General features: G+C 36.7%; 90 protein-coding genes, 2 pseudogenes, 5 riboswitches and 2 other annotated features (2 of these 99 only partly in view). Of the genes and pseudogenes, 51 read left to right on the top strand and 41 right to left on the bottom strand.

The genetic code is table 11. The annotated features are described in order from the left end of the window. The 8 genes from ilvD to leuD all read left to right on the top strand — a co-directional run. Nucleotides 1-974, top strand: the 3' portion of a protein-coding gene (gene ilvD, locus MHB51_RS03115; RefSeq protein WP_066163223.1) for a dihydroxy-acid dehydratase. The gene continues 697 nt to the left of window position 1, outside the view; only the last 974 of its 1,671 coding nucleotides appear in the window; its start codon lies beyond the left edge, outside the window; it ends in the stop codon at nt 972-974. A 369-nt stretch (nt 975-1,343) separates the two neighbouring features. Further along, nucleotides 1,344-3,098 (top strand): biosynthetic-type acetolactate synthase large subunit, encoded by a 1,755-nt coding sequence (gene ilvB, locus MHB51_RS03110; protein ID WP_066163220.1) that lies wholly within the window; start codon nt 1,344-1,346, stop codon nt 3,096-3,098. After that, complete coding sequence (ilvN, locus tag MHB51_RS03105) at nt 3,095-3,610, top strand: acetolactate synthase small subunit (protein ID WP_066163218.1); 516 nt, start codon at nt 3,095-3,097, stop codon at nt 3,608-3,610. The genes ilvB and ilvN overlap by 4 nt, the downstream gene beginning before the upstream one ends. 50 nt (nt 3,611-3,660) lie before the next feature. Then, a complete protein-coding gene (gene ilvC, locus MHB51_RS03100; protein WP_066163214.1) occupies nt 3,661-4,674 on the top strand; it encodes a ketol-acid reductoisomerase in 1,014 nt (337 codons plus the stop codon). Further along, nucleotides 4,674-6,215 (top strand): 2-isopropylmalate synthase, encoded by a 1,542-nt coding sequence (locus tag MHB51_RS03095; protein WP_342558958.1) that lies wholly within the window; start codon nt 4,674-4,676, stop codon nt 6,213-6,215. The genes ilvC and MHB51_RS03095 overlap by 1 nt, the downstream gene beginning before the upstream one ends. 106 nt (nt 6,216-6,321) lie before the next feature. After that, nucleotides 6,322-7,422 (top strand): 3-isopropylmalate dehydrogenase, encoded by a 1,101-nt coding sequence (leuB, locus tag MHB51_RS03090; RefSeq protein WP_066163211.1) that lies wholly within the window; start codon nt 6,322-6,324, stop codon nt 7,420-7,422. A 15-nt stretch (nt 7,423-7,437) separates the two neighbouring features. After that, on the top strand, nt 7,438-8,844 hold the full coding sequence (leuC, locus tag MHB51_RS03085) for a 3-isopropylmalate dehydratase large subunit (RefSeq protein ID WP_066163207.1): 1,407 nt from the start codon (nt 7,438-7,440) through the stop codon (nt 8,842-8,844). Nucleotides 8,845-8,857: 13 nt separating this feature from the next. Then, nucleotides 8,858-9,448 carry a 3-isopropylmalate dehydratase small subunit gene (gene leuD, locus MHB51_RS03080; protein ID WP_342558957.1) on the top strand — a complete coding sequence of 197 codons (591 nt, stop codon included), beginning with the start codon at nt 8,858-8,860 and terminating at the stop codon, nt 9,446-9,448. A 615-nt stretch (nt 9,449-10,063) separates the two neighbouring features. Here leuD and MHB51_RS03075 read toward each other — a convergent pair. From MHB51_RS03075 to asnB, 6 genes and pseudogenes are all read right to left on the bottom strand, one after another. Continuing rightward, on the bottom strand, nt 10,064-10,240 hold the full coding sequence (locus MHB51_RS03075) for a hypothetical protein (RefSeq protein WP_342558956.1): 177 nt from the start codon (nt 10,238-10,240) through the stop codon (nt 10,064-10,066). A 206-nt stretch (nt 10,241-10,446) separates the two neighbouring features. After that, entirely contained in the window at nt 10,447-10,671 is a 225-nt protein-coding gene (locus MHB51_RS03070) for a hypothetical protein (protein WP_042473072.1), read from the bottom strand. A 26-nt stretch (nt 10,672-10,697) separates the two neighbouring features. Beyond that, on the bottom strand, nt 10,698-11,462 hold the full coding sequence (locus tag MHB51_RS03065) for a hypothetical protein (protein WP_342558955.1): 765 nt from the start codon (nt 11,460-11,462) through the stop codon (nt 10,698-10,700). A 443-nt stretch (nt 11,463-11,905) separates the two neighbouring features. Beyond that, nucleotides 11,906-12,088 (bottom strand): annotated as a pseudogene (locus tag MHB51_RS03060) (HTH domain-containing protein); the annotation flags it as partial. Nucleotides 12,089-12,205: 117 nt separating this feature from the next. Then, a complete protein-coding gene (locus MHB51_RS03055; RefSeq protein ID WP_342558954.1) occupies nt 12,206-13,186 on the bottom strand; it encodes a C39 family peptidase in 981 nt (326 codons plus the stop codon). A gap of 23 nt (nt 13,187-13,209) precedes the next feature. After that, nucleotides 13,210-15,036, bottom strand: a complete 1,827-nt coding sequence (asnB, locus tag MHB51_RS03050) for an asparagine synthase (glutamine-hydrolyzing) (protein ID WP_342558953.1) — start codon at nt 15,034-15,036, stop codon at nt 13,210-13,212. A gap of 1,323 nt (nt 15,037-16,359) precedes the next feature. Here asnB and MHB51_RS03045 point away from each other — a divergent pair. Both MHB51_RS03045 and MHB51_RS03040 read left to right on the top strand, forming a co-directional pair. Further along, nucleotides 16,360-17,118: a methyltransferase domain-containing protein gene (locus tag MHB51_RS03045; RefSeq protein WP_342558952.1), complete on the top strand. Its 759-nt coding sequence runs from the start codon at nt 16,360-16,362 to the stop codon at nt 17,116-17,118. 142 nt (nt 17,119-17,260) lie between these two features. Then, nucleotides 17,261-18,301, top strand: a complete 1,041-nt coding sequence (locus tag MHB51_RS03040; protein WP_342558951.1) for a serine hydrolase domain-containing protein — start codon at nt 17,261-17,263, stop codon at nt 18,299-18,301. A gap of 262 nt (nt 18,302-18,563) precedes the next feature. Here the strand turns inward: MHB51_RS03040 and MHB51_RS03035 are convergent, their stop codons facing one another. Next, complete coding sequence (locus tag MHB51_RS03035; protein WP_107942709.1) at nt 18,564-19,949, bottom strand: PLP-dependent aminotransferase family protein; 1,386 nt, start codon at nt 19,947-19,949, stop codon at nt 18,564-18,566. A 117-nt stretch (nt 19,950-20,066) separates the two neighbouring features. Here MHB51_RS03035 and MHB51_RS03030 point away from each other — a divergent pair, with 117 nt between their 5' ends. The 6 genes from MHB51_RS03030 (at nt 20,067) to ribE (MHB51_RS03005) (ending at nt 25,903) form a co-directional block, all read left to right on the top strand. Then, complete coding sequence (locus tag MHB51_RS03030; RefSeq protein WP_342558950.1) at nt 20,067-20,717, top strand: FMN-binding negative transcriptional regulator; 651 nt, start codon at nt 20,067-20,069, stop codon at nt 20,715-20,717. Between the two features lie 272 nt (nt 20,718-20,989). After that, nucleotides 20,990-21,532 (top strand): NADPH-dependent FMN reductase, encoded by a 543-nt coding sequence (locus MHB51_RS03025; RefSeq protein ID WP_235616022.1) that lies wholly within the window; start codon nt 20,990-20,992, stop codon nt 21,530-21,532. Between the two features lie 195 nt (nt 21,533-21,727). Beyond that, nucleotides 21,728-21,845: riboswitch (FMN riboswitch) on the top strand. An 82-nt stretch (nt 21,846-21,927) separates the two neighbouring features. Further along, a riboswitch (FMN riboswitch) is annotated at nt 21,928-22,046 on the top strand. 82 nt (nt 22,047-22,128) lie between these two features. Further along, nucleotides 22,129-22,247: riboswitch (FMN riboswitch) on the top strand. A gap of 82 nt (nt 22,248-22,329) precedes the next feature. Beyond that, nucleotides 22,330-22,447: riboswitch (FMN riboswitch) on the top strand. A gap of 99 nt (nt 22,448-22,546) precedes the next feature. Beyond that, nucleotides 22,547-23,578 (top strand): bifunctional diaminohydroxyphosphoribosylaminopyrimidine deaminase/5-amino-6-(5-phosphoribosylamino)uracil reductase RibD, encoded by a 1,032-nt coding sequence (gene ribD / locus MHB51_RS03020; protein WP_342472487.1) that lies wholly within the window; start codon nt 22,547-22,549, stop codon nt 23,576-23,578. A 9-nt stretch (nt 23,579-23,587) separates the two neighbouring features. Next, nucleotides 23,588-24,220, top strand: a complete 633-nt coding sequence (ribE, locus tag MHB51_RS03015; protein ID WP_066163186.1) for a riboflavin synthase — start codon at nt 23,588-23,590, stop codon at nt 24,218-24,220. Between the two features lie 15 nt (nt 24,221-24,235). Further along, nucleotides 24,236-25,423 carry a bifunctional 3,4-dihydroxy-2-butanone-4-phosphate synthase/GTP cyclohydrolase II gene (locus MHB51_RS03010; RefSeq protein WP_066163185.1) on the top strand — a complete coding sequence of 396 codons (1,188 nt, stop codon included), beginning with the start codon at nt 24,236-24,238 and terminating at the stop codon, nt 25,421-25,423. A 15-nt stretch (nt 25,424-25,438) separates the two neighbouring features. Then, nucleotides 25,439-25,903, top strand: coding sequence for a 6,7-dimethyl-8-ribityllumazine synthase (gene ribE / locus MHB51_RS03005; RefSeq protein ID WP_342558949.1), 465 nt, complete (start codon nt 25,439-25,441; stop codon nt 25,901-25,903). Between the two features lie 118 nt (nt 25,904-26,021). On the opposite strand, the gene MHB51_RS03000 is transcribed toward ribE (MHB51_RS03005), so the two are convergent. Then, nucleotides 26,022-26,552 carry a GNAT family protein gene (locus MHB51_RS03000; protein WP_107942715.1) on the bottom strand — a complete coding sequence of 177 codons (531 nt, stop codon included), beginning with the start codon at nt 26,550-26,552 and terminating at the stop codon, nt 26,022-26,024. A gap of 353 nt (nt 26,553-26,905) precedes the next feature. On the opposite strand from MHB51_RS03000, the gene MHB51_RS02995 reads away from it, so the two are divergent. The 4 genes from MHB51_RS02995 to MHB51_RS02980 all read left to right on the top strand — a co-directional run bounded on the left by MHB51_RS02995 (nt 26,906) and on the right by MHB51_RS02980 (nt 32,281). Beyond that, on the top strand, nt 26,906-28,714 hold the full coding sequence (locus tag MHB51_RS02995; protein WP_342558948.1) for a dynamin family protein: 1,809 nt from the start codon (nt 26,906-26,908) through the stop codon (nt 28,712-28,714). 61 nt (nt 28,715-28,775) lie between these two features. After that, a complete protein-coding gene (gene yfkAB, locus MHB51_RS02990; protein WP_342558947.1) occupies nt 28,776-29,897 on the top strand; it encodes a radical SAM/CxCxxxxC motif protein YfkAB in 1,122 nt (373 codons plus the stop codon). 33 nt (nt 29,898-29,930) lie between these two features. Then, nucleotides 29,931-30,323, top strand: coding sequence for a nucleoside deaminase (locus MHB51_RS02985; RefSeq protein WP_342558946.1), 393 nt, complete (start codon nt 29,931-29,933; stop codon nt 30,321-30,323). 515 nt (nt 30,324-30,838) lie between these two features. After that, a complete protein-coding gene (locus MHB51_RS02980) occupies nt 30,839-32,281 on the top strand; it encodes an MDR family MFS transporter (RefSeq protein WP_342558945.1) in 1,443 nt (480 codons plus the stop codon). A 292-nt stretch (nt 32,282-32,573) separates the two neighbouring features. Here MHB51_RS02980 and MHB51_RS02975 read toward each other — a convergent pair whose 3' ends face one another. Next, entirely contained in the window at nt 32,574-34,469 is a 1,896-nt protein-coding gene (locus MHB51_RS02975; RefSeq protein WP_342558944.1) for a right-handed parallel beta-helix repeat-containing protein, read from the bottom strand. 210 nt (nt 34,470-34,679) lie between these two features. Between MHB51_RS02975 and MHB51_RS02970 the strand changes: the two genes are divergently transcribed. The 7 genes from MHB51_RS02970 to MHB51_RS02940 all read left to right on the top strand — a co-directional run bounded on the left by MHB51_RS02970 (nt 34,680) and on the right by MHB51_RS02940 (nt 46,736). Beyond that, the gene (locus tag MHB51_RS02970) at nt 34,680-35,510 is read left to right on the top strand and encodes a DUF2785 domain-containing protein (RefSeq protein ID WP_107942719.1); all 831 of its coding nucleotides are present in this window, start codon (nt 34,680-34,682) and stop codon (nt 35,508-35,510) included. Between the two features lie 42 nt (nt 35,511-35,552). After that, nucleotides 35,553-36,182: a hypothetical protein gene (locus tag MHB51_RS02965; RefSeq protein ID WP_342558943.1), complete on the top strand. Its 630-nt coding sequence runs from the start codon at nt 35,553-35,555 to the stop codon at nt 36,180-36,182. 515 nt (nt 36,183-36,697) lie between these two features. After that, nucleotides 36,698-39,403: an aconitate hydratase AcnA gene (acnA, locus tag MHB51_RS02960; protein ID WP_066163168.1), complete on the top strand. Its 2,706-nt coding sequence runs from the start codon at nt 36,698-36,700 to the stop codon at nt 39,401-39,403. A 724-nt stretch (nt 39,404-40,127) separates the two neighbouring features. Then, the gene (locus MHB51_RS02955) at nt 40,128-41,486 is read left to right on the top strand and encodes an S-layer homology domain-containing protein (RefSeq protein WP_107942722.1); all 1,359 of its coding nucleotides are present in this window, start codon (nt 40,128-40,130) and stop codon (nt 41,484-41,486) included. A 136-nt stretch (nt 41,487-41,622) separates the two neighbouring features. Beyond that, nucleotides 41,623-42,267 carry an S-layer homology domain-containing protein gene (locus MHB51_RS02950; protein WP_342558942.1) on the top strand — a complete coding sequence of 215 codons (645 nt, stop codon included), beginning with the start codon at nt 41,623-41,625 and terminating at the stop codon, nt 42,265-42,267. A 203-nt stretch (nt 42,268-42,470) separates the two neighbouring features. Then, nucleotides 42,471-44,672 (top strand): 5'-nucleotidase C-terminal domain-containing protein, encoded by a 2,202-nt coding sequence (locus MHB51_RS02945; RefSeq protein ID WP_066163161.1) that lies wholly within the window; start codon nt 42,471-42,473, stop codon nt 44,670-44,672. A 378-nt stretch (nt 44,673-45,050) separates the two neighbouring features. Then, the gene (locus MHB51_RS02940; RefSeq protein ID WP_161956394.1) at nt 45,051-46,736 is read left to right on the top strand and encodes a methyl-accepting chemotaxis protein; all 1,686 of its coding nucleotides are present in this window, start codon (nt 45,051-45,053) and stop codon (nt 46,734-46,736) included. 208 nt (nt 46,737-46,944) lie between these two features. Here MHB51_RS02940 and MHB51_RS02935 read toward each other — a convergent pair whose 3' ends face one another. Beyond that, nucleotides 46,945-47,238, bottom strand: a complete 294-nt coding sequence (locus tag MHB51_RS02935; protein WP_066163154.1) for a YxcD family protein — start codon at nt 47,236-47,238, stop codon at nt 46,945-46,947. Beyond that, a complete protein-coding gene (locus MHB51_RS02930; protein WP_066163151.1) occupies nt 47,226-47,690 on the bottom strand; it encodes a hypothetical protein in 465 nt (154 codons plus the stop codon). Before MHB51_RS02930 ends, MHB51_RS02935 begins: the two co-directional genes overlap by 13 nt. 167 nt (nt 47,691-47,857) lie before the next feature. On the opposite strand from MHB51_RS02930, the gene MHB51_RS02925 reads away from it, so the two are divergent. The 3 genes from MHB51_RS02925 to MHB51_RS02915 all read left to right on the top strand — a co-directional run bounded on the left by MHB51_RS02925 (nt 47,858) and on the right by MHB51_RS02915 (nt 51,146). After that, nucleotides 47,858-48,427, top strand: a complete 570-nt coding sequence (locus MHB51_RS02925) for a hypothetical protein (RefSeq protein ID WP_342558941.1) — start codon at nt 47,858-47,860, stop codon at nt 48,425-48,427. 43 nt (nt 48,428-48,470) lie between these two features. Then, nucleotides 48,471-48,688, top strand: a binding site (T-box leader). Between the two features lie 44 nt (nt 48,689-48,732). Then, nucleotides 48,733-50,406 (top strand): arginine--tRNA ligase, encoded by a 1,674-nt coding sequence (argS, locus tag MHB51_RS02920; RefSeq protein WP_107942727.1) that lies wholly within the window; start codon nt 48,733-48,735, stop codon nt 50,404-50,406. A 14-nt stretch (nt 50,407-50,420) separates the two neighbouring features. Next, nucleotides 50,421-51,146 (top strand): metallophosphoesterase family protein, encoded by a 726-nt coding sequence (locus MHB51_RS02915; protein WP_342558940.1) that lies wholly within the window; start codon nt 50,421-50,423, stop codon nt 51,144-51,146. Between the two features lie 4 nt (nt 51,147-51,150). Here MHB51_RS02915 and MHB51_RS02910 read toward each other — a convergent pair whose 3' ends face one another. Together MHB51_RS02910 and MHB51_RS02905 are read right to left on the bottom strand one after the other, a co-directional pair. Further along, on the bottom strand, nt 51,151-51,393 hold the full coding sequence (locus tag MHB51_RS02910; protein WP_066164422.1) for a DUF2619 domain-containing protein: 243 nt from the start codon (nt 51,391-51,393) through the stop codon (nt 51,151-51,153). A gap of 144 nt (nt 51,394-51,537) precedes the next feature. Then, nucleotides 51,538-51,909 (bottom strand): nucleotide excision repair endonuclease, encoded by a 372-nt coding sequence (locus tag MHB51_RS02905; protein ID WP_066163144.1) that lies wholly within the window; start codon nt 51,907-51,909, stop codon nt 51,538-51,540. Between the two features lie 302 nt (nt 51,910-52,211). Here MHB51_RS02905 and MHB51_RS02900 point away from each other — a divergent pair, with 302 nt between their 5' ends. From MHB51_RS02900 to MHB51_RS02880, 5 genes are all read left to right on the top strand, one after another. Beyond that, nucleotides 52,212-52,598, top strand: a complete 387-nt coding sequence (locus MHB51_RS02900) for a MerR family transcriptional regulator (RefSeq protein ID WP_066163142.1) — start codon at nt 52,212-52,214, stop codon at nt 52,596-52,598. A gap of 38 nt (nt 52,599-52,636) precedes the next feature. Further along, complete coding sequence (locus MHB51_RS02895; protein WP_066163140.1) at nt 52,637-53,968, top strand: hemolysin family protein; 1,332 nt, start codon at nt 52,637-52,639, stop codon at nt 53,966-53,968. A gap of 203 nt (nt 53,969-54,171) precedes the next feature. Then, the gene (locus tag MHB51_RS02890) at nt 54,172-54,585 is read left to right on the top strand and encodes a YugN family protein (protein WP_066163139.1); all 414 of its coding nucleotides are present in this window, start codon (nt 54,172-54,174) and stop codon (nt 54,583-54,585) included. Between the two features lie 512 nt (nt 54,586-55,097). Then, on the top strand, nt 55,098-55,766 hold the full coding sequence (locus MHB51_RS02885; protein WP_342558939.1) for a M15 family metallopeptidase: 669 nt from the start codon (nt 55,098-55,100) through the stop codon (nt 55,764-55,766). A 235-nt stretch (nt 55,767-56,001) separates the two neighbouring features. Next, a complete protein-coding gene (locus MHB51_RS02880) occupies nt 56,002-56,520 on the top strand; it encodes a hypothetical protein (RefSeq protein WP_066163135.1) in 519 nt (172 codons plus the stop codon). A 338-nt stretch (nt 56,521-56,858) separates the two neighbouring features. Here the strand turns inward: MHB51_RS02880 and MHB51_RS02875 are convergent, their stop codons facing one another. Next, nucleotides 56,859-57,956, bottom strand: a complete 1,098-nt coding sequence (locus MHB51_RS02875) for a type I restriction endonuclease (RefSeq protein WP_154098150.1) — start codon at nt 57,954-57,956, stop codon at nt 56,859-56,861. A 137-nt stretch (nt 57,957-58,093) separates the two neighbouring features. Further along, nucleotides 58,094-58,339 (bottom strand): hypothetical protein, encoded by a 246-nt coding sequence (locus tag MHB51_RS02870; RefSeq protein ID WP_066163131.1) that lies wholly within the window; start codon nt 58,337-58,339, stop codon nt 58,094-58,096. A 287-nt stretch (nt 58,340-58,626) separates the two neighbouring features. On the opposite strand from MHB51_RS02870, the gene MHB51_RS02865 reads away from it, so the two are divergent. The 5 genes from MHB51_RS02865 (at nt 58,627) to metA (ending at nt 66,129) form a co-directional block, all read left to right on the top strand. Then, complete coding sequence (locus MHB51_RS02865; RefSeq protein WP_107942734.1) at nt 58,627-59,052, top strand: thioesterase family protein; 426 nt, start codon at nt 58,627-58,629, stop codon at nt 59,050-59,052. A gap of 169 nt (nt 59,053-59,221) precedes the next feature. Further along, the gene (locus MHB51_RS02860) at nt 59,222-62,956 is read left to right on the top strand and encodes an AAA domain-containing protein (protein ID WP_342558938.1); all 3,735 of its coding nucleotides are present in this window, start codon (nt 59,222-59,224) and stop codon (nt 62,954-62,956) included. Between the two features lie 9 nt (nt 62,957-62,965). Continuing rightward, entirely contained in the window at nt 62,966-63,679 is a 714-nt protein-coding gene (locus tag MHB51_RS02855; protein ID WP_342558937.1) for a nucleoside-diphosphate sugar epimerase, read from the top strand. A gap of 236 nt (nt 63,680-63,915) precedes the next feature. After that, on the top strand, nt 63,916-64,896 hold the full coding sequence (locus MHB51_RS02850; RefSeq protein ID WP_107942737.1) for an LLM class flavin-dependent oxidoreductase: 981 nt from the start codon (nt 63,916-63,918) through the stop codon (nt 64,894-64,896). 51 nt (nt 64,897-64,947) lie between these two features. Then, nucleotides 64,948-65,055: riboswitch (SAM riboswitch) on the top strand. Between the two features lie 135 nt (nt 65,056-65,190). Then, nucleotides 65,191-66,129, top strand: coding sequence for a homoserine O-succinyltransferase (metA, locus tag MHB51_RS02845; protein ID WP_066163119.1), 939 nt, complete (start codon nt 65,191-65,193; stop codon nt 66,127-66,129). Nucleotides 66,130-66,259: 130 nt separating this feature from the next. Here the strand turns inward: metA and MHB51_RS02840 are convergent, their stop codons facing one another. Together MHB51_RS02840 and plsY are read right to left on the bottom strand one after the other, a co-directional pair. Further along, nucleotides 66,260-66,553 (bottom strand): hypothetical protein, encoded by a 294-nt coding sequence (locus MHB51_RS02840; protein ID WP_066163118.1) that lies wholly within the window; start codon nt 66,551-66,553, stop codon nt 66,260-66,262. Nucleotides 66,554-66,770: 217 nt separating this feature from the next. Then, the gene (gene plsY / locus MHB51_RS02835) at nt 66,771-67,373 is read right to left on the bottom strand and encodes a glycerol-3-phosphate 1-O-acyltransferase PlsY (RefSeq protein WP_107942739.1); all 603 of its coding nucleotides are present in this window, start codon (nt 67,371-67,373) and stop codon (nt 66,771-66,773) included. Between the two features lie 551 nt (nt 67,374-67,924). Here plsY and parE point away from each other — a divergent pair. From parE to MHB51_RS02815, 4 genes are all read left to right on the top strand, one after another. Further along, nucleotides 67,925-69,916 carry a DNA topoisomerase IV subunit B gene (gene parE / locus MHB51_RS02830; protein WP_066163114.1) on the top strand — a complete coding sequence of 664 codons (1,992 nt, stop codon included), beginning with the start codon at nt 67,925-67,927 and terminating at the stop codon, nt 69,914-69,916. Nucleotides 69,917-69,919: 3 nt separating this feature from the next. After that, nucleotides 69,920-72,340: a DNA topoisomerase IV subunit A gene (parC, locus tag MHB51_RS02825; RefSeq protein WP_342558936.1), complete on the top strand. Its 2,421-nt coding sequence runs from the start codon at nt 69,920-69,922 to the stop codon at nt 72,338-72,340. 416 nt (nt 72,341-72,756) lie between these two features. Then, nucleotides 72,757-73,944, top strand: coding sequence for an MFS transporter (locus MHB51_RS02820; RefSeq protein WP_066163110.1), 1,188 nt, complete (start codon nt 72,757-72,759; stop codon nt 73,942-73,944). A gap of 60 nt (nt 73,945-74,004) precedes the next feature. Beyond that, nucleotides 74,005-74,910 carry an EamA family transporter gene (locus tag MHB51_RS02815; RefSeq protein ID WP_342558935.1) on the top strand — a complete coding sequence of 302 codons (906 nt, stop codon included), beginning with the start codon at nt 74,005-74,007 and terminating at the stop codon, nt 74,908-74,910. A 3-nt stretch (nt 74,911-74,913) separates the two neighbouring features. Here the strand turns inward: MHB51_RS02815 and MHB51_RS02810 are convergent, their stop codons facing one another. The 5 genes from MHB51_RS02810 to MHB51_RS02790 form a co-directional block, all read right to left on the bottom strand. Next, nucleotides 74,914-75,087, bottom strand: coding sequence for a hypothetical protein (locus MHB51_RS02810; protein ID WP_342558934.1), 174 nt, complete (start codon nt 75,085-75,087; stop codon nt 74,914-74,916). A 291-nt stretch (nt 75,088-75,378) separates the two neighbouring features. Next, on the bottom strand, nt 75,379-76,923 hold the full coding sequence (locus tag MHB51_RS02805; protein ID WP_066164416.1) for a cation acetate symporter: 1,545 nt from the start codon (nt 76,921-76,923) through the stop codon (nt 75,379-75,381). A gap of 8 nt (nt 76,924-76,931) precedes the next feature. Continuing rightward, nucleotides 76,932-77,252 (bottom strand): DUF485 domain-containing protein, encoded by a 321-nt coding sequence (locus tag MHB51_RS02800; protein ID WP_066163107.1) that lies wholly within the window; start codon nt 77,250-77,252, stop codon nt 76,932-76,934. A gap of 435 nt (nt 77,253-77,687) precedes the next feature. Further along, a complete protein-coding gene (locus MHB51_RS02795) occupies nt 77,688-79,238 on the bottom strand; it encodes a cation acetate symporter (protein ID WP_066163105.1) in 1,551 nt (516 codons plus the stop codon). 2 nt (nt 79,239-79,240) lie between these two features. Beyond that, nucleotides 79,241-79,576 (bottom strand): DUF485 domain-containing protein, encoded by a 336-nt coding sequence (locus MHB51_RS02790; protein ID WP_066163103.1) that lies wholly within the window; start codon nt 79,574-79,576, stop codon nt 79,241-79,243. Nucleotides 79,577-80,041: 465 nt separating this feature from the next. Between MHB51_RS02790 and MHB51_RS02785 the strand changes: the two genes are divergently transcribed. Beyond that, entirely contained in the window at nt 80,042-80,206 is a 165-nt protein-coding gene (locus MHB51_RS02785) for a DUF2197 domain-containing protein (RefSeq protein WP_082798923.1), read from the top strand. Between the two features lie 501 nt (nt 80,207-80,707). On the opposite strand, the gene MHB51_RS02780 is transcribed toward MHB51_RS02785, so the two are convergent. The 5 genes from MHB51_RS02780 to MHB51_RS02760 all read right to left on the bottom strand — a co-directional run bounded on the left by MHB51_RS02780 (nt 80,708) and on the right by MHB51_RS02760 (nt 91,275). Beyond that, nucleotides 80,708-82,144 (bottom strand): hypothetical protein, encoded by a 1,437-nt coding sequence (locus MHB51_RS02780; protein ID WP_342558933.1) that lies wholly within the window; start codon nt 82,142-82,144, stop codon nt 80,708-80,710. A gap of 331 nt (nt 82,145-82,475) precedes the next feature. Further along, on the bottom strand, nt 82,476-83,633 hold the full coding sequence (locus MHB51_RS02775) for a helix-hairpin-helix domain-containing protein (protein ID WP_342558932.1): 1,158 nt from the start codon (nt 83,631-83,633) through the stop codon (nt 82,476-82,478). A gap of 17 nt (nt 83,634-83,650) precedes the next feature. Continuing rightward, complete coding sequence (locus MHB51_RS02770; RefSeq protein WP_342558931.1) at nt 83,651-88,177, bottom strand: hypothetical protein; 4,527 nt, start codon at nt 88,175-88,177, stop codon at nt 83,651-83,653. Between the two features lie 627 nt (nt 88,178-88,804). Then, complete coding sequence (locus tag MHB51_RS02765) at nt 88,805-89,086, bottom strand: transposase (protein ID WP_342558930.1); 282 nt, start codon at nt 89,084-89,086, stop codon at nt 88,805-88,807. Nucleotides 89,087-90,078: 992 nt separating this feature from the next. Continuing rightward, nucleotides 90,079-91,275 carry an IS256 family transposase gene (locus tag MHB51_RS02760; RefSeq protein ID WP_342558243.1) on the bottom strand — a complete coding sequence of 399 codons (1,197 nt, stop codon included), beginning with the start codon at nt 91,273-91,275 and terminating at the stop codon, nt 90,079-90,081. 187 nt (nt 91,276-91,462) lie between these two features. Between MHB51_RS02760 and MHB51_RS02755 the strand changes: the two genes are divergently transcribed. Both MHB51_RS02755 and MHB51_RS02750 read left to right on the top strand, forming a co-directional pair. Then, a complete protein-coding gene (locus MHB51_RS02755) occupies nt 91,463-94,159 on the top strand; it encodes a PD-(D/E)XK nuclease family protein (protein ID WP_342558929.1) in 2,697 nt (898 codons plus the stop codon). After that, nucleotides 94,156-97,380, top strand: coding sequence for a UvrD-helicase domain-containing protein (locus MHB51_RS02750; protein WP_342558928.1), 3,225 nt, complete (start codon nt 94,156-94,158; stop codon nt 97,378-97,380). Before MHB51_RS02755 ends, MHB51_RS02750 begins: the two co-directional genes overlap by 4 nt. Nucleotides 97,381-97,534: 154 nt before the next feature. Here MHB51_RS02750 and MHB51_RS02745 read toward each other — a convergent pair whose 3' ends face one another. Beyond that, the gene (locus MHB51_RS02745; protein ID WP_342558927.1) at nt 97,535-99,766 is read right to left on the bottom strand and encodes a Piwi domain-containing protein; all 2,232 of its coding nucleotides are present in this window, start codon (nt 99,764-99,766) and stop codon (nt 97,535-97,537) included. A 140-nt stretch (nt 99,767-99,906) separates the two neighbouring features. On the opposite strand from MHB51_RS02745, the gene MHB51_RS02740 reads away from it, so the two are divergent. Further along, the gene (locus MHB51_RS02740) at nt 99,907-100,347 is read left to right on the top strand and encodes an Abi family protein (protein WP_342558926.1); all 441 of its coding nucleotides are present in this window, start codon (nt 99,907-99,909) and stop codon (nt 100,345-100,347) included. Next, nucleotides 100,340-100,684 carry an Abi family protein gene (locus tag MHB51_RS02735; RefSeq protein WP_342558925.1) on the top strand — a complete coding sequence of 115 codons (345 nt, stop codon included), beginning with the start codon at nt 100,340-100,342 and terminating at the stop codon, nt 100,682-100,684. The genes MHB51_RS02740 and MHB51_RS02735 overlap by 8 nt, the downstream gene beginning before the upstream one ends. Nucleotides 100,685-100,859: 175 nt before the next feature. On the opposite strand, the pseudogene MHB51_RS02730 reads toward MHB51_RS02735, so the two are convergent. From MHB51_RS02730 to MHB51_RS02705, 6 genes and pseudogenes are all read right to left on the bottom strand, one after another. After that, nucleotides 100,860-101,099, bottom strand: a pseudogene (locus MHB51_RS02730) (arsenate reductase); the annotation flags it as partial. A 15-nt stretch (nt 101,100-101,114) separates the two neighbouring features. After that, nucleotides 101,115-102,170, bottom strand: coding sequence for an ACR3 family arsenite efflux transporter (gene arsB / locus MHB51_RS02725; RefSeq protein WP_066163099.1), 1,056 nt, complete (start codon nt 102,168-102,170; stop codon nt 101,115-101,117). Continuing rightward, on the bottom strand, nt 102,163-102,489 hold the full coding sequence (locus MHB51_RS02720; RefSeq protein ID WP_066163097.1) for a metalloregulator ArsR/SmtB family transcription factor: 327 nt from the start codon (nt 102,487-102,489) through the stop codon (nt 102,163-102,165). The genes arsB and MHB51_RS02720 overlap by 8 nt, the downstream gene beginning before the upstream one ends. A gap of 463 nt (nt 102,490-102,952) precedes the next feature. Next, nucleotides 102,953-103,363, bottom strand: a complete 411-nt coding sequence (locus MHB51_RS02715) for a peptide ABC transporter substrate-binding protein (protein WP_342558924.1) — start codon at nt 103,361-103,363, stop codon at nt 102,953-102,955. A gap of 108 nt (nt 103,364-103,471) precedes the next feature. Next, complete coding sequence (locus MHB51_RS02710; protein ID WP_066163091.1) at nt 103,472-103,942, bottom strand: GNAT family protein; 471 nt, start codon at nt 103,940-103,942, stop codon at nt 103,472-103,474. A gap of 83 nt (nt 103,943-104,025) precedes the next feature. After that, nucleotides 104,026-105,012, bottom strand: a complete 987-nt coding sequence (locus MHB51_RS02705) for a zinc-dependent alcohol dehydrogenase family protein (RefSeq protein WP_066163087.1) — start codon at nt 105,010-105,012, stop codon at nt 104,026-104,028. A gap of 421 nt (nt 105,013-105,433) precedes the next feature. Here MHB51_RS02705 and MHB51_RS02700 point away from each other — a divergent pair, with 421 nt between their 5' ends. Next, on the top strand, nt 105,434-106,804 hold the full coding sequence (locus MHB51_RS02700; RefSeq protein ID WP_342558923.1) for a nucleoside-diphosphate sugar epimerase: 1,371 nt from the start codon (nt 105,434-105,436) through the stop codon (nt 106,802-106,804). 101 nt (nt 106,805-106,905) lie between these two features. Here MHB51_RS02700 and MHB51_RS02695 read toward each other — a convergent pair whose 3' ends face one another. After that, entirely contained in the window at nt 106,906-108,612 is a 1,707-nt protein-coding gene (locus tag MHB51_RS02695; protein WP_342558922.1) for an EAL domain-containing protein, read from the bottom strand. A gap of 433 nt (nt 108,613-109,045) precedes the next feature. Here MHB51_RS02695 and MHB51_RS02690 point away from each other — a divergent pair, with 433 nt between their 5' ends. Further along, on the top strand, nt 109,046-109,201 hold the full coding sequence (locus MHB51_RS02690; protein ID WP_066163079.1) for a transcriptional regulator: 156 nt from the start codon (nt 109,046-109,048) through the stop codon (nt 109,199-109,201). Between the two features lie 81 nt (nt 109,202-109,282). Here MHB51_RS02690 and MHB51_RS02685 read toward each other — a convergent pair whose 3' ends face one another. The 6 genes from MHB51_RS02685 to MHB51_RS02660 form a co-directional block, all read right to left on the bottom strand. Further along, a complete protein-coding gene (locus tag MHB51_RS02685; protein ID WP_342559460.1) occupies nt 109,283-110,251 on the bottom strand; it encodes a tyrosine recombinase XerC in 969 nt (322 codons plus the stop codon). Then, nucleotides 110,232-111,425 carry an MFS transporter gene (locus MHB51_RS02680; protein WP_342558921.1) on the bottom strand — a complete coding sequence of 398 codons (1,194 nt, stop codon included), beginning with the start codon at nt 111,423-111,425 and terminating at the stop codon, nt 110,232-110,234. Before MHB51_RS02680 ends, MHB51_RS02685 begins: the two co-directional genes overlap by 20 nt. 53 nt (nt 111,426-111,478) lie before the next feature. Beyond that, nucleotides 111,479-111,725: a binding site (T-box leader), on the bottom strand. Between the two features lie 93 nt (nt 111,726-111,818). After that, complete coding sequence (locus MHB51_RS02675) at nt 111,819-112,277, bottom strand: DinB family protein (protein ID WP_342558920.1); 459 nt, start codon at nt 112,275-112,277, stop codon at nt 111,819-111,821. A gap of 387 nt (nt 112,278-112,664) precedes the next feature. After that, nucleotides 112,665-114,386, bottom strand: a complete 1,722-nt coding sequence (sulP, locus tag MHB51_RS02670) for a sulfate permease (protein ID WP_066163064.1) — start codon at nt 114,384-114,386, stop codon at nt 112,665-112,667. Nucleotides 114,387-114,415: 29 nt separating this feature from the next. Further along, nucleotides 114,416-114,754, bottom strand: a complete 339-nt coding sequence (locus tag MHB51_RS02665) for a metalloregulator ArsR/SmtB family transcription factor (RefSeq protein ID WP_342559459.1) — start codon at nt 114,752-114,754, stop codon at nt 114,416-114,418. Nucleotides 114,755-114,888: 134 nt separating this feature from the next. Next, on the bottom strand, nt 114,889-115,343 hold the end of the coding sequence (locus MHB51_RS02660) for a 3-phenylpropionate MFS transporter (protein WP_107942755.1). 688 nt of this gene lie beyond the right edge of the window; 455 of the gene's 1,143 nt are visible here — the last part of the coding sequence; its start codon lies off the right edge, out of view — the gene reads right to left on this strand; it ends in the stop codon at nt 114,889-114,891.

Here is a 115,343-nt window from a genome sequence, read left to right as displayed (position 1 = left end):
CAGCGCACCATTTAGTGCGAATGATAAAAGAGGATATAAAGCCACGCGATATTATTACGAAGGAAGCGATTGATGATGCATTTGCATTAGATATGGCAATGGGTGGTTCAACAAATACAGTTTTACACACATTGGCAATTGCAAATGAAGCGGAAATTGACTATAACATCGAGGATATTAACAAAGTGGCAGAGCGTGTACCTTACCTAGCAAAAATTATGCCTGCGAGCGATATTTCGATGGATGATATTAATAAAGCGGGTGGCGTACAAGCGATTATTAATGAGCTAACAAAAATCCCAGGTGCCATTCATCCAAATCGTTTAACAATTACTGGTTTAACGATGGGTGAGCTCGTTAAAAACGACCATATTACGGATGAGCAAGTCATTCGTACAAAGGATAATCCATATTCGCCTGTTGGCGGGTTATCTGTCTTATTCGGCAATATTGCACCAGAGGGCTCCGTCATTAAAGTCGGCGCTGTAGACCCTTCCATTAAAGAATTTACTGGTGAAGCAATCGTCTTTGATTCTCAGGAAGAGGCACAAGCTGCTATTGATAGTGGAACAGTGAAGGAAGGGCATGTTGTAGTAATTCGCTATGAAGGGCCGAAGGGTGGTCCGGGTATGCCAGAAATGTTAGCACCGACTTCTGCAATTCAAGGCAGAGGCTTAGGAACAAAAGTGGCACTTATTACAGATGGACGTTTTTCAGGTGCATCACGCGGCATTTCAATCGGTCACATTTCACCAGAAGCTGCTGAAGGCGGGCCAATTGCTTTAGTAGAAAATGGCGATATAATCGTCATTGATTTACCAAACAGAACAATTAATTTACAAGTGTCGGACGAAGTGTTAGCGGAGCGCCGACAAAAATTACAACCATTTGAACCAAAAATTAAGCGCGGCTGGTTAGCACGTTACTCAGCATTAGTAACAAATGCTTCACAGGGCGGCGTCATGAAAATATGATAAATCGTTGATGAGGTTAAAGGGATTAGAGACTTGTATCTACCAGAGAGTCGGTGCTGCTGGAAGCCGGCGATACAACTAATTCCGACATCCCCTCGGAGTGAGCTATTAAACGCATTTGCCATTAGATAGCTCCGGGCATAATCAAAGTGCTCGTTATGAATGAATAGTGTCCCTGCATTTAGTTGCACACAATTTTGTGGAATGAAGGGAGCTCACACTATTCTTGAGGTAGCATGAGTTTGTCATGCTATAAATAAGGGTGGTACCATGGAAAGTCTTTTTCATCCCTACGTAAAGAGTAATTCTTTTGCGTGTGGAGAAAGAAGGCTTTTTTATTTATTTAAAAATCATTAGGAGGCGTTTATTATGACGGCAAATGTTTCGCTAAGCGATACGGGGCATGAGGAAACACAAGTTGAAGAAATAAAAAAACCAAAAGATGGTGCAGATATTTTAATTCAAGCATTACATGACCAAGGTGTTGAAATTGTATTTGGCTATCCAGGTGGTGCGGTATTACAAATTTATGATGCGATGTACCGCAATCCTATTCGTCACATTTTAACACGTCATGAGCAAGGGGCTATTCATGCAGCAGAGGGGTATGCGCGTGTAACGAATAAAGCAGGTGTTGTTATTGCAACAAGTGGACCGGGTGCAACAAACCTCGTAACGGGTATTGCAGATGCAATGATTGATTCTTTACCACTCGTTATTTTTACAGGGCAGGTGGCGACATCTGTCATTGGCACTGATGCCTTCCAAGAAGCAGATATTATGGGCATTACGACACCGATTACGAAGCATAACTATCAGGTGCAGGATATTCGTGATATACCACGCATTGTTAAAGAGGCGTTTCATATTGCTAATACAGGGCGCAAAGGACCAGTTGTTATCGATTTCCCAAAAAATGTGTCACAAGCGATTTTCACAGAAGGTGATATGCCAAAGGCTCCTGAAGAAATTTATTTGCCAGGCTACCAGCCAACATATAAGCCGAATTATTTACAAATTCAAAAGGCAATTCAAGCTATTTCCAATGCTAAAAAGCCACTTGTGTTAGCAGGGGCTGGCGTACTTTTTGCAGATGCACGCGAAGAATTAACAGAATTCATTGAAAAGTACCAATTGCCAATCGTTAACACATTGCTAGGCTTAGGCGGCATTCATGGTCAGCATGAACTGTTTTACGGTATGGCAGGTATGCATGGGACATTTACAGCGAACGATGCGATTACAAATTGCGACTTACTCATTAATATTGGCGCTCGCTTTGATGATCGTCTAACAGGAAATTTAGCAACATTCGCACCGAATGCGACGGTTGTTCATATCGATATTGATCCTGCTGAAATCGGTAAAAATGTGCCGACAGATATTCCGATTGTGGCGGATGCAAAAGAGGCGCTAAACGCGCTACTGAAAAAAGACTTTGATGCACCGAATACGACAGAATGGATTGCTTATTTAGAAAGCAATAAACAAGCATATCCATTATGGTATGAGGAAGCTGGTGAGGAGGTATTGCCACAGCAAGCAATTGAAATGATTCATCGTATTACGGAGGGCGATGCCATTGTTACGACGGATGTTGGGCAGCATCAAATGTGGGCGGCGCAGTACTATGCTTTAAACAATGGGCATAGCTGGATTACATCGGGGGGGCTTGGGACGATGGGCTTCGGCTTCCCGGCAGCAATTGGTGCACAGTTTGCAGAGCCTGATAAAAAGGTTATTGCCATTTGCGGCGATGCAGGCTTCCAAATGACAGCACAGGAGCTTTCTTTATTAAAGGAATTTGAATTACCTGTGAAAATCGTCATTTTAAATAATAGCTGCTTAGGGATGGTGCGACAATGGCAGCAAACATTTTATGAGGAGCGTTATTCCTCATCATTAATGCCTGTTCAGCCAGATTTCGTGAAGTTGGCGGATGCATACGGCATTAAAGGATATCGCATCGACACATTAGAAGAGGCGGAGCGCATTTTTGCAGAAGCAATCAACTCAGACGAACCAGCATTGATTGATTGCCGAGTAAAGCAAATTGAAAATGTGTATCCGATGGTAGCACCGGGCAAAGGGCTGCATGAAATGATTGGAGTGAAAAAAGGATGAGACGTGTTATTACTGTAACCGTAATTAATCAAAGTGGTGTGTTAAACCGCATCACCGGACTTTTAATGAAGCGTCAATTTAATATTGAGTCCATTACAGTTGGCCACACTGAGCAGCCAAATTTTTCAAAAATGACATTTGTCGTACATGTGGAGGATGAAAGTAAAATCGAGCAACTGATTAAGCAAGTATCAAAGCAAATCGATGTGCTAAAGGTTAATGATATTACAGATAAAGCGATTATCGTACGCGAGCTGGCTTTAGTAAAAGTCATCTCACCAGCAAACTTGCGAGCAGAGATGAATGCGATTGTTGAACCATTCCGACCACAAGTAGTGGATACGGCGAAAAATGTGGTAACCTACCAAGTGATTGGTGACCCAGAAAAGATTGATGCCTTTATTGAATTAATTCGACCATATGGCATTAAAGAATTAACGCGTACTGGCGCAACAGCCGCTGTACGTGAAATTCAAAAAACAGATATACCGCAGCTCTCTATTTTGAAATAACAAAATAGTTTAGCATATAAAAAACAATTAAATTTCAGGAGGAATTTCCCATGTCAAAAATGTACTATGAACAAAATATCAATGATGCAGTATTAAAAGGTAAAAAAATCGCGATTATCGGCTATGGTTCACAAGGTCATGCGCACGCGTTAAACTTGAAAGAATCGGGCTTTGATGTAGTTGTAGGAGTTCGCCCAGGTAAGTCATTTGACCAAGCAAAAGAGGATGGTGTAGCTGTAACATCTGTTGCAGAAGCAGCGAAGGCGGCAGATATTATCCAAATTCTATTACCAGACGAGCGTCAAAAGGCTGTTTATGAAGCAGAAATCGCACCACACTTAGCAGCTGGTAAAGCATTAATGTTTGCACATGGCTTTAACATTCACTTTGAGCAAATTACACCGCCAGCGGATGTCGACGTATTTTTAGTAGCTCCAAAGGGCCCAGGTCATTTAGTGCGCCGTCAATATACAGAAGGAGCAGGCGTACCCGGCTTATTTGCAATCCATCAAGATGCGACAGGTCAAGCGAAGGATTTAGCACTTGCCTATGGTAAAGGAATCGGCTCTGCACGTGGTGGTTTACTAGAAACAACATTTGCTGAAGAAACAGTTACTGATTTATTCGGTGAGCAAGCAGTACTTTGTGGTGGGGCAACAGCATTAGTCCAAGCAGGCTTTGAAACATTAGTTGAAGCAGGTTACCAACCAGAATTAGCTTATTTCGAAACATTGCATGAGCTAAAGCTAATTGTTGACTTAATGTTTGAAGGCGGAATGGAAACAATGCGCTACTCTGTTTCAGATACTGCGGAATGGGGCGATTATGTGAGTGGCCCACGCATTATTACGGATGAAGTAAAAGCAAGCATGAAAGATGTATTAAAAGATATTCAAGACGGTACATTCGCAAAAGATTGGATTAAAGAAAATGAAACAGGTCGTCCACGCTATACAAAATATAAGGAAGCAGGCGCGAATCATCAAATCGAAGAAGTGGGGCGTAAGCTGCGTGCAATGATGCCATTCATTCAAGCAGGTAAAGAGAAGGTAGTGGTGAAATAGTGCGAAAGATTGATATTTTTGATACAACGCTGCGAGACGGAGAGCAGTCAGCGGGTATTAATTTAAACACAGCAGAAAAAATTGAAATCGCGAAGCAACTAGAGCGGTTAGGTGTCACAATTATTGAAGCAGGGTTTCCTGCTTCTTCACCCGGCGATTTTGATGCGGTGCATCGCATTGCTAGCACGGTAAAAAATTCAATTGTAACAGGTTTAGCGCGCTGCGTTCAAAAGGATATTGACGCTACTTGGGAAGCGATTAAAGTAGCTGAACAACCACATATTCATGTCTTTTTAGCAACATCGCCGATTCATATGGAATACAAGCTGAAAAAATCGCCTGAGCAAGTTGTGGAACAGGCAGTAGAAGCGGTGAAATATGCGAAGAAGTTTTTCCCGCTCGTGCAATGGTCAGCAGAGGATGGCTTCCGTTCAGAGCGCGACTTCCTTGTGAAAATTATTAACGAGGTTGTTGCAGCAGGAGCAACGACAATTAATGTACCAGATACTGTTGGCTATGCATCGCCACAGGAATATGGTGAATTATTTAAGTTTTTACGTGAAAACGTGCGGGGGGCGGACAATGTAAAGTTTTCTGCACATTGTCATGATGATTTAGGCATGGCAACCGCAAACTCGATTGCAGCAATTCAAAACGGTGCAGACCAAGTGGAGTGTACAATAAACGGTATCGGAGAACGAGCTGGTAACGCATCGCTTGAGGAAATAGGCGTAGCGTTACATATTCGCAAAGATATTTATCCATTTGAAACAGGCTTAAACTTAAAGGAAATTAAACGAACATCACAAATGGTGAGCCGTTTAACAGGTGTCGTTATCCAGCCAAATAAAGCGGTAGTTGGACGCAATGCTTTTGCGCATGAATCAGGCATTCACCAAGATGGCGTGCTGAAAAACCCTGAAACCTATGAAATCATTTCACCTGCATTAATTGGTGAGGATGAAGTGCCATTAGTATTAGGGAAGCATTCGGGACGTGCAGCCTTCCGCGACCGTGCAGTGAAAATGGGCTATGAGCTATCGGACGAAAAGCTAAACAAAGCATTTGCAGAGTTCAAAAAATTAGCGGACCGTAAAAAAGAGGTTACAGAAGAGGATTTAGTTACTTTATTAACAGAGCAGCAAGTTTTAGTGGAGGATGTTCCGTTATATGTGTTGAGAAGTGTACAAGTGCAATACGGAACAGAAAATATTCCAACTGCAACTGTTGCTGTTGCTACACCAAATGGTGACCTTGCAACAGCCGCTTCAACTGGCTCCGGCTCAGTCGAAGCAATTTTCAACACATTAGAGCAATTAGTAGGTGGCACAGTCAATATTTTAGATTATCGTGTTACATCTGTTGGCAAAGGGCGCGATGCTCTAGGGGAGGCAGTCATTAATTTACGCTATCACGGCTATACAACAACTGGGCGCGATGCAGCTCAGGATGTTTTAGAAGCATCTGCAAAGGCCTACTTAAATGCAATTAATCGACAATTAATTCAGCAAAGTATTCGCGCACACCAACCGACCGTGTAACAAATGCCATGGGGATGCATTTGTAGGAACACGGGTTTGACAAACCATCCCCATGTAACTTCAAAGAATAACGCGACGATATACGCGAGAAGGATAGGTGTTTTTTATGGAAAAGAAAATTACGGTATTACCTGGAGACGGCATTGGACCTGAAGTAATTGCTTCAGCAGTTCGAGTATTACAAGTGATTGGCAAGCGTTTCAATCATACATTTCATTTAGGATACGGCGCAATTGGTGGTGCAGCAATTGATCAGTTTAATAATCCACTGCCAAATGAAACAATTTTAATGTGCGAACAAAGCGACGCAATTTTACTAGGTGCAGTCGGTGGACCAAAATGGGATAATAATCCACCACATTTACGACCAGAAAAAGGCCTGCTACAAATTCGTAAGCATTTCGACTTATTCGCTAACCTCCGTCCAGTGAAGGCGTTCCCTAGTTTACTAGCTTCTTCTCCATTAAAGCGTGAGGTTGCGGAAAATGTTGATTTAATGATTGTACGGGAGCTAACTGGCGGCATTTATTTCGGTGAACCACGTAAAAAAACAGAGCTAGCTGCTGTTGATACATGCGTGTATTCACGCGGGGAAATTGAACGTATTGTAGAGAATGCGTTTGAGCTAGCGAGATTGCGTCGAGGCAAGCTTTGCTCTGTAGATAAAGCGAATGTATTAGATACTTCACGTTTATGGCGTGAAATTGTAGAAGAAAAGAAGAAAAATTACCCTGATGTGCAAGTGGAGCACAATTTAGTCGACTCCGTAGCGATGAAGCTTATTACAAATCCAAGTCAATATGATGTTGTTGTAACAGAAAATATGTTTGGTGACATTTTAAGCGATGAAGCGTCTGTTATTACAGGTTCTTTAGGTGTATTACCATCCGCTTCAATTCGCGGTGATAATTTTGGTTTATATGAGCCTGTACACGGCTCTGCACCAGAAATTGCAGGGCAAGGAATTGCAAATCCAGCGGCAACTATTTTATCTGTTGCGATGATGCTGCAATATTCTTTCGGCTTAAAAGAAGAGGCTGCAGAAATTGAACGTGCGGTAAGTGCAGTATTTGATGACGGTTATTTCACAGCTGATTTAGCACAGGATGGTACACGCGTTTTATCTACAGATGAATGGACAGATAAAGTGATTAATGAAATTGATACGAGCTTCGTGTCAGAAAGCATTATGATTTCGTATATTTAAGGATTGGTGACTACAATGGCAAAAAATATTATTGAAAAAATTTGGGAATCACATATCGTACATCGTGAAGAAGGCAAGCCTGATTTACTTTATATTGATTTACATTTAATTCATGAAGTAACAAGCCCGCAGGCATTTGAAGGGCTACGTTTAAATAATCGTCAAGTGCGTCGTACAGATCTATGTTTCGCAACGATGGATCATAATGTACCAACGAAAAATTTGCCGACGATTAACGACCCTATTGCAAAAAAGCAGATTACCACACTAGCGGATAATGCGAAGGAATTTGGTGTACAGCTTGCAGATATGGGGCATCCAGATCAAGGAATTGTCCATGTAATTGGGCCTGAGCTAGGCTTAACACAGCCAGGCAAAACAATTGTTTGTGGAGACTCGCATACATCTACCCATGGAGCATTTGGTGCAATCGCCTTTGGTATAGGGACATCGGAGGTAGAGCATGTCTTGTCGACGCAAACACTGTGGCAGACGAAGCCACCAACAATGGAAATTCGCGTGACAGGTGAGCTTGGTGCTGGTGTAACCGCAAAGGACATTATTTTAGCGATTATTGCGAAATGGGGAATTGGTGTAGGAACAGGGCATATTGTGGAATACACTGGTGAGGCAATTCGCGCATTATCAATGGAAGAGCGCATGACGATTTGTAATATGTCGATTGAAGCCGGTGCAAAAGCTGGCTTAATTTCACCCGATGAAAAGACAGTTGAGTTTTTACGCGGACGTCGCTTTGCACCACAGAAGCAATTTGAGGAGGCAGCAGCCTATTGGCTAAGCCTCGCATCAGATGCGAATTGTAGCTATGATGTTGTATTGGAAATTGATGCGAATGAAATTGAGCCTGTTGTCACTTGGGGAACGAATCCAGCAATGGGAACAGGGGTATCAAAAACTGTACCAACAACTGCTGACTACGCGAGCGAATCCGATAAACAGGCGCTTAAAAAAGCGCTTGCTTATATGGGCTTAGAGGAAGGTCAGCCAATTACATCTATTGCCATCCAGCATGTCTTTATCGGCTCTTGTACGAACTCCCGTCTATCGGACTTACGTGCAGCAGCAAGTATTGTCCAAGGCAATAAGCTTCATCCGAATGTAAAGGGTATTGTCGTTCCAGGCTCCCATTCAACGAAAAAGGCAGCAGAAGCAGAGGGACTGGATAAAATATTTATAGCGGCTGGCTTTGAATGGCGTGAATCAGGTTGCTCCGCATGCTTGGGCATGAATGAAGATATTATTCCGTTTGGCGAGCGCTGTGCTTCTACCTCAAACCGTAACTTTGAAGGGCGTCAAGGCACCGGGGCGCGCACCCATTTAGTAAGCCCTGCAATGGCAGCGGCAGCAGGCATTTATGGACATTTCGTAGATGTGCGACAACTAGAGAAGCAAGAAGCGTAGGGGAGAGAAGACGATGGAACCAATTAATATTGTGAAAAGCGTATATGCACCGCTTGATCGAAAAAATGTAGATACAGACCAAATTATTTCAAAGGAATTTTTAAAGCGCATCGAGCGCACAGGCTTTGGCCAATTTTTGTTTTACCATTGGCGCTTTGACAATGAGGGCAATGAAATAGCCGATTTTGTGTTAAATAAAGCACAATACAAGGATGCAGAAATTTTAGTTGCGCAGGACAACTTCGGCTGTGGTTCCTCACGTGAGCACGCACCTTGGGCAATTTTAGATTATGGTTTCCGTGTTGTCATAGCACCAAGTTTTGCAGATATTTTCCATAATAACTGCTTTAAAAACGGCATTTTACCAATTAAATTAACGGAAGCAGAATGCGATGAGCTACTAGCGCAAGGCTTGCAAGAGGCACAGTCAATCGAAGTGAATTTAGAGGCACAAACTGTCACAACACCTTCAAAAGTATATCACTTCAATATTGACCCTTACTACAAAGAAATGCTATTGAATGGCTGGGATGAAATTGCTTTAACATTTAAGTATGAAGATGCAATTGCAGCCTATGAAGCGAAGCGTGTTGTGTTTGAATAAAAGAAAACCTGAAATGATATGAGCTTGATGGTAACGTCAAGCTCATTTTTTTGTGGATAAAAGAGGAGAGCAAAAATATAATAGCATCAAGAATATTGAATTGATATAATTTAGCGAAAGATAGTTGGAGGTAGTGTCAATATTTTTATATCAATGAATTTATATAGCATCTTTATTGGAATACATATTCATATGAACAGAACAATGATACCTCTTTTGAAGGATAGGTCGTATCTGGCGTTTTATATGCGTTGTTTGATTACAAATTCACATAAAAAATCCTTTATATTGGTTTGTGATAGAAAATTATCCCAATCCATTATAAAGGACAAATCGTATGGATAAATGTAGATGGAAACCAAAAAACATTTATTTACGAAAAATATTAATAATTAAAATTATCAAACCTGCTATACCAACGAGTACTGCCATAAAACTATAATCTATAGACATGAGTGAGATATAGAACAGCCCAATTATACCTAGTAAAACTGGATTTTTTAAGACCTTTTGCTCTTTATTCCTTTCACGATATGCATATATAAATAGTAATAAAGAAGAGAGCAACAAGGGTAGGTATTTTAAATCCAAGAACTTCACCCCACTTTTTATAAATTAGTATGGTTTACTACTAAACCACCAATTACCGATTTGTGCACTTTGGTATGACCATTGGGGTGAAGTATAATTACCAACACGGAAGCGTGCTGTCATTTTGGCATCTTGATAATGAAAAGCAATTTGATTGGAACCATATCCAGTTGGAATAGGATATATATCGAGTAAGACCATACGACATCGGCTAAATCACCAATTAAAGTTGTAGTGAGAGATAGCCCATAACTTGTAGCCGCAGTTTTCGCAGTTGTTAAAATTGCTGGAGCAGTTATACCCAGTTGCGATAAAATTGCTATTCATACAATTATTATAGCAGTAAGATAGACGGCAGCTTTGGCTGTATCACCAGCTATATATTACAAGCGTAACAAGCATCTACATCATTTGCGGGAAAACACATGAATAAATAAAATTATTACACCTACTACACCAACGAGTAATGCCATAAAACTGTAATCTAAATACTTGAATAAGATATAAAGCAATCCAGCTATACCTAATAAAATTGCGGTTTTTAATTCCTTTGGTTCTTTATTTCCGTTGCGATATGCAATTACAAATAGTGTTAAAGAAGCGAGCAACAACCCTAGGTTATTTATTTCCAAGAAGTTCACCTCACTTTTTTAATAAATTAGTACGGTTTATCACTAAACCACCAATTACCAATTTTTGTACTCTTGTATGACCATTGTGGTGTAGTAAGATTACCAACTTTAAATCTCGCTGTTAAAGTAGCATCTTGATAACGAAAAGCAATTTGATTGGAACCATATCCAGTTGGAACAGGACTAGTAGTTCTATATATCGAGTAAGTCCATACGGCATCAAGTATATCACCTATTATTTGTGCAGTGGCGGATAGTCCAAAACCTGTTAGAAAACTTTTGGCACTTGTTAAAATTGCTGGAACAGCTACACCCATTTGCCCTAAAATTGCTACTCCTACTATTACCATAATACCAAGATAGACTGCAGCACTTGTTATATCACCAGCTAGGTCTTTTGCAGTTGTTGTAATTGTTGCATATTTTACTGGAGTATACGCAGAAAAGGGAGTTATAGTAGGTATATCGTCGTAATATTCAATTTCAGTTTCAGCTACAACACCTAGATTTTCCCCATTTAGTGTCAACTCATAAGTATCCGTATTAATTAAGTATGTTAAACCTTCTGAAATTATTTCAATTTCATTATCAGATAGAACATTAAAATCAATTACTTCGCCAGTTTCATTAAAAATCGCTTCTTTTTGGCTGTTTAGTATTGCTTCGAGATCAGGTTCGCTATAAGCTGCTTGCATCGTACTAGCGGAAATATTTTTTGCAAATGGCAAAGAAGCAAATACTAAAATAAAAGAAGTGAATACAAATAAAAATTTCAACATTTTCTTTTTCAAAAAAATCACTCCCTAATTTTACTTTTTTTTACTTGTGTTACACATATAAGAATATATTACTTTAATCTAAATGTAAATAAATTTTTCATTTTTTACACTTTTTGGTATAATATTATTATAATTGAATATTGTACCATATTCATTTCGAGAGTTATTAGAGGTGTTTTTGTAAGTAAATAGTGAGAGACAATAATCGAAATAAAGATTTTGAGTGTTTGTATTTTGTATATGCAAATGGAGTTCCTTCACAATTGATTATGTAAATCATCTGGGTGGACATGCGAAATGTAGTAGTATGATTTTTGGTAGGCTTTACTTGGAGTCTCTACAGGCATAATTCGCACACAAAAGGCATTATATCAGCCGTCACTTAGGTGTTCTTCTTGAAGAGAGATAGTGCCAGGTGGTTCGTTGGCTCAGTTAACAATTGTCTTAGAATTGGTTAGTTCTACATTTAGACCCGCCTCTTGGAAAATTTCTCTTGGTAATTTTCCTTTGTCATTTTCAGCGATGAAATGATGTTTGAATTCATCTGTATACGTAATCGTTTTCTCGCTAACTGCATGTACATTTGGATTATGTTTTAGCTGTTTCTGTTCTTCTTTAGTAAATAATTTTTTTGTCATCTCTCATCCGCTCCAACATCTTTTTTTCATTATAAAGAAAAATACCCTATACGATAGTCTTTTTTCAAAGTGTCTATCGTATAGGGTACATTTTAGAAAAGAAGTGGCTTCTTTTTATTATTGAATCACAACCGCATGCGCCCCAAGTGCCTCATAGCTTGAAAAGAAGACATTTATATCAATCGTTTCATAGCCGTAGAGCGGATTCATAATTGTCACGCTATTATGGTCATAGCCTGTTAAAACGACAGCGTGTAAATTGCTGTAAATAGGGTGCTTTTCACCTGTTTCTTCAACAATCCAAAAGCGATTTGTTCGCGGTGGTTGCCAATCAATTGTAACCCATGTTAAAACAGGGTAGCCTTGATCTATAAGCGCTAAAATTTCCTTTTTCGTGGCATTAGTAATATTCGCCGCACGTAAATTGGAGGATTGCTCAGCTAATACAATATTAGCTGCTTCTGCAATAGGATTTGCAAAGACATAAAAGCCATCTGTTGCACTAGCTGGGTTACCAGCATATGCAAGCTCTGGGTCGGGTCCGTATCTTATACCATCGCGAATTTCTGTAATTTCTCTTGGCAAGTATTCACGCTTCATCGTCATTTTATCTTTTTCGACACCGAAATAATTGAGCATAGCCGTTAAAGAGGTGATTTCACAGCCATTTGGCAGCTCTGGATTTTGGAACACGGTTGGAACTGCTAAGCCTACCTCAGAATGCGGATAAAATGTTTCGATAATAAGATTAGGTTTACTTTTATCAAAAGTAAAAGCTCGACGTGACTGTTCGCGCCCATTGGGATGATAAACGACAGCCTCAAAGCGTTCATGCTCCTGTAGCTGCTCAAAAGCAGCAACTCCATCTGTAGATGCTACAGTACGCGCAATTTCTTCACCAGTTGACTCACTTTCTATCGCAACTATCACTTCAGGAACAGCTACACGACTATAAAATTCTACCGTATAAACAACTAACTCATCAGAAAAATTTGCTGCCTCATGATTTTTTACAGCTCTAAATAGAGGTTCGGCATTTTGGCAGCTAGCAAGGATGACTAGAGCGAAAAGTAACATCACTAATAATAATTGTTTCAATTCGTAGTCATCCTTTCAAAAGATTATTGCTTTACAAAATATTCGTTATACCAAACAAGGAACATATAAATCGACCAAATTTTACGCTGGCTATTCGTTGTACCTGTTACATGGGAGTCAAGTAGCGCTAAAATTTTATCACGGTTGAAAAATTGTGCTGCTTCTTCACTGCTAAATAGCGCTCGCACTTGTGCTACATATTTTTCGTCGCGCAGCCAATGGCGAATTGGCACAGGGAAACCGATTTTTTTACGGTTCGCCCATTCTTCAGGTAGCGCCTCACGTGCCGCTTGACGGAATGCATATTTTGTATTTTCTTCATTCACGCGGTAGCGTGTTGGTACAGATGCCGCAACATCCATCATTTCACGGTCAAGAAGCGGTACACGCAGTTCAATTGAATGAGCCATTGCCATTTTATCTGCTTTTAATAAAATATCATCTACTAACCATAAATTTAAGTCTAAAAGCTGCTTTTTCGTTACATCATCATGACCTTGGAACTTTTTGTAGTAAGGACCTACGATATCTGCCACAGAAGGAGCCTTATTAAAGTCAGATGTTAAAATCGCTGTAGATTCGTACTCTTCAAAAATACGAGCTTGACCGATAAATGTTTGCTCAACTGGAAGCTTAGCACGTCTTGCCAAACCACCAATTTTGCTATTTGGCATAATCGTTCCCGCAATATTGGCTAAAGCGCGGATTGGGGAAGGCAGGCTTTTAAACTTCTTCATATTCGGTGTGTCCATATATTCATCATAGCCACCGAATAATTCATCAGCGCCTTCACCAGAAAGAACGACTGTTACATGCTTGCTCGCGAGACGTGCTAAATAGTAAAGAGGAACAATCGATGGATTTGAATGCGGCTCATCCATCATATATTGAATTTTTCCTAAATCTGCAAAGCATTCATCTGAGTTTAAAATTTCATTAACATTTTCAATGCCGAGCTCCTTTGAAAGCTGCACGGCATTGTCAATTTCAGAGAAATTTTCAGCGCTAAAGCCTACCGTAAATGTTTTATCTGGACGAAGGACACTTGCTACGTAGCTAGAGTCAACACCACTTGATAAAAATGAGCCTACTTTTACATCGGCAATCGTATGTGCCGCCACAGATTCACGGACAGCATCATCAATATCCTCAATAATTTTTTCGAGCGGACGCTCTTCGGGAGCATATGTTGGCTCCCAGTAACGCTCAATTGTTAAATGACCATTTTCATACGTCATATGATGAGCTGCAGGTAATTTAAAAATGCCTTTAAAAAATGTTTCATTTAATACAGGGTATTGAAATGTTAAATAAGGCTTTAATGCTTCCTTATTTAGCTCTTTCACAAAATGCGGATGCGGTAAAAAGCTTTTAATTTCCGACCCGAAAAATAGCGTACCATTCATTTGTCCGTAATAGAATGGCTTAATGCCAAAATGGTCGCGTGCCGCAAATAATTTTTGGTTTTCACGATCCCAAATGATGAAGGCAAACATCCCACGTAGCTTTTGCACAAGCTTTGAACCATATTCCTCATAGCCATGGAGTAAAATTTCGCTATCCGTTTGGGTTTTAAACACATGTCCCTTAGCAATTAAATCTTCACGAATCATTTGGTAATTATAAATTTCCCCATTAAAAATTAAAACGAGTGACTCGTCCTCATTAAATAAAGGCTGTGAGCCATGCTCTAAATCGATAATGCTTAGACGGCGAAAGCCAAGGTGAGCTATGCCTTCATTAAATTGACCACCGCTATCAGGACCGCGATGGATAATTTGATTCATCATATTTTCTAAAACGGCTGAGGCTCCTTCAACCTCACCGATAAATCCAGTAAATCCACACATAAATACTAATTCTCCCTTAATGTTTATTGTTGTCAGTCATCGTATATTGCAAGCCGTATCGTTTCAAACAAATTTTCGCCAATCTATAAAAATAATCGTTCCAAGTTAATTTTGAAATTTTATAGTTTAATCAATTTTTTATTTTTAAAAGCTTACTTTAAGTATTATGCCTAAAAACTATGCTATTGGTCAACTGCTTGATATGTAAGGGTTTTATTATGCATTAGTCCCACTTTCCATTTAGAACAAGTGTGAAAGCATTTACAATGGCATCTTTAGTTTTTTAGTACCGTGTGAATCATTTCAGATGTATTACCTAATCGCTCTGCAGTAGCTTTCTCTGGAAAGCTATTATTCATTAGTATTGTTGCGTGAGTATTTCTTAACTAATGAATTATACAGTAAAGTATTGGCTCTCCGGAAAATAGAGAGGAGTTGTCCGAAAAGTCCATTTTGTTTTGACACCGTATTGAAATCAATGTTTTCATCGCTTCCCTTTTACTGAAGGATAACACTGCTAAAGCCAATGTTCATCCCATTTTTAAAAGAGGCGTTCTCTGCTTATATGAATCAACATTTTACGAAACATCATCGCTACTGTCCAAAATGCCGGCTATGCACTGCTTTTTGGACAGCCCTATGCTTTTTATTTTTTTGTGAAATAACAATATACTTTTGGATTCTTATTTGATTTAAAAATCTTCATTTGCCCATTTTTTCTTTCAAGCTTGGTGCTATGTAATAGGAAAAAAATAGTTTTATGAAGTTTGGCAACAACCATTTTAGATATGTTGTTACTTAGTATTATAGATAAAAGAGTGCGTATAAGAAATGGTTTTCTTATAACAAGTAGGAATTAAAAGATTTAATGACAATGTTAAATCGTTGAGATAAAGCTAAAAAGTTTTTATCAGAAAAATTACTTAGAAAATATATCTAGATATGCTAAAGCTCATCTTGTTGTTGATGCCAACTTTGTAGTCTGCAGTATCCTCGAAACACTGCCATGGCTAAGAAATCAACTTGCGCTAGTGTTCCATATACCTTTTCAAACCAAATTCACGGAAATAAAGTTATTTAATTTTAAATGCTCCCTTTTAAATGAACGAGGCAGGTTAATTCAATAAGATATTTATGGACTCAATACACATTGAAATATTTGGATGAATCCTAAAAAAGTGTATAATATAATAATAATCTATAGAAAGTGAGTGATTTAATATGATAGTCAGCTCTTTACCTACATCAAAAAACAAACTTGAGGTGCGGAAGCTTTAATAATCTCAACAAAATTCTTCCGCATATACTATTGGAGGAAATGAAATGTTTAGTTATTATGGTGCATTAAGTACGGAAGTATATGATTTTACCAAACCTGTGGGGTATTCAATTGGCGGTGACATTGAATATTATCTTGAAAGATTAAAAGGAACGAAAGGGAAAATACTTGAAGCTGCTGTCGGTTCAGGCCGATTCTTAATTCCCCTACTTGAAAATGGATTTATTGTTGATGGTATTGATTATTCAACTGAAATGTTAGATTCTTGTCGAAAACGATGCAAAGAAAGAGGCTTAAATCCGAAGCTATATGAAGGGAACTTACGTAGTTTTTCTTTGGAATCAAAATATGAGGCGATTGTTATACCTACTGGCTCCTTTTGTTTAATCGACAATTTTACGGATGCTAAAGACGCTCTGAAATGCTTTTATAATCATCTAATGCCCGAAGGACGTCTAATAGTTGATTTGCTATTACCAAGTAATTGGCGTACAGAAGAAATTACTACTGCAACCTTTCCTCTTTCTAATGAAGAAGGCATTACATTAGAAAGCAAATCAATTGAAATCAACTGGATTGACCAATATACCTTATCTTATTTAAAATACGAGAAATGGAAAGAAGGTAAGCTCGTAGACACAGAATTACAGAAGTTTGCAATGAGATGGTATGGAATGGAAGAATTCAAACTGATTTTAGAAAGCGTTGGTTTTTCTGATATTACTTGTTCTGCCGATTATTCTTTCAAAAGGCAACCATCAAAAGATTGCCAACTCATTACATTTGAGGCTGTACGAAAATAATCTAATCGTACATTTCTGAAATGGGATGTTTGCAAAAGAACTGAGCGTTATTTTTTCGCTCTGTGAACTAGATGAGAATAATAAAATGAGGGACTCACCAAAGATGATGAGTCCCTTTTAATATTCTAAGGAGAGTGAAAAATTGATTTTAAAGAACGTGAATGATTACACAAACTTATTTGAAGATGTACGTACTCATGTGATGGAAAGTGCTGAAAAGTTGGGTGCTAGCGGTGGTGCTCTATTTATTATTCAGAACGATAAAATCGCAAAAGAATCTTATTTTGGTAAGCAGTCTAATGCAAAACTTGCTCGAGATGTTCAAGTAGACACTCAATTCCATATTGCATCTGTAAGAAAAGCTTATATTGGTTTTGCTGCAGCTTATGCTATATACAATGGTTACTTTTCCATGGATGATACAGTTCAGCAGTTTGTTGAAGATTCGAATTTAGTTGCATATGAGGGGGTAACTATTCGTCACTTATTAACCCATACACATGGATTAAAAATTGTTGACGGCAATAAACTAGTAAGTGAATATAAACCTGGTGAATCATGGGCATATAGAGGTCCAAGCATTGATTTATTGACAATGATTATCCGAAAAACAACGGGACAGTCTGTTGCTGAAATTATTAAATCACAGGTTATTGAACCACTAGGCTTTCAATCAACAGAATGGATTAAGATGAGTAAGCCTCATTCAAAAATTGCAAACGCTATTCGAGATGCAGATAACCCATTTTGGACGAAGACGGATGTAGTAGATGGTTCTGGAATGAATATGTATGTGTCTGCACAGGAGCTTGCTTTATGGGGTTACATTCATTTAACAGAAGGGAAATGGGGAGGAAAACAGATTATTCCTAGAGAAATCATTCAAATGGCTACATCCATTCAAACTCCCAACCCAACACTTCCTATTCAGAAGAATGGATTTTTATGGTTTGTAAAAAACACAAACCTTAATTTTAACCAAATAGGCGATACAGTTCCACAAGGTTCCTATCAATTACTTGGCTACACCAATGTAGCTTTGCTCGTCATTCCAGAGGAAAACGTAGTAGCAGTAAGAATGCTCAACCGTTACGGCTCACCTAAAGGATACGATTATTTAAGCGACATTCGGTCTTTTGGAGATACTGTTTATAAATGTTCTATAAAATTAACAATGCAATAGCATTATAATTAAAAGGTGTTGCAGGGATACTCAAATGCATATGAAATTCCACAAAGAGGCACGATTGCTAAGCAACACCATTACGAAATAATTCAACTTTTTTTGTAAAAACAAAACTAAGATTTGCTGAGAAAGAATCCATTTTGATTAATCTTTTTTTCAAGCTGGATTCTTTCTGTTTATTGTTAAATACTAGATTGTAGGATTTTTTTAATCAAACTTTAGCATAAATAATTATCGAAATATTCGGATTTCATAATGGTTAAGTCCAAGCTTCTTTTAAAAGCCGAATACCTAACTGAATTTCTTCACACGAGAGATTGCTAAATCCAAGCTTTATAGCTGGTTCAACTATATGATTTTGTACTGAATAAATGGAAGTAGGATACACTTTCACTCCTAGTAAAGATGCGCGGTTAATTAAACATTCTTCAGTAAGGTTTAAGTGTATTTTCACTAATACAAACAAACCAGATTGCTCTCCTATAATTGAAATCGTATCTTTGAAATGTTTTCTTAATTCCGTAGTAATGCATTGCATTTTTCGCTTATAAACGAGGCGCATTCGCTTAATATGTCGATTCCATTCACCTTCCTGCATAAAATTAGCCATCGCAAGTTGGTGTAGAAGGGAGGCAGTGCATTCGAAAGCTGACCACTGTTTTTTATAGTTCGATAGCAGCATTTCTGGAAGTACCATATAACTAATACGTATTCCAGGAAGAAATGATTTAGAAAAATTACCTAAATAAATAACTCTTGTTGAATCAATAGAGGCAAGAGCCGGAAATGGTTGCTGCGTATAGCGAAATTCACTATCATAATCATCCTCTATTACATAACCTTCTTTACTATTAGCCCACTGGATGAGCTCTAACCTTTCCTTTATCGACATACTAACACCAAGAGGGCTTTGATGGGAGGGAGTAACATAAATGAGGCGAGACAACAGTTCATTTAATTTTGAGAAATCGACACCTGATTTAAAGACGGGGATTGTTTCAATGGACAAATTATGGAATTTAAAAGCTTCTCTTGCACCATCATAGCCTGGGTCTTCGACAATAATACTAGAAAATTCCCTTTTTAAAATTTCGATGAGATTGATTAACATTTGTTGTGTTCCACTACCAATAATTATTGAATCAACACTTGTCCTTACACCACGAGATTGAAATAAATAGGTGGCAATTTGTTCACGTAAACAATGTTCACCAAAAGGGTTTCCATAATAATAGCTTTGCTGTGTATATAAAACTTGATTCGTCATTCTTCGCCAAATTTTCAAGGGGAAATGCTGTTGGTCTACTGTTCCCGCACGAAAATCAATCAGAATATGTTTACTTTCTTTTAATTCAAGCTCTTTATTATTGATGTTCATCAAATTATTTTGAAACAAAGATGAATCTACTTTATTTACAAAATACCCTTTGCGACCTTCGCTGCGAATATAGCCTTCAGCCATAAGCTGTTCATAGGCTGTAAGTGTAGTATTCCTACTTACTGAAAGTGAATTTGCGAGTTCACGAATAGAAGGTAGCTGGTCATTAATTGAAATGTCACCATTCTCAATATACAACTTGAACTGCTCATAAATTTGTTTATATTTAGGTGAAGTATTATTAAAGATAAATATAGTATTTTTCATTTATATAATAACTCCTGACATGCATATTTGTTTATAATTGTACCTTTTTTTATGTCAGTGAACAATGTATGATTTTTTTAATAGCTTAGATTAAATAGATAAAGGGGATAATAAAGCATGTTTATACCAAAGTATTATAAGGTTACGGATTTTAAAGAAATTACAAATTTTATTAATGAAAATTCATTTGGAACTTTAGTTACAATAAAAAATGAAATACCAATAGCGACACATATTCCTTTATTGCTAAATCAGGAAGGGGAAGATTATTTTATTACTGGCCATATGGCTTATGGAAATCCCGCGTGGAGAACTTTTGAAGCATGCAAGGAAGTGCTTGTTATGTTCCAAGGGCCTCATGCGTATATTTCTTCCTCTTGGTATGGACATGAAAATGTTCCTACTTGGAATTACCAAGCGGTCCATGTATATGGAAAGGCGAGTATTTTAGACAAAGAAGAGCTAGTACAGGACTTAACATTATTGCTTGAAAAATACGAGGCTAATCGAGAAAATCCGATTTTATGGGATACACTTTCCCCTGAGTTATTAGTAGCTGAACTTAAAGGGATTGTTGGCTTTAAAATTAAAATAAGAGAAGTTCAAGCTTCGTATAAAATGAGCCAGAATCGCAATGAAGTGGATTATCGAAATATTGTAGCGCAACTACAAAATGAGCCGAACGCTGATTCACACCGTATGGCAGAAGCAATGAAGAAAAGAGAGGAATTTAGAGGCAATAAAAATGCTGCTCAGAAAGAACAGTGAAAACTAATATGTCATATAGGGGCTGTCAGAAAAGGAATACCCTTTCTGACAGCCCCTACTCAATGTAAGTTTTTTGAATATAAAAAGTGAATTTGGGGAAAATAGAATAGGTATAATTTTTTAACTTCTATCAGCACTATTTTTGTGCTAATAGCAAAATGGCATGTATAGGAAGTACGCTCACTGTTAGAGGGTCTTTTGACGTAGGGGAGGCGTTGTTTATCGGGTTTTTAGCCAAATTTTTCGTTTCAAAACATGAGGAGGAGCAAACAATGACAGCATTAAATATTGGTATTATTATTGGTTCAACACGTGAAGGACGTGTAAGCCCACAGGTAGCACAATGGGTAAAGGAAATTGCAAATCAACGAAATGATGCAAACTATACAGTAATCGATATTGCTAATTACAAATTGCCTTTATTAGGTGAGCCGGGGCAGGATGCATCTGGGGCAAAGGGCTGGTCAGAAATTATTGCAAAACAAGATGGGTTTGTATTTATCGTTCAAGAGTACAATCATTCTATTACAGGCGCTTTGAAAAATGCGATTGATTATTTAAGAGTAGAATGGAATAACAAGGCAGCAGGAATTGTCTCCTATGGCTCTGTAGGTGGTGCTCGTGCTGCGGAGCATTTGCGCGGTATTATGGGAGAGCTGTTAGTAGCAGATGTGCGTGTTCATCCAGCTCTTTCATTATTTACAGATTTCGAAAACGGAACAGATTTCAAACCGAAAGATGTTCAGGCAGATTCAGTAAATCAGATGTTAGACCAATTAATTTCATGGTCAAAAGCATTATCTACAATTCGGTAGGTCTGCTATGAGGGGAACGTTAGCGTAATACATTGCTGTTTTTTGAAATATAATCTTTTATAGAGAAGCGCATGCATTTTCTTCGACTAAAAACATTTTTTAAATCTTTCTTTTAATATTTCATAAAATAAAAAACGTTTCTTTTGATAGACTAGATTTTTTGCATTATTGCTGTATAATTAAAGCCAGCATAAATATCACCTTCGGGGTCGGGTGCAAATCCCAATCGGCGGTATAGCCCGCGAGCTTTATTAAGCAGGATTCGGTGAAATTCCGGAGCCGACAGTAAAAGTCTGGATGAGAGAAGGTAGGCAAAAAAGCAACATTCGTGTGGCTTTATTTGAAGATGCCTTTTAACGACCCCACATTTCTAAGTGGGGTCTTTTTAATTGAATAAATTCCTTCGGGGTCGGGTGCAAGTCCCAATCGGCGGTATAGCCCGCGAGCTTTTTTTAAGCAGGATTCGGTGAAATTCCGGAGCCGACAGTAACAGTCTGGATGAGAGAAGGTAGGCAAAAAAGCGACATTCATGTGGCTTTATTTGAAGATGCCTTTTAACGACCCCACATTTCTAAGTGGGGTCTTTTTAATTGAATAAATTCCTTCGGGGTCGGGTGCAAGTCCCAATCGGCGGTATAGCCCGCGAGCTTTTTTTAAGCAGGATTCGGTGAAATTCCGGAGCCGACAGTAACAGTCTGGATGAGAGAAGGTAGGCAAAAAAGCGACATTCGTGTGGCTTTATTTGAAGATGCCTTTTAACGACCCCACATTTCTAAGTGGGGTCTTTTTAATTGAATAAATTCCTTCGGGGTCGGGTGCAAGTCCCAATCGGCGGTATAGCCCGCGAGCTTTTTTAAGCAGGATTCGGTGAAATTCCGGAGCCGACAGTAATAGTCTGGATGAGAGAAGGTAGGCGAAAAAAATTAGCTATGGTGCTAGTTTATTTAGTGACGCCTTCTTCGTAAAAGCCCCCTATTTAAGGTGGCTTTTTATTTTTCAAAGGGAGGTGACTGAATGAGTGACGAACAAGTTATGCAATTCGCTTTGAGCTTGGCAAAATCAGGTAGTAATCAAACTTCTCCTAATCCACTTGTTGGGTGTGTTATTACAAAAAATGAGGAGATTATAGGTTTTGGTGCTCATCTTAAATTCGGAGAGGCACACGCGGAAATTAATGCCTTAAAAATTGCAGGTGAGAGAGCGGAGGGTTCGAAGGTTTACGTTACACTTGAGCCATGTAGCCATGTTGGGCAAACAGGTCCATGTGTTGAGGCACTAATTAGAGCGCAGGTTGCACATGTTTTTATTGCGACGCTGGATCCGAACCCACTTGTAGCTGGACGGGGAGTTCGAAGGTTGGAGGAGGCGGGCATTACGGTAAGTATAGGACTATGTGAAGAAGAGGCAAAAGCATTAAATGAAGCATTTTTTTATTATATTTCACATCGTTTACCTTACGTTACATTAAAGCAAGCCATTTCGTTGGACGGTAAAATTACTGCTGAGATAGGGAAGCAAACTGCAATCACGGGTAGGCTTGTTCAAAAGGATGTGCATTATACAAGGTCAACACATGATGCTATTTTAGTAGGCTCAAATACGATTTGCATTGATGACCCAAGCTTAACGAATCGTTGTAGTACCTCAAACAAACAACCGATTCGAATTGTTATTGATCGTGATGGAAAAGTACCAAATTCAGCGAAAGTTTTTAATGATAAAACGGCTCTAACTTGGCTTTTTACAACAAAATCTCGTAAATTAGCAGGTGTTCGTACGTTTGTGATAGAGGATTGTTCCTTGCGAAATGTATTAAGAAAGCTAGCAGATGAAGGGATTATGACTTTATATGTTGAGGCTGGCTGTAAAATGGCGGATGCCTTTTTACAACAGCAATTCGTACAAAAAATGATTATATACATTGCGCCCAAGCTATTAGGAACAAATGCGCTTTCAATGACAACAATTGCTTTGCAAGAAGCGTTTACTTTTACTAAAGTTGAAAAAATTGGTGAAGATATTAAATTAACGATGATGATGAAATGAGGTGTACAGTTGTTTACTGGAATTATTGAAGAGCTCGGTACGATTGAGAAAATGGCAAAAGGACAGGAATCAATCGTTCTTACAATTGGCGCTAAAAAAGTTATAGCAGATTTGAAAGTTGGCGATAGCATTGCTGTAAATGGAGTATGTTTAACTGTAACAAGCTTTACAAATACGAAATTCACGACAGATGTTATGCCTGAGACGGTCCGTGCAACCTCACTATCGCAATTGCAAATAGGTTCCGTTGTTAACTTAGAGCGTGCTATGGCTGCTAATGGGCGTTTTGGGGGGCATTTCGTATCGGGGCATATTGATGAGGTAGGGACTATTTTACGTAAACGTTCGTTCGCGAATGCAGTTTATTTTGATATAAAAACATCTCATGAATCAACTGCACTTTGTATACCACGTGGGTCAATCGCAATTGATGGTATTAGTTTAACAATATTTGATTTACAAAAAGAAATGGTTACGATTTCGATTATTCCACATACATTTAATCAGACAACACTTGGATTTAAACGTGAAGGTGACCTAGTCAATATAGAAACAGATTTATTAGGAAAATACATTGCCAAGCAGCTACAAACAAAATCAACAACGTTAACGGAGGATTTTTTACAACAAAATGGATTTTAAAGGCGGGATAATATTATGTTTAATACGATAGAAGAGGCAATTGCTGACTTAAAGCAGGGGAAAGTGATTATTGTTGTAGATGATGAGAATCGTGAGAATGAAGGCGATTTTGTTGCATTAGCTGAATATGCCACGCCCGATGTGGTTAATTTTATGGCAACGTATGGAAAAGGGTTAATTTGTACACCGATTGATTTACAAATAGCGCAAACTCTTCAGCTTGAGCCAATGGTTACAAATAATACGGATAAGCATCAAACGGCATTTACTGTAAGTATTGATTATATTGATACTACAACAGGAATTAGTGCTTTTCAAAGAGCATTAACTATCGAAAAAATGCTTGATGATAAGACGGAGCCACAGCACTTCCGTCGTCCGGGGCATGTTTTTCCTTTAATCGCAAAAAAGAATGGGGTACTCGAAAGACCTGGACATACAGAGGCAGCGGTAGATTTAGCAATACTTAGTGAAAGTAAAAAGGCTGCGGTTATCTGTGAAATAATGAATGAGGATGGCACGATGGCTCGTCTACCCCAATTAAAAAAAATGGCCTTAGATTTTAATATGAAGCTTATTACGATAGAAAGCTTAATTCAATACCGTCTTAAAAAAGAGCTAATTATCTCACGTGAAGCAGCAATTCAACTGCCATCACATTATGGTGATTTTACAATGATTGGCTATGCTAATCCAATTGATTTTAAGGAGCACGTTGCTGTTGTTAAAGGGGATTTGTCCAATGTAGAAGCACCGCTAATACGTGTTCACTCTGAATGTTTAACAGGCGATATTTTTAATTCAAAACGCTGTGATTGCGGAGCTCAGTTACAACTAGCACTTGCTAAAATCGAGCAGGAAGGAGTAGGGGCCATCCTTTATATGCGGCAAGAGGGGCGAGGAATAGGGTTATTAAATAAATTAAAAGCATACGAATTACAAGAAAAAGGCTTTGACACAGTAGAAGCTAATGAAATGCTTGGCTTTGCTTGTGAACTACGCAATTACAGTTTATGTGCGCAAATGCTAATAGAATTAGGGGTAACACAAATTCGTTTATTAACAAATAATCCAGATAAAGTAGCGCAGCTAGAGCGATACGGTATAAAAGTAGTAGAACGTGTACCCCTTGTTGCTGGGTTAGTAGAAGAAAATGCTAATTATCTAAATACAAAAAAAGAGAAGATGGCACATTTATTATAAAAGGAGGAATTATTGATGGTAAAAACATTTGAAGCACAGCTTGTAGGTACAGGATTAAAGATAGGTATTGTTGTTGGACGCTTTAATGAATTTATTAATGATAAACTATTAGCCGGTGCAATTGACGGTTTAAAACGCCATGGCGTAGAGGAAAATGCTATTGATGTTGCTTGGGTACCGGGAGCGTTTGAAGTACCCTTTATAGCAAAAAAGATGGCAGAATCTCAAAAATATGATGCTGTCATCGGACTTGGTACAGTTATTCGTGGAGCTACAACGCACTATGATTACGTTTGCAACGAGTCCGCAAAAGGAATTGCTAGTGTAGGTCTACAAACGGGTGTTCCAACTATTTTTGGACTTGTTACAACCGAAACAATCGAACAAGCAATTGAGAGAGCTGGAACGAAAGCTGGTAATAAAGGCTATGATGCTGCAGTTGCTGCAATTGAGATGGCTAATTTATCAAAAATGTTTTAAGCTAGGATAACTTCAATATGTAAGCCTTGGGTCTCTAATTCTCTGAATTACCAAGCGGTAAGGCTGTCTAAAAAGTAAGTTAGGACACTACTTTTTAGACAGCCTAATAAATTTCATTTTAATCTGTTTTTAAGAGCGAGTAAATATTGATGTCTATAAAGCTTGCTTTAGATTTTTCGTATTGTCTAAGCGTTCCTTCAAATGTGAAATTAAGTTTTTGTAGTACTTTGATTGAATTGGCATTGCTAGGCTCTACCTTTGCTTCGATTCTGTTCAACCCTAAGTTTTCAAAAGCATAATGAACCAATGCTTTAATACCTTCAGGAGCATAACCCATGCCCCAATAGGCTTTAGCAATATCATAACCGATTTCTGCTTTCGAGTTTTCGAAGTCTATTGAATTAAATCCGCAAGTACCAATTATTTCATGGGATTTAATTTCAATCATACTGAAGCGAATTGCTTTATTAGCCTGAGCTAAATTTTCTAGGAGCTCAATCATTTCTTTTGCTTGTGTTTCGTCTGTGAAATTAGAAATGTTCATAAATTTAGTTACATCCGGGTCAGACCAAATTTTAAATAAGCTGTGTGAGTCTGAAACTTGCATTCTTCTTAAATGCAGTCTTTTGGTGTTTAATTCTTTTATCAATACTTTTACCTCCAATATTTTTTATAGGTTGAATAAAAAATATTGTCATCCGCGCATAGTTCAGTCCCTTCAAATTGGAATAACTGTATTATAGCAAAAAATAAAATTTTTTTTAGCCTTTAATTAAAATTGCTTTTGCTGCATTCTTTTTAAGCTGGCAAACAATGAATGATTATCAAAATTTGTACATTTATGCGTATTGTCCTACTAAAATTTTATTATTATCATTTACGTGGTTCATATTTAGGTCTTTTTGCTTTTCATCTTTAAGCAAATTAGACTTATCATTAAAAGTAGCCATAAATAATAGTAACTAGAGGGGCTACGTCACCGCACTAAAAAGAGATGGGAGAGTGGAGCGAAATATGGAAACAAATTCATTACATCAACTTATTGAGCGCATGAAGCCACTGCATGTTATGTTAGAACAAAATACATATATAACTGATACAACGAAGCGCCTAAAGCTAATTATTGAGGACGCTCGCGAGAAAGAAGCATTGCTTTTTTTAGGAAAAGAGCGTGTTGGAAAGACGACACTTATTAATGCTTTATTAGGGAGAGAATTACTGTCTGTAAGTACGAAAAATCCAACTAGTGTTAATACATTGATTAAGTACGGTGAGCGTGAATGTGTCAAGGCATATTTTTATGATGGCATGATTGCGACATTCGATATTGATAAAATCCAGTTACTAACAACAGGCGACACTTTTAGTGCTCAAATTATTCGAGAGCATTTAGATTATATTGAAGTTTATATTCAGCATGAGTTATTGCAGCATGCAACAATTGTGGATACGGTTGCGTTGCAAGTAGGCGCGGATAATACTGCTTATTTTTCCAACGTCATGTTGGAGCGGGTGCAAGAAGTATTTTGGGTATTGCGCAATGGCTCTGCTGCAACCTTAGATGAATATAATTTATTAGTTAAAATGAATGAACAAAATATAAAGCCATACTTTATTGTTAATGCTGTCGATGAGCGTGCGGCGACCACTAGCGATTTTATGAAAGAGGAGCTAGCGCGATACGGAGAGCTGTGTAAGGAAATGCTTAGTGTTTCTGCTTTGCAGGCAATTGAGGCGAAAAAAACGAATAATACACAGCTTCTTATTGATTCAAATATTACACAGCTTGCTCAACTAGTGAAAGAGGTTGCTCACAATCCTGCAAAAAAAATGCAGCATACGGCAGAGCGCTTTAGCAGATGGTTAACTCGATTGTATAGTGAATTCGCAATGATTCCAGAGCGGGAGCCTTATTTATCTGCATTTGAAAGCATAAAGAAATACGTAGAGGAAGCCAATGTAGAGTTTTCACTGCAACAGCGAGATATGGCGATTTTAGCTGAATTTGAAGAGGAGTACAAGCAAGCTAGTCAAGTGTTAAAATCAGTCCAAACTTTATATCAGTTATTACAAGTTTTAGCAACTGAATTGTATTTACGTGATGATAGGATTGAACAATTTGAGGGGCAGGCTATTGCTTATCAAGAGGCGGTTCGTGATTATCGAAAATGCCATGCAGAATATGCACAGTTACTTGCGCAGGTCGATAAGCAATTTGAAAAAACATACAGTGTACCTCTTGTAGAAGGGCTGCATAACGCTAATAGTCTAACTGATTATTTTACAGAGCAGATTGGCCGACTTGATGAGCTACAGCAGCAATGTGCCACGCTATTTGAAATAATTAAAGAAAAGGAAAAGGATATTTTTCGTCAATTATACACAGTGCAAAATCATATTACTGCACTAGCAGGTGGGCGATTACAAGCAATTTTGCAGCAAGTGAATGATTTAAGCAGGCAACAGCTAAGAGAGCGCACATTTATGCAGTCCTATTCCGATAAATTAAATGAATTTACTTGCATTGTTGAGGCACAAAACTTTGTGCGCGATGCGATTCGTCCATTTTTACAGAGCGAGGATATTTTGCTATCAGCAGGGCAGCTTGAAAGCACACTAGCAACAATTGATGCCATTGCGGCACTATCATTACCTCATCAGCAGCTTAACGAGCAAATGCCAACATTATTGAATGAGCATACAATTATAAAATGTGATTTTGATTCAAAGTATAAATTGCAGCCATTGCATTTAACGGAGGCGGATGTCGTATCAGCGGAGCTACCAGAGCTTCCCGAAAAACTACTATAAGGCGTAATTGATAAACTCCCTAAACTATGCGAAAATCGTATATGTAGAAAGGGAGTTTTTTATGAATACATTGTATAAACCTCATGATCAATGGGAGAGTTATCATGATATTGATCGCTATGGCAAATTAACCTTATCAAATATTGAGTTCACAACGACGAACTTATGCAATATGCGCTGTGCTCATTGTGCTGTTGGCTACACGCTACAAACAAAGGAAGCACCTGCAATTCCTAGTGAGATTATTATTAAACAACTTGACCGTGTTGAAACACTACGTGTGATGAGCTTTACAGGTGGTGAACCTCTTTTAACAAAACGAGGCATTCGAGATAATTTATTACCGCTTCTAAAATATGCCAAAAACCGCGGCATCAAAACGCAAATCAATTCTAATTTAACATTACCGATGTCGCATTATGAGCTAGTAGCACCTTATTTGGATGTGATGCACATTTCACATAATTGGTGCGATGAAAAGGAATTTGTAGAAACAGGCTTTGCGATGATGCAACAAAAGCCATCTGTTGAAAAAAGAGCCGAGCTATATCGTAATATTTTTGATAATGCCCGTGAATTATCAAAGGGCGGGTTATTCGTATCAGCAGAAACGATGCTAAATCGCAATACATTACCATTTATCGAGAAAATTCATGATGAAGTGGCAAATGAAATGCTTTGTAAGCGCCACGAAATACATCCAATGTATGCAAGCGATTTTGCAAGCGCACTCGATGTGATTAATTTGAATGAGTACCGAGCTGCTGTCAATCAAATTCTAGATTTCCGCAATGAAGATATTTGGATTTTATTTGGCACATTGCCGTTTTATCCATGTAGTACAGATGAGCTTGACCAAGCTTTGCTGGCACGTATCCGCAATGCGTCAAATATTACGATTCGTAATGATGTAGACGGTCGTTCACGTATGAATTTGAACATTTTCACAGGTGATGTATCGGTATCAGATTTTTCTGATGATGGCTCCGCATTAGGCAATATTCAAACTGCCTCATTGGAAGATATTTATGAGAAATGGCTAAGCACGAATATTTCATCCAGTATTAATTGCCATTGCCCAGCAGTAAAATGCTTAGGGCCAAATATTATTGTAAAAAATATGTACTATCCAACAAAAGAATTTACAAGTGGAACAGTGCGAGCTGTAGGTGTTGGTCACTAATAAATTTCAACGCTATTGAAGGGAGAGAATTGTATGCATGAAAAATTTATGGCACAAGCGATTCAGCTTGCAGAAGACAATGCTGCACAAGGCAAGCAACCTTATGGGGCGGTGCTTGTCAAGGATGGAGAAGTAATTGCAGTAGGGGTAAATGATGTAGAAGCAACATTTGATCCGACAGCACATGCAGAAACATTGGCAGTGAAGGAGGCTTGCCAAAAGCTAAAAACATTCGACTTATCGGGCTATATTATGTATGCGAGCGGGGAGCCTTGCCCAATGTGTCTTGGTACAATGTACTTAACAAATATTTCAGAAGTATATTATGCAAATCCTTGCGTTCCAGGTGGCTTGTCTGCCGCTATTTATGAGGAGCTAAAGCTTCCCCAAGCAAAGCGGACAATGATGCAAATTCGTAAGCTATAGGGCTAAGAGGCAAGCCGCACATAGCTAGTTTTTGACCACCAATTTAGCTTATTGAAATAGAGAATACTAGGCGCTGTCTAATGGAGTTGTCCGAAAAGTCCATTTTGTTTTGCCACCGCGTTGAAATGAATGTTTTCATTGCTTCCCTTTTACTGAAGGATAACACTGCTAAAGCCAGTGTTCATCCCATTTTTAAAAGAGGCGTTTTCTGTTTATATGAATCTCCATTTTGCGAAACATCATCGCTACTGTCCAAAATGCCGGCTATGCAGGGCTTTTTGGACAGCCCCTCGGACAGTAGCGATAGTGTTGTAGCAAAAAGGAAGAAATAAAAAACCTTACCGTCAATACACTGTCAAAACAAAGATTTCCGTTTTAGTTTACGAAAGCTGGAAATCCGCATATACATCCTGCAATGTAAAAAATCGCTGTTAGCGTTTTTTTTTATCTTTCCTCTTTCATTTTCTCCTTAAAATTGTTAATGTATGACATGCAGGAAAGGTAAAGGTGACAAAATGAATAAAGTATTTATCGCATTGCTACTCGTAACAGCATTAGCTGCAATTGAAGGAACAATTGTTAGTACAGCCATTCCGAGTATAACCGCTGATTTATTAGGCGTTGATTTAATAAGTTGGATTTATTCTGCCTATTTATTAGCTTCAGCAATTGCAGCAATTATATTTGGTAAGCTGGCCGATTTATTTGGACGTAAACGAATGATTATTATCGGTATTATTATTTTCTCAGTTGGCTCCATTTTATGTGGGTTAGCGCAAACGATGGAGCAATTAATTGTTTTCCGCGCCGTTCAAGGGATTGGGGCCGGCTCCATTTTACCAATTACATTAACGATGGTTGGGGAGTTATTTAAAACGGAAAAAGAGCGCGCTAAAGGGCAAAGCTATTTAAGCATGGTATGGGGCGTATCTGGGGTTATCGGTCCTTTATGTGGAGGCTTTATCGTCGATCAAGTTTCATGGCATTTTATTTTCTTCATCAATGTGCCGTTTGGGTTAGCTTCTATTTATTTAATTGCCAAGCATTACAGTGAGCAATTGGAGGTAGTGAAGCGGAAAATTGATTATTTAGGTGCTGTCTTATTTACAATTGGGATGGTTGCGCTTTTATATGTGATTATCGACAACAGTAAAACGCAGGCTTGGTTCGAGAGTAGCTCACTTATTATGTATGCAGTAGCACTTGGATTTTTAGCCGCTTTTATAAGAGTGGAGTTGAAGGCAGAGGAGCCAATCATTCCATTAACATTGTTTAAAAATGGGCGTTTAATGGTTATTAACGGTTTAACGCTCTGTGCGATGTCAATTGTGATTGGAGTTACAGTATATATTCCGATATTCGCCCAAAGTGTACTCGGTAAAAATGCCACACAGGCTGGTTTATTATTAACGCCGATGTCAATATTCTGGACCGTCAATTCGATTATGGCAGGTCATTTAATCGGGCGCTTAACGAATAAACGTATTATCCAAATGGGAACGATATTGCTTACTATTGGTACAATATTACTTGCCAGATTAACTGCCGGCTCTAGCGATTTGAGCGTTTATATCGGCTCCTCATTAGTCGGACTTGGGATGGGCTTTATTATGCCTATGCTAATGATTTCCATTCAAAAAGTGGCTGATCCGAGGCAGCTTGGTACATCAATTGGATTGAATTCTTTTACAAATACATTTAGCCAAGCTATCGGTGCAGCTTTTTTCGGGATGATTTTTAACCTGATTACAAGTGATAAGATGGCCTCGTTAGGAAAAGGGGAAATTCAATTAAATGGTGAATTTGCAAAGGGCGGCTTTAGTGCAGATGAAGTTAGCTTTTTACAGCAAACAATTGCTGGGGGGGTTAGCTATATTTATATAGCGGCTCTATTATTCGCCGTATGCGCATTTATTTTCTCGTTCTTTATTGCGACAAAGTCAAAAATGCGGATTTAAAATAAAGGCTGTTCAGAAAATGTATTATTTTTCTGGCAGCCATTTTTAATTTCTTTCAGTAATTTTTTCTGAGACGGGTAACCGCAGGAGCACATTGTTTTCGTACCGATAGCAAGGAGACAGGTATAGAACCCCCTCCCTCATATAGATGACAGGACCTCTAATAAATGCATACGGTGAAAGAAAATCCATCAACTACTAACCTAGCCACAGAATGTGTACCTAAAGCTAAATTTAGAAAAGGGTTAGATAAGGCGTAGCTGATGAATAAATACAGAACGAATATTCATATTTAATTTCCACTAGCCTCATCAATGAAAAGATGCTGACTATCTTTATTGTTAATCCTTGAATGCTGAATGGTCATTTCAGAAAAATGTCTTGCTTGCACATTTGCCAATTGCTTATTATTCGTTATCTTGCAGTGCTCAATAGAAGCTTTAGAATAGTGGGAAATAGCTATATTTATTGTATTTTGGTTTAACAGCTGTGTTTGCAGCAGCTTAATCTTAGTGTGTAGCGTCGCGATAATTTGTGTGTCTTTATGCTCTGTAATTTGACAATTTTCAATGCGAGCATCGCAAGAATCCGTAAGCGTAAGTGCATTTCGGAGCCCCTTTTCAATGGTACTATCAAGCATGACAAGTGAGCTATGATGAAGCACAATTTGTTGCAAAAGGTGCGCGGATATGATGCTACGTGTAATGTGGACGAAGCAATTATTAGCCGCTTTAATGGCTTCAAAACGTCCATTTTTAAGCTTGGAGTCGACAATATAAATTTTTGTCGAATTATTTCCTGTAATTTGTGTATGATTTTCGTCATAAACTGTACTTTTTGTCATATATAATAGAGAGGAATCTGCGATATACATACCTTTACCACGAATGAATTTACTTTTATGAATAGTAATACTTGATTTTTGCGTTGCATTAATATGTGATAGGTTGTTATCTGAAAAGTGGTTATTTTCAATCATAACCGCCGCTTCTTGCTGCGCTGTTAAGCCATGGCCGTCATTTCTTATGAATTGATTGTCGAACGCAATAAGCTCGCTATTGTCAATTGTTATGGCTGATTGAATATGACCGCTGACAACGCTACGTAGCAAAGTGCAATGTGAATGTTGCTGTGCTACGATACCTAGCTGTCCAGTGCAAAATGTACATTGTTCAACGGAAACGCTTGACCGTTCTGACAATAATAATTGGATAAGCTCGTTATGTTTAAACGCTGTACGAGAAAAATGAGCAACAGCTTGTTTATGTAGCTCCACACCAATTTTTGAAGAACCATGTAAAGTACTCGTTTGAATGAATAATGCAGATTGGTCATTACCATAAATATGCGCATTATAATTTTGTGAAAAATGACAATTATAAATAGCGGCCTCAGAAAACAAAGCGAGTTGTATGCCGTACTTTTGACCGTATTGGATTTTACAATTGTCCATATGCAATACACTGCCCTGTAACCCAATTTGTGAAGCGCGATGATGTTGTATGGTTGTATTTTGTAGCTTTATTTGACAGCAATCCTTAGCATCTATAGCGCTGTTTCCGCCATGCTCAATCGTACTATCATTTATAATAAGCTCACTCGTGCTTTCAATAAGTAACTGTGTACAGCGCTGTTTCGTAAAATGACTGTGTTGAATACTCGCCTTGGCGCTTTCTTTTAGTACAATTGCATGTTGCGCATCTTTAAGCTGACATGAGACAAGCTCTAGATGGGCGTTTGTTGCAGTAATATGTGTGGCAGGACATGCTGTTAAGTGACAGTGACTCAAACTCGCTTCACTGCCCTTTTTTAATAAAATAGGCGTATTTGCTAAAGTGCATTCCGTCATTTTCAACAATCCATGACAGACGATTATACCTTCGTTAAGTGTGTCTCCTTCAAAGTAGCATTGTTGAAACAGAACAGCGCCCTCAACGATAATTTTAATATCATGTCGAAAGGTTAATTTTTCAAAGTGAACGATAACCCCTTTAGGAATGTTTATAGTTCCTGATAGAATGGCGGTTGCATCTTTTTTTCCTTTTAAAGTTAATGACTGGTCAATCCATAGCGGCGTATTATATTGACCGGGCATTAAAATTAAACTATCGTTATGTTGTGCCTTTTTTAAAGTAGTGGATAGTGATTTAAAAAAAGCAAATTTTGAAGCAGACACTTTATGTATCATTGTAACGAAACCTCATTTCATCTAATTGTCTTGTCAGTATGACCAAAAATAGTAAAGAATTTTCAAGTGAATAATGAAAAATTTCAAGTGTGATTAGTCAAAAAACAAAAAATCTAAAAATTCTTAAAAAACAAACTTTTATTTGATTAATGCTATGAAAATAATTGGGCATCTATTACAATAGAAGTAGATATACACGGAGGCGCAAGTATGACAACGATTTACGAACCATTGCTGCAAATGGATTACGAGCAAAGAAAACAATATATGCAGCAGCATAGTGAGAAAGTATTAAGCGAGTTATTGCAGCATATAGGCTATGCAAATGAAGAGCATCACGATAAAATCGTGTATCGGCTTTTTGGGGAGCTGTTAACCGAGCGACTTTGGTCGAAAGAACAGCTAGTGAGGACGGCACTTATATTGCCAACAAATGATTATTTATTTAAAAACATGACAAATAGCGATCAGGAGAGCGTTTTTACACGTTCATTTTCAGCACTTTGGCTCGTTTATTTATTATATTTTGATCGCGAGCGTTCATTTTTAACAAAAGAGGAAGCGCAGTTTGTTATGGTGGAAGCGAGCCGTTATTTAGAGCAGGAGCAAGATGTTCGAGGCTTTGTCCAAGGCAAGGGCTGGGCACATAGCGTGGCGCATGGCGCTGATTTACTTGCTACGATGCTGACACACCCACATTTTCCACCTCATTTAGTTCCTGTAATTTTACAAGGGATTAAAGCAACATTTTGGAAAGGAACAGCTTTTCTTGATGATGAGGAAGAGCGCCTAGCGCAAGTTTTTGAGCAATTAATCACAACTGATTTTCCAGAAGAAGTATGTATTGAATGGGTGGAACAAGTATTTGATAAATTAGCTTTCCAACGTAATAACGAGGGCTATACTGCACAGTTTTTCCATGCAAGAACAAATATTTTACGCTTTATGCGTACATTGTACTTCACATTGAAATTTTCGCATAAAATGCCGCAATTACAAGGCGTTGTCTCAATTTTCATCGGTAAGTGGACGAAATTGTGATGCAAAAGAAAAGCATATTTCGAAAGAGAAAGGGTGTGCCAAATGAAACGTAATTCTATTCAAAATTATCATACAATTTTTTCAATCGAAGAAGGACAAATCGATGAGTTTTTTCAAGTATATGATACCTTTCAATATTTATTACCATTAATAGAACATCAGCCTACAGAAAATGTGGAATGGCGCATGGTGTTCAGTAATTGGCTATTTCTCTCTACTGAAAATACAGAGCTGCGTATTTGCCCTTCAAAAAGCAATATCTATCATCCAACAAGTGCGCTATTCAGGGAGCTACTGAAACGTCCGCTAATGCAAAATTGCAAGGAGGAAGTAATGCATAGCGAACAGTATACGTATATTGCCGCAATTACAATAGCGATGGAAGTACTAAACTGGTACAAGCAAAGCCTTCATATTAAAAAAGATGAATTTCAAATGATTTCAATGTTGCTGACGAACTGTACTGCAGGTATACAAAAGGGACAAGAGTATATGCTATTAAAAATGTCCTCAGATTTAGTGGAGCAAATGACGAATGGCTCAAATTTATCATTGAAGCTTGACTACTGTTTAATGAATGCAATGCAAAAAGCTAAAAAATTGTATGAGCTGTTTTATGAGCAGGAAGAAATATACTATTGCAAAGAGCTGTATTATAGCAAGCTTTGCTAATGCCGGTATTACTTTCTAATGGGGGCTCTAAAATAGTAAACTAGCTCAAGTATGTTAATTATGTGAATCTTACCCATTTATCGCCATGTTTTAATAGGGAGAATATTTTTTATTAGGCAAATGCTCGTTGATGGCAATGAAGGAGGCGACTCCATTGGGATTAAAGGTAGGGAGGCTAAGGTCGCCATGTCCTGTGGCAACGCCTCCATGACCAACATCGTATAGGCTTCAAACTGAGAATCCATTTATTTCGGCGTTCAGCGAAATAAATTAGTTGAAGCTGCACCCCAAGGAAAGCATTCTCCGTAACGGAAATCAATAAATTTTAGGCATTCTTTGTAAAATAAAGGATAATCAATACACTTGACGCTATCGTATAAGGTCATAAAAAAAACTTATCGCAAAACATAATATTAATGTATTTTACTTATGTATAAAAATAAGTTATTATAAGAACTGGAGAAAAGAAGCTTTATAAATATCTTTTCAAATAAGAAAATATAGGGGGAACAACAATGGCACAAGAGAATTTACACAACAGCCGCGCTTCGTTCGAAGTAAATGGTAAAACATATAATTACTACCGTTTATCTGCAATTGAAGAAGCGGGTATTGCAAACGTTTCACGCCTACCTTATTCAATTAAAGTATTATTAGAATCTGTTTTACGTCAATATGACAACTATGTAATCAAAGAAGAGCATGTTAATGAGTTAGCAAAATGGGGCAAAGATGTTAATACGGAAGCTGAAGTTCCATTCAAGCCATCGCGTGTAGTTTTACAGGACTTCACTGGTGTACCAGTAGTTGTTGACCTTGCATCATTGCGTTCAGCAATGAAAGAAATGGGCGGCGACCCTGCAAAGATTAACCCAGCAATTCCAGTTGATCTTGTAATCGACCACTCTGTACAAGTTGACAAATACGGAAATGCTAACGCTTTAAAAGCGAATATGGACTTAGAATTCGAGCGTAACGCTGAGCGTTATAACTTCTTGAAATGGGCACAAACTGCCTATGACAACTTCCGTGCTGTACCACCAGCAACAGGGATTGTTCACCAAGTAAACTTAGAATACTTAGCACCAGTTGTACACGTAAAAGAAAATACAGATGGCACATTTGAAACTTACCCAGACTCAGTAGTAGGTACTGACTCTCATACAACAATGATTAACGGTCTTGGCGTTCTTGGATGGGGTGTTGGTGGTATCGAGGCAGAAGCAGGTATGCTTGGTCAACCTTCATACTTCCCAATTCCAGAAGTTATTGGTGTGAAATTAATTGGTGAATTACCAAACGGTGCAACAGCAACTGACTTAGCATTAAAAGTAACACAAGTCTTACGTCAACGTGGCGTTGTAGGTAAATTTGTAGAATTCTTCGGTTCAGGTATTACAAAATTACCATTAGCTGACCGTGCAACAATTTCAAACATGGCGCCAGAATACGGTGCAACATGTGGGTTCTTCGCAATTGATGAAGAATCATTAAACTATATGCGTTTAACTGGTCGTGATGAAGAGCATATCGCTGTAGTTGAAGCTTACTTAAAAGCAAACGATATGTGGTTTAACCCTGAGCTTGACCCAGTTTACACAGATGTAATTGAGTTAAACTTGGCGGACATCGAACCAAACTTATCAGGTCCAAAACGTCCACAAGACTTAATTCCTTTATCAAAAATGAAGGAAACTTACCGTAGCTCTGTAGTAGCACCACAAGGTACTCAAGGCTTCGGCTTAACTGAAGATGAGTTTGCTAAAACTTCTGTAGCGAAATTTGCAGAAGGTGATGTTGAAATTCCAACAGGTGCGGTAGCAATCGCAGCTATTACATCTTGTACAAATACATCTAACCCATACGTTTTAATCGCAGCTGGTTTAGTAGCGAAAAAAGCAGTAGAGCGCGGTATCAAACCTGCAAAATGGGTTAAAACATCTTTAGCACCAGGTTCTAAAGTAGTAACAGGCTATTTAGAAGCATCTGGCTTACAAAAATACTTTGACGAAATCGGCTTTAACACAGTTGGATACGGCTGTACAACATGTATCGGTAACTCAGGTCCATTATTACCTGAAATTGAAGATGCAATTAAAGATAATGACTTATTTGTTACTTCTGTACTTTCTGGTAACCGTAACTTTGAAGGACGCGTTCACCCATTAGTAAAAGCAAACTTCTTAGCTTCACCACCATTAGTAGTAGCTTATGCATTAGCTGGTACAGTTGATATCGACTTACAAAAAGATGCAATCGCAAAAGATAAAGATGGCAACGATGTATTCTTCGCAGATATTTGGCCATCAACTGAAGAAGTAAATGCAGTATTAGGCGAAGTTGTAACACGTGAGCTATTCCAAAAAGAATACGAAACTGTGTTTACAGCGAACGAAGCTTGGAATGCAATTGAAACTTCTACTGAATCATTATATACATTTGATGAAAAATCAACTTATATCCAAAATCCACCATTCTTCACGGGTCTATCAAAAGAACCTGGTGCAATCCAAGGTCTTAATGACTTACGTGTAATGGCGAAATTTGGCGATTCAATTACGACTGACCATATTTCTCCAGCTGGTGCAATCGGTAAAGATACACCTGCAGGTAAATATTTAATCGAAAACGGTGTGGCAATTCGCGACTTCAACTCTTACGGTTCTCGTCGTGGTAACCATGAAGTAATGATGCGCGGTACATTCGCGAACATCCGTATTCGCAACCAAATCGCTCCAGGTACAGAAGGTGGTTTCACTACGTACTGGCCAACAGGTGAAGTAGAGTACATTTATGATGCATGTATGAAATACCAAGAGCAAGGCACTGGCTTAGTGGTTCTTGCTGGTAACGACTACGGTATGGGCTCTTCTCGTGACTGGGCAGCGAAAGGTACATTCCTACTTGGTATTAAAACAGTTATCGCACAAAGCTATGAGCGTATTCACCGTTCTAACTTAGTAATGATGGGTGTGTTACCATTACAATTCTTAAATGGTGATTCTGCTGATTCATTAGGCTTAACTGGTGAAGAAACAATTTCTGTAAACATTACAGATGCAGTGAAGCCACGTGATATTTTAACAGTTACAGCTACATCTCCAGATGGTACTGTTAAAACATTCGATGCATTAGCTCGCTTCGACTCAGAAGTAGAAGTAGATTACTACCGTCATGGTGGTATCCTACAAATGGTACTACGCGCAAAAGCAGCTGAGTAATAAAATGAAACATTAAGAAAGCTGTCTGAAATGCATGCGAAAGCACTGCTTTTCAGACAGCTTTTATGATTTTATAAAAATGCCTCCTAGTTAAAGAAGGGCTTTAAACAGTATATTTTTATAAAATTATATTTCTGATTAATAGTTGGAGCTGTCCAAAAAGCCGTGCATAGCCGGCATTTTGGACAGTAGCGATGATGTTTCACAAAATGTTGATTCATATAAACAGAAAACACCTCTTTTAAAAATGGGATGAACATTGGCTTTAGCAGTGTTATCTTTCAGTAAAAGGGAAGCGATGAAAACATTGATTTCAATGCGGCGGCAAAACAAAATGGACTTTTCGGACACCTCCGTTTCAAGGCATCAGCTATGAATGGATACACTTTCTCACTAAATCAAATTCTGTCGAAACGAGCCATAATTTTAAGAAATTTGTCGAAATTGTAAAAAACAATTCCAAACTTCTGGATTTATGCACAATATTTATGTAAAATGAAAGTTATACGATTTAATTAATAAATAGCTTTGTACAGTGAAATTGTACTACTAAGTACATATGAAACACCTTCATCTAATAATTTAATAGATGAAAGCTTATGTTGTTTCTTATTCAGTAGCCGTGTCAAACAGCTACTAAATTAAGATATAGACTTTGGCGACTTTATGTATAATCTATGTAAGGTTAGCTAAGGTAGAATTGATTTGAGGAGGATATATTAGAATGAAAAAGAAGTTTTACACAGTAGCGGTTGCTTCATTAGCAGCGACAGCAGTGGCAGTAGCACCAGCTTCAGCAGCGGGGTCTTTTACAGATGTTGCTAAAGATAATGCACATTTCGAGGCGATTACAGCATTGCAAACGGCTGGAGTTATTAGCGGTTATCCAGACGGTACATTCAAACCAGCACAGGACGTAACACGTGGACAAGCAGCAAAAATGCTTGCTGGAGCACTTGGTCTTGATACAAAAAATGTAGAAAACCCTAACTTTGCAGATATTCCAGTATCACATCAATACTACGGTCCTATCGCAGCATTAGCAGCGCTTGGTGGTATCGAATATTATGAAGATAATACAGTAGAGCCGAATGAAGCGATTACACGTGAAGAATTTGTGTTTATGTTAGCAGCAGGGCTTGGTGTTGATGCAGAGGACGAAATTGAAAATGCAGAAAACACAATTACACGTGGTGAAGTTGCAACATTGATTTATGAAGTGTTAAGCCATGACGTAGATGAAGAAGAGCAAACAACAACTGAAGATACAGCTACTGTTGAGCAAACAACGGCTGATACAGCGCTACTAGAAACTGTTTTCACAAAAGCGATTGAGAAACAACAAGCTACAACTAGCATGAAAGCAACAATGACAATGACACAATCGATGGATATTCAAGAAGGTGAAGAACGAGTAAAAGTCGATGCTACTGGAAAAATGAATATGTCAATTGTTAACAAACCTATGCAGTTCTTCGTTGAAGGAACAATGTCTATGGTTGAGCCAACAACAGGTGAAACAATTGATATGCCATTAAAGATGTACATGACTGAAAAAGATGGCATGTATATGTATGAAGGCATGACAGGAACTTGGATTAAATATCCATCTGACATGTTTGAAGAAATCTTGGCACAAGCTGGTACGCAAATCAATGCTGCTGAGCAATTAGAAATGTTACAACAATTTGCAACTGATTTCACAATTAAAGAAGCTGATGACTACTATGTTTTATCATTAACAGGTACTGGTGATAAGTTTACTGAGCTAGTTCAAGAGCAAATGTCAGCAATGAACTTAGGGCTAGATGAGGAAGTACTAGCTGAAATGCAAAACTTAAAGTTCGATAAATTCTCTTATGAAATCAAAATTAATAAAGAAACTTTTGATATTGAAGAAATGGTAATGGACTTTGGTATCGGCATGAATATTGAAGGTGTTGTAATGAATATTAAAAACAAATCAACAATGAAATATTCAGATTTCAATGCAGTAACAACAATTACAATTCCTAGTGAAGCATTAGAAAATGCAAAGTCATTGGATGAATTAGATTTATCTGCGGTTGAAGAAGCAGAATAATACATCTAAAAGAAGCGTAGGAGATTTCCTATGCTTCTTTTTTACGTTGTCATTTCTCCTCTATAAATATTAAAATAAAGAAGTCACAGTCCACTATTTTGACAAAAAATTTTAATTATTGTAAGGAGTGTTTTCTATGAAAAACAAAATATTTTTAGCTATAATGATAGCAGCAGCTATTTCAATTGCAGCACCTGCATCAGCAGTAAATGCGTTCCTAGATGTTTCAGAAAAACATACCCATTACATTTCAATTAAAGCACTTGCTAAAGCAAAAATTATTGGCGGTTATCCGGACGGCACATTTAAGCCAGCTCATTATATAACACGTGGTCAAGCGGCAAATATAATTACAAAAGTACTTGCTATTGATACCAAAAACGTAAAAGAACCATTCTTTTCTGATTTACCAAAAACACATCAATATTATGGAGCGATTGCGGCACTTGCGGAGCGCAAAGCTATTAAACTAGAAGATTTTTTGTTCTATACAGTAAAGCCAAATGAAACAATCACACGTGGTGAAGTCGCGTTCATGCTTGCACAAGCGTTAGAATTGGAAGCACAAGGTACAAGTCCATTTACTGATGATAAATACATCAATATTACATACGACGACTTTGAAGACATATCGCTTGAGCAATGCATTGCAGCCATTTATGAAAATAATATCGCTAAAGGCATTTCATCAAAGGAATTTGGTGTCGAGCAAAATGTAACACGCGGTCAATTCTCAACAATGATTTACAATGTTATGATACTACTTGATAAAGAAAAATAAAGAGATGTTGAAAGCTTAGCTGTAGTAATAACCACAAACTCCATTAAATTAATGTAAAATACATTTATACAACATGCTAATATGACGGGCATGTTGTTTTTTTGTTAAGAATACTGTGAATTATCTAGTATTCTACAACGCTTTCATGTAAAATTTAAATGTACTGATTATTTAGTAATCTAAAAATGGAGGTAGTTTGCCCAATGAAAAACAAACGAAACAAATTTTATGCAGCAACGGCAGCCGTTGCGGTTACAGCTACTGTTGTCGCTGTAACACCAGCACTAGCAGCGAGTACTTTTTCTGATGTAAAAGCGGGAGATGCTCATTATGAAGGAATTACAGCATTGCATGGAGCAGGTATCATTAGCGGTTATCCTGACGGTACATTTAAGCCGAATCAAAATGTAACACGTGGACAAGCTGCAAAAATTATTGCGGGTGTATTAGGTCTTGATACGAAAAACGTAGAAAATCCTAACTTTGCAGATATTCCAACATCACACCAATATTACGGTCCTGTTGCAGCATTGGCAGCGCTTGATGCTATGGAAATCTATGAAGACAGCACAATCGAACCAAATGAGGCAATTACACGTGGTGAATTGGCTTACATGATTGCACAAGCATTAGGTTTAGAAGCAGAAGGCGATAGCCCATTTACAGATGTACCAGCAGACAATGATTACGCATATTTTGTCACAGCATTATATGAAGCAGGCATTGCACAAGGTATTTCTGAAACGGAATTCGGTGTTGACAGCAATGTAAAACGTGGTCAACTGGCAACATTTATTTTAAATGCAGTAGGCACTTTGACTGAAGCACCTGAGGAAACACCAGAAGTAACAACAGGTGATACTTTTAATTTATCAATTTTACATGTTAACGATACACATTCTCATACAGATAAACTACCTAAATTAGCAACAGCAGTAAAAGAACAACGTGCGAAGAAGGAAAATGTTTTAACATTGCATGCGGGTGATGCGTTAACAGGCACTTTATACTTTAGCGAATTTAAAGGGAAGGCTGATATTGATTTATTAAATGAAATTGGCTTCGATGCAATGGTTCTTGGTAACCATGAATTTGATTTAGGGGCATCGCCGGAAGGACATCAAGCATTAGTTGATTTTATTAAAGCTGCGAAGTTCCCGATTGTCGATGCCAATGTTGACTTCTCTAATGATGATAAGTTCACGGGTTTGTTTACAGATTTAATCTCAAGTGAGCCTGAAAACGGTAAAATATATCATGGAATTGTAAAAGAAATCAATGGTGAAAAAATTGGGATTTTTGGTCTTACGACAGAAGAGACAAAAGGAATCTCTTCACCGGATGAAGTAACATTCTCAAACTATATTGAAGAGGCAAAGAAAGCAGTAGCTGCATTTGAAGGTATGGGCATAAACAAAATTATTGCCTTAACACATATTGGGTATAGAGACAGTGCTTTGATTGATAATGATATTGTATTAGCGCAAAATGTACCTGGTATCGATATTATTGTAGGGGCACATGATCATACAGAATTATTAACTCCAGATGCTGAGCATTCTGCAAGTGATGCACCGACATTAATTGTTCAAGCACATGAATACGTAAACTATTTAGGAACGCTTGACGTAACTTTCGATGAAAACGGTGTAATTACAAAATATGACGGTGAGTTAATTAAGCTTGGTGAAGTTGCCGATGACGAGAAATTAGTTGAATTATTAGCACCATATAAAGCCAAAGTCGATGAAGTAATGAATGATAAAATTGGTGTATCAATTACAGAAGATTTAGTAGGGGAGCGCGAAGTAACACGTACTAGTGAAACAGCGCTTGGCAATATTATTACAGACGGTATGCTGGCAAAGGCACAACAATACACAGATAAAACGGTTGTAATGGCATTACAAAATAGCGGTGGTATTCGTGCAACAATTCCAGCAGGTGACATTAGTGTAGGTCATGTTATTGAAGTGTTACCTTTTGGGAATACATTGGCGATTATGGATTTAACAGGTGCTGAATTGAAAGAGGCATTTGAATGGTCTGTCAAGGATATACCAGGTGCAAATGGTGCTTTCTTACACATTGCAGGTGCGAAATTACAATATGATTCATCAAAAGAAGCGGGCTCACGTGTTGTATCAATTGAGTACTTCGATCAAGCAACAGGCGAATATGTCGCACTAGAAGATGATAAAACATATACTATCGCAACAAACGCATACACTGCCAAAGGTGGAGATAGCTATGCGGTATTTGAGAAAGCGTACAATGAAGGGCGTGCGACAGAGCTAGGTTTATCCGACTGGGAAAACTTCCGCGAGCAATTACTTTCATTAAAAGAAATTAAAACAACAACTGAGGGACGCATTATTGACCTTGGAAAACCAGTTGAGGAATAATTAAAATATAAATAAAAAATTGTCTGAGAAGTGTGCGAAGGCACTGCTTTTCAGACAATTTTTTTTATTTGCCCTATTTAAGAGAGCAAATCATGAATTCAATGCTTTATTCAAACAAGTAAAACTACAATTTCAATCGCATCAAAAATTGTTCCATCTTCTTAACTATTAAATACCTTTATTGATTTTTCTTAATTGTCGATAAAATTATCAGAATTCTATATTTCGAACTATTATAAAGAGTATAAAGTCATATAATTTTCGAAATGGTTACATGTCCATATTGCTAGAAAATTTACAACTTTCGAATAGCAACATTGACATAGTATAAAAGAAATGAATATAATGGTATTGTGCGCAAAAAGGGGGTATTTTTGTTTGAGTATTGGGAAAAAATTATACATATCTTTAGGTACATTAATCGTAATTATATTTGGTATTTCGGTGTTTAGCTATTTACAAATATCGAATGTAAACAATAGATATAATGAACTAATAGATAGTCGTTTAGAGCAAATTTATTTGGCAGCAGAGGTTGAATCAAGCGTTGGCGGCCAAGGTGCTTTTTTACGACAGTATGTATTAGCGAAGGGCTCGGATGCGTTATCAAGCTTGGAAAAAGAGCAGGCCGCAATTGCAACTTCTTTACAAAGATTAGAAGAGATTGCCTCGCCAGGGACGATGCAAGATTTACTAGCTGAGCTAATTGAAGCAAATGCTAATTATAGTGATGCAGTTGCACGTGTAATAAGCTTAGTTGACGATGGAAAAGTTGATAGTGCAATTCCAATACTAAATATTGAGGTTCGTAATGTTCATAATAAACTAAGTACGGCAGCGAATGAAATGCTTGTTTATAATAAGGAACGATTTACAGAAACTCAACTCGAAACTGGTAAGCAAGTAGAGCAAGTGACAATTATTTTAATGGCAATTTCAATTATTAGTATAGTAATAGGTATTGTAAGTGTTATTATTATTATTCGAGTAGTAATTATGCCGTTAAAGAAATTAGCGGGCGCTGTTGACCAAATTGCAACAGGTGATTTAACCGTTGATGATGTCGTAGTTAAATCAAAAGATGAGGTGGCGACGATTGCCACATCCTTTAATGTGATGAAATCCTCATTGCGTGAATTAATTTCTGTAGCCAATCAAAACGCTGAGCAGCTTTCCGTTATTTCGAGAGAACTGACAACAAGTACAGCACAAGTATCATCAACATCGACAACTGTTGCCAGCAGTATTGAACAGATTACAGAAAGCACACAAGGATCATCACAAATTGCAATAGATACTTCTGTAGCAATGGATGAAACAGCGTTTGGAATTCAGAATATTGCTGAATCTACGCAAACTGTACACAATGAAGCACAAAATACACAAGCGGTTGCAAGCAAGGGGCTTGTAACAATTGCAGATGCGAAGGAGCAAATGCAAGATATTTATAGTTCAACAAAGCTGACGACAGAATTGATTTCTAAATTAATTGCACATTCTGAGCAAATTCAAAGTATTTCGAATGTAATAACAGATATTACAGATCAAACGAACTTATTAGCATTAAATGCAGCAATTGAAGCGGCTCGAGCTGGAGAGCATGGAAAAGGCTTTGCAGTCGTTGCAGACGAGGTACGTAAACTAGCAGAGCAGTCCAAATCCTCAGCTAATTTAATTGTTAATTTAACATCTGAAATTTTACATGAAACGAAAAATGTAGAGGGCGCTGTTGCGGAAAGTTTGCAGCGCGTTGAAGCAGGAGTGAAAGTAATTGAAGTAGCCGGTGATTCGTTTAATCAAATTACAGGTGCTGTAGAAAATATGACAATGCGTATTGCAGATGCATCTGCTGTCACAGAGCAAATTTCTGCCGCGACCGAGGAAGTATCGGCATCTGTATCAGAGCTAGCATCAAATGTAAGTGGCGTGGCTGGAAATACGGAAGAAATCGCGCAGCAAATCGGTGAGCAGGTAGCGTCAATTCAGGAGATTAATGCTGTATCGACAGAGCTTGAAATTAAAGCTGAGGAACTTGCGCAAGCAATTGCGAAATTCAAAATATAAAAAATTAAAGTGAAAATTGTTTGAAAAGTATGCAAAGACACTGCTTTTCAAACAATTTTTGCTTTTTATTGATAGTATCAGCATTTTTTAGTAAAGAAGAAGTTATCCTTGAAACAATAGGAATATGATTTTTATTTATTCATTTTAAAACAGGATAAATATAAAAGAACGTCTGAAAAGCATTGCTTTTCAGACGTTCCCTATAAGATTACCATGAAACGTTAGCAATCATACCTTCTTCTTCGTCAATATCGAGGGTAATTCTAGCGCTGATGGAATCGCGTTGTAGCTCCTCGTCAATATAGAGGCGCAGTGCGGTAACGAAATTTACTGAATTATAAAGCTCCATTTGTCCGTTGACATAGGCCTCAGCCGTATAGCCTGCTAAATCGTCATACATTAACTCTACTTCTACATTTTCAGGCTGCGTATTTTTAAAGCGTGCATGGAAAAGGCAAATGGCATTGATTAAATCTTGCTCAAACAATGTTAGTTGTTCCATGTTTTTGATGTCTCTTCTTTCTTTTTACGCGTCATTACTTGATAAATTTTAATACATAGGAAAACAATTACTGCGATTGCTGCGGCATTAACCATAAAGCCTAAAATAGAGCCTAAAATACCTAAGTCACCGAATAAACTACCAAATAATAGACCTGCTAAACCACCGATGAATAACCCTTTCATTAAGCCACCAGATGTAAAGCCACCTTTTTTCGTTTGTGTTGTATCATTATTTGAGTTATTTTTATTGTTTTGATTTGTAACTGTTGAGTTATTTTCTTGGTCTTTCTTCTGAATATTTGATTGATTATTATTATTAGTTTTGAAGCCTTTTTTACCTGATTTATAGGACTTTGCTTCTACTTGATGATCCCCACCAAAAAATAATGTTGTGCCTACACTCGAAAAGACAAGTGTAAATGCTAAAAATACTGCTGCAAGTTTTTTCATGTTTTTCCTCCGTTATTCTAACAATAAAATTTTCTACAGAAATAGTATATCAAAATTACGATTAGAAGAAAAATAAATGCGCTAACAATTTCATTCAGCTCTATGCTCACGCTGAAAAATATGGTATCGTTGTACAATATGTCTACCATTTTTAAGGGGGAATTGAGATGTCAGCACAGCAGCAATACAATGGTCTTATACTTTTAACATCCTACATACAACGTATTTATATAGCGGAAAAAATCAACGAACGCATTGGTGTGCAGACAAATCCAAGTCGTTTACAAGCAGCAAAAAACTATTTGGATGAATTGAATATGATAATGCCTTTATTCGAGCAAACACGTGAATTAACAGATACGCAGTTAAAGCGAGTGAAAGAAATAACGATGAGTACAAAGCATTTAATGGATGGGTATTTCCCACAACCGCCGTTTAGCTTTGCACAAAAGCTTTCGATTGTCGGCTCTTCTTTATACGGTGAGCAATTAATGAATACTGGAGTACTTCGCCTAGGACAGCTATTTCAAAAAGAAGTTGGAAAGGATTTTGAAATGCGCGTAAAATTTTATAAGGAGCGCACCGAATTCATTGATGCTGTAGTACATACGCTATACAGTAAGGAAGAGATAGAACTGAGCTTGCAGCAAATTATTGCAAATTGGTTTGAAGGCATTATGGCAAATCATAAAAATGTGTTACAGGATATGGAGAAAATCAATCCTTTTTTTGCTTGACGGATAATTTTTTAGTTGCTAGAATGAATCCTAACTTTAATATTCATATTCGATGAAAAAGACAGTAGCTATTTGGCAATGCGAAGCGAGTTAGGGACGGTGTGAGCCTAATGCAAGAAGAATAGCGAAGCGCACTTTGGAGAAATTGCCTGAAAGACTAGTAGGGTAAATCGGGGAGGCTACCCCGTTATTAACAAGAAAGCGGTCACTTCATGTGACAACTAGAGTGGTACCACGGGATTAATAGCTCTCGTCTCTATTTTATAGAGACGAGGGCTTTTTTATGTAGAAAAGGAGAGACACAAATGAAAGAACAGTTAGCAGCTTTATTAAGTGCAGCATCGCAGGGAGATTTATCTGTGCAGGAGGTAATGACATTACTTGAAAAGCCGAAGCATGAGCATTTAGGTGATATTGCTTTTCCCTGCTTTTCCCTAGCAAAAAAATATAAAAAGGCACCGACGCTTATTGCGACGGAGCTGGCTCAGCACATTCAGGCAGACTTTATTCAAGAGGTAAGGGTGGAGGGCGCCTATATAAACTTTTATTTGCAACAACTACCAATTGCACAGCAAATTGTCACACAAATACTTGCAGAGCAGCAAAAATACGGCTCACGCGCAATAAATAACGAAACAATTGCACTTGATTTTTCCTCGCCAAATATAGCTAAGCCATTTTCGATGGGCCATTTACGTTCAACAGTTATTGGTCATGCGCTTGCCAATATTGCTGAAAAAATGGGCTATCAAACAGAGCGCATTAACCACTTAGGCGATTGGGGAACACAATTTGGCAAGCTCATTGTCGCTTATAAGCTATGGGGAAATAAAGCTGCAATTGAGGCCAACCCCATTGAGGAATTATTAAAAATCTATGTCCGTTTCCATCAGGAGGCGGAGCAAAATGAAGCATTAAATGAACAGGCACGCCAGGCATTTAAGGCATTAGAAGATGGTGATGCAAAGACGCATGCATTATGGCGCTGGTTTAGAGAGGCTTCTTTGAAGGAATTCCAATCAATATATGAGTTGCTCGGTGTAGCGTTTGATAGCTATAATGGCGAAGCATTTTATAATGATAAAATGGCAAGTGTTGTTGTCGAGCTCGAAGCAAAGCAGCTATTAATAGAATCGGATGGTGCTATGGTCGTATCGTTAGAAGATATGCCCCCATGCTTGATTACCAAAAATGACGGTGCAACACTTTATGCCACACGTGATTTAGCAGCAGCTATTTATCGTCAGGAAACATATAAGCCAGCGAAGGTTTTTTATGTCGTAGGTAATGAGCAATCATTACATTTTAAACAACTATTTACAGTGTTAAAGAAAATGGGGCATCAGTGGGCAGAAAATTATCAGCATATTCCTTTTGGAATGATGCTCGTTGCTGGTAAAAAGATGTCGACGCGAAAAGGCAAAGTTGTACTGCTCGCCGATGTATTAAAGGAAGCGATGGACGCAGCATTACACAATATCGAGGAGAAAAACCCAACACTTGCAAATAAGGAGCAGGTCGCAAAGCAAGTCGGTATTGGTGCAGTGATTTTTAATGATTTGAAAAATGACCGGATGCATGATATTGATTTTGACATCGAGCACATGGTCACATTTGAAGGAGAAACAGGTCCATATGTACAATATACATATGCGCGTATCCAAACATTATTAAAGAAAGGTGCTTATATAGCGCAACAGCCAACGCTAGGTTATCTAGATGAGACTGCTTGGCCACTAATTAAACAATTGCAAGATTTCCCTGCTTACTTGGAAAAGGCATTCAATGATGCTGATCCATCACAAATTGCCAAATATAGCTTGCTATTAGCTCGCAACTTTAATAAATACTATGCCCAAACGAAATTGCTGAGTGGCGACGATTTGCAGCAAGCCCGCTTAGCCGTTGTAGATTGTGTAGCGATTGTGTTACGCGAAAGCTTGCGTCTACTAGGTATTGAAAGTCCTGAAGAGATGTAAGGAGGCGTGCACCAATGCAATTTGCACTTTTGGCAGATATTCATGGCAACGCTCAAGCTTTACAAGCAGTCTTACAAAATATTGAAGAGCGCGGGATAGAGAAAATTTATTGCACAGGGGACCTGATAGGTATCGGTCATCAAACAAATGAAGTGTTGCAGCTATTATCTATGCTGCCTCATTGTGAGATTGTCAGTGGTAATCATGATGAGGGGGTGTTAGCTATAGCAAGAAAACAGCCATATCCTAAAAGCCATGCAGCGATTCGGGAGCATCATGAATGGATTGCACAACAGCTAGATACGGTATTCATTCCGTTTTTACAGCAGCTGCCAAGGACACTTGACCGAATGCTAAATTCACAGCGCTTTTTATTTACGCACTATGCCTTAAAAGGAGCAAATATTCCTTTTCATCATGACCCATTTGCATCAATTCACGAGCCGTCACTCGAAAATATGGAAAAAATGTTTTCGGGTTATCCAATATATAATTGTATTTGCTTTGGACATCACCATCCACAGCACTATTTTAAAAATAATAAAACAATATACATTAACCCTGGTGCGCTAGGGTGTAGCAATAAAAATAAAGCTAAATATGCAATTTGTACTATTGATACAAGTATTCATTGGGATTTTATCGAAGTTGCCTATGATTATGCTCAATATATAGAGGATTTTAAGCAAACAAATATACCTGATAAAGAATTTATTTTACAAGCATTTTATCAGCAGTGATTAATTACTTCATCCGTAAGCTTATAAAAATAAGAAATATCCCACTGAATAGGCAGAGCATTTTGGGAAGTGAAATTTTATCCTGCATGCCAGCTAAGCCAATTCCTGTTGTAATGATGAAAATAATAGGACCAACTAGTGCAAGTGATGTGTTGACAATAAAAGCCTTTTCTAAATTATCAAGCTTGTACATGATAAGTGCGGCAAAGATATCAACGCTACCAGATAAAATGCGTAGCCAAATCATATAGAGTAGTGCCAGTTCCACAGTTGTTCCACCTTTCACTTAGATGCTCTACTATATGATAGAAGATAAGCATTTATCATAATAAGATTTTCAACTTATTAAAAAAGCCTCTGCCATGTATAGAGCACAGCAGAGGCTTTTCACTTAAAAGAAAACTTTTTCTGTATTATATTTAGCACGCAATGTATTAATCGCATACGTTTCGTAAATTTCACGTTCCATCGGATCTTCGATTTCGTACACTTCAATTTTAAAAATTTCATCACGGTGTTTTTTCATCGGTGAAACATTGTCCTCAAAATGCTTTTTAATACGCTGGCGAATTTTACGTGCTTTCCCGACAAATAAAAGCTCATTTTTTTCATTATAGAAAAAGAAAATACCGCCCTTATCGCGTGTGATTTTGTGGAAATCAATGAAGCCATGGAATGGTGTAATTTCTACATCGCCTGGTTTTAATACTTGTTCACGCTGACGAATAACAAGGTCTGGTTTTGGTAATTCAATTTTAATCAAAAAATTCACGTCCCTTACTGTATTGAAGCTTTATTTTATCACTAATTAATGGATTTGACTATTAGAAGATAAATTCATTATAGTATAAGAGGTGATATGCCGTTATTAATCTACATATTATACGACACTGCATAGAAGAATTTACTTTTTTACTCACGTCTATTATTCATACAAAAACGATATTTATTTCTCGCAGAATTAATAACAATAAATGAGAGTTAATATAATTGCAAACAATATTCGTCTACGAGTATACTAAAACTATCACGTGATAGTTTGGAGGGGATTTATTTGGGATCGAGATGCTGAAAATTGGTGAGCTAGCTGAAATGACAGGAATTACAAAACGTACAATTGATTACTATACGAATTTAGGCTTACTAAAGGCCCATCGTTCGAGCTCCAATTATCGCTATTACAATGAAAATTCGATTGCACAATTAAAATTCATTGAGTTAAAGAAAAGAGAAGGGCTTTCATTAGAGCAAATTAAAGCACTAGTTCAAACAGAAATGGCTGACGCTGACATTGCCAATCTATGTATGCATATTCAGCAGCTTGAAAAGGAAGTAACGCTACTTGTTACACGATTATCAAAAGAAAATCCATTAATATGGCAGCATATTAAAAAGAATATGCAGGATGATAGCAAGGCGTTAATTCAATCTTTACAATTTTTAATTACGTAGGAGGTGAAGTCTTACGCTACACTGCGTAGGACAATTTATTGACGACAGGTGTTAATTTAACCATTTTCATTATTTTACTAGCACTAACCGCATTTTTCGTTGCAACTGAATTTGCGATTGTTAAAGTACGCCAATCACGCATTGACCAGCTCGTTGCTGAAGGTGTGAAAAGCGCTCAATCTGCAAAACAAGTAACCACTCATTTAGACGAATATTTATCAGCTTGTCAATTAGGTATTACAGTGACAGCACTTGGTATCGGTATGGTTGGAGAAAAAACATTCGAGTTTTTCTTACATCCTTTTTTCGAGTTTCTTGGCATTGGTACAAATTATATTCAAGCGTTTACAATTGGAGGCGCTTTCGTAATTGCAACATTTTTACACGTAGTCGTAGGAGAGTTAGCACCAAAAACGATGGCGATTCAAAAGGCAGAGCAAATTACGCTACTTTGCGCCAAACCTATTATGCTTTTTTATAAAATTTTATATCCATTCATTTGGTTCTTAAATGGCTCCGCACGTATTTTAGTTAGCCTGTTTGGCATGAAGCCCGCAAGCGAGCATGAGCTGTCACATACTGAGGAAGAGCTACGATTGCTGCTAGCGGAAAGCTTTAAAAGTGGTGAAATTAATAAAAACGAACTGAAATATGTAAATAACGTTTTTGAATTTGACGATACAATTGCCCGCGAAATTATGGTTCCTCGTACAGAAATCATTGGCTTTGATATTTCTGCCAATTTACAGGAGGTCATTACCCGAATTTCAGAGGAACGTTACACACGTTATCCTGTCTTTGATGGTGATCGAGATAATATTATTGGCTTTTTCAATATTAAAGAAATTTTAACATTAGGCATTAACAATCGTATTAGAGAAGAAACATTTAAAATTGAGGATTTCGTTAACCCTATCATTAAAACGATTGAAACAATTCCTATTCAAGATTTATTAACAAAAATGCAAAAAGAGCGCATTCATATGGCTGTTTTATTAGATGAATATGGAGGCACATCTGGCTTAGTAACTGTCGAAGATATTTTAGAGCAGCTTGTTGGTGAAATACGCGATGAATTTGACGGAGATGAAGTTCCTAATATTCGGAAAATAGGAGAGAATCATTACATTTTATATGCAAAAATGCTATTAGACGACGTCGCAAATCTATTACATATCGAGCTGGAAAACCCAGATATTGATACAATTGGTGGTTGGTATTTTTCGCAAAATACAGATTTAATCGATGATATCGTAATCGAATACGAAAATTATGCCTTTTCCATCTATGAAAAAGAAGATATTTATTTACGCTATATCGAAGTGAAAAAATTAGAAAATGAGCAACCTGCTGAAGATGTAATAGAATAATTGCAAATTATCACGCAGTAACGAGCAGTAAGATACCCACTTCAAGAAAAATAAAGGTGCGAGATTTACTGCCCGTAAAAGCCCTGATTGGTTCAAATTCAATCTGAGGGAAACTGAAGTTTCACTTTATGAGAAAATCCTTTTAAACAAGCTGTTTAAAGGGATTTTTTTTGGCTACACTCCATAGCAAGGAGGTAGATATTATGTTATTGTTAGAAACGGCAATTGTAGGACGTGAAGCGAAGTACGGCTTACTACGCAACCAAATTTGCAAATATGGCTTTTCGATTGGTGGCAATTGGGATTATGACCGCGGGAGTTTTGATGTAGCGCTCTGGCGTGGAGGAGGTACAACAATTTATTTACGTGCCCCATTCGTTGTAGTAGAAGGTGAGATGGATTGTTATGATTGCATCATTCGCTTTCAGAAGCCATTTATTATTAAACATATTGTAAATGTGGGACTCGATTATGATGAAAGCTCCTGGTTAGATGCAACGGGTGCGAGCCAATTTCAATCACCGGTCGAAAAAGATGCAGAAATCTTTCAAAAAGGAAGATGGATTGCCACAGGACAGGAAGTTGTTCAAAATCATATAATGCCGTATATTCATTAATATTGTTTAGTTTTTGTCTAGGTCTGTTATGCTACATTATACAAGAACGCGCATAATGTTTTTTCTAAAGGAAGGCTGTCCGAAAAGTGTGTATCTTTTCGGACAGCCTTTTGTTGCATTATTATGCCAAAGTCCAATGCGTGCGAGACAATGAAAATTCAATTTTCGGTTTCATTCGGAACTCAGTGTTTCTCGCTTTTTCAAAGACTTTTGAAGGAGCATCACCGACAATGAAGTTATCCGAAAAGTCCATTTTGTTTTGTCACCGCATTGAAATCAATGTTTTCATCGCTTCCCTTTTACTGAAGGATAACACTGTTAAAGCCAATGTTCATCAGATTGTTAAAAAGGACGTTTTCTGTTTTTATGAATCAACATTTTGCGAAACATCATCGCGACTGTCCAAAATGCCAGCTATGCTCGGCTTTTTGGACTTTTCTATTTTCTAATATAATTCGCACAATTAACAGTGAAGATACAGCATAAAAATAGAAAGAAAGAAGGTGATATGAATGAGTGTAGAAGCAACAATTAGAGATTTAACCGAGCTACTGCCAGTAGGGCAAACCGCATGCCGACTGTTATTTCAGGAGTGCTACAAAGCAGGTATTCGAAATATTTTCATCACCGAAACATACCGCTCACAGGAACGCCAAAATTATCTTTACGCACAAGGACGTACAAGACCTGGTCCCATTGTCACTTGGACGTTAAATAGTAACCATACATCACGTCTGGCATGGGATATTGCTGTTAGTCCACCTAATGTTTTATATGATGCAGCAATATTAAATAAAGTAGGTGCGATTGCTCGAAAGTTGAACATTACGTGGGGTGGCGATTGGCTAGGAAGTGTGGATAGAGTACATTTTGAAATCAAGTCTACGTGGCAAATGCCCTCTGGCTATAAACTAGAAGGTACTGTCATTGTTCCATCGAATAGTAAGCTACAAGTTCAGTTAATTGTAGCGGATCCAAAGGAGGGAATACCAATGTCTCAAATATGGAATCCGGGAAGTCCAGCCATGCAAACAGCTGCAGAAGCCTTTTTAGCCCAAGCGGCCAAAGATGGCATCATCCAAGACTCGCATTTAAAAGATTTGCAAAATAAGCAAATGACAACAGACCGTTTGTTAGGGCTATACGTAACGATTGAGCAGCGACGCAGTGCAACGAAATAAATTTGAGCCCAGCTAGTAAAGTGGGCTTTTAAACTTACTTATTAAATTTAAGTCTTTATCATCTTTCAGCAGGTGCAGGATTCACGCTGAAATCCAAGCGACTAAATAGCCTTGTCCCAACCTCCAACGGATATTTCTAGACAAGAGCAAGCGGGGGATATATCGCTATTTTTTTACAAAATTCATAGTAGTATGTCTTTAAATTATGTATAGTAATAGATAAGGAGGAGAATTTATGAAAAAAATATTGCCATTCCTATTAGCGCTATCTTTTATTTTAGTAGCTTGTAATCAAAATGTGGAAATCAAGTTACCTGCATCTTTTCTAGAAGGTCAAAATGTAGAGGATGTAATTGCAAATGCTAAGGAAGAAGGAATCAGTGAAGTAACGAAAAATGAGGACGGCTCATTGACATATAAAATGTCAAAGGACAAGCATAAAGAAATGATGCAAGAATTGGAGGATGGGATACTAGAATCAATTGAAGAAATTAAAAGTACGGATAACTTCCCATCAATCAAAGATGTAGACTACGATAAAAAATATACTGAATTTACACTAACAGTTGAAAAAGAAAAGTTTGAAGGAAGCTTTGATGCTATTGCTTCATTTGGACTAGCGATTGCAGGCATGTACCACCAAATCTTTAGCGGTGCAAATGCGGAAGATTATAAAGTAACAATCCATTATAAAGACGAAGCGAACGGCGAAATTTTTGATACAACTGTTTATCCAGATGATTTGAATGAGTAGCCAGTAGAGGAGGATATGTCTGAAAAGCGTGTGAGGATATTGCTTTTCAGACATATTTTTTGCTCTCTATCTGAAATAATCAACATTAAGAAAGATGTATATCATTTTGAAAAGGTTGATGAATAGTCGTTATAAAGTTTTTTCAATTTAAAGATGAACAAGTAGAATTACATTTTTAGTTGCGTTAAAGATGCTTTGCTTTTTCAAACTACACTGTTTTAATTATCATAATCATTCGATACTAACTCATTTGATATAAAAGATACTACTTCGTTTACAGTTTTTATATTATTTAACTCAATCCAACGCAAAATATAATCATGTCCTTTAATTGCGATCTAGCTGTGAATGTATGTGGCAACTAAAGGAATTATTTTGTCACTATGATTAATCAAATCTATTGGTTGATTGAATTCAATAATCGTACGTTCTTTATCGGTAGAAGCATCATTTAACATGATATAGTTTCTGCTTTTTTCAAAGAATACTCGAATAATCCATCTACGAATATTGTTATCAATAATAATATTGAAATAGCTTCGATTGTCACGATAATAAAGGCGATCAGGTGAAATAGCATCCTTTAATACTACCTTTACAATAGAGTAGGTTTCAAGTTCTTCAGGTGTCGTTATAATGCCATCGTCTTCTGATTTTTCAGGTGGTGTTACTAGTTCCTCTTCAGGGGGATCAGGCAGTGTAACACGAACCTTACTATCACCTGTAGATTTTAATGCAGCATTAAGCTTATCATTAACTTTTTCATTGACAATTTGTTTCAGCCCTTTTGAAATTATAGGAGTGAACTTCTCCAATGCATTTTTTGTTTTAACTCCATCATAAATCTGATGCACTAGAAACTTTACAAATTCATCATTCGGTGTATCGAATTGCGTGGATAAATAATCTTTTAGTGCATTTAAGTATTTTAAATCAGAGGCTGTACTTGAAATATTTTCAAGATCAAATGTTTCTTTACGGAATTTTGCGATTTCATGAATATGTATATCGCGTAATTCCAAAATATTGAACGTGAAAAATGGGGTAGTGTCCATTTTATTAGGTTCTTCAAGGTCTGTGAAAAGCTTATACTCAATTCCATTCGTTAAAATGCCAAATTTGGCTGATGTAGTTCCAAAGTAACGAAACAATTGTGAATCATGTTTTGTCAGATTTTCAGTAACACCTTTACATTCAATTAGTATCACGGGAGCGCCATCGTTTAAAATGGCATAGTCAACTTTCTCACCTTTTTTAATGCCTACATCAGCAGTGAATTCTGGACTAAATTCTAATGGATTAAACACGTCATAGCCCAATGTTTGGAAGAAGGGCATAACAATTGCCGTTTTTGTTGCTTCCTCTGTAGCAATGGAACCTTTCAAACTATCAATTCGTGTTGCTAGATTTTTTAATTGTTCAATGAATTTTTCCATGAATATCCCCCTAATCAATTAGTTAATATTACTCGTGAAAATATACCTATGAAGATGATAAAAAAATAATATAAAACATAAATACTTATTCTTACCAATAATGGTGCATTTAAAGGACATGCTACACACATGTCCTATCAAATATTATGATGATATAAGTCTTTAACAATTTTCATATCTGTTTCAAGTTCTGCAATAGCATTGTCAAATGAGGGTTGTAGCTCAGAATTTTGAGCTGTTTGAGTAACTAAGATACCTGCCATTGCACGTAAAGATGTAAGGTCCTCACTATTTTTAACGACTAGATGTGTCACTGTATCAATCTTCGAATCAATTGATTCAACTTTTTTTAGTATAGCTTCAAGAAATTCACGGTCTGTCAAATACTACACCTTCTTTCGTAGGTTCGACTATTTCTCAAGGAGAGGATTGCACAAAAGCTTGTGATTCTAATTCGTTTTTTTCTTATGCAATCTCTTATGATAAAAGCACAATAATATTTATTATATCATATAGCAGATTGCTTAGGAAGAAAGCAACAATTAGCAGAAATGAAAGTCAAAAAGAAAAAACCACTAAAAAATTCCCCAAAAACAACCTTCCTAAAATAACACTTCTGAACTGACAAACCCTCACCAATCGCGGTATGATAGTACCCGAGGTGACGGAAATGTATATATCAGAAAAACAAATTGAAATCCGCTATGCGGAGACCGACCAGATGGGTGTCGTCTACCATGCGAATTATGTCATTTGGTTGGAAATTGGACGGGCACAATTAATTAAAGATTTAGGTTTTGAATATGCAAAATTAGAGCAGGATGGCTTTTTATCACCTGTTTTAGATGTTTCGATTCAATATAAGGCAGCGCTTCGCTATGGGCAAGTAGCTACAGTTCGTACATGGATTGAATCGCATTCTCGTTTACGAACAACGTATGGCTACGAAATACTTCATGAGGATGGTACATTAGCAGCAACTGCAACGTCTGTACATACATTAGTGCGTAAAGAAAACTTCCGACCGATTGCTTTAAGTAAAGTAAATCCTAAATGGGAAGCGGCGTATATTGAGCATATGCGAATGAAGAAGTAATTAGCTTCTATATTTTATGATTCGCTAAAACCATGTGTACCTGCCGCTTTGCTTTCAGCATAAAAGAGCCGTCTCTTAGACTGCTCTTTTTTCGCGTATAGGAGCTATCGGCATACGCTGTTTCTTGGTATAATTATTTTTGTGTCAAATTTGCATGGGAGGTATGTTCATGGTACAGAAGGTTGCCATTGAAACGGTTCGTTGTCATATATTATTAACGAATACGGCACGTGAAGCCATTCAGCAGCATGTTCAAGATGAACAGGCCTTTTTTCGTTTGCAAAAAAACTTTATTGTTTATATTGAAAAACTCGCAATAGAGCAAACACAGCTTGCACTTACACTTTATTTTGATAATGAGAAAAACCGCGCCTTAAAGGATAAATTTCAGGAGCGCGTTGTCATAATGGATTGCGTTTTTGATTTGAAAAATGGACTTGTCGCAAAAAGCTTTCGTACAAGAGGAAAAGGAACCCCTGTTGCTACAAATCGTCGTGAAAGGCTACTCATTCATTTTGTGCCGTCGCGAATTAGCGGTCATACATATCCGGATAAATTTATTGAAACGCTAGCCGCGCTACCTGTTGCTCAGGAGCGTTTTGATTATGTAAACAAGCGCATCACCTCGTGGGAAGGTTATTTGAAGGTGCTCAATCAAAATGCTGACATTGAAGATATTGAAGCAAAATTCACAACGCACACATTGAATAGCGATTTTACCCATATTACGTTTACTTGTAGTGAAATACCTGATAAAGCTTGGAAGCAATTAAAGGGGCTGAGTGCACGAGTACGTGGTTTTAAAATGGACTTAGGTGAGGTTGTAAAGGTGAATCGCAGTGCTCACATAATCGAAATCGCCTTAAAACCTGAAGCAATCCGGTTAGCAAGAAATAATGAGCTTCATTTTGAAATGGGCTTTGTAGATTTCAGTAATGCTTCTACCAAATCACAGCTTAATCGTTTGCTAAAAGGCTTTGAGCGTTTAAAGGAAGGGCTTGCGGCAAACGCTAATTTAGAAAATATTTTATTTGAGGATAAGCCTGTTATCGCGACTCACACAACAGCTATTGAACCCGATTTTTATAATCAATTAAATGAATTTCAGCGTAAAGCTGTGGCAGGGGCTATGAGCGCCGAGGATTTATATGTGATACAAGGTCCTCCAGGCACAGGCAAAACAACTGTTATTTCCGAAATATGCTATCAAAATGCAAAGGCGGGCTTAAAAACACTTGTTGCCTCACAGTCTAATTTAGCTGTTGATAATGCTTTGAGCCGCTTATTATCGAATAAGGATATACGAATTTTGCGCTATGGGCGTACTGAAAGTATTGAAGAGGAAGGCAAAAAGTTTATTGAGGAGAATGTAGGCACGTATTGGCAGGAGCAAACATTTGAAGCAATTACCCATGAAGTTTCACAGCAGGATAAAAAGCAGCAGCTACTTGAACAGGAAATCGCAACAACCGAAAAGCAGCTTGAACAATTACAGGAAGAAAAAAACGAGCTTCAGCAGGCAATTGCGAGAAAAAAGCAAGCTGAAGAACAACTAAAAATAGTAATTGAAAAAATAGCGGCACTGAAAAAACAGCTGGCGCCATTAAAAAAAGAGCTTGAGCAAACTGAGCAACAGCTAGAGCAGCTTGAGGCAAAGAAGGTGGAGCTTGTTGAGGTTATTGCAATAAGTGAACAACAGCTTGTTGCGCTTCCTACAAAGGAGGAAATCAGTGCCCAAGAGGTCACAAATCAGCAGCAGCTCGCACAGCTTACCGCTGCCATACAAGCAGCTACTATAAAAGCAGAAGAACTGCTGTTAGAACAACAGTTAATGAATATAACGGCACAGCTACAGCGTATCTCGCCAGAGGGCAATGTAATTGAGCAATTAACAACAAAAATTACGGAGCTAAAAAAAGTACAGGATGTTGAAGATTTTATCGTAGCATATAATATACGGCGCAGCTTCGTCATCGACCGATTGCTTGCCTCATTAGCAAAATTGCAGCCTGAAATTGTCGCTTATAAACCGCTAAAGGAATTAAGTGAAAGGCTAGAAAAAGCACTTGCCTATAGTGAAAAAACGCTGCAAATCCATGTAACAGCGCCAGCTTTACCAGTGAATCATACGTATTCGCTAGCGGAGGTCAATGAATTTTTAACAAAGCTAAGCCGCGCTTTTGCTGAGAAAAAAATCAATGTAGAAAATGGTACACGCTCTATTCAAGGTGTGCTACTACGTATTGCATACATTGAACAGTTACAGGTGAAATATCAAGATTTAATGCGCGAGGTTATGCTAATTTTCACAAAACTTAAGGAGGAGTTAGTTGATTTATATAAAGAGCAGCTTGGACATAGTGAAGTGCAGCTACAGCAATTACGCAGTACAGAGCAGCAATATCAACAGAAGCTTCAAGCTATTCAGCTAGAGTTGCAAAGCTTGCCAGAAATAACTGCAACTGCTGAGCAATTACAGCAGCAGCGTACTCAGTTAGAGCAAAGCCAACAGAAGCTTGAACAACAAAAGATAACTCGTATAAACTTAACAGCAGCTTATGAAACAACAACAGCAGACTTGCAGCAACTTAATGAGCAGTTAACAAATGATAACGAGAAATTGCAATTATTGAAAGAGCAGCTAAAAGAAATTAATAGCACAGGCTTAGCATTAGAAAAAGAGCGTGAAGAGCTTGAACAACTAACAAGACAAAATCCCGAGGCAGCTTTAAATGCAATAGAGGGGCGTATAGCTGCCGACCGAGCAACGATTGAAAAAATCGAGCAGCAGCTTGAACTACTGCCAATCACACAACAATTACAAAGCGAATGGCAAACGATGCTAGCGAAGGCAAGTGAGCATGACTTAGAGGAAATTCGTAAGCTTTATGTTAAGCATGCAAACGTCATTGGGACAACCTGTGTGGCCTCTGCGAATAAAGAATTTATGGACAATTATCCAATATTTGATGTTGTGATTATTGATGAAGTATCGAAGGCTACACCACCAGAGCTACTGCTACCGATGTTAAAAGGCAAGAAAATTATTTTAGTTGGTGACCATCATCAGCTTCCACCACTAATTGGGGATGAAACATTTGAAGAGACGCTAGAGCAGGTAATCAAAAATAGCGACACATTTGAGGAAAAGCGAGAGCTTGAAAAGCTACTTGAGGAATCATTGTTTGAGCGCTTATACAAAAATCTGCCCCAGTCGAATAAAACAATGCTAGCAATCCAATATCGAATGCATACCAATATTATGGAAACGATTGTGCCGTTTTATCAAAACGAGCAAGATACCTTGCAATGCGGTTTAATTGATTCTGACGCAGCACGCGATCATCTTTTGGAAACGCCATTATTCAATCGTCAGCATCATTTATTATGGCTCGATATCCCTCATACAACAAGCTGTTTTGAAGAACGGATGAAAGAGGGGGCTAGCTTATTTAATCGGGCTGAATTAGATAAGGTGAAGGAGCTCCTTATATCGCTAAATGATGCAACAGCGCAAGCAAAGGAACAGGGCTTGATAGCACAGGATGCGCAAAAATCAGTTGGTGTTATTAGCTTTTATGCGGAGCAAGTGAAGCGTATTAATGATATGACACAATATCAATTCCCACATTTGCATATTCGCAAAGGCTCAGTCGATAAGTTTCAAGGAATGGAGATGGATGTCATTATTGTCAGCATGGTGCGAAACAATGACGGGCATGGTAGCATTGGCTTTGCACAGGATTATCGCCGCTTAAATGTCGCACTATCACGTGCCCGTGAATTATTAATTATGGTTGGCAGCACGGAAATGTTTACGCAGCGTCCGAAAAAACAGGAAACGCGCCGTATGTATCAGCATGTGCTGGATGTAGTGAAAGCACAGGACGGCTACCGCACATAGGAGTGAATTATGGAATTACAACAGCTTGAAAGACAAATAAAACAGCAACTGCCGCTTCCTAGTTCAGTGGAAATTGTTAGCACGAAGCATTTTTCAATACCGATTCATACGCTCTTAACGAAATACACACCAATTCGTCGCATACCGATGGATATTTTAATGAAAATGATGTTGCGTGCCTTTCAAACAGGGCGTTTTCAAGATGCCGAAACGGTGGCAGATGTCCTGCTGGTCGAATCATTATTTATTGAGGATTTACTGCAAAAAATGAAGAAAACAGGACTGCTAACAATGGAGGAAGCGATTCAATTAACTGAAAAAGGGGAGGCACAGCTGGCTGCAGGTATTTTTGAGGAACAGCTTGAGGAAATGGAGCAGGAATTATTTTATAGTCCTTTGCACGCAAGCTTTTTACAAGGTGAACTAGAGGAATTCGATGAATTTCCTGACGAGCTACAATATATAGAGCAACTATCCGTGATGTGGAATGAGCAACAAATTGTGGATGCATTGCAAAATGGCGCGACTAATGACCACGCAGAGCCAACATTTATTACCTCAATAAATAGCGTCGATGAGCTACAAATCCATGATGTACCATGCTTGCAATTTGTATTACATAATACAAGCAAAGATAGTTTTGATATACGTGTCTTTAATACATTGACCAACGCTTGGGATGCACATTTAGAGCAGGTGATAAAGGAGCGGGAGCAAGCATGACAAATACAAGCTCAATACTAGAGGCTGGGACATTTCGCCCAATCCATACCATCGGCTTATTAGATGCCCTTTAGAGCATGAGCTACATCTGGTGCTATTAATGTAACGAAGCAAAAAGAGCGTATTTTGCATGCTTTTACGAAGTTTCGTCATGATAATTGAAAGAAATTAAATGAAAAGCATATTGCAAGCATCTTTTTTCCACTTTCGTTATAGTAACTAGTGAGGTGATAATCATGTTGAAAAATATACCAATCTCTGTGTTAGATTTAGTGTCTGTGAGTGAAGGTCAAACTACAACACAGGCATTTGAACGCTCTCGTCGTTTAGCTATTTTAGCCGAGCAGTTAGGCTATAAACGTTTTTGGGTGGCTGAGCATCATAATAGCCGTTCCATCGCAAGCTCAGCCACTTCTGTTGTCATGAGTTATTTAGCTAGTGCAACAAAGGAAATTCGAATCGGTTCCGGTGGAATTATGCTACCTAACCATGCACCATTAATTATTGCCGAGCAATTTGGAACACTTGATGCAATGTTCCCAGGTCGAATCGATTTAGGCTTAGGTCGTGCACCCGGTACAGACCATTTTACAGCAAGGGCACTACGCCGCCGTGATGCTGAGGACTTTGAAGATAATATTGAGGAGCTAGAGCGCTTTTTAGCAAAAGCACAGGAATCAGATTACATTAAGGCTTATCCTGGATTTGGTGCAAATGTGCCAATGTGGGTGTTAGGCTCAAGTTTATTTAGTGCAGAACTAGCTGCTCGCCGTGGTATGCCATATGCCTTTGCAAGTCATTTTGCCCCTGACTATTTAATGCAGGCAATTGATATTTATCGTACACAATTCCAGCCTTCTGAGCATTTACAGAAGCCGAAAATGCTAGCCTGTGTCAATGTGATGATTGCCGATACTGATGAAGAAGCTCAAAAATTGGCAACAACTTACTATCAGCTTTTCTTAAGCATTATTCGTCGCACACATGATTTACTTCAGCCACCTGTAGACAATATGGATGAAATATGGACACCATTTGAAAAGCAGGCAATTATGCAGCAACGTCAATATATGTTCGTTGGTGACCAGCAATCAGTCAAAGCACAATTAGAAAAATTCGTTGCAGACACAAAAATAGATGAATTAATGGTAACTGCTTCTATTTATGATGAAGAGGCTCGGACAAAGTCATTTACATTGTTGAAGGAGCTTTTTTAAACCCTATTGTCAAACCGCAACACACATGCTACAATATATGAAAATTAATAAATCTTATCAAGAGAAGCCGAGGGATATGGCCCGTTGACGCTTCAGCAACCTCTAATATTTATTAGAAAGGTGCTAATTCCAGCGGGGATTGTCCCCGAGAGATAAGAGTGAACGGATTTGATTACGAAAACCCTCTCATTCTCTTTACTGGAATGAGAGGGTTTTTGCATTGCCTTCTCTAGCTGATTCAACCATGCTTCAAAAGATAATTGATTTGTTAATTCAAGAAATGGGGGAAGCGAAGTGCCAATTAATATTCCGAAGCAATTGCCAGCAGGCGAGCTATTAAGACAAGAGAAAATTTTCGTAATGGAGGAGGACCGTGCGAGAACACAGCAAATCCGTCCGTTAAATATTTTAGTTTGTAACCTAATGCCAGAAAAAGAGAAAACGGAGTTGCAATTATTACGTTTGTTAGGAAATACACCATTACAAGTGAATGTGACATTTTTAAATACAGCGACATATGAGTCAAAAAATGTTTCAAAATCGCATTTGCAATCGTTTTATACGACATTTAACGAAATCAAACACCGCCGATTTGATGGGATGATAATTACAGGCGCACCAATTGAACGAATGGAGTTTGAGGACGTTATTTATTGGAAAGAAATAACGGATATTATGGAATGGGCAAAATTAAACGTCACATCGATTATGAATATATGTTGGGGCGCTCAGGCTGCCCTCTACCATCATTATGGCATTGGAAAATTCGAGTTACCAAAAAAATGCTCTGGTGTCTATTCGCACGTCATTACAGATTTAACTGTCGATTTAGTGCGTGGCTTTAGTGACGAATACGTAGCACCACATTCAAGACATACATCGGTATCGATAGAGGAAGTTCGCGCGCATCCAGATTTACGCTTACTTAGCTATTCAGATGATGCTGGTGTCTTCATTGTACAGTCTAAAGACAACAAGCAAATTATGATTACAGGCCATTTAGAATATGACGCGACAACGCTTGCAGATGAGTATGAGCGAGATGTGGCAAAGGGAGATAATGTAGAAGTACCGATTAATTACTTCCCAAATGATGACCCTGCTAAAGCGCCGAAAAACACGTGGCGTGCACATTCACATTTATTGTTCTACAATTGGCTGAACTATTACGTATACCAAGAAACACCATATAAATGGGATTTTGTTGAGGAAGAAATCGAATATCATATTTAACAAGCTAGTTGAATGCTAGAGGACGTAATTTAATTTAGCATTTATATTCTTGCACATAATGTAATCAACAAAGCGATGGAGCTGTCTCAAAATGAATTTTCAGACAGATTCCATCGCTATTTATCTTGATTTAGGCTTTTTTATACTCATAAGCTAATTCATCGAGCTGTTCATCCACACTTACATATAAATCATGCTCATTGAAAAACCATTCATCATTGCGTTCGATATAATAATGAACACCTTCAACAACTGTGTCTACGCCAATTTCATGAGGGAATTCGCGGTTCATACCGAGTGAAAAGCCTTCATGAAAAGGGGAAGAACCACCGTATCTTGCATAAAATCGTACATAATCTCCTTGTTGTACTTCCATTTCTTTTTGAAACCAATTAATCGCTGCATCTGTTAATACTATTTTCATGACAATAGCCTCCGACATACATTTATACTTATATTTTAGCGGATTTCACAGGGTAGTAACAGGAAATTGCTTTGAGAGTCATTGCAAGCGAAGATTAATTACATGCATGAGAAGTGGACTAAGGCATCTTTAGCACAATATTTTACTCGTTCGTTTTAAAAACAAAAATTGTCTGAAAGCAACATGTTATTCCGCTTTCAGACAACTCTATTGTAGTTTAAATCCATTTCACTTTCGGCTCTGTACCTGCCTTAATCCGTTTAATATTTTCTCTGTGACGATAAACGATAAACGTAAATAAAATGGCAATTAAAATAAATAAGGCAAAATCACCTGTTAATACTAGGTAAACTATGCTATAAATAAGGGCGATGAGTGCAACAATCATAGATGTGAGGCTGACCATTTTTGTAAGCTTTAGCGTAATGAAAAATACGACAAAAAGTAGTAAAAATAATGGCCATGCATAGCCTAGCACAACACCTGCAGAAGTTGCTACGGCTTTGCCACCACGGAAACGCGCAAAAATAGGGAAGATATGACCTAGTACAGCAGCAACACCTAAAATTAATATGTGAATTTGCACGTCTTGGAAAAATGGCAATAAAGGTAATAGAACAGCAGCTGTGCCTTTTAAAACATCAATAATTGTCACGATTAAGCCTGCTTTTTTACCGAGAACACGAAAAGTATTCGTTGCACCTAAATTTCCGCTTCCTTGCTTTCTAATATCTGTATTATAAAAAAGCTTACCAATCCATAATGCCGAAGGGATGGAGCCAATTAAATAAGCACAAATCAATATAATGGCAGTTGACATACATGTGCTCCTTTCAAAATTGATAGTTGGTACTAATATGTTGTAATAATGATTATACACTGATTGCCTAGCAATTGAATAGTAGATTGACGATTTTTTTTGTTTTTGCAAGAATAGGCGTGTCAAAAACGTTTTTGAGACATACCTATTGAAATGTGGATAGTGACCATTTATCCCGCATTAAGGGTCAGTAAGCCTCCTACTTCAAGACTTTAGTAAAATTGGGCAAAGGATAAGTGGGAGACCAACTGCCCGTAAAAGCCCGAATGGTTCAACTAACTTTCAGTGGGAAAGAGCGTCCACTGAATGAAGTTTCACTTTATTGTAACCGCCGGAGAAGCAAGCCTTATTTGTAACGAAAGCAAAGAGACAGGTTCAGATTTTTTTAGCAAATATTTAATATAAAAGCTGAGATTATCCTGAAGATATAGGCTCTGAAATAAAGCATTCATTGAAAAATAGCTTGCTTAAATGGTACAATGACTATCTGTGTAGAGGTTTAGCGCCTTGACAGCTAAACTTATTCTTTGTACGATAAAAGAAAAGAACGTATGTTTGTTTTAGGGGGTATTTGTTTGGTGAAGGAACAACCAATCGCATATAATGATGATGCGATTCAAGTGTTAGAGGGCTTAGATGCAGTTCGTAAACGACCAGGTATGTATATCGGTTCAACAGACGGACGTGGGCTTCATCACTTAGTTTATGAAATAGTGGATAATGCGGTGGACGAAGCGCTCGCAGGCTTTGGTGCACACATTATCGTGAGAATACACGAGGATAACAGTATTAGCGTGCGTGACTTTGGGCGAGGTATGCCAACAGGTATGCATAAAATGGGGAAACCAACATCGGAAATTATTTTCACTGTTTTACATGCCGGTGGAAAATTTGGACAAGGTGGCTATAAAACAAGCGGTGGCTTACATGGCGTAGGTTCATCTGTTGTGAATGCGTTAAGCAGCTTTTTAGAGGTGACGATTCATCGAGATGGGCAAGTGTATCGTCAACGCTTTGAAAATGGTGGCAAGCCAGTCACATCCCTTGAGATTATCGGAAAATCAAAAGAAACAGGGACACTCGTTCATTTCTTACCAGATGCAACGATTTTTTCTGTGACGAAATTTAATTACGATACGTTAGCTGAGCGTTTACGTGAATCCGCTTTTTTATTAAAAAATTTGAAAATTGAATTAATCGATGAACGCCCAGAAGGACAGCACGAAGTATTTCATTATGAAAACGGTATAGAAGCATTTGTTGCTTACCTAAACGAGGAAAAAGATGTTTTGCATCCTGTTAAATATGTGGAGGGCATGCAGCAAGAAATCGAGGTTGAGTTTGCTCTGCAATTTAATGACGGTTATTCGGAAACAGTCCTATCCTTCGTTAATAATGTGCGTACACGTGATGGTGGGACGCACGAAACTGGGGCAAAGGCAGCAATGACAAGAGTTTTTAATGATTATGCACGAAAAATCGGTTTATTAAAGGAAAAGGATAAAAACCTAGATGGTGCAGATGTTCGAGAAGGCTTGACAGCAATTGTTTCCGTTCGTATTCCCGAGCACTTGTTGCAATTCGAGGGGCAAACGAAAGGCAAGCTTGGTACAAGTGAAGCGCGCTCTGCAGTGGATGCTGTTGTATCAGAGCAGCTTCTTTATGTACTAGAGGAAAATGCTGAATTGTCAGCATCGCTCGTGCGTAAAGCGATTCGTGCGCAGCAGGTGCGAGAGGCAGCAAGAAAAGCGCGTGAAGATGCAAGAAACGGCAAAAAAAGCAAAAAGGGCAGCACGCTTTTATCAGGTAAATTAACACCTGCACAGTCACGTAACGCGGCGAGAAATGAGCTTTATTTAGTCGAAGGTGACTCGGCAGGTGGCTCAGCAAAGCAAGGACGCGATCGCTCCTTCCAAGCCATTTTACCACTTAGAGGGAAAGTGATTAATACAGAAAAGGCGAAGCTTCAGGACATTATGAAAAATGAGGAAATCGCTACGATTATTCATGCGATTGGTGCAGGTGTTGGTGCTGATTTCTCTGTAGAGGATGCAGCATATGATAAAGTTGTTATTATGACGGATGCTGATACAGATGGTGCACATATTCAAGTACTGTTATTAACATTTTTCTATCGTTATATGAAGCCACTTGTAGAGGCAGGAAAAGTATATATTGCATTACCACCGCTTTATAAAGTTTCAAGAGGGGCGGGCAAAAAAGAAGTAATTGAGTACGCTTGGACAGAAAATGAATTGGATGCTGCCATAAAAAAAGTAGGTAAGGGTTATATTATTCAACGTTATAAAGGGCTAGGAGAAATGAACGCGGACCAACTTTGGGATACAACAATGAATCCAGAAACGCGCACATTAATTCGCGTAACAATAGAGGACGGAGCACGTGCTGAGCGTCGTGTGACAACATTGATGGGTGATAAAGTAGAGCCTCGTCGTAAATGGATTGAAACACATGTCGACTTCGGGATGGAGGATGAGGTAAATATTTTAGAAAATGAATTCATCCATCAAGAGGGGGACTAATTAATGACAACAGAAAGATTTCAAGATTTACCTTTAGAAGAAGTAATGGGAGACCGCTTTGGTCGCTATTCAAAATATATCATTCAAGACCGCGCATTACCTGATGCACGCGACGGGTTGAAACCTGTACAGCGCCGTATTTTATATGCAATGTTTAATGAAGGCAATACACATGATAAACCATTCCGAAAATCAGCAAAAACGGTCGGGAATGTAATTGGTAACTTCCATCCGCATGGGGATTCCTCTGTTTATGATGCAATGGTTCGTATGAGTCAAGATTGGAAAGCTCGCCATATGCTCATTGAAATGCATGGAAATAACGGCTCTGTTGATGGTGACCCTGCTGCTGCGATGCGTTATACAGAGGCACGTTTATCAAAGGTGGCGGCTGAAATGCTGCGTGATATTGGTAAACGTACAGTAGATTTCGTCCCGAATTTTGATGATCAAGACATGGAGCCGACTGTTTTACCAGCGCGCTTCCCAAACTTGCTCGTAAATGGCTCTACAGGGATTTCAGCAGGTTACGCAACCGATATTCCACCGCATAACTTGCAGGAGTCGCTTGATGCGGTTTTAATGCGCTTAGACAAGCCTGAATGTACAATAGATGATTTAATGACGGTTATAAAAGGACCTGATTTCCCAACAGGTGGCATTATTCAAGGTGTAGATGGTATAAAAAAGGCATATGAAACAGGTAAAGGTAAAATTATTATTCGGGCAGCTTCTGAAATAGAGGCAATTAAGGGAAACAAAGAGCAAATTGTTATTACCGAGCTTCCATACGATGTCAATAAAGCAAACTTAATAAAAAAAATAGATGAGCAGCGTTCTGATAAGCGTTTAGAGGGCATTGCCGATGTACGCGACGAATCAGACCGCAATGGTTTGCGCATCGTTATCGAAATGAAAAAAGATGTGCAAGCACAAGGCATTTTAAACTATTTATTAAAATCAACGGATTTACAAATTACGTATAGCTTTAATATGATTGCTATCCATAACAGACGTCCAACATTAATGACGCTACCGCTTATGCTTGATGCCTATATTACCCATCAAAAGGAAATTGTGAGTAAACGTACAGCCTTTGATTTGGAAAAAGCGAAAGACCGCCTACATATTGTGGAAGGCTTAATGAAGGCGTTGTCAATTTTAGATGAAGTCATTCAAACTATTCGTTCTTCAGCAGATAAGCGTGACGCAAAAATGAATTTACAGCAAAAATTCAATTTCACTGAGATACAATCAGAAGCAATCGTTAGCTTACAGCTATATCGTTTAACGAACACAGATATTACCGAGTTACGAGCAGAGCAAGAAGAGTTAACACAGCTTATTGAAAAACTGACAGATATTTTAAATGATGATAAAAAGCTAGCACGCGTTATTAAAAATGAGCTACTTGATGTACGTAAACGCTTTGCAGAGCCACGTCGCTCTGTTATCCAAGCAGAAATTGAGGAAATCAAGTTAACTTTGGATGTGCTTGTCCCAAGTGAGGAAGTGGTCGTAACTGTAACGAAGGATGGTTATATCAAGCGTACAAGCCTTCGCTCACACAGTGCATCCAATGGTCAGGATTTCGCAATGAAGGAATCCGATTATTTATTGTATGAAGAAATTTTAAATACACAGCACCATTTATTGTTGTTCACGAATAAGGGGAACTATATTTATCAGCCGATACATGAGCTGCCAGACATTCGTTGGAAGGACCTCGGTCAGCATATTTCAAGCATTGTACCGCTTGATGCAGAGGAATTTATTATTGAAGTAATTGGTATCGAGTCATTCCAACAAGAAGATGTATATGTATTTACAGCTACAAAAGACGGACAAATTAAGCGTTCAGCACTTGCTGATTATGTTGTCACACGTTATTCAAAGCCTGTAAAAACGATGAACTTAAAAAACGGTGATGAAATGATTTACGCATCGCTTCAAAAGCCTGGGCAGGAAATTTTATTAACGAGCAATACGAGCTACACAATTCGCTTTGCTGCGGAAGAGCTGCCGATTACTGGTGTGAGAACGGGCGGTGTAAAAGGGATTGTATTGAAGGATGGAGAATGCTTAGCGGCTGCAAATTTACTGGAAGGGAATCAAGAGCTCGTCATCGTGACACAGCGTGGCGCAATAAAGCGCATGGCCATTCACGAAGTAGAAATTGGCAATCGTGCAAAGCGTGGCGTTGTTATTTTAAAAGAGCTAAAAGCAAATCCACATCGTATTTATGCTGTCTTGCCTGTCACTTCACAGGACGAGATATTGCTTGAAACGGAACGCGGCGTCCAAGAAACAATTCAAGTAGCAAGCTTATCGCGAGCGGATCGTTACTCAAATGGGTCATTAAGAATTGACACAGTAGGCGACGGGGCTTTAGTAAGAGCGACAATCATAAAAAAAGAGGCGTAATAAAGTGAATGGGGACGTCTTAGTCCCTTGTTAAAAAACCATCATCGCAAACGAATGCGGTGGTGGTTTTATCTTGATTCAAATTTTTTCAGCGTGTAAAACCAAAAGCAGGGCAATGCCCTGCTTTCAAGACATTTTCAATGATGTTTTATCAAAGAAATACCTCGGTAAAATAGGAAGGAGTTTCTTTAAAATTTGATAACACTAGATTTAGTAACTTACTCTTGAATTTAAAATAAAGTAAGCGTAAAGTTATTTTCTTACTTTAGGACAAGCTATTTCCTTTTTAAACTGTCATTACTTTAAGAAAACTTGACGCTTTGCCCCTCTCGTAAACTCTATTGACTTTTCCCCTAGATTGCTATATCATTCAATTTATTTCGGTTTTCGTTATATTGTGGAAAGGACGATAATAAATGTGGAAAAATAAAAATGTATGGATTGTGCTAATTGGCGAGTTTGTCGTAGGCTTAGGCCTTTGGGCAGGAATTATCGGCAACTTAGCATTTATGCAGGACACAGTGCCCTCTGATTTTCATAAATCGCTCATATTAGCAATCGGTATGATTGCTGGCGTTGCAGTTGGTCCATTAGCAGGTCGTCTTATTGATTCAACTAGCAAAAAGAAAGTATTAATTATTGCGAGTGCAGGACGAGTTGTCGCTGTTATATTTATGTTTATTGCACTTGCTACAAACTCGGTCATATGGATGCTGTTCTTTTTAATTAGCTTGCAATTGGCAGCGGCATTTTATATGCCGGCATTACAAGCCGTGATACCGATGATAGTTAAGGATAAAGATTTAATTACCTTAAACGGCTGGCATATGAATGCACGCACAATATCAAGAATTATAGGAACGGCCGCTGCTGGTTTAATGTTAAGCTATTTAGACGTTAAATGGCTGTATATCGCCTCAATGGTTATGTATGTAGTTATGCTGGCTATTACGTTTACATTTGATTTACAGGAACAGAACAAAGCCTTACAGGCGAAAGACAAGAGCAAGGGTAGCTTTAAAGAAGTATACCCGATGCTAAAGGAACATCCAGTTGTGTTAATGACACTTGTATTAATGGTTATTCCGATATTATTTTTAGGCTCCTTTAATTTGGTCATTATGAAAATTACAGAAATACACCAGTCGCAAAGTTTGTCAGGAATGATTTATGCAGTGGAAGGCACAGCTTTCATGCTAGGTGCTGTATTTATTAAACATTTAACAAAAATCGCGAAAACTGGCACAATTTTATTTCTTTCAGTTTTTATAATCGGACTTATGGAGCTTATGCTATTTTTATCTGATATAAAACTATTTGCTTTATTAACATTTGCTTTATTCGGCTTTACAGTAGGGTGCTTCTTCCCAACAACGATGACTATTTTTCAACGACAAGTGCCAAAAGATTATCACGGCCGTTTCTTCTCCTTCCGTAATATGATTGACCAAGTGCTATTTCAGGTTGTCTTGCTGTCAACAGGGGCGCTACTTGATTTAATTGGCCTTCAGTGGATGGGGATTACATTTGGTGTATTTAGCTTACTATTAAGCTCTTATTTCCTTATTGTGATTCGTAATAAAAAGATTGAAATGGCTATGTAAAGCACAGTAAAAAGCTTATACTTATAATACATGTAAAATCGTTAGAGGAGAAATGGCATTATGGCATTAGAAAACCGCGGGAAGGGAATTGCACTTGTTCTCCTCGCCGCATTATTTTGGGGCATTTCTGGAACTGTATCTCAGTATTTATTCCAAACGCTACATATGAGTACAGAATGGCTTACAACAATACGTTTACTATGTGGAGGTATTATTTTATTAACGGTAGCTTATCGCCAGCAAGGAACTCGTATTTTTCATATTTGGCGGCAAAAAGCAGATATTCTTGCATTAATTATTTTCGGTGTTATAGGTATGATTGGTGTGCAGTATACATATTTAGCAGCCATTAATTATGGAAATGCAGCAACTGCCACAGTGTTACAATATTTGGGTCCAGCAATTGTCACAGCCTATTTCATCGCTCTGGCAAAACGCCTTCCGACAGTAAAGGAGCTTTTAGCTGTCGGTCTTGCATTATTCGGTACATTTTTGCTCGTTACACATGGCAATATTCATTCTTTATCTATTTCTAAGGACGCATTTATTTGGGGAATATTATCTGCATTTGGCCTAGCGTTTTATACGATTCAGCCAATTCAAGTATTGCGTCGTTGGGGCTCTATGCTCGTAGTAGGGTGGGGGATGATTATTGGTGGCATTGCATTTAGCTTCGTTCATCCACCTTGGCATTTTGAAGGGGAATGGCAATTCTCAGCACCTTTTGCTCTATTATTTGTTATTGTATGTGGAACCGTCATAGCTTTTTATAGCTATTTAGAAAGCATGAAATATTTAACACCTACAGAAACAAGCCTACTTGCTTGTGCAGAACCACTATCAGCAGCAGTAACATCTGTGCTATTTTTAGGTGTTGCATTTGGCTGGATTGATTGGTTAGGAACATTTTTCATTTTAGGCACAATTGCGATACTCGCTATACAAAAGAAGAAAACCATTTCCTAGAGATTACTCATGGAAATGGTTTTTATATTTTTTATAAGATTGATCAATTGTTTCTTGCCTTGTTTTTGTTTTGCGTTCATGCGTGGAGAAGGCGGTAATGCCACGCTGCTTCGTCACATCGGCAGCACCTGCACGCTGCTTTGCTAAGCGCTTCTTTCTCGCTTTTGATTGTGTCATGTTATCACCTCATTTAACTTCTTTCAGCGGGTGTCACAGATTTTGAAAAATCGGACGCAATTACACCTCGACGTAATTGATTATCACCTTAAATAAAAATTTGATAGGGAACAGCACCAAATATTAAAAATGTGTAATGGGCTAGCTTATTTCATTTTTTATATTAATTTGGCAAAAAGCTACTAAAAGCCATTTTCAAATAGTATACCACTAATTTCAGCAATTTAATAAAACAAAAAAACTGCCTGAAAAGCGGCGTTTTCGCATGCTTTTCAGACAACTTCATTGTTTTTAGTGAGAAACATCCTGCACAGAAATACCAGTGTTTGCTTTTACATCAACTTCGCGGTATTTCGCTTCGTCTGCTTTTTCTTTCGATAGAAGTGTACCAATCCAACCGCCGATGAAGCCTAATGGAACAGAAATTAATGCAGGGTTTGATAACATAATTAATGGTTCACCTACAAAAATAGCTTTACCTTCTGGACCCCAAACGTTTGGTGATACAGCTACTAATACAAGTGCAGAAATTAAACCTGTTAACATCGCTGTAACCGCACCTGTCGTATTAAAGCGTTTCCAATAAATTGTGTAAATAATTACTGGTAAGTTTGCAGAAGCTGCAATACAGAACGCTAACGATACTAAGAATGCTACGTTTAATGTTTGTGCACCTAAAGCTAAAACAATTGATACGATAGAAATTGTAATCGAACCGATACGAGCAGCAAGAACTTGCTCTTTTTCAGTAATTTTACCTTTTTTAATAATTTGACCATAAATATCATGTGACAGGGCAGATGCACCTGAAAGTACTAAACCAGCAACTACCGCTAAAATTGTCGCGAATGCTACCGCGCAGACAAATGAGAATAAAATATCGCCACCTAATGCTTCCGCAAGAAGTGGAGCAGCCATATTACCTGCTGCGTTTGCTGCAACGATTTTCTCTTTACCTACGAATGCTGCCGCACCGAATCCTAAGAAAATTGTTAAAACATAGAAAAGTCCAACAATCCAAGTAGCCCAAATTACTGAAGAACGTGCTGTTTGAGCATCTTTTACTGTGAAGAAACGCATTAAAATATGAGGAAGACCTGCTGTACCTAATACTAACGCAATCATCATAGAAATAGTATCAAGACCATCTGTGTAACGTAAACCTGGATTTAAGTATGCTTCGCCATGCTCTGTAGCAGTAGCCATATCTGAGAACATTTTAGCAATACTGAAATCGAATTTCGCTAATACTAAGAATGAAATAATTACTGTACCAAGCATTAATAAACAAGCTTTAATAATTTGTACCCAGCTTGTTGCTGTCATACCACCGAATAATACGTAGATTGTCATCATGAAACCTACTAAAAGAACTGCTACCCAGTAATCAATACCAAGTAATAATTGAATAAGCGCCCCTGCACCAACAAGCTGTGCAATCATATAGAATAATACAATTGTAATTGTACTTAGTGCAGCCGTTCCACGAACTTTTGATTGATTGAAACGAGCTGTAATCATATCAGCTAATGTGAATCGACCTAAGTTACGTAAAGGCTCTGCCACGATATAAAGTACTACTAAGTAAGCAACTAAATAGCCTAGAGAGAAGAAGAAGCCGTCAAAGCCGAAAAGGGCAACTGACCCAGCAATTCCTAAGAATGATGCAGCCGATAAATAGTCACCAGCAATAGCTAGTCCATTTTGCCAGCCTGTTAAACCTCCACCAGCTGTATAGAAATCACTTGCTGAAGAAGTACGTTTTGAAGCCCACCAAGTAATAACTAATGTTAAACCTACAATACCTACGAAAAACGAAATGGCCGTTAAGCTCATACCCTCCATCAGCTATTCCCCCTTTCATATTCCTCAATGATTGCCTTCGCATCTTTATCAAATTTCGATGCTTTAGAGATATATAAGTGTGCTAGACCCCATGTCATAATGAAGAGGCCTGCTGAGTATACCCATACCCATGTAATGTCTCCAATCGCTTTTGCGTGTAAGATTTTTGTGTACGAAGTTAGCACTGGTAATGTCATATACGCAATTAAGAAAATGACTGCTAATGTCCATACGAATGAATTCTTTTTCTTTACTAGTTGTTTAAAAGAGTCAAGTTGCGCAATTTTGTCATAGTCAATGTGCTTTTGTTGATTTCCCATAAATCTTATCCCCCCAATTTCGTCTAAAATTACTGCTTATTGTATGTAAATTTCTCTATCAAGAATTTACAATTTTCATTCTATTTTACCGTTCACAAAATTGCAATAGTTTTTGAAAAAATTATGTGAAAAAAATTTTTAGAAAAATAACTTGAGCGAGAAAATTTATAAAGTGAGGGGAGAAAAAAATGAATTTCCGAGGAAGACATTATTTTAAAAATGTTGATATATCAAGGTTAATATAGAACTTGACAAACAATATCTTTTCGTAAAAGAGAATATTTTTGTGTTTTCGACCGATTTTTAACCCTTTTAAAAAGGTGATTTTCGAAAGCGATTTACCTAAAATTAATATAGTCTAATAAGTTTTTTTGTCAATTTATATACTAAAAAAACAACAAGTCATCTTTTAATAAAAAAAGATGACTTGACAAATTAATGTGTCACATCTGACACAGATATTCCTGTATTTGCCTTAACTCGTATTTCCTTGAAAATAATTTCTGACTCTTTCTGTTTTTGCTTAGTCGTTGATAAAATTGTCCCTAAATAACCCGCAAGAAAACCTAATGGAATCGTAATAATAGCTGGTACAGCTAAATTAACTAAAGGTTTCCCAACAAAAATCGCCGTACCTGCCTCGCTCCAAACATTCGGACCTAATGCACCAAGTATTAAGCAAGAAACCAAACCTGTTACAATGGATGCTACTGCACCTGTAGAATTAAACTTCTTCCAGTAAATTGTGTACAAAATCACAGGTAAATTTGCCGAAGCACCAATGCAGAAGGCAAATGACACTAAGAAGGAAACATTCAAGCTTTGCGCGAACAGCGCTAGAATAATTGAAACAATTGCGATTGAAATAGAACCAAGGCGAGCTGCAATGACTTGTTGCTTTTCTGTTAGCTTACCATCTTTAATAATTTCACCATAAATATCGTGTGAAATAGCTGAAGCACCTGTTAATACTAGCCCTGATACAACCGCTAAAATTGTAGCAAATGCTACAGCACTAATAAATGATAATAAAATATTGCCACCTAAAAACTCTGCAAGTAGCGGAGCAGCCGTATTTCCAGCAGCGCTAGCAGCCTTAATTGCGTCAAAACCGACAAAATGCATCGCACCAAAGCCTAAGAAAATTGTCAGCGAGAAGAAAATCGCTGTAATCCAAGTAGCAAATGAAATAGAAGTTCTTGCTGTTCTTGCATCTTTTACTGTAAAGAAGCGCATTAAAATATGCGGTAAGCCAGATGTTCCTAATACAAGGGCCATCATCATCGATACAGAATCAATTGTTGATGTATATTTTATACCTGGCACTAAATATTCCTTCCCATGATCCTGTGCAATCGTATCAAACATTTTTACTAGATTAAAATCAAACTTATAGAATACTAAAATTGCAAGAAGGGCAGTACCGAATAGCAATAAGCCAGCTTTAATAATTTGCACCCAGCTTGTTGCCGTCATGCCACCAAACAATACGTATGTTGTCATCATCACACCAACAATTAACACAGCAATCCAATATTCGATACCAAATAATAGCTTGATTAATGCACCAGCACCTACAAGCTGGGCAATCATATAGAAAATAACGATAATAATCGTTCCCGTTGCTGCAACTCCACGCACCCGTTTTTCATTAAAGCGGGCTGTAAGCATATCTGCTAATGTATAGCGTCCTAAATTACGCATTGGCTCTGCGATGACATATAGCAATACTAGATTTGCCACAACATAACCAACAGAAAAGAAGAAGCCATCAAAGCCAGTTAAAGCAATCGCACCAGATACGCCTAAAAACGCTGCAGCGGATAAATAGTCACCTGCAATTGCAAAGCCATTTTGCCAGCCAGTTAGACCGCCACCAGCCGTATAAAAATCACTAGCAGAGGAAGTTCTTTTCGCCGCAATATACGTAATAATTAATGTTAATCCAACAATCCCAAGAAAAAAGCCGGTTGATACTAAATTCATGATTATTTTCCTCCTTTATATTCAGCTAATACTGCCTGTGCTTGACGATCAAACTTTGCAGCGATTTTTCCATAAACCGTGCATAGCACAACAGTCATAATAAAGAGGGCAGCAGAGTATACCCATACCCAAGTAATTGAGCCAACCGCATTCTGTTGTAGAACAGTAGTGAAGGCTAATATCGGTAAAAAGATATAAATTGTTAAAAATACTGCAGTAATCGTGAATAACAGCTTATTCTTTTTCTTCACAAACGTGTTAAAGGACTCCATTTGATTAATTTTCTCATAGTTAATCTCATTGCTTTTGTTACTTTTTGTTGCTAAAACAGTGCTCATAAATATCCCCCTAATTTTTAATTTCACTAAGCTGGCATAAGCCAAATTCATGTTAGAAGTTATTTTAGGAGAAATTTATTTTGTTTGCAATACCATTTTTCTAATATTCAGAAATTAAAGTAATTGAAATAACCATAGAATTATCAAGGTTTATAGACTAAAACACAAATGAGTAAATCTTTAAAAATATTTTATAATGCTATAATAAAGACAATATTATTTATTTAAGCGCAGAAAATTTATACATAAAGCACAAAATAATATTTCGTTATGCTAAAGGTCGAAAGCAGAACTGAAATTACATTTGTTATATAACACCAATGAAAATGATAAAAATTTGCTATGAAAAAATTTTTATTTTTTAGGAAAAAAGAAGCTATTCGATTTATTTGTTTGAGTAGACTAAAATAAAGGTAGGAGTGCCTATAATACAATCAAAAAATGTGGAACGTAGGAGGATGCGTTATGTTTTATTACGAGATAACATGCTCTAGCTGTAAAAATAAATTCAAAGTATATGAAGATTCATTAAGGTTTCGACAGTTAAAAGAAAGAACGCATAGCATTTTTCGCTGCGATGAATGCTACAGCAAAATACGGATGGATGCGATTAAAAACTTCTTTAGGTAGCAGCTATAAAATAAATGGCTCACTAAAAGACATTAGTAATTAAAATTGAAATTTTTTGTTTCATCTCAATATTCAAAGTATACTTTATACTGACACGTAACTTCCTATAATTTATATTATGTAAACTAAAAACTGATTTGATACTTGCACAAGATTAAGCTACTTTTTCTCTTCTTATAAATGTACACTTCTGTACATGGACAAGACTTCCCTGTCTTTTTGGACAAGAAGTTCTTGTCTTTTTATTTTCTCGTAAATATCCCCTCATTTTGGACAAGACTTTCTTGTCTTAACTTATGTATAAAATAGCTAAACCTAAACCTGCTCATTTAACTATGAACAGGTTTAGGTTTAGATTTAAATTAACTGCAGTATTGAACTCTTTTATAGTAGCTAAAAACTCACTTATATTATTTGAGATACATCTGTTGAAGCTGCCTGGTGTTTTATATGCGTTATTTGATTGCGGGCTTACTTTTTATTTTTCACAATTAGTTGTATTTATTGGAATGATTTTAATAATAGTTCTTCATCTATTTTATTAGCTTTTAAATATTGGGGGTTTTCAATCATTATAGAGATAGCTAATCTAAGGTATTCAATTGCCCGCTCAACAGCTGGAATAGGCTCCACTCCTTCAAACTTTATCTCTCTTTTATTATTAGCTTTAGGATTCCCATGTACTATAGCTGATCGATAATCGTATATTTTTTTAACAGTTGTAAAAATCTCTATAGGTGTTTGAGTTACCTCTTTTGAAAGTGGTAACAAAGCTGCCATTCTTAGAGCAAGCTTATGATTCAATTCTGATTTTTCACCATCAGATAACAGTGTTTCAAGTGCAATCATTGCGTCGATAATTGCATCTTGTTCATTATCTCTCAAATAGCAATACTTGAGCCTTTGAGTGGCAATTATCATTTTTGGATTTGGTTCTTTTTGGATTTTTAAGAACATATCCCCAACACTTTGCATTTGTTCTATTGTAACCGTAGGAATTTCTGTATTAAGCCAATAAAACCTATCAAACTTCGATGGAAACGCCCTAATTAATGTCCCATAAATTGGTCTTAAGTTAGCATCATACGAATTACACCAATCGTATGGTCTTGAAATTAATTGTCCATATCCTGTTTCTAACCCTAACGATATTCTTAAACAATTAATAAAAGTGTCAATAATATCTAACGGATACGCATTTTTCTGACTTAATAATTCACTTACGCCCCACTTCGAGGTATTTTTAAAACTGTAGTTTTTTAACACTAGTGCATGTGTAGTTGCGTTAATTACTGTTTCATTTACTGGAACAGCATAGTTAGATATACGTGTTCTAGATAATTGCATAACTTCATCCATTTGTTCAATATATGTATTCTCATCTATTTCTAATGATTCAAAGTCAAATTTTACAAACAATAAAGGTACCACTATTTCAATATGTAGTATCTCATTAAATATTGAATTTTCTATAGGAATGTATATCTTTTTAAATTTATCAAAATCAAAGTTTTCATTGCAATCGTACATGTGAAAGTAACGTTCTACTAATGATTCTACTATCGACTTAATGCTAATACTAAACAAACTGTTATCTTCTCCGTTAGGGGTCAAGAGATACTTTTCTTTAAAATACTGATTTTCCATTGCATATTTTTCGTATTCCTTGTATCCATTCAAATCTGTAATCTCAATTCTAGGATTTCCTTGCCAACGGGCAAAGAAATCCTTATATTTTACTGGACGTTCTTCTGAATACGAGTCCTCTGAAAAAGAAGGCAGGCCATTGTTGAAATTTAGAGATCTTTTAGGCCATTTATAATATCTTGGAAGATAATATATCTTTTCATTTCTCATATAAGAATTTATTTTTTCAAATGCACTGTATGTAACAGTATATAAAAGATTGCATAATTCTTCATTTTTCACTAATAACATATATCGCCAATCTCCTTTTCTTAACTCTACCTGGCGTTTCAACACCAAATTTGGAATGGCAACACTTTTGGATAACTTTTATAAGGGGCTTTTTTAAGCAGCAAGGGCGCATAAGTTGCTTAACATGGAGCCTCTATGGGTATGATTCCTTGCGTCAGAAAGCGAGCTAAATCAGGCTGACTTAGCCAAACGAGGCTATCATGCCCATTGTTCCACGTAAAGCTCTTCTTCGTTGATCGGCTTGGGATTTGCCCTCTATACCTTATAAAAAGTATCTAACTAAATGTAACCTATCCACCTCTATTTACAAATCTATTTTTATTGTCCTAAATCACAATACACCATATACTTCTATAGCTGTTTTTATAGTCTTATCCCCAACACCTTTTATCTCTTTCAAATCTTTAATAGTTAGACTGTTATTAATAGCTCTATACTTTACAATCTCTTTAGCAACATTCTTGGATATATTTAAAAAGCTTTGTAGTTCGTCTAGGGTTGCTGTCATTATATCTAAGCCTCGTTTCTTTTCTAAATCCAACTCTAAATATTCTAAAATATCGGCAACCATTAAATAAGTGTGAAAAACTGATTTTACAGCTTCAGTTCTCGTTAGTGCTGAATGTACTCCCTTATTAGTTTGTTTATGAATTTTTTGTAAATAAGCACCTAATATATCGACGTGTGCCTTTGCTAATTCTTTATTTGTACTACTTGCAATATTCTCATCCATAAATGCCCATAGACGATTAATATATTGAGTTACACCTAATTTCCGTCCGTTAATTTCTTTTGGAGAAGGAGGATAAAGAGTGTCTGCTAGCTCTTCTATAAAACGTCTACAAGTTGTTAAGGCTTGTGACCATTCTTCATTACTCTCACTAGATATTCTTTTAAATGCTACCATTAGTTTTTCAGCTAACTCAGGATTTATATCTAATAATTTATCGTCTACAGCTTCTTTTAGAACATCAAAACTAGTCTTTGGGGCCTCAGTTAGAACTACCTTACTATGTAGAGTTGTGGAAAATTCATATGTTTTATTCGCTACATACTTAAGATGTTTACTTAGTTCATTTTTATAATGGGTCCCATCATTACCATTTTTTAATCGAACTAAGTCATTATATCTTTCTTCTATAAATCCAATTCCTTTATAACCACCGCTGCTATCATTAATCTTTATTTCTAAATCTTCTATTGGAAAATGTTTATCCATATTCAAACCTTTTTCTTCCAATGATTGAATGATTTTCTCTACATTTGATTTTTCTTCTCGAAATGCTCTTAGAAGCTTTTTTAATTCATGGATGTGTTCACTATTTCCTAATTGAATATCACACCAATCAACTATTTCCTTCTCATTCAGAATTTTAGCAGCTCTTAATAATTTGCGAACCGCAATTTCAACAAATCCCTTAGGTGATTCCAGTTCATTAAGGGATTCTAAAATTATTTTTTCTACCTCTTTTATAGACTTATTACTCATAAATATCACCTCTCTATTTAATTCTCCAGATTAAATGTATAAGGAGCTAACCACGTTACTTTTTTTACACTTCTTTCTTCAAACGTCAATATATAATTAAATTCCAATCTTTTTGAAACATAACCTTTATCATTAAAAATTTGCTTCTCTCCACCTATAAACCAAATCACTTGTAAGTCATTTTCCCCCAACCATTGTTCAAATTGCACTGACTCAATCAATGCTGCCGATGGACCATTTTCTAATTCACTTGGGTCCATAAAGATTATTTTGCCGTCGGAATTCTCCCATGTACTAAAATTCCCTAATGACCAATTTAAATTTAAGTCTTTAATTAATTGTTGATTAGGTAAATAGAGAGAAATATATTGGTCAATGGATTTATCTCTTTCACCTGTTTCCCATTCATATTCGTTAACTGGTACTAAATGTTGAATATTTAAAGTTCGAGAATCCTCATCATTACGCCAAATATCGAAATCTTTATAGTAAGAATGCCATGGATATTCTCGTAAAAAACCTTGATGTGAGGAACCTCGTGGTGCAAAAGTAGAAGGGTCAAATAAAGCTTTATCTTTCATTTTTTCAAGTACAATATTTACATCAGCTTTTGGTACAATGCATGTATTGATTCTATACCACAACTCTTCTTTAGATTTACCATCAAGTGTTTTATTCGTCCATTTTCTAAAGCCTCTCAAGTTATGCCACTTTTCACCTTTACTATCAGCTACTATTAATAAATTCTTGAAATCAGGAATCGTCTCTTCATCGAACACCCAATTCTCCGATTCATTGACACTAAAACTCGGTGTATACGGTGACCACCAAACCTTTCCAAACTCATCCCAGTTTGAATCATTAGTAGCTCTCAGCCATATAGTAGGATCAATGTCACGTTTCCAAAGCTGCCATGGACCTTTATATTCTGTTTCATCTTCATATTTGTTGGCCCAATATAAATTATCTGCCATTCTAGCTAAAAGTTCATAAAATGCAATCCATTGATATTTCTTACCAATTCGTTCAATTTTTGAACCTTCTCTACCGTAAGTATTACTATGTCTTCTTTCAAACTCACCAAACATTTTTGAAGTCCAGCCCAATTCATATGCTCTCTTACATACCCATCGTTGCGCCCATTTCCTACTAAAAATTGCAACTCTATTATTAACTCCTAAACCTGTTAACCATCTAAAATATTCTTTGTCCTCGTCTGATAAAGATGTATTGATACGTTGCTTTAAAGAATCCCAATTATCACTTGGACTATCAATATTTTTAGTAACAATTGAAATTTCCCAAGGCATTTCATCAGCCTCTTTAAATAACTCTTCAAGGTCATCAAGGTCATACTCTGAATCATTTAAAATATCATCTATAATATTAACTGTCATAGGTTTACCGTATGATTCAATTCTTTGGTTAATTTCTTTTAAGTACTCTTCCCTTAGGTCACTTGGCACTTTCTCAGCGAATTCTAAGTGTAATTCATATGCTGTTTTAGGATGACTTTCCGTAAGCGATGTTGCTGACCAGTCATGTACGCAGGACATAGTATAGTTACCAAAATCACCTGGGAATCCCATAAGAGAACTTTTAATCGAAGAATACTCATCTTCATCTAAAGCTTTAATGTCCGATTTAGTAGGATTTTCAATTGGCCATTCACTTATATATGGAGGTCTAAAATTACTGCTCATTTCTTCAGCGATTAAATTTTTATACAAGGCGTATTCCATTATCCCACGAGCATAATCCCTTAAAAGGAGATGTGATTCTGGCTTCTTCTTTGCAAATTGCAACTCATAAACCTTCTCTGCAATTTCTCTTACTTCATCTAAATCGTTAATATTGCAGACTACACCATAACTAGCTGCATACAATCTTTCTTTTAAATATAAATCATCTATATCATTAAATTCAGTTAATAATTCTTTAATGACATACGGATGATAACTTAAAATTCGAACTAATGATTTAGTAGCTTGATCCCTTACTCTTCTATTTGAAGTCGTTGTCATCCATAAAAGTGCGTAACTCAATAATCTTATACGCTCGTCTTCTACATCACTTAAATCCGCATACAATGTCCAATCAATTAAAGTTCGAGTTACCGTTTCAGATTGCTCGTCATCTTCCTCATAATCGCTTACAGCTATATGAGTTGACCAAAAACGGTCCCTTTCCACCAAATTTCTTCTTTGTAAATTTTCATGTAAAAATAAAGCATTTAATGGATGATTAGGCTCTGTAGAAAAAGCTAATACCTTATCTAGAGACTCATTAAAAAAACCATAATTAGAAATTTTATTTAGTAATGCAACCGTTCTATCATTAATCGAATCTTTGCTACGTAATAAAAGAACTTTCGTGAAGGATTTATCAAAAATCGAATTATAATGTGTACTATCTTCAGATACAAAATCAATAAATTCTAAGTTGAATTTTTCTGGGAAAACTATGCCTAGTGCTTCAATAATGCCTGAATACTTATATGGATTCTTTATTATTCCTTCTAATTTCCCATTAGTTCCAAACTCCACTTCAAGATTTTCTGCGTTCAGATTATTAATAATGTTTTCTGCAATGAAATAATCACTGAATCTTTCATATGTAAACCTAACAACTTCAATTGCATTTCCATTATCATCAGTAATCATATCTAATGCTAGTAAACCTTCTGAAATAAGTATATCGATTAAGTCATCGTCAAAATTAGGTTTAGGATCCACTTCTCTAATAATGTCCGTTGCTAAATTTATTTCAACACCAAACAAATTATCAGGATATATTAGTTCAATCAATTTAGATAAAATTCTATTAGAAACATTTCTATTCCCAATATATTTTTTTCTACGTTTAATAACATTTTCAATACTTTCCAAATAAAAATTAAAGATTGCAGTCTGGCCTTCAAGACCTTTAGGGAAAGAAGTCAATCTTTTTGATTTTATTGCTTTACAACATGTTTTTAAAAACAACGGATTACTAAATTCCGGAGATAATAATGGTACAGAAGGCTTGTCTATCCCTTGTTTTGACAAATACTTCATAGCTGCCCGGTGTTCATATCCTTTAAAACCTGCATGAAAAATCTCCACTATGTTCCCATTAATTTCTTCAGGCAATATGAAATCCTTATAAGTTAATCTACAGCTTATAAGTAATGCGATATGAGGATAATTTTTTAATTCAGCTATAAATGACATTAGTTGATCTTGCCAATCAAAACGATTATTACCTTCATTTAAGGCATCAATAATAATTAATGTTCTAGTTTTCTTTGCCTCTCCAGCCGCATCCAAAGCCCCTAATAACTGTTTAAAACTTACGCCTCTCAAATCAAGTTCTTCAGCTATAAAATTAAGTGGATTACCTCCAAAATACCTTTGCCCTAATAGAAAGACAGTAGGTAAATCCTCAGCTATACGCTTTTGTGCTATATCACATAATAAATGTGATTTTCCTATTCCAGCCTCTCCTAATATGACTACACTTTTTATTTCATACGCTTCCGTAGCAATACTAAATATAAATTCCTCAATATTATCTAGTGCCTCAATAATTCCTCTAAATTGATATCTAATGTCTTTCCATCGTTCATTCTTATCATCAATATTATCCCAAATAAAACTATTGAATTTAGCAGCTAAGCCTCTTAAACCTTTAAAATCTACCCTGAGATTTGTAAATTCAAGGTCATCGTACTTAGTAAATAAAATTTCTAAATAAGTTTCTTTAAATTTAATTGCATTCTCTTTGAATACAGTCCAGTTTGGTCCTTTATTCAAATTTTTATTTTCAAAGCAATCTAACTTGTCTATCCTTTGTAGCAAATCGAATACAATCTTTTTTTGATTATTAATTGCTTCTTTCCATTCAGGAGATATACCTAGTCCCTCTATCTTTTTCTGTATAGGTAAATCAATATGATATTTCTCTGAAAATCGCTCCCCTAAAGAAATTTTCGATTTATTAGCTAATTCCGCAAAAGTTCCGATACTCAATACCGGCTCATTAAACCAGTATAATGTTCTACCAATATAATTACTTTCGTCTCTTTGTAGCATCATACTTAATTCGTGGCGACCCCAATATTCAAACTCAACGTCCATTCCCTTATCTTTGGCTATTTCCGTCCAACTTTGGACATATTGGTTCCATTTATTTAAGGAAGATATAACTTGTTTCCCACCACGACCCGATTTTCGACTATCATTTAAATCCTTCGGCACACTTACATAATATTTAGTTAATCTAGGATGTTTATCAATCGCTGTTCTAACTGAAGCATCTATTTGGCTCCATTGACTACCTTCGAGCCTGTCAGTAAAATATTTAGCTTGCCAAGCATGCTCTGAACCATCTTCAAAGATCCAATAACATTCAACTCCACCATCTCCGCCAGCCCCATCTTTTCTAATAAAATTCTTACCCTGATCAGGTTTATTTAAATGGGCTAATTGACAAACTAATTCTTCAAACCCGCCATCTTTACTACCATCAAAAGATCTTATACGAGTAAAATCCAGATCCATCATAAATTTAACCTCACAATCTTATGATAAAATTTAAAATATGTGCGTTAGAAATATTTATAACGCATGGTATCTATTAATATAAAATATTCACTTTTCATTTTACCTTATTAGTAAAAATAAGTAATGAAATTAACAGAATGTTTGATATAAAAAGTAAATTGTTTATTTTAAAAGGCTTATACCATTGTATATACAATAAACTGCAACTCTTTTTGTGTTGCTGCATTAATAGCAATACAAAATTTAAATTGCTTTTTAAATTTCATTTTATTTTCGAAGTTGAGAAAATATCAAGAGATGGAACTAACGCAATGTCTTTACGCCGGTAATAAAAATCCCAATCTGTAGTTAATTGTTCTAGTTCCATCCTCAATTTAATGTAAGCGCAGCATTTCGAGCATAATTTTGTAATCATCCCCATTTTAAAGTGTTTTTTAAAACACTTTCGTTTGCATTCTTTACGCAAACGTCGCAACAAACATTTATAAACGCGTAGGAGGTCATCTGTTGCATTTTTTGAAGATGAATTATTAATTGTATAGGAAATTTGATAGTCAGCTCCTGGGCGAATTTGAGCGTTATTAAAACAATTATCCGAATAGCGGTCTGCGTCTTGTTGAATGACCTCTATTTTCGTCCCATGATCAGCGCTGCTTGCTTTAAAATATCGTTCTCCATACGCAACTGCCTCATTTCTTTACGTAATTGAAGTAGCTCGTTTTCTTCTGCAGAGCGATTGTCTTCGGCTTTAAATGAACCTGTTTCTTTCTGATTTTTAATCCAGCGATCCAAAGCAGATGGTGTAATGTCATAGTCTCTGGTAATATCTGCACGAGATTTCCCATTTTCATAAAGTTTAACCAGTTGTAGTTTGAATTCAGGGGTATAAGTTCGACGTTCTCTTTTCATAAGGTACACGCTCCTAAGGGTTCTCATATTTTTAGTATACCCCTTATGGAAGTTGTTTAGTTAAGTGTAGACTATCCATTTCCCTTAGTTTCTAGGTGTTTTAAAACGTCCTTATTTTCTAATACAGCATAATTTGTTCCCTATTGTAAAAAATTTTTGTGGTTTAAATACAAAGTGTTTTTAGTTTATAAGTCAGCATTTTTGAGGGGAATGATGCATTTAAAAACACTGCTATTTAAAGGTTTTAGGAAGATTAGCCCTACTTGTCCGTCAGATAGGGACAATAGGGAACGATTTTCAAGGAATATAATAGTGAGGTTTTCAGATTTTAAAGAAAAATTTTTAAAAATGGTCTTAATCTATATGCTGTATTTTCTATGGAATATAGAATTGTCAGGTATAAATTATTTGAGATTTTATAGCCGCGAATATTTAATTGCTCTCGTATGTAAGACCAACATAATTTTGGGCCTTTTAAGAATTAACTGTTGTCGATTCGGCGGATCATATATAGTTCGTGTATATATGAAGCTGCTAATATAATATCGCGAATGGATCATTAAATTATATGATGCCGAAACAATAGTAACCTACATCTAGAGAAAATAATCAATTTTTATGATTTGTATTAATTGAAGATTTATTTCAACATTCAGCTGCAACTAGATGTCTATGATTGTATGTAAATTTAAGCGATTATTAATAGAAATCTTGTTTTAGTCTGCTTTCATTCCCAAAATAAGAAGATTTTCTTTACTTTATTTATGTTAAATAAAAGTAACTAAAGGAAAACTAAATAAATTCTATAAACTATTAAACATAATTTTACTTTTTATGGTACTGTCAATATTATTGTGTAAATGACTTTTCAACTTCTCAAGGTAGATGATCACCTTCGTATTCAAATAGATTTGTTCGAAGTTTGGATTTGGGTGTCTAGGAAAGGGCTAGCCCTTTCCTAGACACCCAAATTTCGCGCTGGCACGTCCCGGTTAGTTTGTCGGTTCATGCAGCTGTTCAAACATTTCTTCTAGCTTGGCACGGGCCTGATTAAAGCCGATGTGGCAGCGTGTGGCGAAACGTTGATTGTAGTCCTCGAACTGCGTCACTAAAAAGCGTTCCAGTGATTCTTCATTCGGGAACTGTTCCTTGCGCTTTGTATATTTTTTGATTTGCTTATTGAACGACTCAATTAAATTGGTCGAGTAGATGCTTCGCCAAATTGCTTTTGGAAACTGATAAAACGTGAGTAAATACGGATTATCAAGTAAGCTCTGTGTAACTTTTTTATACGATTTGCTCCATTTCTCGCAGAACTGCCCAAGTGCTAGCGCAGCTGCTTCGGCGTCCTTGGCCTGGTGAATCGTTTTAAAATCTTCGCAGACTTCCTTGCGATCCTCTACGCGTACTTTATGCATGATATTGCGACCGACATGAACTAAACAGACTTGATATTTTGCCTTTGGAAACACATTGAAAACAGCGTCAGCCATGCCTTTTAAGCCGTCTGATACGAATAATAAGACGTCTTCTACACCACGGTCTTTCAGCTCTTCTAGTAGCTCTTGCCAGTTGTAAGCAGACTCGGTTGGGGCAATCGTGTAAGCGAGTACCTCTTTAGAGCCGTCTTCGCGAATACCAACAGCGATATAGACGGCTTCTTTAGACACCGTATCACGACGTACGGCAATATACGTCGCATCTAAATACACGCATACGTAACGATTATGCAACGAACGGTTGTTAAATGCATCGACTGTTTCTGAAACCGCTTTTGTCATATTCGAAATCGTTTGAGGCGTATAGTGATGGCCATACATTTTTTCGATTAACTGGGCAATTTCAGCCATCGTAATGCCTTTTTTAAACAGGTGAATCACCGTATCTTCAAGCGTATCATTCGAACGCTTATACGGAGCCACGGTCTGTTGTTTGAACTCACCATTGCGATCACGTGGAATTTGAATGGCTAAATCGCCGTACTCTGTGTGAAGCGTACGCGAATAAGACCCATTGCGTGAGTTGCCTGAATTAAAGCCCATACGGTCATATTTTTCATAATCTAGAAATTCCGTTAACTCTGTCACAAGTAGCGAGTTGATCGCCATTTCCAAGTGCGAACGAAAAACCTCGGTAATATCTTGTTTTTTTACTAGTGCATCGATAATTTCTGTTGTAAACTGATTCATAGGGAAGACCTCTTTTCTAGGATTGGTTGTGGTGACTTAATTCTACCAAGAAAAGGTCTTCCTTTTTACATGGAATTTTTCATTTACACAAAATATTTTATACTCTCATTAATTGAAATTTATCATTCCTAAAATTACTAAATAATTGTAAAATTATATTTAACTAAATGTTTGGAGGGATGTTAGCATGGAGATTATTTTAGGGCATTGGCTTGACTCTAAGGCCTACCCGGATGAATTTACAAGTTGTACGGCTAGTATTGGTAAAGTAATTACAGGGTTTCGTGGTCTTATTAACATTTTAGAAGTTCAACTTGGACAATCGAATCCTACTATATCCGAAAGTGTCCGTATAGCTGAATGGCAGACAACTATAGCTAAACTTGATGATGGTAATAAACCTTATTCTCGTTCTTTTAAAACTGATTCGTGGAATACAGCACGAGAACTGAAAAAGAAACGTGACGAATTAGTCTTAGCTGGATGGAACCCAAATATTCATATAGGTGGTGGAAAATGGATTGAATCAATTGCAGAAATCGAACTTTCAAATCACCATCATAGCAAAGGTTTCTCAGATCGAGTACGTATATTATTTGAATTATTAAACCAAAAATATTTACCACTCAATATAAAGAAAATAAGTCTTGTAGATGAGGACGATTCAATTTGGGAGAACTGGGAGAAAGAACTCGTTTTGATATTAAAACAAATTGGTATACAGTTCGAACAGATTGAATTACAACTACCAGTAGTTTCTGACCAGCCTACAAATGACCTTGAGCGTATTAAATTGGCTTTATATGATGCTAATTCAACTTTTAATTTTAATCTGAGTGGTGATGGTTCGTTTATTATTGTACGTTCTGAACAAGAATGGGATGCTGCGGATTTCCTTATAAGCTGGTTAGAAGTAAATGGTGACGATCAAACAGTATTAATTAATAACACTAATAACTTATTATTAACAGAATTATTTCATAGACGTGGTCTGCCATCGAGTGAAATAAATGAATTTTCGAAGTGGCGATCTGCTTTACAAGTACTACCTCTTACATTAGATACGTATTGGCAACCTATACGTATAGACCGAATTATGGAATTACTTACATTACCTATATCCCCACTCCCTAAAAAGCTGTGCTATAAATTAGCTCGAGTTATTTCAGAAGAACCAGGTATCGGTGGAGATAGATGGCACGCTGCAATTGGTGAAGCTGTTTCTGAAATTGAAACAACATGGTTGGAACAGGGTTTCGATTCTAAGAAACTAAATAAGAAAAAACAAGAGCTCTTTGAACAAATTGATGTCTGGATAAATCACGAGTATTACGATACATCAGATGGTATACCATGTTCAGTCATTGAAAGTATTTGTAGAAAAATTAGTAAATGGGCATTTAATAAAAATTTATATACTCCCAACCCAGTTTTCGCTCAAGCCCACTCTTCTGCTATGGAATTAATTGAAGGTATCAGAGTTTTAAATATTGAGAAAATAGACCAACTTCAATTAGCCAATATATTAGGTTCGATTTTAGGTGATGGTATTAAGTTACCTGATTATATTGAGGAATTAGCACCTTGGTCGAATGTGCAGCAACCTGGCGCTATTTGGGGAGCAGTTGATAATATTCTTTGGTGGGAATTTACTCAAAATACAACATCGCAATTAAATAAATTGACTGATGCTGAACGTGCTTTTTTAAAATCCCATAATGTCCATTTAGTTTCACCAGAACTAATTAGAAAACGTGAAAATGAGTCTTGGCATAACGCAATCCGATTTGCAAATAAACGAGTTATATTATTTATACCTTCAAAGGTACGCGCTGAGGATGTAAAAGCTCATCCATTATTAGATGAAATCCGCTTTGCCTTATCGAAAATAGAACAAAATGAACATCAGATTACTATTAACCCATCCATTTTATATAAACAAGAGAAAGTAACTATTATTGAGAACGAATTTAAAAGAGTTGGATTAGCTAACAAAGAGATTCCTAGCCCAATACAACAATGGAAACTACCTGAACACAAGGTTAAATTACGTGAAATTGAATCTGCAACCAGTTTTGAAACGGTGTTAAGTTGTCCATTGAAATGGACACTTCAATATAGTGCTAAAGTTCAGCCGAGTAATGCCCTTTCTTTACCAAATGAATCAATCATGTTAGGTAACTTAGGACATGCCATTTTAGAACGTTTGATAGACGCACAGGTATTTACAACTGATTCGGATATTCAAGAAATGACCGGATCTCTGTATGATGAGTTAGTCCCGAAGTTGGCGGCCCCCCTGTTACTACCTGAGAATCAATCATTGCGTAGTAGAGTTCGTAATGATTTACAAAAATCCATGCGCCAATTCGCCAATTTCTTAGATGTGTCGAAAATAGTGATTACAGAAACAGAAAGTTCACATCAGAAAATTTGGCAGGATGAGATTGAATTTGAAGGCCGTTTAGATTTAATCGGTAAAACTCCCTCTAATCGAACTGTTATCTTAGATGCGAAATGGTCACGTCGTCCTGCTAACTATAAACAAAAATTAATAGATGGATCAATTCAGTTAGCATTATATCAATGGCTTATGTCCACTAGTGATGACGAAGTATTACCAGTTGCGTATTTTATGTTATCTAGTGGTGATATTTATTCTGTTAAAGATGCTGAAATACCGGAGCAATATCATATTGATAGTGTGGCTTTAAATGATACTGTACAGCTTATACGCCATAGTTTAGGTGAAATTCAAGGCTCATTAGATTCTGGGATAGCAATTGCTACAGGTATTGAATTAGATGAAGCAGCGGCATTTAAACCATTATGTTCATTTTGTGATTATCAAGATCTATGTGGGATTAGGAGGAATCAATTATGACAGGTTCTTTAAAAATTATTAGTGCAGGTGCAGGTGCGGGTAAAACAACTAGTTTATCTAAAGAAATTATTTCTGCTGTTATACAGCAAGTTGCTCCCGAAAAAATTATGGCAACTACATTCACGAAAAAAGCTGGGGAAGAGTTAATAGAACGAATTAGATTAGAGCTTCTTAAGTCGGGCAAGACAGATGAAGCATCTAGAATACTTGATGGATATGTAGGAACAATGAATAGTGTATTTGGTCGATTAATTAAAGAATTTGCTCTTGAAATTGGATTATCACCAGAACAAAATATTTTAGAAGATTCGGAAGCGCTATTGTTATTTAATTCTATTGCATATAAAACGATTGAAAAATACGAACGTCAGCACTATACAGCCCTTCAACGCTTTCAATTAATTGGTGGAGACTATCCATGGAATAAGTATGTATTGGACGTATTAAAACTTGCACGTGAAAACGGACTTTTGGCAAAAGATGTTGAAGTTTGTGCAACATTTTCGTGGGAAACAATGGAAAAATGGCTTCCATCCCCGACTGGTGATAGCGAGCAATTAACAAGTAATTTAATTGTTGCGTTAAAAAATGCAAGTATAACTTTGCCTGGTACAGATTCAACAAAGACTACACAGACTGTAGTAGAGTCTATACGATCAATGCTTTCCTATTATGAACGGAACGGATATTTAACATGGGATCACTGGGCAAAAGCTAGCAAGTTAAAACCAGCTAAAGCAAGTCAGGAAGAAGTATTACCCATTCATAATGCTGCTTGTATTCATACACAGCATCCACTGCTTCATAAAGATATTAAAGGAATTATTCAAGCAGTATTTAATTGTGCAGCTGAAGCGATTGAACAATATGAAAAGGAAAAAAGCTTGCGCGGCTTAATCGACTTTACAGATCAAGAATATTTGGCATTAAAGATGCTTGAAACCCCAGAGTATATAGCTGCGTTAAAGGAACGAATAGAAGCAGTCTTTGTTGATGAGTTTCAGGATTCAAGTCCGTTACAAATTGCATTGAATATGAAACTACTTGAAGTTGCTAAAAAAGCTACGTGGGTTGGCGATACAAAGCAAGCAATTTACGGTTTCCGTGGAACAGATCCAGAATTAATGAAAATAGCGATGAACAGTATAAATGATATTACTAAAGAAATATTAAGCGATTCTTATCGTTCAAGAAAATCCCTAGTGGAATTTGTAAATGCCTTATTTATACCTGTATTCGAAGTAACAGGATTACCTAAAGAGCTTGTGGAATTAAATCCTAAGCGATTAGATTTAGACAAACAACAACCCTCAATAGAGGCTTGGACTTTTATAGATTCTAAAAATGTAAAAACAGATGCAAAATCTGTTGCTCAAGGCATTTATGATGTTATTCAACAAAAAGAAGAGTACATTGTAATCGATAAAGAAACTCGCTTAGAAAGAACACTAAAACCAAATGACATTGCAATACTTTGCCGGTCAAATGATGAATGCTCCGATATAGCAAGTGCTTTAGCAAACATTGGTATTCAAGCAACTATCGGTGGTAGTGGTTTAATGGATACTGAAGAAGTTGTCTATACAATTGCTACATTGTGTTATCTAATTAATAAGCGAGATACATTAGCATTAGCAAAAATAATTCACTTTTCATCTGACTTTTGGCAAAATGGAGAGTGGCTTGAAGAGTGGTTAAAAGTTGAAAACCCTGATGAGTTAGTTGAAAACGATCCGATTATTAAACAATTATCTGAGGCACGCGAGAACATTTATAAAATGAGTCCTTCAGAAACGTTAGATTTAGCAATTGTGAAGGCAAAAGTAGATGAACAGGTAATGCGTTGGGGGAACGCTAAACAGCGATTAGCTAATATTGATAACCTTCGTTCCCTCGTCAAGCAGTATGAACATGGTGCAGAAACAAATGGTTATGCCGCAACAGTAAATGGGCTACTCTTTTATCTAGAAGATGTTAAGAAAGATAAAGAACTTAATCGTGTTGCAGAATCAACTAACGAAAATGCTGTGAAAATATTAACGTATCACCGTTCAAAAGGTCTAGAATGGCCATTTGTTATACTATACTCATTGAATAAATCAGCCATTGGTAGTGGTAAACCACCAGTTTTTGATCGGATCCTTGCGACAAGTACTCAACCTTTTGATGTTGAAAAACCATTAAATGGGCGTACGCTTTATTACTGGCCATGGCCATATGGAAAGAGTTATAAAGGTGTTGGTTTTGATGCTTACGTGGAAAATACGCCTCAATTAGATTTACGTAAAAAGCAACTCTTTGAAGAAAGTCAACGCTTGTTGTATGTTGGTATGACTCGTGCAAGAGATTACTTAGTGTTAGCAACACGTGATTTTTCAAAAGCTTCATGGTTAAAAGAACAAAAAGACGCTAACGACAATGAAATCATAACTTCTATTTCAAGTGACTTTATTAATGTTAACGGTAAATCATTTAACATTAAAACTCGTAACCTAAAACTACCAGAACAACCTATTGAAATAGTAACTGCTAGTGATCAAATTATGTATGTAGGTATTACTAATAACTCAGTAGATTTTAAATCTGCTAATTTTATACCGAGCATGACAACCTTTATCGAAATCGAGGATGAAGATGTTTTAAAAGCGGAAACATTAAATGTTCCAGTTCATTCAATCGGCTCGCGTTTACCTATTATAGGTAGTCCTGAGATGGATGTTTTGGGAACAATGGTGCATACATTTTTAGCAGCTGATTCTGGAACATTACAGCAAATTAAACGTGAACAACTCGCACAAAGTATTTTGCAAAACTATAATATAACTGCTTTAAAGGTTAACGATCTAATTGAATCTTCTAATAGGTTACATCGTTTTATAGAGCAAACATATACAGATAAATTAGAAATTTCTAAGGAATTCCCTATTCATTTAAGGTTAAATAATCAAAAAGCATTTGGCTTAATTGATTATTTAATAGAGCTGCCAAATGGCTGGGTAATCATTGATCATAAAACATTCCCAGGCCGCGAAGAATTATGGGTTGACCGCGCTGTGTCATACTTACCACAACTTCAAATTTATGCTCATGCTTTAGAAATTGCTAGCTCGAAGCCAGTTTTAGAAGCTTGGATTCATATGCCGATTGTTGGTAGGATGGTGCAGTTTAGTCAGTCGGATTTAGTTCTTACGGAAAATAGTTTACATCTGAGTATCAAATAACACTTTTAATTTTTATAAAATTAAAATAGCGTCCCTTTTTCAAGGGCGCTATTCTTATGCTATCTTGGTGAATTATATGTTAATTTAATTCAATTATTCTAAAAAATATGCCTTCATGTTTATTTAAGTGTAATTTTATTGAATGAATCTACCATCAAACAAACGGTAAATGAGTTAAATTCGTTGATCTCGGACTTACTTGACCTCGTTGATATGCCGTAGAGCTTAAATCTGCATAATGAACTGTCGCAGGTAAACGCATTTTATTAAGTGCATGAATATGCATAAATGATAAACGATACACATCCTCAATTATTTGGTTAATTGATAATGTATTCGTTTTTTGAACAACTTTAATTGGTTGTGCCATACCTACATTTTCCCGTGGATCAGTAGCACAAAGATATGCTTCATTTAAACGTAAATAATAAACACCTTGCTTTGTTAGGAACTTTCCTTTGCCATAATCTGCTACTGAATCAAATAAGGCCATTCTTCTGTTAGGCTTTTTAATGACCTCGACTATATCGTAAGAAATGTTTTTATCACCTAGCAGTTGGTCGACAAGCTTTGAATCCTCACGCCAAAAACCATCTCTGTGAATTGTAACGTGCTTTGGAAAATCTCCAAATTGTTGCTTATATGATCCAAGGATATCGACCATTATTTCTTTAAGCGTTTCGTTGTCTATTTTTTCACCAGCTAATACGCCATTAATAGCAGTTTGTTTAATGAGATGGCCATTACAACCGATTACATTCATAATTCCAGCTGCACTTTTGCCATCCTCATGACTTACGTCTAAGCCGATAAAACAATCCGAATATGTTCGCTCAGCAAGCACCCATGGTTGCATACCGCTTTTTACATATAATCCAAGTAAAATGTTAAATATAGTGAAAGATAACGCTGAATTTTTCACAGTATTCGCTACTTTTTGGCACGCTAAATTGTCATGTACATTAAAATCCTCAAGTTTATGTTGCTTTAAAATATTTTTGAATGATTGAATACTCTTTTCTGTTAACACTTGCGAAGATAAATCCCATTTTCCACCAAACTGTCTTTTGAATTCTGAATAAATTTTTATAGGCATTTTAGAAAGGTGTTCTTCCGTAATAAATGCTAAGACGGTAGTCCCTTTAAAAATCGACTCTAAGTTACCGATTTCCCATGAAAATTGTTGGAAAAACTCTTCAGTAAACTTCCCTCTTGTTTCTTGAGTTTTAGTATTAATGTCAAATTCAACACCATGTTGAATTGCAATACTTTCAATTATCTTAATAAATTGATATACAGTTGTTTTTGTAATCCCAAGCTTCTTATTAAAATCTTCATCTAGAAATATAGATAGTCTTATTGTTCCACCTTTAAAAATTCGACCATTTTTTAAACCATGCAATGGTTTTTTGTAAATTTTATCTAAATGAATAGTTGGATCCTCAAGTTTAATCATCTTATAATCATTATGTTCTATTAAAAATGGATTATGTTCAAATTCTAAATAAGGATATCTTTTTATAATTTCCATCATTTGTCGAAGCATTTTTTTCATACGTTCGTCAGGCTTGAGCTTTAATGCATCCATAACACGTTTTCTTTCATGAGGTTTCATTGTTTCAAAGGAACAAAGCGGTTTCAATACACTTGCTGCATAACTTAAACTTGCTTGATCTTTTGTTTTGGCATAAATAACTTTAACGTTCGGGTGAAGTGTTTTTATGACTGCTTGTTTACCTTTATCTACATAGTATTGATAAATTGATTTTTTTAACAATGGACAGATATCCATTACAGAATAATCAGCAATTCTATCGAATTCATATGTAAAGTTGGTTGTAGGATCACTATGAATGATTTTCATTCCCTCACTAGGTGTGTTTCCTTGCTCAATCATTTGTTGTAACGTGAAACTATATTCAAATTTATGAGTCATATTGAATCCAATACAAACACGATTATTTATAATATTTACATGAATCGAGAGTGCTGGATATATTAATACATCTCCAATCTTTCTTGCCTGCCATTCTTGTAAATCCGAACCGACACGCTTTAAATATAGAGATTGCTGACCCACAACTAAAAAGCTATCTTTTATTAATTTTTCTAGTAATGTTCTTTCAAAACTATTCGATGAATCTATTGTTCTTTGTTGATAAGATATTGGTTGAAAACCATCCATCTCTAAGATTGGTTGAAATGAAGCTATTGTACTTTGATGAAAACCAATCGGTATATACTGATTTGCCCTTTTCCAAGACCAATAAATATTTGCTACACCTTGATATTTTCTTGTTTGATCTTCCACAGCAAATTCATAGATATGTATTGGTATTTCAATTACCAATTGTTTAGCCATAGCTTCAGAAATATATGCTTCCAACACGAACACCTCCAAAAATAGGGATATTATCTATTTAAGTATATCATTGCATTCGATTTATTTGAATTAATTATCTGATTCTATGCTACTATTCACATTTTTGTTATATTTAATATACGTATAATAAAGGGGAGAGTCGATTGAGTAACAAGTTACATACTACAAAAATGTTTTCTTCTTTAGATGACCAAGTATTATTATTAAAAAGTCGTGGATTGATTATTCAAGATGAACAGTACGCAAAAAAAGTGCTACTAGAGAAAAATTATTTTGACTTAATAAATGGCTTTGAGACATTAATGCTAGTGGATTCTAAAGCTGCAGATAAAAAATATAATCAATTTTATTTTGAGGATTTTTTGTTTTTATACAATCTTGACAAAAATATGAATGTATTGCTATTGAAATCGTTGGATAGGTTTGAAACAAGGTTAAAGACATCTATGGCCTATCGTTTTTGTGAAAAACATTATACATCACCATCAAAAGCGAGATGTTACATTGATATTTCACTCTATTCTAATCCAATAAGTTCTTCACATCATCTGAGTCTCCCATCTGATATTAGAAAAAATGTTTAACTCGAGAAATTTACGCGAATATAGTGATTTTATTGATTTCTGTAAATCGAAATATAGTTTTTTTAATACATATGACGATCCACCATTTTGGATGACTATAAAGGTTTTAGAGTTTGGTCCCCCATTCCAACTACTTCTTGCCTATGAAAAAGAGATTTTTGAAAAGGTCATAATGGACATGGGAATTGAATATGCTACGGATAAAGAAAAATTTATTAATTCTATTCGTATTTTCATAGAATTGAGAAATACTTGTGCGCACTTTCAACTAGTTAACAGATATAGAACACCTTCCAATTTGAAAATCGATTCGGCAATCAGTTGGATTATGAACTAAAACTATTTGATACATTGCTCGTTTTAGCTCAATTTGAAAATTTATCTGAAATTAGTATGCTTATAAAAACAACCTATAGAAATTGTAATTCGAAAAGAAAACGTGAGTTATTTTTAAAAATCCTTGAAAGAATGGGTAGAAAGAAAATTACAGATTGGCAAAAATTAAAGCATTAAATAGTTACAACTAATGTTGCCTGATTCAATGTTTCAACGTCAATTAAGTTTGATGTCTGATTTGATATATCAATATCTACCTCCGCCATCGCTTGAACAGCCTTCAGATTGACCCCATGTGCTTCAATGCCAGCGCTTTTTACCGTCCAATCGGAGGGCAATAATTTTCTAGCCCAGCCTTCCGCCATTTGGCTACGGCAAGAATTCCCTGTACATAAGAAATAAAGTGTTTTTGTCATGTTCATTGCTCCTTATCAATTACTAGTTTTAAAGTATTTTTTCTGCCAACGTAAGGCAACCCATACAAGCCCGATGAGAACAGGTACTTCAACAAGCGGTCCAATAACTGTCGCAAACGCCACACCACTGTGAAGCCCAAACACACCTACGGCTACGGCAATTGCTAGTTCAAAGTTGTTACTTGCAGCTGTAAATGAAAGCGCTGCTGTAACAGGATAGGATGCGCCAGCTTTGCGTGAAGAAAAGAATGAAACAATAAACATAATGACAAAATAAATGAATAATGGAATTGCGATACGCACTACATCAAATGGGAGCTCGACTAGTTTCTCACCTTTTAAAGCAAACATCATCACAATCGTAAATAGCAGTGCAATTAAAGTAAGTGGTGAAATCTTTGGTAAGAACTTTTCCTCATACCACTCTTTCCCTTTTGTTTTGATACCAATCCAACGTGTGAGGAAACCTGCAGCAAACGGAAGCCCTAAATAAATCAACACGCTCTTTGTAATTTCCCACATGGAAATGGATACGTGGAAGTTTTTTAAACCAAACCAACCAGGCAATACATTTAAGAAAAAGTACGCAAATATCGAATAGGTTACGATTTGGAAAATAGAATTAAAGGCAACTAGACCAGCGACGTATTCGCGATCCCCTCGTGCTAAATCATTCCACACAATGACCATCGCAATACATCGTGCTAGCCCAATCATAATGAGTCCAGCCATATACTCTGGATAATCATGCAAGAAAATAATCGCCAAAAAGAACATTAAGAATGGGCCAAGTAACCAATTCTGAAAAAGCGATAGTAAAAGCACTTTCCAGTCTTTAAATACACGCCACATTTCCTCATATTTTACTTTTGCTAATGGTGGATACATCATCACAATAAGTCCTAGAGCAATCGGTATTGATGTTGTACCAATCGACATAGCTTCTAGTGCTTCCCCAATATCGGGTATTGTCACACTTAATACAACACCTATGCCCATCGCAACAAATATCCAAAGAGTAAGGTAACGATCAAGAAAGGACAATTGTTTTACTAAAGAATCATTACTCATTAATATTTCCTCCTACATGACAACAATCAGAAATACAATTGCAGCTAGTTAAAGGTTGGATTTGTTCTAAAATGCCTCTCATCAATGGCGTTTGTTCCTCCACTAAACGATAATGTTTCCAAGTCCCCACTTTTCGTTCCGTAATAATGCCTGCCTCCTTTAATTTCCGTAAATGTTGACTCACAGCAGGTTGCGAAATCTCTAAAATATCCACAAAATCACATACACATACCTCCCCATTCTTCATGCATGCAAGCAATTTGATACGATTCAAGTCGGCTGCTGCTTTTAATTGTTTTTCAATTAATGTGTTTTCCATGAATTTTCCCTCCCTATATAAGTATTTACTTATATATAATTTTAAATAAAATCACCCAGATGAATAGGTGATTACATTTGTATATAACTATATACTTATATTATGCGAACTCAAAAATAAATACAAGGACTATTTCCTATTTATGCAATTACTCCAAAGTTTTTCGTATGATGCTTGTATTCATCTTGCCTCCTATAGAGGTAGAAGATTTCTGTATCTATTGCTACGTTTTCGAAACAAAAAGCGATTAAAACAATGAAACTACAGAAGTGACACCTTCACATTTTATTTTGTATAAAAAAACTTGAAGGAAACGTCCCTCCAAATTTTTTTACTAGCACAAGCATTGAAATTTTGTAATTTCAGCATAAAAATAGCTTAGTTCGTCAAATAAAACTAAGCCATTTTATCATTTTCTTCATTTTAAAATTTTCAACAAAAGCAACCACCAACACAATAATATTTAACTAATCCAAATCATTTTCACATCTTTAAATAGCCACTTATTATCTTTATAATGAACTGTAAGTTTTATTCCAACAGCCCCAAGACCCGAGCGATATTTGGAACCTTCAAAAAGGATTTCGTTGTTTGCTTTAAAATCAACTTTTTCGATTTTTAGAAGTACACCGTTCAAAGCAAGTGTATCCGCATCATATAATCCTTGTTCTTTCAGTTGCTCAAAGGTAGCATCCATTACTTCAACTTTGTATTTTTTCTTAAAATAACTTAAAATTGCTTCTTTATCACTTTCACCCACTTCATCAAAGTTGCTCATATCAATCGCTATAGATTTTATCGCATCGCTTAATGCTGCATCGTGCTCCATAATGGTGTCCAGTGCAATGCTATATATTTCTGCTAGATGCTCCATTGGCTTTACCTCATTGCTACAAGCAGAAAGAAATAATGTTAGGGCAAACAAAATGCTACAATATTTTAACTTCAACTCCCCCTCTTTTTTGTTATAATTTCCCCTATTTCAATATAAATGATAACTCATTACAATCAGCTCGCCCTTTTCCCCCATTTTTCGGACACCTTCATCAACAAAGCCACATTTTTTGTACAGTTCCTGTGCTGGTATATTTTTAAGATTAACAGCTAATACGATTTCATTTACTTCACCAAAGTTCTTTTTAATAAATTCAGGTAAAAGTATTAATGCCTTTTTCGCATAGCCTTTTCCTTGGTGGCGGAAATCAGTTGAAAATGCCCTGACTAATATTGCATGATGATTATTGGAATAGGGTTTTACGCCTTCATTTTTATGTAAATCGAAAAAAGTGACAAGTTCTTTATCTTCTATCGCTAAGATTGAATATCTATCGGAATCTTCATTGGATAATTTGATGCATTCTTTAGGATGACTAGTGTAATGAAGCTGTTCCTCAGTCAATTCATAGTGGTCGATATTATTTTTGAATCTGTCCTCGTAAAAATAAAGTTGCATTGCTATATCCCCCTTTCAGAACGTTTGTTTCTATACTTTAGCACTTTTATTTGTATTGTTCAATTAAAGGATTTGCTTTTAATCTAAATCAAAAAAACTTTCCCCATTCGATTTTGTACAGTTTCTACATAATGTACTGCCTCTTTTACATTTATTAAATTAAACTCAGCTACTGCTGGCATTAAAGTTAGTTGTTGTCGCTCTATTAACGCGGTAATTTGCTGAAAAGTGTTTTGCCAATGTGCGACGGATATGCTTTTATTCCAATGACGCAAATGGAATATTTTGGCGTTCACCTGTGCTTCCTTAGCAATTTTTGCCCAATCAACTTGAATGCCTGATAGCAAACCAATCGTTAAAAATTGACTTTGAGGTCGCAAGCAAAACGCAAGCTCTGTTCCAGGACTACCACCGATGGAATCGATAGCAGCATTTGCTCCCGCACCATTTGTCAACGTCATAACAGTTTCCTGTAAGCTATTTTCTGTTGTATTAATAACATGAGATGCACCTAATTTTAATAACTGCTCTGTGTACGTATTACTACGAGTAATGGCAATTAAGCGAAAACCTAATACCTTTGATAATTGTGCAAAAATATGACCAATTGCAGAGCCGCAAGCATTAACGAGCAGCACGTCTGTTGGCTTCAGCATTAATATTTCTGTACAAATAACCCATGCTGTTATTGGATTTATATACATTTGAGCAGCTGTAAAATTGTCTATCGTATGTGGTACTGGAATAGCAAGGTTTGCGGGTGCTTTCACATATTCCTGCCACGTGCCTTCTCCTCTTAAAGGTAAAACCCGTTTACCAATAAGACTTTTGCAGGCGGAAGCTCCAACCTTCTCTACGATTCCAACACCTTCATAGCCTGGTATCGCGGGTAAAGAAATTCGATGCGCATAAGACCCTCTAATCGGTATTAAATCAGAGGGATTAATGGGTCTAGCTAACATACGTACTAACACTTCATCACTTGCCAGTGGTTGAATCATTGTTTCGTCAACTACTAATACATCTTCAGGACTGCCAAATTTCTTGAAAGAAATATATTTTCTATTCATAATTGTTCCTCCTTTGTTAAAAGCGTAGCATTTTTATCTTTTCTAGTAAATTTTCAAAAAATAAATTGAATCTAAGCAAGAAACTGTCTTAAAACCGAATACACCTTACTTTTCCAATTGATTCTTTAAAGACTAAAATTGTATAATTTTAAATGCATTCTAAATTAACCATATATGGGAAGGTGAATAATAAATGAATCACCTTATAAACATACAAGGATTATTGGAAGCTATTTTTCATACCTATTTTAATATTTTTTCTATTACTATAAATTAAAGCAATTTCTCAAACGATTTTAAAAAGGCTCATTAATAGCGAAAATTTTATATAGTCGCTTTGGTATTGCTCAAAACCACTGCTATGCGGCGCTTTCCTACACATTTAGATTATTACGGTATATAATAGCTTAGGGGGTTCGATATGCTAAAAATTAAACAAATTGATTTTATAAAAGCTGTTTATGATGACTCGATGTCACATAATATTTTTTCTATCGCTAATATTACTTTTTCAAATTATGAGCCTATTCATGGTGCATTGTTATATTGGTGTCGCAATTCGACAAACGGCGAGTACACTGCGGAAGGCGACTATAAGTTTTTTTATGATATGGCCAACGTCACGTACTTTGCTTCAGTAAAGTTTCCAAAGCATGTACGCTTGACGAGAGACCAAAAACAGGAGCTTGCTTATATATTATTAGAGGAACGAGGCTCAATTGGTTCATATAGCTTCCCTACTCATATAAACCGTCGTAAATATGATATTGAAAAGGAATATAATGCACTAACTTTCCCGGAAAATTTTAATCCGGCAACGATTGAACCGATACTTAAGCAAGTATCGATGAAGCAGGTGCTCGAAATTCAACAACAGCACCCACATTTGAGTAAACGCTTTATTAGACAATATATTAGCTGGCGCTCGCGTGCAGCGCAAATGCATATCAATGATTTAGAGCCGTACTTACACATGATAAGCTTTGAGCATCTCTGCTTAACAAATCCATATTTAACAGAGCAGTATTTAATCGAGCATTTAGAGCAGCTTGCACCAACTTTGCAATATAATTATCCTGTGCTAAATCGTTTGTCTAGCTCATTTAAGCAGTATTTGATTGATTTTTTACAGCAGCAACAAATCCCATTTAACGAGGATTTTGCACATAAACTAGAGCAGTTTATTGCAGACGACCATTTCTATATGGATAAAGAAGTTACGTATTATGAATTTGAAGAATTTGAAGAGGAAATGGATCTACAATTTTTTGAATATGATGTAGGACCAAATAAATGGAGTGGTAGTGAGCATTTAGTAAAGGGGATTCCATCATTAGCTTGTCAAAAATATGATCAATATGGCTTTAAAAGAAAGACAAATAAAGAAATGGATACGCTGATTGCTACGGTTAGTCAGACTCAATTAGACTTACTATGTGCGGTTTTAGAGCCACATTGGTTGCATCGTTATCGCAATAAATTAAACTGGACGAAAATTTGCCGCTATAATCGCTATTTGGCTGAGGATTTTATTTTAGCGCATCTCAAGTTTATTGATTTTGAAGCACTTGGCGAGCATACGAGCTGCCAATTGTCCGAGGAATTTATGCTGAAATATATGAAGCGCTTCAACCATAAAAATCCTGTACCAGTTGTGCTGCGAAATTTAACAGTCCCTCTTTATGAGGCTTATAAGGATACGATTAAAATAAACTTGCAGCTACTGCATAAATACAGCACCTCTATTGCAAAGGAAGAGCTTATACAGCTTGAAAAATTGCTGTCGGAATAGAACGAAGGCTAACAATCGAGCACATGTCAGTAGTTAATACGGAATAAAATAACTTTACACAGAAAAAGGCTGTTGGGAAATGGAGCTTTCCCAGCAGCCTTTTATTCTACATTACGTGTTTCTTCAATCAATTTCGTTAATTTATCCACAGGCAACGGTTTGCTAAAGAAATAGCCCTGTACAGATTTACAATTATGCTTTTTTAGGACATCTAATTCTTCAGATTGTTCAACGCCTTCAGCAACTACATTTAAGTTCAATGCGTGTGCTAGTGAAATGATAGCAGCGACCATTGATTCACCTGAAGATGTTGTGCGGATGTTTTGAATAAATGTACGATCGATTTTTAATGCATCGAATGGGAATTGACGTAAATAGCTTAATGATGCATAGCCTGTTCCAAAGTCATCTAGCGATATTTCAATGCCCATTTTTTTCATCTCTTTAATTTTTTCGATTAACTCATCCGTATAGTCCATCATCGACATTTCTGTAATTTCAATTTCTAAATGCCGTGGATTCGCCTGAGTTTCTTCTAATATTTCTTCTAGGCGTGAAATAAAGGTTGTTTCTGCAATATGAATTGGAGAAATATTAACCGCAACACGTAAATCACTATTATATGCCTCATTCCATTTTTTTATTTGAGCCGTCGCTTTGCGTAATACCCACTCCCCAATCGCGGATATTAAACCACATTGCTCTGCGAATGGAATGAATTGATCCGGTGGCATAATACCTAATTCTTGATCATTCCAGCGAATTAACGCCTCCATCCCCGTCATTACATTATCCTGAATATTATATTTAGGCTGATAATGAAGCTCGAAGCTGTCATCTCGTATTGCTTGATGGATTTTTGTCTCAAGATGAAGCAAACGATCATCAATACCTTTCATATTTGCTTCAAATACGACATAACTATTTCTGCTTTTTTGTTTTGCGGCATACATGGCAATATCTGCACAGCGTAGTAGTTTAGATATTGTATTGCCGTGGTCTGGGAATATGCTAATCCCCATGCTGACACTAATATAAAATTCATAGTCGTAAAAATTAAAACTTTCTTTGCATAGATTAATGATATTTTGTGCTGCTGCTTTAATTTGTGAAACGTCCTTTAAAACATAGACAAATTCATCACCATTTAGTCGGAAAACAGCATTTCTTTCATCATCGATACTCATCAAACGTTTGGCAAAGACTTGTAAAAACATATCGCCAACCTTATGCCCAAGGCCATCATTAATATTTTTAAAACGGTTTATATCAATAAAAAACAAGGCAAATTTTGATTGTTTTTTTCGGGCGTTTTCCATTTCCTTTTCTAAGGTATTCAATAGACTTCGGCGGTTTGGTAATCCTGTTAAATCATCATGGAAGGCAAAATGAGTATATTTTTTTATATTTTTTTGAGCCGTTATATCCGTGCGTATAGAAATATATTGAAACGGCTTCCCTTTGTCATTTAAAAATGGAACGATTGTCGTTTGTACCCAATAAAGCGAGCCATCCTTTGCGCGGTTACAAACCTCCCCACTCCATGTTTCCCCTTTGCCAATTGTGCGCCATAGTTCTTTAAAAAAAGCTTTCGAATGATGTCCAGAATTTAAAATGCGGTGATCTTGTCCAATTAATTCAGCACGACTATACTTGGAAATTTGGCAAAATCGGTCATTTACATTTGTGATAATGCCTTTGCCATCTGTAACCGCAAGGATTGCTGATTGATCTAATGCCGCTTTTATATCTTTAAGCTCCTCATAAGTAAGCTCCATATTCGTTAAAATATGAGAGTCATTCGTCATTATAAGTTTCTCCCCGTTCATAAGTTACTCAATAATTGAGATTTAGACAAAAATACACTATATATAAGTATAATCTATTGCCTTTCTACTATTCAATAGTGATTTAAAGACTATCAATATTAATATAGTACTAGACTTCTCAGTTTTGTAACAATTTATTGATTGTCCACGCTGTGATAACAGTTAACCGACCTACGTCACTTCGGCATTTCTTCAAAATTTGTGACATGCACTGTAGCTTAGGCCAACACGACTAAGTTCTTTTTTATTAGCAGGTGTTTGGACATCGACTGAAGTTTATAAAACAATAATTATATTATGTAAACTATTTCGATGTAAGAATTTTCTGAAACAAACTATTGACACGTATCTTTATCTGTACTATATTAAATACAGATAAATAATACTGTTATAATACAAAGGAGTGTTTTTAATGTCAATGTATCGTGAAGGCTATGAGCATTATTTAGAAAAATGTGAGCAGTTTGGGATTGAGCCTGTTAATTTTCATTTTTACTTAATACAGCTATCTCAAGAGCAGCTAGTATCATTCACAGAACAGGCACGCACATTGCGAGCGGGTATTTAAGCATGAATAATCCCGCCGTCATAGAACGTAAATAAAACAAACTTTATGACTTTGAAATGTCCATAAAGTTTGTTTTTTGCATCAATCATTTAATGGGTGATTTTTCATAACCTCTTGAATTTGTTCATCCTCAATATGCGTATAAATTTGTGTTGTTGCAACACTTGAATGCCCTAATATATGCTGTAGGCTACGAATATCTGCCCCCGCTCGGTACATTAATGTTGCGGATGTATGGCGCAGCTTGTGTGGCGATAGCTTTTCCTTATTCAATGTTGCTGTATTCAATTGCTTTATAATTTTGGCGATGGACTGTCTTGCAAAGCGCGTCCCCTTCTGTGAAACAAAAAGCGGCTCTGCTCCATCTCCTTTATATGTATGGCGCGTTGGTAAATATTGCTGCAATGCATTATAGCAACGCTCATTCATAAAGACTGTTCTTTCCTTATTCCCCTTCCCAATAACTGTAATATGCTGCCCCTGAATCGATTGTAAATTTAGTGAGCATAGCTCGGTTACACGGATGCCGAGGTTTAAGAAAAACATCACAATGCAATAATCACGTTTGCTATAAGGCTGTGTTGTCGTTGCAGCAATGAGTTGCTGAGCCTCTTGTAAACTTAAATATACTGGTGTTTTTTTGCCGATTTTTGGTGTTTCTAGTTCTTCTGCTGGATTTTCCTCAATTAAGCGGCGCTTGCCTTTTAAATATTTGAAAAATGATTTTAATGTCGCTACTTTGCGTGCGCGTGCAGCCGATGAATTTCCTCGCTGTACCTCGCAATATTCCATAAACAAATATAAATCCTCCAGCGTAATTTCCCTAATCGTTTCAATTGTAACATCAGAAATATCTATCTTTTGTAAATTCATTATCGTAATATCCTGCTCAATTGCCTTTAAAAATCTGAAAAATAATACTAAATCATATTCATATTCTTTGCGTGTTCTCTGTGATTTTCCTGTAATTGTCGTTAAATACACTAAAAAATCCTTTAAAATTTTCGGAAGCACAACATTCACCTCTCCCTTAGTATACAGCACTTCCATTGCCCTTTCGATACTTGATATAATAAGCCCCATATAACAATGTCAGCATCCATAATAAACAAGTACCAAGCAGCACGAGTGCGTGTAATGCGAAAATTTGTGTACCTATAGTAAATAGTAGTAATACAGCAATTGTAGTCATTGCCTCAATCAAGCTAAAAATAGCAATAAATCTCCCTAAAATCGCCAATGGCAATGCTTTTTGAATATATGTCGTAAAACCAACATTCACAAAGCTAATAGCAAAGGACAATATAAAAAATCCGACTGCTGCTAGCCACCAATTATTAGCTAATCCATAGAGTAAATAGCCAATACTGCAAAATAACACACCATAAAACATTGCTGTTATTGGTTTTACTAGCCATTTTATATTACAAATTGAGCCAATAATAAATCCTGCACCAGCTACGCTGACAAGCAACCCATAGGAGCCTTCTGTTAGTTGTAATGTCGCTGTTGCAAAGGCGGCTTCTAGCGAATCAATTGCTGTTAAACATACGATAAAAAAGCCATTCATAATAAAAATCGAGCAAACATAAAGATGCTTCCTTGCATATGAACGTACGTCCATCCAATCTGATTTAATCAACTTAAAAGTAATGCGTTCGCCAATTATTATGTTGCTCGTAATATTATTTGGACATTTGCTAAAGAATAACATCGCAATCATTAAAGCTATTATATTTATAATAATAGCTAGTTTGGCTGTACCAATAAAGAAAAGTAGTCCAGCTATCATGGGACCTAATATAAATCCTGCTGACTGTGTCATGCTTCTCCATCCATTAAAGCGTTGTTGCTCATTTTGGACAATCACTTTTGTTGAATAAACAAATACAGCATTTGTATAAATGGCTGTAAATATTGAAATGAAAAAGGTTAGTAAATAAATGGTGAACAGATGAGTAGTAATTACTAAAATAAGCATCAATACGACTCTTGAAAGATATAAATAAATAATCAGCCTTTTTATATTCACTCGGTCAACAAAAGAGCCTGCCCAACTATTTGTTAATAGCGTGGCGATTGGTACAAACAAATAAAGAATAGTAACGCTTGCTGGCGAATTTGTAATTGCCAGGACAATTAAGTTTAATGCGATAAAGTAAATCCACTCACCAATATTAGCGATGAATAAACTGATGATTAAATAAATTTTTACCCGTGTCATAAAGTCTCCTCCTTATTTGAGCAATAAAAAATCCCATCTCCTAAGATATTTATCTTAGGGACGGAATCGACTTTGCGACACGTGTTGCCACCCTATTTCACATAATTATCGCTAATTATGCCTCTATCAGTACAATCATACTGCGCCTCTATAACGGGAGAGACCCGTCACATCATCATGCACTCAATCCGATGTGCTACTCCAAGCCTTGCTTCAGCTTCCATCCACCTGCCCGCTTGCACCATCCCGAGCTCTCTGTTAAGGCTTCCAAAAACTTACTCTTCTCTTCAATGTATTTTATTGATTTTAGCATAATGGTATTCTGGTTGTCTATATGATTTTCTAAAACCATAATAAAGTTCCCAAATTCATATTTGGGAACTTTATTATTACTCAACATTTAATGATTCTCTTTATTTGTCCCATATGATGCAAATCATGCTCCATTAGCCCCTTAAAATAGCTAGATAAAGTGAGCGTAGATTGATTAATTTTGATTTCAGCAAACCAGAGCTCCTGCGGTATTTCCCTTAGCCATTCCACTAATTGAATACGACCATTTAAAAATGCATCAATAACAAAAATCACTTCTATTTCCCTAGCTTTTAAAGCAGCTTGTTCATTAAAAATAACAACATCAGGCCCAGCAGGAAAAGTATTTCTCCTAAAGAAATATGGGATTCTATCACATAGCACAAATTCATCCCACGCAGCAAGGTGACCTATAATTTCTACGGTAGACCACTTCCCTTCAGAAATAGGTTTTCGCAATAGCCGCTTATCTAACGTAAGCAAAAAACGGGCAAATTCCATAAAATCAAGATGATGCTTAATAATTTCTGTTTTAACCAACAATACTCCCCCTAAAAAGAACACTTGTTCTCGACTTGTAAAATCGCATTCTAACGAAGTGAGAAACGTTCGAATGTATAATGGTACACTTCACTTCGTCTAAAGGCATTATGAAATATGCTCCCTTCTCCATATTTTACATGATAAATTTGTATGATAAAATAGAAAAAGCTGGACGTTGAAAGGAGCTTTCGGAATGTCAAAACGAAAGATTGTGTTTTTGGGTGCTGTCATCATTTTATGTGTTGCAACAATACTGGACATTGTATATAAAGGGTTATTTTATCAATTCATTACGAAAATTTTCAGGTGAGAAAGCTTGAATCGAAAAAGCCAAACTTCTCAGTAAATTGAGAGGTTTGGCTTTTCCCTTTATTATTCAAAAAGTTATATTTCTCCTTTTGATAATCTCGTACATTCTCTAAAGGCGAAATGCTGGCAGCCGATGCATTTATTTTTATCTAAAAAACCAAGTGCTACATCAATCGCCTGCCCTGTATGCTCAAAAAAGTTTTCACTGCCAATTTCATTAAACAAGCCACTTTTCTTCATTACGGTTGTTAAGCGCGGCTGTAACCCCGTTAAGAGAAGTGTACCTCCTTGTAGCTTAAACTGCTGTACGATTTGACTAAAGTAGGCTTCCCCAGTTGTATCCATAAAGGGAACTTTGCTCATGCGCAAAATTAATACTTTCGGTCTTGTAGTTAAGTTTGTTAAAATCGTTTGTTCAAATTCCTGTGCTGCACCAAAAAATAACGGTCCCTCAATTGTATATATACTAATTTGCGGACAATCACGCTCTCTATTGACAACATGCGGCTGTACTTTAGCATTTTTTCTTGAATGATCGGGCAAAACTTTATAAATTGCAGGTACATCAATCATTTGCTTTGTAAATAGAATAAGAGCTAGCACTAACCCTACCTCAACAGCTATTGTTAAACTTGTAAATACCGTCAATAAAAATGTGACAATTAAAACAAGTGAATCCGCTGATTTTAGCTTCAAAATATGGATAAAATGATGGCGCTCACTCATATTCCATGCTACAACCATTAAAATAGGTGCCATGCTTGCAAGTGGAATATGCGAGGCGTATGGTGCAAATAATAAAAGCACTAACAGTACAAAAATTCCATGCACTACACCCGATATTGGCGAAGTAGCGCCACTTTTAATATTCGTAGCAGTTCGCGCAATCGCCCCTGTCGCAGGTATACCACCAAACAGCGGTGTTACGATATTTGCCAATCCTTGACCTAAAAGCTCCTTATTGCTGTTATGCCTTGTATTTGTCATACCATCTGCAACAACTGCTGATAAAAGTGACTCAATCCCACCTAACATTGCAATGACAAAGGCTGGCCCAATAAGTCGTTCGATGCGCTCCCATGTTATTTCAAGCATTTGAAATTGTGGTAGCGTATTTGGTATTGCACCATACGCCGAGCCAATTGTAGGTACTTGCCCTGAAAAAAAGATTAGTGCCACAATTGTCGAAATGATGATACCCGCTAATGAAGCAGGTACTTTCGGCAAAACCTTTGGCGTGATTAAAATGATTGCCAAACAAAGAACAGCGATGACAAGATTATAAATATTGAGCGTATGAATATGGCTGAATAGCTCCTTCATATTTGCTATAAATTTTTCATGCTTTTCGATGCCTGTCAGCCCTAAAAAGCTGGCAATTTGCCCTGTGAAAATAATAACTGCAATACCCGAGGTAAAGCCGATTGTCACAGGACGCGGAATGAATTGTATTAAAGAACCTAATTTAAGCAGACCCATTAAGCAAAGAAGAATACCTGCCATTAAGCCCGCGAGCAATAAATCCTCATAGCCATAACTAATAACTACTCCTAATAAAATAGGAACAAAAGCACCCGTTGGACCACCAATTTGATATTTAGAACCACCGAACAATGCAATAATAATACCAGCGATACACGTTGTATAAATACCGTATTCTGGCTTTACTCCTGATGCAATCGCAAAGGACATTGCAAGTGGAATCGCCACTATACCTACAATAAGTCCAGATAAAAGATCTTTTCGAAAACGCGCTAACGAATATCCTTTAAACCTTCCTTTTTGCAGCTTCTCCATTTCCAAACCCTTCTTTTCATTTTAATTTATTAGCTTTCGCTATCGGCATCCTCTAACTCCTCTAGCATCGAAATTGTATCAATTAAATGATTATTGAAAATCTTTTTTGTCACGATGAGTAAATCTAAAATCATTGGGTCTCTAAGAGAATACAAAACTCGTTTGCCATCCTTTGTACCGACAACGATATTTTTCGCTCGCAGTACACTGAGTTGCTGCGAAATAGCCGAGCCTTCTTTATTTAAGGCTTCTTGAATTTCCTGTACACTTTTCTCTCCCTCTGATAAAAGTTCAAGAATATGTATACGCAAAGGATGTGCTAATGCTTTGAGAAAATCTGCTTTAAATTGCTGTAGCTCCCCTCCCATTGTATCCCCCCATTTCATTTCATTAATATACATATTCAAACTTTTGAATATGTATATATGATACCTCTTAATCTCTTAATTTTCAATGTAAAAGCGCTAAACTCCTTCTTTGTAAGGAAATTTAGCGCTGCAGTTTATATTTTTTTCTTTAAATAAAATGACAGGAATAACGCTGGTACTGTACAAATAATCATTCCTAAAAAGGCAAAGCGCGGTTCTATTTCATATAAATAGCCACCGAGCAATGTTAAAATAGCGGTGCTCCAACTCATAGCAAAGGCATTGTACATCCCTTGTGCATTCGGAATTTGCTCTCTTCGTAAATGCTGTGTGAAAAATAAAATAACTGCATAATGCGCAAGGGCAAATGATACTGCATGCAATGATTGCGACAAAATAAAAATAGGTATTGATGGGATAAGCGATACCATTAACCAGCGCACCGTTGAACCAATTGCTGCTATAACAAGCAGGTTTGCAGGCTTCCAATGACCGAATAACCGATCAGATTTAGCAAAAAAGATAATTTCGAAAAACACACCGATATTAATAATCAGCCCGATATAATATTTTGAAACACCTAGCTCCT

Origin of the sequence: Metasolibacillus sp. FSL K6-0083, from assembly GCF_038630865.1 — a bacterium.
Lineage (GTDB): Bacteria > Bacillota > Bacilli > Bacillales_A > Planococcaceae > Metasolibacillus > Metasolibacillus fluoroglycofenilyticus.
This window is presented reverse-complemented; position numbering and strand designations above follow the sequence as displayed.

What these genes read in the sequence shown, in the direction of transcription:
- yfkAB (WP_342558947.1), top strand. Translation starts at nt 28,776, where the DNA reads ATGAATACATTGTATAAACCTCATGATCAATGGGAGAGTTATCATGAT.
- MHB51_RS02795 (WP_066163105.1), bottom strand. Translation starts at nt 79,238, where the DNA reads ATGAATTTAGTATCAACCGGCTTTTTTCTTGGGATTGTTGGATTAACA.
- MHB51_RS02850 (WP_107942737.1), top strand. Translation starts at nt 63,916, where the DNA reads ATGTTGAAAAATATACCAATCTCTGTGTTAGATTTAGTGTCTGTGAGT.
- MHB51_RS02780 (WP_342558933.1), bottom strand. Translation starts at nt 82,144, where the DNA reads ATGTTATTAGTGAAAAATGAAGAATTATGCAATCTTTTATATACTGTT.
- MHB51_RS02715 (WP_342558924.1), bottom strand. Translation starts at nt 103,363, where the DNA reads ATGGAGCATCTAGCAGAAATATATAGCATTGCACTGGACACCATTATG.
- leuB (WP_066163211.1), top strand. Translation starts at nt 6,322, where the DNA reads ATGGAAAAGAAAATTACGGTATTACCTGGAGACGGCATTGGACCTGAA.
- MHB51_RS02700 (WP_342558923.1), top strand. Translation starts at nt 105,434, where the DNA reads ATGCTAAAAATTAAACAAATTGATTTTATAAAAGCTGTTTATGATGAC.
- ribD (WP_342472487.1), top strand. Translation starts at nt 22,547, where the DNA reads ATGAGTGACGAACAAGTTATGCAATTCGCTTTGAGCTTGGCAAAATCA.
- MHB51_RS02935 (WP_066163154.1), bottom strand. Translation starts at nt 47,238, where the DNA reads ATGGAACAACTAACATTGTTTGAGCAAGATTTAATCAATGCCATTTGC.
- MHB51_RS02785 (WP_082798923.1), top strand. Translation starts at nt 80,042, where the DNA reads ATGTTTTATTACGAGATAACATGCTCTAGCTGTAAAAATAAATTCAAA.
- MHB51_RS02925 (WP_342558941.1), top strand. Translation starts at nt 47,858, where the DNA reads ATGTCAGCACAGCAGCAATACAATGGTCTTATACTTTTAACATCCTAC.
- MHB51_RS02765 (WP_342558930.1), bottom strand. Translation starts at nt 89,086, where the DNA reads ATGAAAAGAGAACGTCGAACTTATACCCCTGAATTCAAACTACAACTG.
- MHB51_RS03075 (WP_342558956.1), bottom strand. Translation starts at nt 10,240, where the DNA reads ATGGTCTTACTCGATATATATCCTATTCCAACTGGATATGGTTCCAAT.
- MHB51_RS02855 (WP_342558937.1), top strand. Translation starts at nt 62,966, where the DNA reads ATGGAATTACAACAGCTTGAAAGACAAATAAAACAGCAACTGCCGCTT.
- MHB51_RS02810 (WP_342558934.1), bottom strand. Translation starts at nt 75,087, where the DNA reads ATGACACAATCAAAAGCGAGAAAGAAGCGCTTAGCAAAGCAGCGTGCA.
- MHB51_RS02945 (WP_066163161.1), top strand. Translation starts at nt 42,471, where the DNA reads ATGAAAAACAAACGAAACAAATTTTATGCAGCAACGGCAGCCGTTGCG.
- arsB (WP_066163099.1), bottom strand. Translation starts at nt 102,170, where the DNA reads ATGAGTAATGATTCTTTAGTAAAACAATTGTCCTTTCTTGATCGTTAC.
- MHB51_RS02880 (WP_066163135.1), top strand. Translation starts at nt 56,002, where the DNA reads ATGAAAAAAATATTGCCATTCCTATTAGCGCTATCTTTTATTTTAGTA.
- MHB51_RS02955 (WP_107942722.1), top strand. Translation starts at nt 40,128, where the DNA reads ATGAAAAAGAAGTTTTACACAGTAGCGGTTGCTTCATTAGCAGCGACA.
- leuC (WP_066163207.1), top strand. Translation starts at nt 7,438, where the DNA reads ATGGCAAAAAATATTATTGAAAAAATTTGGGAATCACATATCGTACAT.
- MHB51_RS02710 (WP_066163091.1), bottom strand. Translation starts at nt 103,942, where the DNA reads ATGCAACTTTATTTTTACGAGGACAGATTCAAAAATAATATCGACCAC.
- MHB51_RS02900 (WP_066163142.1), top strand. Translation starts at nt 52,212, where the DNA reads ATGCTGAAAATTGGTGAGCTAGCTGAAATGACAGGAATTACAAAACGT.
- MHB51_RS02705 (WP_066163087.1), bottom strand. Translation starts at nt 105,012, where the DNA reads ATGAATAGAAAATATATTTCTTTCAAGAAATTTGGCAGTCCTGAAGAT.
- MHB51_RS03035 (WP_107942709.1), bottom strand. Translation starts at nt 19,949, where the DNA reads ATGAAAAATACTATATTTATCTTTAATAATACTTCACCTAAATATAAA.
- MHB51_RS02865 (WP_107942734.1), top strand. Translation starts at nt 58,627, where the DNA reads ATGTATATATCAGAAAAACAAATTGAAATCCGCTATGCGGAGACCGAC.
- MHB51_RS02735 (WP_342558925.1), top strand. Translation starts at nt 100,340, where the DNA reads ATGTTTAACTCGAGAAATTTACGCGAATATAGTGATTTTATTGATTTC.
- MHB51_RS02965 (WP_342558943.1), top strand. Translation starts at nt 35,553, where the DNA reads ATGAAACGTAATTCTATTCAAAATTATCATACAATTTTTTCAATCGAA.
- MHB51_RS02975 (WP_342558944.1), bottom strand. Translation starts at nt 34,469, where the DNA reads ATGATACATAAAGTGTCTGCTTCAAAATTTGCTTTTTTTAAATCACTA.
- acnA (WP_066163168.1), top strand. Translation starts at nt 36,698, where the DNA reads ATGGCACAAGAGAATTTACACAACAGCCGCGCTTCGTTCGAAGTAAAT.
- MHB51_RS03045 (WP_342558952.1), top strand. Translation starts at nt 16,360, where the DNA reads ATGTTTAGTTATTATGGTGCATTAAGTACGGAAGTATATGATTTTACC.
- MHB51_RS02890 (WP_066163139.1), top strand. Translation starts at nt 54,172, where the DNA reads ATGTTATTGTTAGAAACGGCAATTGTAGGACGTGAAGCGAAGTACGGC.
- MHB51_RS02820 (WP_066163110.1), top strand. Translation starts at nt 72,757, where the DNA reads ATGTGGAAAAATAAAAATGTATGGATTGTGCTAATTGGCGAGTTTGTC.
- MHB51_RS02695 (WP_342558922.1), bottom strand. Translation starts at nt 108,612, where the DNA reads ATGACGAATGACTCTCATATTTTAACGAATATGGAGCTTACTTATGAG.
- argS (WP_107942727.1), top strand. Translation starts at nt 48,733, where the DNA reads ATGAAAGAACAGTTAGCAGCTTTATTAAGTGCAGCATCGCAGGGAGAT.
- parE (WP_066163114.1), top strand. Translation starts at nt 67,925, where the DNA reads ATGTTTGTTTTAGGGGGTATTTGTTTGGTGAAGGAACAACCAATCGCA.
- ribE (WP_342558949.1), top strand. Translation starts at nt 25,439, where the DNA reads ATGGTAAAAACATTTGAAGCACAGCTTGTAGGTACAGGATTAAAGATA.
- ilvN (WP_066163218.1), top strand. Translation starts at nt 3,095, where the DNA reads ATGAGACGTGTTATTACTGTAACCGTAATTAATCAAAGTGGTGTGTTA.
- MHB51_RS02815 (WP_342558935.1), top strand. Translation starts at nt 74,005, where the DNA reads ATGGCATTAGAAAACCGCGGGAAGGGAATTGCACTTGTTCTCCTCGCC.
- MHB51_RS02800 (WP_066163107.1), bottom strand. Translation starts at nt 77,252, where the DNA reads ATGGGAAATCAACAAAAGCACATTGACTATGACAAAATTGCGCAACTT.
- MHB51_RS02910 (WP_066164422.1), bottom strand. Translation starts at nt 51,393, where the DNA reads ATGATTTGGCTACGCATTTTATCTGGTAGCGTTGATATCTTTGCCGCA.
- ilvB (WP_066163220.1), top strand. Translation starts at nt 1,344, where the DNA reads ATGACGGCAAATGTTTCGCTAAGCGATACGGGGCATGAGGAAACACAA.
- MHB51_RS02775 (WP_342558932.1), bottom strand. Translation starts at nt 83,633, where the DNA reads ATGAGTAATAAGTCTATAAAAGAGGTAGAAAAAATAATTTTAGAATCC.
- MHB51_RS02665 (WP_342559459.1), bottom strand. Translation starts at nt 114,754, where the DNA reads ATGGGAGGGGAGCTACAGCAATTTAAAGCAGATTTTCTCAAAGCATTA.
- MHB51_RS02980 (WP_342558945.1), top strand. Translation starts at nt 30,839, where the DNA reads ATGAATAAAGTATTTATCGCATTGCTACTCGTAACAGCATTAGCTGCA.
- ilvC (WP_066163214.1), top strand. Translation starts at nt 3,661, where the DNA reads ATGTCAAAAATGTACTATGAACAAAATATCAATGATGCAGTATTAAAA.
- MHB51_RS02840 (WP_066163118.1), bottom strand. Translation starts at nt 66,553, where the DNA reads ATGAAAATAGTATTAACAGATGCAGCGATTAATTGGTTTCAAAAAGAA.
- MHB51_RS02720 (WP_066163097.1), bottom strand. Translation starts at nt 102,489, where the DNA reads ATGGAAAACACATTAATTGAAAAACAATTAAAAGCAGCAGCCGACTTG.
- leuD (WP_342558957.1), top strand. Translation starts at nt 8,858, where the DNA reads ATGGAACCAATTAATATTGTGAAAAGCGTATATGCACCGCTTGATCGA.
- MHB51_RS02885 (WP_342558939.1), top strand. Translation starts at nt 55,098, where the DNA reads ATGAGTGTAGAAGCAACAATTAGAGATTTAACCGAGCTACTGCCAGTA.
- MHB51_RS02760 (WP_342558243.1), bottom strand. Translation starts at nt 91,275, where the DNA reads ATGAATCAGTTTACAACAGAAATTATCGATGCACTAGTAAAAAAACAA.
- MHB51_RS02915 (WP_342558940.1), top strand. Translation starts at nt 50,421, where the DNA reads ATGCAATTTGCACTTTTGGCAGATATTCATGGCAACGCTCAAGCTTTA.
- MHB51_RS02755 (WP_342558929.1), top strand. Translation starts at nt 91,463, where the DNA reads ATGGAGATTATTTTAGGGCATTGGCTTGACTCTAAGGCCTACCCGGAT.
- MHB51_RS02750 (WP_342558928.1), top strand. Translation starts at nt 94,156, where the DNA reads ATGACAGGTTCTTTAAAAATTATTAGTGCAGGTGCAGGTGCGGGTAAA.
- MHB51_RS03030 (WP_342558950.1), top strand. Translation starts at nt 20,067, where the DNA reads ATGTTTATACCAAAGTATTATAAGGTTACGGATTTTAAAGAAATTACA.
- MHB51_RS02690 (WP_066163079.1), top strand. Translation starts at nt 109,046, where the DNA reads ATGTCAATGTATCGTGAAGGCTATGAGCATTATTTAGAAAAATGTGAG.
- MHB51_RS02860 (WP_342558938.1), top strand. Translation starts at nt 59,222, where the DNA reads ATGGTACAGAAGGTTGCCATTGAAACGGTTCGTTGTCATATATTATTA.
- MHB51_RS02790 (WP_066163103.1), bottom strand. Translation starts at nt 79,576, where the DNA reads ATGAGCACTGTTTTAGCAACAAAAAGTAACAAAAGCAATGAGATTAAC.
- MHB51_RS03025 (WP_235616022.1), top strand. Translation starts at nt 20,990, where the DNA reads ATGACAGCATTAAATATTGGTATTATTATTGGTTCAACACGTGAAGGA.
- MHB51_RS02685 (WP_342559460.1), bottom strand. Translation starts at nt 110,251, where the DNA reads ATGGAAGTGCTGTATACTAAGGGAGAGGTGAATGTTGTGCTTCCGAAA.
- asnB (WP_342558953.1), bottom strand. Translation starts at nt 15,036, where the DNA reads ATGTGTGGATTTACTGGATTTATCGGTGAGGTTGAAGGAGCCTCAGCC.
- MHB51_RS03010 (WP_066163185.1), top strand. Translation starts at nt 24,236, where the DNA reads ATGTTTAATACGATAGAAGAGGCAATTGCTGACTTAAAGCAGGGGAAA.
- parC (WP_342558936.1), top strand. Translation starts at nt 69,920, where the DNA reads ATGACAACAGAAAGATTTCAAGATTTACCTTTAGAAGAAGTAATGGGA.
- MHB51_RS02875 (WP_154098150.1), bottom strand. Translation starts at nt 57,956, where the DNA reads ATGGAAAAATTCATTGAACAATTAAAAAATCTAGCAACACGAATTGAT.
- MHB51_RS02970 (WP_107942719.1), top strand. Translation starts at nt 34,680, where the DNA reads ATGACAACGATTTACGAACCATTGCTGCAAATGGATTACGAGCAAAGA.
- plsY (WP_107942739.1), bottom strand. Translation starts at nt 67,373, where the DNA reads ATGTCAACTGCCATTATATTGATTTGTGCTTATTTAATTGGCTCCATC.
- MHB51_RS02930 (WP_066163151.1), bottom strand. Translation starts at nt 47,690, where the DNA reads ATGAAAAAACTTGCAGCAGTATTTTTAGCATTTACACTTGTCTTTTCG.
- MHB51_RS02680 (WP_342558921.1), bottom strand. Translation starts at nt 111,425, where the DNA reads ATGACACGGGTAAAAATTTATTTAATCATCAGTTTATTCATCGCTAAT.
- MHB51_RS02805 (WP_066164416.1), bottom strand. Translation starts at nt 76,923, where the DNA reads ATGAGCTTAACGGCCATTTCGTTTTTCGTAGGTATTGTAGGTTTAACA.
- MHB51_RS02950 (WP_342558942.1), top strand. Translation starts at nt 41,623, where the DNA reads ATGAAAAACAAAATATTTTTAGCTATAATGATAGCAGCAGCTATTTCA.
- MHB51_RS02770 (WP_342558931.1), bottom strand. Translation starts at nt 88,177, where the DNA reads ATGATGGATCTGGATTTTACTCGTATAAGATCTTTTGATGGTAGTAAA.
- MHB51_RS02985 (WP_342558946.1), top strand. Translation starts at nt 29,931, where the DNA reads ATGCATGAAAAATTTATGGCACAAGCGATTCAGCTTGCAGAAGACAAT.
- sulP (WP_066163064.1), bottom strand. Translation starts at nt 114,386, where the DNA reads ATGGAGAAGCTGCAAAAAGGAAGGTTTAAAGGATATTCGTTAGCGCGT.